At 71.2% G+C, this 114,176-nt stretch carries 102 protein-coding genes, 2 tRNA genes and 3 pseudogenes (2 of these 107 running past the window's edge); 54 read left to right on the forward strand and 53 right to left on the reverse strand.

Going from position 1 to position 114,176, the window contains the following annotated elements:
* Positions 1-331: the 5' portion of a hypothetical protein gene (locus ACFYWL_RS10570; protein ID WP_386970180.1), read on the reverse strand. Its footprint begins 842 nt before the window's first position; the window shows 331 of its 1,173 coding nt (coding positions 1-331); its start codon is at positions 329-331; its stop codon lies off the left edge, out of view.
* Positions 332-1,142: 811 nt separating this feature from the next.
* On the opposite strand from ACFYWL_RS10570, the gene ACFYWL_RS10575 reads away from it, so the two are divergent.
* The 3 genes from ACFYWL_RS10575 (at position 1,143) to ACFYWL_RS10585 (ending at position 2,519) form a co-directional block, all read left to right on the forward strand.
* Positions 1,143-1,409 carry a hypothetical protein gene (locus ACFYWL_RS10575; RefSeq protein WP_386970183.1) on the forward strand — a complete coding sequence of 89 codons (267 nt, stop codon included), beginning with the start codon at positions 1,143-1,145 and terminating at the stop codon, positions 1,407-1,409.
* 26 nt (positions 1,410-1,435) lie between these two features.
* On the forward strand, positions 1,436-1,798 hold the full coding sequence (locus ACFYWL_RS10580; RefSeq protein WP_386970186.1) for a type II toxin-antitoxin system VapC family toxin: 363 nt from the start codon (positions 1,436-1,438) through the stop codon (positions 1,796-1,798).
* A gap of 187 nt (positions 1,799-1,985) precedes the next feature.
* Positions 1,986-2,519: a YbhB/YbcL family Raf kinase inhibitor-like protein gene (locus ACFYWL_RS10585; RefSeq protein WP_386970189.1), complete on the forward strand. Its 534-nt coding sequence runs from the start codon at positions 1,986-1,988 to the stop codon at positions 2,517-2,519.
* 112 nt (positions 2,520-2,631) lie between these two features.
* Here the strand turns inward: ACFYWL_RS10585 and ACFYWL_RS10590 are convergent, their stop codons facing one another.
* Entirely contained in the window at positions 2,632-3,342 is a 711-nt protein-coding gene (locus ACFYWL_RS10590) for a class I SAM-dependent methyltransferase (protein ID WP_386970192.1), read from the reverse strand.
* A gap of 211 nt (positions 3,343-3,553) precedes the next feature.
* On the opposite strand from ACFYWL_RS10590, the gene ACFYWL_RS10595 reads away from it, so the two are divergent.
* Positions 3,554-5,404 (forward strand): hypothetical protein, encoded by a 1,851-nt coding sequence (locus tag ACFYWL_RS10595; RefSeq protein WP_386970193.1) that lies wholly within the window; start codon positions 3,554-3,556, stop codon positions 5,402-5,404.
* Positions 5,405-5,473: 69 nt separating this feature from the next.
* On the opposite strand, the gene ACFYWL_RS10600 is transcribed toward ACFYWL_RS10595, so the two are convergent.
* A complete protein-coding gene (locus ACFYWL_RS10600; protein ID WP_386970553.1) occupies positions 5,474-6,199 on the reverse strand; it encodes an IucA/IucC family C-terminal-domain containing protein in 726 nt (241 codons plus the stop codon).
* A gap of 513 nt (positions 6,200-6,712) precedes the next feature.
* Between ACFYWL_RS10600 and ACFYWL_RS10605 the strand changes: the two genes are divergently transcribed.
* A complete protein-coding gene (locus ACFYWL_RS10605; protein ID WP_386970196.1) occupies positions 6,713-8,242 on the forward strand; it encodes a peptide deformylase in 1,530 nt (509 codons plus the stop codon).
* 199 nt (positions 8,243-8,441) lie between these two features.
* Here ACFYWL_RS10605 and ACFYWL_RS10610 read toward each other — a convergent pair whose 3' ends face one another.
* Positions 8,442-9,560, reverse strand: a complete 1,119-nt coding sequence (locus ACFYWL_RS10610; RefSeq protein ID WP_386970199.1) for a globin domain-containing protein — start codon at positions 9,558-9,560, stop codon at positions 8,442-8,444.
* A 157-nt stretch (positions 9,561-9,717) separates the two neighbouring features.
* Here ACFYWL_RS10610 and ACFYWL_RS10615 point away from each other — a divergent pair, with 157 nt between their 5' ends.
* Entirely contained in the window at positions 9,718-10,491 is a 774-nt protein-coding gene (locus ACFYWL_RS10615; RefSeq protein WP_386970201.1) for a CPBP family intramembrane glutamic endopeptidase, read from the forward strand.
* Here ACFYWL_RS10615 and ACFYWL_RS10620 read toward each other — a convergent pair.
* Positions 10,478-11,356 carry a hypothetical protein gene (locus ACFYWL_RS10620; RefSeq protein ID WP_386970203.1) on the reverse strand — a complete coding sequence of 293 codons (879 nt, stop codon included), beginning with the start codon at positions 11,354-11,356 and terminating at the stop codon, positions 10,478-10,480. The genes ACFYWL_RS10615 and ACFYWL_RS10620 overlap by 14 nt on opposite strands.
* A 1,010-nt stretch (positions 11,357-12,366) precedes the next feature.
* Here ACFYWL_RS10620 and ACFYWL_RS10625 point away from each other — a divergent pair.
* Positions 12,367-12,457, forward strand: a tRNA-Ser gene (locus ACFYWL_RS10625).
* 35 nt (positions 12,458-12,492) lie between these two features.
* A tRNA-Arg gene (locus ACFYWL_RS10630) sits at positions 12,493-12,565 on the forward strand.
* Positions 12,566-12,930: 365 nt separating this feature from the next.
* On the opposite strand, the gene ACFYWL_RS10635 is transcribed toward ACFYWL_RS10630, so the two are convergent.
* From ACFYWL_RS10635 to ACFYWL_RS10700, 14 genes and pseudogenes are all read right to left on the reverse strand, one after another.
* Positions 12,931-14,286 carry a serine hydrolase domain-containing protein gene (locus ACFYWL_RS10635; protein WP_386970205.1) on the reverse strand — a complete coding sequence of 452 codons (1,356 nt, stop codon included), beginning with the start codon at positions 14,284-14,286 and terminating at the stop codon, positions 12,931-12,933.
* Positions 14,283-15,206 (reverse strand): aKG-HExxH-type peptide beta-hydroxylase, encoded by a 924-nt coding sequence (locus ACFYWL_RS10640; RefSeq protein WP_386970207.1) that lies wholly within the window; start codon positions 15,204-15,206, stop codon positions 14,283-14,285. The genes ACFYWL_RS10635 and ACFYWL_RS10640 overlap by 4 nt, the downstream gene beginning before the upstream one ends.
* Positions 15,207-15,320: 114 nt before the next feature.
* A complete protein-coding gene (locus tag ACFYWL_RS10645; RefSeq protein WP_302739802.1) occupies positions 15,321-15,485 on the reverse strand; it encodes a hypothetical protein in 165 nt (54 codons plus the stop codon).
* A gap of 111 nt (positions 15,486-15,596) precedes the next feature.
* Complete coding sequence (locus tag ACFYWL_RS10650; RefSeq protein WP_386970209.1) at positions 15,597-16,487, reverse strand: protein kinase; 891 nt, start codon at positions 16,485-16,487, stop codon at positions 15,597-15,599.
* A gap of 11 nt (positions 16,488-16,498) precedes the next feature.
* Positions 16,499-17,134: a hypothetical protein gene (locus ACFYWL_RS10655; RefSeq protein WP_386970212.1), complete on the reverse strand. Its 636-nt coding sequence runs from the start codon at positions 17,132-17,134 to the stop codon at positions 16,499-16,501.
* A 9-nt stretch (positions 17,135-17,143) separates the two neighbouring features.
* On the reverse strand, positions 17,144-17,872 hold the full coding sequence (locus ACFYWL_RS10660) for a hypothetical protein (RefSeq protein ID WP_386970215.1): 729 nt from the start codon (positions 17,870-17,872) through the stop codon (positions 17,144-17,146).
* A complete protein-coding gene (locus tag ACFYWL_RS10665) occupies positions 17,869-18,492 on the reverse strand; it encodes a hypothetical protein (protein WP_386970218.1) in 624 nt (207 codons plus the stop codon). Before ACFYWL_RS10665 ends, ACFYWL_RS10660 begins: the two co-directional genes overlap by 4 nt.
* Complete coding sequence (locus tag ACFYWL_RS10670) at positions 18,489-20,375, reverse strand: radical SAM protein (protein ID WP_386970220.1); 1,887 nt, start codon at positions 20,373-20,375, stop codon at positions 18,489-18,491. The genes ACFYWL_RS10665 and ACFYWL_RS10670 overlap by 4 nt, the downstream gene beginning before the upstream one ends.
* A gap of 36 nt (positions 20,376-20,411) precedes the next feature.
* Positions 20,412-20,846 (reverse strand): NUDIX domain-containing protein, encoded by a 435-nt coding sequence (locus ACFYWL_RS10675; protein ID WP_302739814.1) that lies wholly within the window; start codon positions 20,844-20,846, stop codon positions 20,412-20,414.
* 600 nt (positions 20,847-21,446) lie between these two features.
* A complete protein-coding gene (locus tag ACFYWL_RS10680; RefSeq protein WP_386970223.1) occupies positions 21,447-22,022 on the reverse strand; it encodes a transposase family protein in 576 nt (191 codons plus the stop codon).
* Positions 22,023-22,158: 136 nt separating this feature from the next.
* Positions 22,159-22,431 (reverse strand): annotated as a pseudogene (locus tag ACFYWL_RS10685) (transposase family protein); the annotation flags it as partial.
* Between the two features lie 60 nt (positions 22,432-22,491).
* Positions 22,492-23,073, reverse strand: coding sequence for an HD domain-containing protein (locus ACFYWL_RS10690; RefSeq protein WP_386970225.1), 582 nt, complete (start codon positions 23,071-23,073; stop codon positions 22,492-22,494).
* A 90-nt stretch (positions 23,074-23,163) separates the two neighbouring features.
* Positions 23,164-23,634, reverse strand: a complete 471-nt coding sequence (locus tag ACFYWL_RS10695) for an NUDIX hydrolase (protein ID WP_386970228.1) — start codon at positions 23,632-23,634, stop codon at positions 23,164-23,166.
* Positions 23,635-23,637: 3 nt separating this feature from the next.
* Positions 23,638-24,177: a hypothetical protein gene (locus tag ACFYWL_RS10700; protein WP_386970231.1), complete on the reverse strand. Its 540-nt coding sequence runs from the start codon at positions 24,175-24,177 to the stop codon at positions 23,638-23,640.
* A 441-nt stretch (positions 24,178-24,618) separates the two neighbouring features.
* Here ACFYWL_RS10700 and ACFYWL_RS10705 point away from each other — a divergent pair, with 441 nt between their 5' ends.
* The 3 genes from ACFYWL_RS10705 (at position 24,619) to ACFYWL_RS10715 (ending at position 26,316) form a co-directional block, all read left to right on the forward strand.
* Positions 24,619-24,972 carry a helix-turn-helix domain-containing protein gene (locus ACFYWL_RS10705; protein ID WP_386970234.1) on the forward strand — a complete coding sequence of 118 codons (354 nt, stop codon included), beginning with the start codon at positions 24,619-24,621 and terminating at the stop codon, positions 24,970-24,972.
* 291 nt (positions 24,973-25,263) lie between these two features.
* Positions 25,264-25,545, forward strand: coding sequence for a winged helix-turn-helix transcriptional regulator (locus ACFYWL_RS10710; RefSeq protein ID WP_386970556.1), 282 nt, complete (start codon positions 25,264-25,266; stop codon positions 25,543-25,545).
* 285 nt (positions 25,546-25,830) lie between these two features.
* Positions 25,831-26,316 carry a prepilin peptidase gene (locus ACFYWL_RS10715; protein WP_386970237.1) on the forward strand — a complete coding sequence of 162 codons (486 nt, stop codon included), beginning with the start codon at positions 25,831-25,833 and terminating at the stop codon, positions 26,314-26,316.
* A 942-nt stretch (positions 26,317-27,258) separates the two neighbouring features.
* Here ACFYWL_RS10715 and ACFYWL_RS10720 read toward each other — a convergent pair.
* Positions 27,259-28,155 (reverse strand): GNAT family N-acetyltransferase, encoded by an 897-nt coding sequence (locus ACFYWL_RS10720; RefSeq protein ID WP_386970240.1) that lies wholly within the window; start codon positions 28,153-28,155, stop codon positions 27,259-27,261.
* Between the two features lie 157 nt (positions 28,156-28,312).
* Complete coding sequence (locus tag ACFYWL_RS10725) at positions 28,313-30,769, reverse strand: PASTA domain-containing protein (RefSeq protein ID WP_386970243.1); 2,457 nt, start codon at positions 30,767-30,769, stop codon at positions 28,313-28,315.
* Between the two features lie 120 nt (positions 30,770-30,889).
* On the opposite strand from ACFYWL_RS10725, the gene ACFYWL_RS10730 reads away from it, so the two are divergent.
* The 5 genes from ACFYWL_RS10730 to ACFYWL_RS10750 all read left to right on the forward strand — a co-directional run bounded on the left by ACFYWL_RS10730 (position 30,890) and on the right by ACFYWL_RS10750 (position 38,443).
* The gene (locus tag ACFYWL_RS10730; protein ID WP_386970246.1) at positions 30,890-31,546 is read left to right on the forward strand and encodes a hypothetical protein; all 657 of its coding nucleotides are present in this window, start codon (positions 30,890-30,892) and stop codon (positions 31,544-31,546) included.
* A 147-nt stretch (positions 31,547-31,693) separates the two neighbouring features.
* The gene (locus tag ACFYWL_RS10735; protein WP_386970559.1) at positions 31,694-33,982 is read left to right on the forward strand and encodes a protein kinase; all 2,289 of its coding nucleotides are present in this window, start codon (positions 31,694-31,696) and stop codon (positions 33,980-33,982) included.
* Positions 33,979-34,980, forward strand: coding sequence for an AAA family ATPase (locus ACFYWL_RS10740; RefSeq protein ID WP_386970249.1), 1,002 nt, complete (start codon positions 33,979-33,981; stop codon positions 34,978-34,980). The genes ACFYWL_RS10735 and ACFYWL_RS10740 overlap by 4 nt, the downstream gene beginning before the upstream one ends.
* On the forward strand, positions 34,977-36,194 hold the full coding sequence (locus ACFYWL_RS10745; RefSeq protein WP_386970251.1) for a DUF58 domain-containing protein: 1,218 nt from the start codon (positions 34,977-34,979) through the stop codon (positions 36,192-36,194). Before ACFYWL_RS10740 ends, ACFYWL_RS10745 begins: the two co-directional genes overlap by 4 nt.
* Positions 36,188-38,443: a transglutaminase family protein gene (locus ACFYWL_RS10750; RefSeq protein WP_386970254.1), complete on the forward strand. Its 2,256-nt coding sequence runs from the start codon at positions 36,188-36,190 to the stop codon at positions 38,441-38,443. The genes ACFYWL_RS10745 and ACFYWL_RS10750 overlap by 7 nt, the downstream gene beginning before the upstream one ends.
* A 129-nt stretch (positions 38,444-38,572) precedes the next feature.
* Here ACFYWL_RS10750 and ACFYWL_RS10755 read toward each other — a convergent pair whose 3' ends face one another.
* Genes ACFYWL_RS10755 through ACFYWL_RS10765 form a run of 3 tightly spaced genes read right to left on the reverse strand, consistent with a single transcriptional unit; the run spans position 38,573 to position 40,537 of the window.
* The gene (locus tag ACFYWL_RS10755) at positions 38,573-39,313 is read right to left on the reverse strand and encodes a hypothetical protein (protein WP_386970257.1); all 741 of its coding nucleotides are present in this window, start codon (positions 39,311-39,313) and stop codon (positions 38,573-38,575) included.
* Positions 39,314-39,318: 5 nt separating this feature from the next.
* Positions 39,319-40,167: a hypothetical protein gene (locus ACFYWL_RS10760; protein WP_386970261.1), complete on the reverse strand. Its 849-nt coding sequence runs from the start codon at positions 40,165-40,167 to the stop codon at positions 39,319-39,321.
* 4 nt (positions 40,168-40,171) lie between these two features.
* Positions 40,172-40,537: a hypothetical protein gene (locus ACFYWL_RS10765; protein WP_386970264.1), complete on the reverse strand. Its 366-nt coding sequence runs from the start codon at positions 40,535-40,537 to the stop codon at positions 40,172-40,174.
* Between the two features lie 161 nt (positions 40,538-40,698).
* Here ACFYWL_RS10765 and ACFYWL_RS10770 point away from each other — a divergent pair, with 161 nt between their 5' ends.
* From ACFYWL_RS10770 to ACFYWL_RS10780, 3 genes are all read left to right on the forward strand, one after another.
* Positions 40,699-41,049 carry a WXG100 family type VII secretion target gene (locus ACFYWL_RS10770; RefSeq protein WP_091250833.1) on the forward strand — a complete coding sequence of 117 codons (351 nt, stop codon included), beginning with the start codon at positions 40,699-40,701 and terminating at the stop codon, positions 41,047-41,049.
* A gap of 1 nt (position 41,050) precedes the next feature.
* Entirely contained in the window at positions 41,051-45,580 is a 4,530-nt protein-coding gene (locus ACFYWL_RS10775) for an FtsK/SpoIIIE domain-containing protein (protein ID WP_386970267.1), read from the forward strand.
* Positions 45,581-45,708: 128 nt separating this feature from the next.
* Positions 45,709-46,227 (forward strand): hypothetical protein, encoded by a 519-nt coding sequence (locus ACFYWL_RS10780; RefSeq protein ID WP_386970270.1) that lies wholly within the window; start codon positions 45,709-45,711, stop codon positions 46,225-46,227.
* Positions 46,228-46,353: 126 nt separating this feature from the next.
* Here the strand turns inward: ACFYWL_RS10780 and rph are convergent, their stop codons facing one another.
* From rph to ACFYWL_RS10795, 3 genes and pseudogenes are all read right to left on the reverse strand, one after another.
* A complete protein-coding gene (rph, locus tag ACFYWL_RS10785; protein ID WP_386970273.1) occupies positions 46,354-49,029 on the reverse strand; it encodes a rifamycin-inactivating phosphotransferase in 2,676 nt (891 codons plus the stop codon).
* Positions 49,030-49,374: 345 nt separating this feature from the next.
* On the reverse strand, positions 49,375-49,734 hold the full coding sequence (locus tag ACFYWL_RS10790) for an SDR family NAD(P)-dependent oxidoreductase (protein ID WP_386970561.1): 360 nt from the start codon (positions 49,732-49,734) through the stop codon (positions 49,375-49,377).
* Positions 49,727-49,864, reverse strand: a pseudogene (locus tag ACFYWL_RS10795) (PEP/pyruvate-binding domain-containing protein); the annotation flags it as partial. The pseudogene ACFYWL_RS10795 and the gene ACFYWL_RS10790, both read right to left, overlap by 8 nt.
* A gap of 448 nt (positions 49,865-50,312) precedes the next feature.
* Here ACFYWL_RS10795 and ACFYWL_RS10800 point away from each other — a divergent pair.
* Positions 50,313-50,585, forward strand: a complete 273-nt coding sequence (locus tag ACFYWL_RS10800) for a hypothetical protein (RefSeq protein WP_386970276.1) — start codon at positions 50,313-50,315, stop codon at positions 50,583-50,585.
* Positions 50,586-50,947: 362 nt separating this feature from the next.
* Here ACFYWL_RS10800 and ACFYWL_RS10805 read toward each other — a convergent pair.
* The 3 genes and pseudogenes from ACFYWL_RS10805 to ACFYWL_RS10815 form a co-directional block, all read right to left on the reverse strand.
* Positions 50,948-51,496 (reverse strand): annotated as a pseudogene (locus tag ACFYWL_RS10805) (GNAT family N-acetyltransferase); the annotation flags it as partial.
* Positions 51,497-52,025: 529 nt separating this feature from the next.
* On the reverse strand, positions 52,026-52,685 hold the full coding sequence (locus ACFYWL_RS10810; RefSeq protein ID WP_386970278.1) for a response regulator: 660 nt from the start codon (positions 52,683-52,685) through the stop codon (positions 52,026-52,028).
* The gene (locus ACFYWL_RS10815; RefSeq protein WP_386970281.1) at positions 52,676-53,821 is read right to left on the reverse strand and encodes a sensor histidine kinase; all 1,146 of its coding nucleotides are present in this window, start codon (positions 53,819-53,821) and stop codon (positions 52,676-52,678) included. The genes ACFYWL_RS10810 and ACFYWL_RS10815 overlap by 10 nt, the downstream gene beginning before the upstream one ends.
* A 128-nt stretch (positions 53,822-53,949) precedes the next feature.
* Between ACFYWL_RS10815 and ACFYWL_RS10820 the strand changes: the two genes are divergently transcribed.
* Both ACFYWL_RS10820 and ACFYWL_RS10825 read left to right on the forward strand, forming a co-directional pair.
* Positions 53,950-54,243 (forward strand): hypothetical protein, encoded by a 294-nt coding sequence (locus ACFYWL_RS10820; RefSeq protein WP_386970284.1) that lies wholly within the window; start codon positions 53,950-53,952, stop codon positions 54,241-54,243.
* A gap of 80 nt (positions 54,244-54,323) precedes the next feature.
* Positions 54,324-55,016, forward strand: coding sequence for a hypothetical protein (locus ACFYWL_RS10825; protein WP_386970287.1), 693 nt, complete (start codon positions 54,324-54,326; stop codon positions 55,014-55,016).
* Between the two features lie 305 nt (positions 55,017-55,321).
* Here the strand turns inward: ACFYWL_RS10825 and ACFYWL_RS10830 are convergent, their stop codons facing one another.
* Positions 55,322-55,489 carry a hypothetical protein gene (locus tag ACFYWL_RS10830; RefSeq protein ID WP_386970573.1) on the reverse strand — a complete coding sequence of 56 codons (168 nt, stop codon included), beginning with the start codon at positions 55,487-55,489 and terminating at the stop codon, positions 55,322-55,324.
* Here ACFYWL_RS10830 and ACFYWL_RS10835 point away from each other — a divergent pair.
* The 5 genes from ACFYWL_RS10835 to ACFYWL_RS10855 all read left to right on the forward strand — a co-directional run bounded on the left by ACFYWL_RS10835 (position 55,442) and on the right by ACFYWL_RS10855 (position 61,904).
* The gene (locus ACFYWL_RS10835) at positions 55,442-56,149 is read left to right on the forward strand and encodes a tetratricopeptide repeat protein (RefSeq protein WP_386970290.1); all 708 of its coding nucleotides are present in this window, start codon (positions 55,442-55,444) and stop codon (positions 56,147-56,149) included. The two genes, ACFYWL_RS10830 and ACFYWL_RS10835, sit on opposite strands and share 48 nt — an antisense overlap.
* 469 nt (positions 56,150-56,618) lie before the next feature.
* Positions 56,619-57,410, forward strand: a complete 792-nt coding sequence (locus tag ACFYWL_RS10840) for an SDR family NAD(P)-dependent oxidoreductase (RefSeq protein ID WP_386970293.1) — start codon at positions 56,619-56,621, stop codon at positions 57,408-57,410.
* Between the two features lie 251 nt (positions 57,411-57,661).
* A complete protein-coding gene (locus ACFYWL_RS10845; protein ID WP_386970564.1) occupies positions 57,662-59,572 on the forward strand; it encodes a BTAD domain-containing putative transcriptional regulator in 1,911 nt (636 codons plus the stop codon).
* A 129-nt stretch (positions 59,573-59,701) separates the two neighbouring features.
* Positions 59,702-60,772, forward strand: coding sequence for a LuxR C-terminal-related transcriptional regulator (locus tag ACFYWL_RS10850; protein ID WP_386970296.1), 1,071 nt, complete (start codon positions 59,702-59,704; stop codon positions 60,770-60,772).
* Positions 60,773-60,944: 172 nt separating this feature from the next.
* Positions 60,945-61,904 (forward strand): glycoside hydrolase family protein, encoded by a 960-nt coding sequence (locus ACFYWL_RS10855; protein ID WP_386970298.1) that lies wholly within the window; start codon positions 60,945-60,947, stop codon positions 61,902-61,904.
* Between the two features lie 2 nt (positions 61,905-61,906).
* Here the strand turns inward: ACFYWL_RS10855 and ACFYWL_RS10860 are convergent, their stop codons facing one another.
* The 4 genes from ACFYWL_RS10860 to ACFYWL_RS10875 all read right to left on the reverse strand — a co-directional run bounded on the left by ACFYWL_RS10860 (position 61,907) and on the right by ACFYWL_RS10875 (position 65,063).
* Entirely contained in the window at positions 61,907-62,032 is a 126-nt protein-coding gene (locus ACFYWL_RS10860; protein WP_386970300.1) for a hypothetical protein, read from the reverse strand.
* 65 nt (positions 62,033-62,097) lie between these two features.
* The gene (locus tag ACFYWL_RS10865; protein WP_386970303.1) at positions 62,098-63,273 is read right to left on the reverse strand and encodes a zinc-dependent alcohol dehydrogenase; all 1,176 of its coding nucleotides are present in this window, start codon (positions 63,271-63,273) and stop codon (positions 62,098-62,100) included.
* Positions 63,270-64,010 (reverse strand): SRPBCC family protein, encoded by a 741-nt coding sequence (locus ACFYWL_RS10870; protein WP_386970305.1) that lies wholly within the window; start codon positions 64,008-64,010, stop codon positions 63,270-63,272. Before ACFYWL_RS10870 ends, ACFYWL_RS10865 begins: the two co-directional genes overlap by 4 nt.
* Positions 64,011-64,481: 471 nt before the next feature.
* Positions 64,482-65,063 (reverse strand): type 1 glutamine amidotransferase domain-containing protein, encoded by a 582-nt coding sequence (locus ACFYWL_RS10875; protein WP_386970567.1) that lies wholly within the window; start codon positions 65,061-65,063, stop codon positions 64,482-64,484.
* A 266-nt stretch (positions 65,064-65,329) separates the two neighbouring features.
* Here ACFYWL_RS10875 and ACFYWL_RS10880 point away from each other — a divergent pair, with 266 nt between their 5' ends.
* Entirely contained in the window at positions 65,330-65,851 is a 522-nt protein-coding gene (locus ACFYWL_RS10880; protein WP_386970308.1) for an SRPBCC family protein, read from the forward strand.
* A gap of 35 nt (positions 65,852-65,886) precedes the next feature.
* Here the strand turns inward: ACFYWL_RS10880 and ACFYWL_RS10885 are convergent, their stop codons facing one another.
* From ACFYWL_RS10885 to ACFYWL_RS10900, 4 genes are read right to left on the reverse strand one after another with little or no spacing between them, the layout of a single operon-like run.
* Positions 65,887-66,306: an ankyrin repeat domain-containing protein gene (locus ACFYWL_RS10885; RefSeq protein ID WP_386970311.1), complete on the reverse strand. Its 420-nt coding sequence runs from the start codon at positions 66,304-66,306 to the stop codon at positions 65,887-65,889.
* 33 nt (positions 66,307-66,339) lie between these two features.
* On the reverse strand, positions 66,340-67,104 hold the full coding sequence (locus ACFYWL_RS10890) for a hypothetical protein (RefSeq protein ID WP_386970313.1): 765 nt from the start codon (positions 67,102-67,104) through the stop codon (positions 66,340-66,342).
* Positions 67,101-67,895, reverse strand: a complete 795-nt coding sequence (locus ACFYWL_RS10895) for a response regulator (protein ID WP_386970316.1) — start codon at positions 67,893-67,895, stop codon at positions 67,101-67,103. The genes ACFYWL_RS10890 and ACFYWL_RS10895 overlap by 4 nt, the downstream gene beginning before the upstream one ends.
* On the reverse strand, positions 67,892-70,126 hold the full coding sequence (locus ACFYWL_RS10900) for a histidine kinase (RefSeq protein WP_386970319.1): 2,235 nt from the start codon (positions 70,124-70,126) through the stop codon (positions 67,892-67,894). The genes ACFYWL_RS10895 and ACFYWL_RS10900 overlap by 4 nt, the downstream gene beginning before the upstream one ends.
* 120 nt (positions 70,127-70,246) lie before the next feature.
* On the opposite strand from ACFYWL_RS10900, the gene ACFYWL_RS10905 reads away from it, so the two are divergent.
* On the forward strand, positions 70,247-71,527 hold the full coding sequence (locus ACFYWL_RS10905) for an alpha/beta fold hydrolase (protein WP_386970322.1): 1,281 nt from the start codon (positions 70,247-70,249) through the stop codon (positions 71,525-71,527).
* Between the two features lie 139 nt (positions 71,528-71,666).
* Here ACFYWL_RS10905 and ACFYWL_RS10910 read toward each other — a convergent pair whose 3' ends face one another.
* Positions 71,667-72,299 carry a hypothetical protein gene (locus ACFYWL_RS10910; protein ID WP_386970325.1) on the reverse strand — a complete coding sequence of 211 codons (633 nt, stop codon included), beginning with the start codon at positions 72,297-72,299 and terminating at the stop codon, positions 71,667-71,669.
* A gap of 360 nt (positions 72,300-72,659) precedes the next feature.
* Between ACFYWL_RS10910 and ACFYWL_RS10915 the strand changes: the two genes are divergently transcribed.
* Positions 72,660-73,466: an SAM-dependent methyltransferase gene (locus ACFYWL_RS10915; RefSeq protein ID WP_386970327.1), complete on the forward strand. Its 807-nt coding sequence runs from the start codon at positions 72,660-72,662 to the stop codon at positions 73,464-73,466.
* Positions 73,463-75,307, forward strand: coding sequence for a putative bifunctional diguanylate cyclase/phosphodiesterase (locus ACFYWL_RS10920; protein ID WP_386970330.1), 1,845 nt, complete (start codon positions 73,463-73,465; stop codon positions 75,305-75,307). The genes ACFYWL_RS10915 and ACFYWL_RS10920 overlap by 4 nt, the downstream gene beginning before the upstream one ends.
* Before the next feature lie 115 nt (positions 75,308-75,422).
* Here ACFYWL_RS10920 and ACFYWL_RS10925 read toward each other — a convergent pair whose 3' ends face one another.
* Entirely contained in the window at positions 75,423-76,313 is an 891-nt protein-coding gene (locus tag ACFYWL_RS10925; RefSeq protein WP_386970332.1) for a hypothetical protein, read from the reverse strand.
* Positions 76,314-76,629: 316 nt separating this feature from the next.
* Between ACFYWL_RS10925 and ACFYWL_RS10930 the strand changes: the two genes are divergently transcribed.
* Positions 76,630-77,253: a dihydrofolate reductase family protein gene (locus tag ACFYWL_RS10930; protein ID WP_386970335.1), complete on the forward strand. Its 624-nt coding sequence runs from the start codon at positions 76,630-76,632 to the stop codon at positions 77,251-77,253.
* A gap of 158 nt (positions 77,254-77,411) precedes the next feature.
* On the opposite strand, the gene ACFYWL_RS10935 is transcribed toward ACFYWL_RS10930, so the two are convergent.
* Together ACFYWL_RS10935 and ACFYWL_RS10940 are read right to left on the reverse strand one after the other, a co-directional pair.
* Positions 77,412-78,929 (reverse strand): FAD-dependent oxidoreductase, encoded by a 1,518-nt coding sequence (locus tag ACFYWL_RS10935; protein ID WP_386970338.1) that lies wholly within the window; start codon positions 78,927-78,929, stop codon positions 77,412-77,414.
* Positions 78,930-79,052: 123 nt separating this feature from the next.
* Complete coding sequence (locus ACFYWL_RS10940) at positions 79,053-79,673, reverse strand: TetR/AcrR family transcriptional regulator (protein WP_386970341.1); 621 nt, start codon at positions 79,671-79,673, stop codon at positions 79,053-79,055.
* Between the two features lie 224 nt (positions 79,674-79,897).
* Between ACFYWL_RS10940 and ACFYWL_RS10945 the strand changes: the two genes are divergently transcribed.
* From ACFYWL_RS10945 to ACFYWL_RS10965, 5 genes are all read left to right on the forward strand, one after another.
* Positions 79,898-80,071: a putative ATP-grasp target RiPP gene (locus ACFYWL_RS10945; RefSeq protein WP_083303098.1), complete on the forward strand. Its 174-nt coding sequence runs from the start codon at positions 79,898-79,900 to the stop codon at positions 80,069-80,071.
* Positions 80,072-80,138: 67 nt separating this feature from the next.
* Positions 80,139-81,173 carry a RimK family alpha-L-glutamate ligase gene (locus tag ACFYWL_RS10950; protein WP_386970345.1) on the forward strand — a complete coding sequence of 345 codons (1,035 nt, stop codon included), beginning with the start codon at positions 80,139-80,141 and terminating at the stop codon, positions 81,171-81,173.
* Positions 81,170-82,183, forward strand: a complete 1,014-nt coding sequence (locus tag ACFYWL_RS10955; protein WP_386970347.1) for a TIGR04500 family putative peptide maturation system protein — start codon at positions 81,170-81,172, stop codon at positions 82,181-82,183. The genes ACFYWL_RS10950 and ACFYWL_RS10955 overlap by 4 nt, the downstream gene beginning before the upstream one ends.
* 98 nt (positions 82,184-82,281) lie before the next feature.
* A complete protein-coding gene (locus ACFYWL_RS10960) occupies positions 82,282-83,019 on the forward strand; it encodes a hypothetical protein (RefSeq protein ID WP_386970349.1) in 738 nt (245 codons plus the stop codon).
* A 98-nt stretch (positions 83,020-83,117) separates the two neighbouring features.
* Positions 83,118-83,525 (forward strand): nitroreductase family deazaflavin-dependent oxidoreductase, encoded by a 408-nt coding sequence (locus ACFYWL_RS10965; RefSeq protein ID WP_386970352.1) that lies wholly within the window; start codon positions 83,118-83,120, stop codon positions 83,523-83,525.
* A 27-nt stretch (positions 83,526-83,552) separates the two neighbouring features.
* Here ACFYWL_RS10965 and ACFYWL_RS10970 read toward each other — a convergent pair whose 3' ends face one another.
* Both ACFYWL_RS10970 and ACFYWL_RS10975 read right to left on the reverse strand, forming a co-directional pair.
* Entirely contained in the window at positions 83,553-85,580 is a 2,028-nt protein-coding gene (locus ACFYWL_RS10970; protein WP_386970355.1) for an ABC transporter permease subunit, read from the reverse strand.
* On the reverse strand, positions 85,577-86,965 hold the full coding sequence (locus tag ACFYWL_RS10975) for an extracellular solute-binding protein (protein ID WP_386970358.1): 1,389 nt from the start codon (positions 86,963-86,965) through the stop codon (positions 85,577-85,579). Before ACFYWL_RS10975 ends, ACFYWL_RS10970 begins: the two co-directional genes overlap by 4 nt.
* 751 nt (positions 86,966-87,716) lie before the next feature.
* Here ACFYWL_RS10975 and ACFYWL_RS10980 point away from each other — a divergent pair.
* Complete coding sequence (locus ACFYWL_RS10980) at positions 87,717-89,150, forward strand: RICIN domain-containing protein (protein WP_386970570.1); 1,434 nt, start codon at positions 87,717-87,719, stop codon at positions 89,148-89,150.
* A 40-nt stretch (positions 89,151-89,190) separates the two neighbouring features.
* Positions 89,191-89,346, forward strand: a complete 156-nt coding sequence (locus ACFYWL_RS10985) for a hypothetical protein (RefSeq protein ID WP_386970361.1) — start codon at positions 89,191-89,193, stop codon at positions 89,344-89,346.
* Positions 89,347-89,373: 27 nt separating this feature from the next.
* Here ACFYWL_RS10985 and ACFYWL_RS10990 read toward each other — a convergent pair whose 3' ends face one another.
* The gene (locus tag ACFYWL_RS10990) at positions 89,374-89,688 is read right to left on the reverse strand and encodes a hypothetical protein (RefSeq protein WP_386970363.1); all 315 of its coding nucleotides are present in this window, start codon (positions 89,686-89,688) and stop codon (positions 89,374-89,376) included.
* A 345-nt stretch (positions 89,689-90,033) separates the two neighbouring features.
* On the opposite strand from ACFYWL_RS10990, the gene ACFYWL_RS10995 reads away from it, so the two are divergent.
* The 7 genes from ACFYWL_RS10995 (at position 90,034) to ACFYWL_RS11025 (ending at position 97,357) form a co-directional block, all read left to right on the forward strand.
* Positions 90,034-90,807 carry a hypothetical protein gene (locus ACFYWL_RS10995; RefSeq protein ID WP_386970366.1) on the forward strand — a complete coding sequence of 258 codons (774 nt, stop codon included), beginning with the start codon at positions 90,034-90,036 and terminating at the stop codon, positions 90,805-90,807.
* Between the two features lie 27 nt (positions 90,808-90,834).
* Positions 90,835-91,332, forward strand: a complete 498-nt coding sequence (locus tag ACFYWL_RS11000) for a YcxB family protein (protein ID WP_386970369.1) — start codon at positions 90,835-90,837, stop codon at positions 91,330-91,332.
* Between the two features lie 259 nt (positions 91,333-91,591).
* A complete protein-coding gene (locus ACFYWL_RS11005; protein ID WP_386970371.1) occupies positions 91,592-92,212 on the forward strand; it encodes a lytic polysaccharide monooxygenase in 621 nt (206 codons plus the stop codon).
* Positions 92,213-92,421: 209 nt separating this feature from the next.
* The gene (locus ACFYWL_RS11010; protein ID WP_386970373.1) at positions 92,422-93,849 is read left to right on the forward strand and encodes a non-reducing end alpha-L-arabinofuranosidase family hydrolase; all 1,428 of its coding nucleotides are present in this window, start codon (positions 92,422-92,424) and stop codon (positions 93,847-93,849) included.
* Between the two features lie 104 nt (positions 93,850-93,953).
* A complete protein-coding gene (gene aceB, locus ACFYWL_RS11015; protein WP_386970376.1) occupies positions 93,954-95,513 on the forward strand; it encodes a malate synthase A in 1,560 nt (519 codons plus the stop codon).
* The gene (locus tag ACFYWL_RS11020) at positions 95,513-96,709 is read left to right on the forward strand and encodes a DUF6986 family protein (protein WP_386970378.1); all 1,197 of its coding nucleotides are present in this window, start codon (positions 95,513-95,515) and stop codon (positions 96,707-96,709) included. The genes aceB and ACFYWL_RS11020 overlap by 1 nt, the downstream gene beginning before the upstream one ends.
* Positions 96,710-96,766: 57 nt before the next feature.
* The gene (locus ACFYWL_RS11025; protein WP_386970381.1) at positions 96,767-97,357 is read left to right on the forward strand and encodes a dihydrofolate reductase family protein; all 591 of its coding nucleotides are present in this window, start codon (positions 96,767-96,769) and stop codon (positions 97,355-97,357) included.
* A 116-nt stretch (positions 97,358-97,473) separates the two neighbouring features.
* Here the strand turns inward: ACFYWL_RS11025 and ACFYWL_RS11030 are convergent, their stop codons facing one another.
* Both ACFYWL_RS11030 and nshR read right to left on the reverse strand, forming a co-directional pair.
* Entirely contained in the window at positions 97,474-98,043 is a 570-nt protein-coding gene (locus ACFYWL_RS11030; RefSeq protein WP_386970383.1) for a hypothetical protein, read from the reverse strand.
* 384 nt (positions 98,044-98,427) lie between these two features.
* Positions 98,428-99,330, reverse strand: a complete 903-nt coding sequence (gene nshR / locus ACFYWL_RS11035; RefSeq protein WP_386970386.1) for an NshR/TsnR family 23S rRNA methyltransferase — start codon at positions 99,328-99,330, stop codon at positions 98,428-98,430.
* 126 nt (positions 99,331-99,456) lie between these two features.
* Between nshR and ACFYWL_RS11040 the strand changes: the two genes are divergently transcribed.
* A complete protein-coding gene (locus ACFYWL_RS11040) occupies positions 99,457-99,801 on the forward strand; it encodes an ArsR/SmtB family transcription factor (protein ID WP_386970388.1) in 345 nt (114 codons plus the stop codon).
* Between the two features lie 3 nt (positions 99,802-99,804).
* The gene (locus tag ACFYWL_RS11045) at positions 99,805-100,299 is read left to right on the forward strand and encodes an SRPBCC domain-containing protein (RefSeq protein ID WP_386970391.1); all 495 of its coding nucleotides are present in this window, start codon (positions 99,805-99,807) and stop codon (positions 100,297-100,299) included.
* Between the two features lie 185 nt (positions 100,300-100,484).
* Here the strand turns inward: ACFYWL_RS11045 and ACFYWL_RS11050 are convergent, their stop codons facing one another.
* Both ACFYWL_RS11050 and ACFYWL_RS11055 read right to left on the reverse strand, forming a co-directional pair.
* On the reverse strand, positions 100,485-100,931 hold the full coding sequence (locus ACFYWL_RS11050) for a helix-turn-helix transcriptional regulator (RefSeq protein ID WP_386970393.1): 447 nt from the start codon (positions 100,929-100,931) through the stop codon (positions 100,485-100,487).
* A gap of 175 nt (positions 100,932-101,106) precedes the next feature.
* Positions 101,107-103,620 (reverse strand): S8 family serine peptidase, encoded by a 2,514-nt coding sequence (locus ACFYWL_RS11055; RefSeq protein ID WP_386970395.1) that lies wholly within the window; start codon positions 103,618-103,620, stop codon positions 101,107-101,109.
* Between the two features lie 130 nt (positions 103,621-103,750).
* Here ACFYWL_RS11055 and ACFYWL_RS11060 point away from each other — a divergent pair, with 130 nt between their 5' ends.
* Positions 103,751-105,493, forward strand: a complete 1,743-nt coding sequence (locus ACFYWL_RS11060) for an RNA polymerase sigma factor (protein WP_386970398.1) — start codon at positions 103,751-103,753, stop codon at positions 105,491-105,493.
* Positions 105,494-105,606: 113 nt separating this feature from the next.
* Here the strand turns inward: ACFYWL_RS11060 and ACFYWL_RS11065 are convergent, their stop codons facing one another.
* From ACFYWL_RS11065 to ACFYWL_RS11075, 3 genes are all read right to left on the reverse strand, one after another.
* Positions 105,607-106,953, reverse strand: coding sequence for a PHB depolymerase family esterase (locus tag ACFYWL_RS11065; RefSeq protein ID WP_386970401.1), 1,347 nt, complete (start codon positions 106,951-106,953; stop codon positions 105,607-105,609).
* 69 nt (positions 106,954-107,022) lie between these two features.
* The gene (locus tag ACFYWL_RS11070) at positions 107,023-108,741 is read right to left on the reverse strand and encodes a PQQ-dependent sugar dehydrogenase (RefSeq protein WP_386970404.1); all 1,719 of its coding nucleotides are present in this window, start codon (positions 108,739-108,741) and stop codon (positions 107,023-107,025) included.
* Positions 108,742-108,772: 31 nt separating this feature from the next.
* Entirely contained in the window at positions 108,773-109,840 is a 1,068-nt protein-coding gene (locus ACFYWL_RS11075) for an SMP-30/gluconolactonase/LRE family protein (protein ID WP_386970407.1), read from the reverse strand.
* Positions 109,841-110,291: 451 nt separating this feature from the next.
* Here ACFYWL_RS11075 and ACFYWL_RS11080 point away from each other — a divergent pair, with 451 nt between their 5' ends.
* The 5 genes from ACFYWL_RS11080 to ACFYWL_RS11100 all read left to right on the forward strand — a co-directional run.
* Entirely contained in the window at positions 110,292-111,116 is an 825-nt protein-coding gene (locus tag ACFYWL_RS11080; RefSeq protein WP_386970410.1) for an SAM-dependent methyltransferase, read from the forward strand.
* Between the two features lie 302 nt (positions 111,117-111,418).
* Positions 111,419-111,661, forward strand: coding sequence for an acyl carrier protein (locus ACFYWL_RS11085; RefSeq protein WP_074474870.1), 243 nt, complete (start codon positions 111,419-111,421; stop codon positions 111,659-111,661).
* Positions 111,654-113,228 (forward strand): class I adenylate-forming enzyme family protein, encoded by a 1,575-nt coding sequence (locus ACFYWL_RS11090; RefSeq protein WP_386970413.1) that lies wholly within the window; start codon positions 111,654-111,656, stop codon positions 113,226-113,228. Before ACFYWL_RS11085 ends, ACFYWL_RS11090 begins: the two co-directional genes overlap by 8 nt.
* Positions 113,229-113,340: 112 nt before the next feature.
* Positions 113,341-114,060 carry a Phenylacetic acid catabolic protein gene (locus ACFYWL_RS11095; protein WP_176734421.1) on the forward strand — a complete coding sequence of 240 codons (720 nt, stop codon included), beginning with the start codon at positions 113,341-113,343 and terminating at the stop codon, positions 114,058-114,060.
* Positions 114,061-114,079: 19 nt separating this feature from the next.
* Positions 114,080-114,176 carry the 5' end (the start) of a radical SAM protein gene (locus ACFYWL_RS11100; RefSeq protein WP_386970416.1) on the forward strand. It continues 1,034 nt past the right edge of the window, so only the first 97 of its 1,131 coding nucleotides appear in the window; the start codon lies at positions 114,080-114,082; the stop codon falls past the right edge of the window.

The raw sequence follows: 114,176 nt of genomic DNA on the forward strand, positions 1-114,176 counted from the left end.
ATTCCTTCTGCACAAACACAACGTACTTAGTCATTCCGATCGATCGAATGTAGTGCATCAGGGAGGCGTCGGCGGCTATAGTCCGGATTGCCCCCTCATCAAGGCCCTTCTCGTCCATGCGTTCAATCGACCTTGTGACGTAGTCTGCATTGAGGCCCTGCATGGCGACCAAGTCAAAGTAATGAAAGAGAGTGCTGAAGTCGAAGTCGAAGTTCGCCTTGCGGCAGGAGAGAGAGTGACAACTGCCCTCGCCGATGTCGAGTCCGGGCCCGGCAAAGACGGTGCCGCTCGGCGGGATGTCCGCGCTGCTGTCGGACTCGTGGGCGCTCACCGCTATCTCGTGGAGTCTGGCCAACGCATGCTTGTCGTTGAGACGGGCACGCGCTGAGGCGGCGCTACTGACCCCGAACTCGTCCATCCAGGGGTAGAACCAGTGAGTCTTGGCAGGCGTCCCATGCATCGTCCGGCGTCCCTTCGCATCGCGCTGACTGCCGCTAGGCCAAGGTGCATCGCAGGGCGGGGCAGTCATGAAGCCAATCCTGCCAGATCCTCGCCACCCAGGTGGAGCCGCGAATCTCCGCGCATTGGCAGGCTGCTACCGCTGTCCAAAGCTCTGATCGACTCAGACGGAGTTCGGTTAGCTGAGCAGCTCAGCGCCGCGATTGGGCTTCAAGCTGGTCCAGCCACGCCATGCCTCCGTACCGGCGCTGCTGCCCGGCACCGCTGGCAGTGGCGAACGCCGGGCAGCAGACTTGGAAGGCGTGTTGGGTTAACACAGCGCAGCTGTGGTGGGAATATCGGACGCCTCTGTGCCGAATACGTGCCCAATTTGACCGCCCTCGCCGGACTTGGTTGACGTTCACCCAGCTCAGCGGCAGGGCCCGGCCGGATGAGGCATGTCCCTCCGGAGGCGGGTGCGCAAGTCAGATCGCCCGCCGTGTCGTATCCGTGTCGGCGGGTGCGGGTGCAACCGCATAGCGGCAGGTCAGGGCCCTGCGCCGCGTGGTCTTGAAAACCGGTAAGGCAGCGATGTCTTCGTGGGTTCGAATCCCACACCCTCCGCTCCCTGGGCAGCGAAAACACGCATGAAGTGGTACCGCGGCACGGTGTGGTAGGCCGCCATATCACGGTATGGTGATTGCATGGCTGCTAGGAAGATCACCGTCACCCTCCCCGAGGAGTTGGTCGAAGCGCTCGGCGCGGCCGCTAGTGAGGATGGGGTGCCGCTGTCGAGGCTGGTCGCCAGCGCGGCGGAGAGCGAACTCCGGCGGCGGGTGGGTCGACGGTTGGTCGCGGAGTGGCAAGCCGAGCATGGAGCGTTCACGGTCGAGGAGATCGCCGCCGCGCGCGCGGAGATGGCCGCCGCCGACGCCCAGGCGCTCGGTGCCGCAGGGCAAACGGCCGCGTGAGCATTCCCTACGTCTACGACGCCGGGGTGCTGCTCGCGATCGACGGCAACGACCGGCGGATGTGGGTCATCCACCATCTGGCCGTGGAGGAGGGGCGACGCCTGATCATTCCCTCCGTCGTGGTGGGCCAGGCGTGGCGCGATGCCCGTCGGCAGGTTCAGCTCGGCCGGTTCCTGCACAGTTGCGAGGTCGTCCCGGTCGGCGTCGAGCTGGCGAAGGCGGCCGGCGTCCTGTGCGGCAAGGCCGGCACGCGCGACGTGGTCGACGCCTGCGTGGTCAATGTTGCCCTGGCCTGCGGTGGCATCGTGTTCACCAGTGACCCCGAGGACATCGCGCAACTGTCGGCCGCCGCAGACGTCAAGCCCGGATTGGTCATCCGCCGCCTCTGACGGTGAGGATGTAGGAGCGGGCCGGTCTGACTCGGCCTGTGACTGCGGGTGCAGACACCGGCGGCACGTCGAGGGCTCGCAGGGGGCGCGACGAGCGGGGACCGATGCGTGCCGGTGGTCGATTGACCGGGCGGGTCGGGGTAAGAAGGGGCGCAGGAAATCTCGCCCACCGGAAGGACCGTCCCCGATGTCCCTGGAACGACCGATCGCCCCGGACCCGTACGAGCTGCTGCCCACCGTCGCGTCGTTCGCCCTGACCAGTGACGACGTGCACAACGGCGAGCCGATGGACGCCCAATACGCCCACGGCAGCGTCGGCGGCGGGAACGTCTCGCCCCACCTGGCCTGGTCGGGCTTTCCCGCCGAGACGAAGGGTTTCGTGGTCACCTGCTTCGACCCGGACGCGCCGACCGGCAGCGGCTTCTGGCACTGGGTGCTGGTCGACGTGCCCGCCTCGGTGACCGAGCTGCCCCGGGGCGTCAAGGAGGCCGACCTGGGCGGCGCGTTCAGCGTCCGCAACGACTACGGCGACACCGGGTTCGGTGGGGCCGCCCCGCCCGCGGGCGACCGCCCGCACCGGTACGTCTTCGCCGTGCACGCCGTGGACGTCGAGCGCCTCGGCGTCGGCGCGGGCGCGAGCTGCGCGTACGTCGGCTTCAACCTGGCCTTCCACACCCTGGCCAGGGCGGTGATCCGCCCGACGTACCAGGTCAGGGACTGACCCTGCCCCACCCGCTTCCGCGATCTTGCACTTGGGGCCCGCCGCTCACGGCTTTTGTCCGTTCCGTCGGGGCCCTAAGTGCAAGATCGCCGCAGGCGTCGGGGCGCGCGGGTCAGGCGGGGACCCGGGCCACGGCGAAGACGGACTGGCCGAACGGGGGGCGGACCAGTTGCTCGGCGGCCTTGGTCGCCGGGAGGACCAGGGTGTCGTAGACCTTGACCATCGGGCCCTCCTTCGGCATCAGCCGGAAGACCTTGGTCGCCATGAAGTAGCCGATCAGGCCGAGCGCGTTCGCGTAGTGGATCTTCTCCACGGTCAGGCCGGCCTCGGTCATCGCGGCGGCCAGGGTCTTCTTCGTGTACCGCCGGACGTGGCCGGTGGCGATGTCCGCCGGGCTCATCGCGAACTCGAACGCCGGCACGATGATGATCACGTTGCCGCCCGGCCGGACCAGGTCGCGCATGCTGCGTAGCGCGCCCACGTGGTCCTCGATGTGCTCCAACACGTTGTACGAGACGGCGGCGCTGTAGTCCCCGCGCTCGGAGTGCGGCAGCAGCATCTGCCGCACCTCGATGGTCGGCTGCTCGGCGAGGCGCTCCTTCAGCGCGATCAGTCGATCCGGGTCGGCCTCGGTGGCCGTGAACCGGGGAAGGCGCGCCGACCACTCCAGGGCGTAGTCGCCCAGCCCGCTGCCGATCTCGATAGGGTTGTCACCGAGGTGCGGGACGGCCAGTTCGACGAACCACCTGCGGTGGTTGACCGCCGTCGCAAGCCCTTCGAGGACCTCGGACTGGACTCGCTGATCCCCAGTGATATCTGCCATGCGTCGATTCCTCACGGTGTGACTCGACCTGCCCCGGGACCGACAGAGTGAACCATCCGAAGCGGACGGCGGGGAAATCGGGGCACCGAAGTGGCCGAATTGCGGTCGGGGGTGGGCACGAGATCGGCGGTCGGCGAACCCGGCACATAGTACGCCAGTCCCCAGAAACATGTCACGTCGGCGCCAAACGCTGACTACCCTACGAATTGTTATGACTACTCCCCAATCGGGCCGGCCCGATGGCGAGGCCGGAGGCGGCGGGGCCGGCTCCCCGGTGCAGGGCGCGCCCGACGAGGGGCGGGCCGGTGCCGCGGCGGCCCGCCGGGGGCGGTGGACGGACGCCGCCGCCGTGCTCAGCTTCGCGCTGATCGCGTTCTGGGTGACGCTGCGGTTCTGGTTGAACCCCGCGCACGGGGTGCGGGACAACCGATCCGACCAGGCGCTCTTCGAATGGATGCTGGCGCATGGCGCGCGCGTGGTGACCGATTTCGCATATCCGTTCGGCTCGGACCGGATGAACGTGCCGGACGGCGTGAATCTGATGGCCAATACATCCGTATTGTCCATTTCATTGCCAATGACGCCGGTCACCGTCCTGTTCGGCCCGCGTATCGCATTCCTGGTCTTTCTCACGGGTGGCATGATCGCCACCGCGACCGCCTGGTATTTCGTGCTCTCCCGGGTGCTGATCGGCGCCCGGGGACCGGCCTGGCTCGGGGCCGGCTTCTGCGCCTACGCCCCCGCGATGGTGTCGCACGCCAACGCCCACCCCAACATCGTCAGCCAGTTCGTCGTGCCGCTCATCGTCTGGCGCACCCTGCGGCTGGCGGACGGGGGGCGGTGGCTGCGCAACGGCGTGCTGCTCGGCCTCGTCATCGTCTGGCAGGCGTTCATCAACCTGGAGATCCTGCTGATGACCGCGATCGGGCTCGGCGTCGTGGTCGTCGCGCTCGCCCTCGGCCGGGCCGACCTGCGTCGGCGGGCCCGGCCGTTCCTCGCCGGCCTCGCGGTCGCCGCCGTCCTCTCCGCCGCCCTGCTGGCATACCCGCTCTACGTGCAGTTCTTCGGCCCCGGCGCGTACGAGGGGCTGTCCCGGCTGATCCGCGGCTACCGCACCGACCTGGCGGCGTTCACCGCGTTCGCCCGCGAGTCGATCGCGGGGAACCCGGAGGCCAACCGAGAGCTGGTGAAGAACCCCACCGAGGAGAACGGCTTCTTCGGCTGGCCGCTGGTCGTGCTGGTGGGCGCGATCGTGTGGTGGCTGCGGCGCAGCCCGGCGGTGCTCGGCCTCGCGGCGGTCGGCCTCCTCTTCGCCGTCCTCTCGCTCGGCCGCGAGATCCAGTTCGAGGGCCGGGCGACCGGGATCGCCGGCCCCTGGGCCGCGCTGGAGGACCTGCCGATCCTGCACTCCGTGGTGCCGACGCGGTGGGCGCTGGCGACCGTGCCGGTCGTCGGGGTGCTGCTCGCGCTCGGCGTCGACCGCGCCCGCCGGCTCGCCCGGGACCACCCCGCCGCCCGGCCGCAGATCCGCTTCGCCACCGCCACCATGCTGACCATGGCCCTGCTCCCCGCGTTCCCCACCCCGCTGCCCTCGACCCGCCTCGACCCCGTGCCCGAGTTCGTCACCTCCGGGGCCTGGCGTCCGTACGTGGCCGGCGGGCGCAGCGTGGTGACCCTGCCGCTGCCCGACACCGACTACCCGGACCCGCTGCGCTGGTCGGCGGCCACCGGGCTGGACCTGCCGCTGGCCCGCGGCTACTTCCTCGGGCCGGACACCCGCCCCCGGGCCCCGGAGGGGAGGATCGCCCTGTTCACCGCCCCGCCCCGTCCCACCAGCAGCTTCTTCAGCACCATCCGACGCACCGGCCAGGTGCCCCCGGTCACCCCGCTGACCCGGGTCAACGCCGTGGACGACCTGCGGTACTGGCGGGCGGGAGTGGTCGTGCTCGCCCCGCACGAGCACGCCGACGCGCTGCGCCGGGCGATGACCGACCTGACCGGCATCCGCCCCACGTACAGCGGCGGGGTCTGGGTGTGGGACGTCCGTCCGCTGACGAGCTGAAGCCCGGCGGCGGCCCGGCAGGCCAGGCGGGCGCGGCAGCGGGTCAGGCGGCGCGTAGGCGGCAGCGGGTCAGGCGGCGCGGAGGCAGCAGCCCTGGCAGACCTTCGGCCGGGGCAGCGTAAACGCGAGGCAGCAGGTGCGGCGCTGGACCGTCGGCTCGCCGGCCGGGCCGGGCACCAGCTCTACCAGGTCCGCCAGGTCGAGAGCGCCGAGCAGCGTCTCCACGTGCCGGGTCGCCGGGCCGGGCAGCGCGTCGGCCGCCCGCAGGACGCCGTGCGCGATGCCGGAGGCGACGGAGCCGAGCAGCGTACGGGCGCCGATGCGGACCTCGGCCTGGATGGCGGCGACCAGCGGGGCGAGGTGGGCGTCGAGCAGCGAGGCGCGGAGCGCGGCCAGCAGCGCGGCCTCGTCGGCGACGACCCGGATCTCGGGGAGCCCCGCCAGGGCCAGCGGGTCGCCGGGGAGCACCGCGACGGTCGTCGAGCGGCGCAGCCCGAGGGTGACCAGCGGGCGGTGGTCCTCGAAGTGGATCAACACGTCGGAGGGGTCGAGCAGCGGCACCCGGCGGGCCGCCGCCCAGCCGAGTACGGCCGGCAGGGCGGCCCAGTAGCTGTACGACTTCCAGGCCAGGGCGGCGCAGGCGTGCGGGGTGCCGCCCCAGCGCAGCGCGGCGGCGGCCAGCAGCTCGGGCAGCCGGCTGCCGTCGACGAGGCTGGTGGCCGGGGCCCAGCCGAACCGGTCGTCGGTCACGAGCAGCCCCGGGGCGAGGCCGGGCAGGTCGTCGGTGCCGAACATGGCGCGCAGGGTGGCGGTCACCGGGGCGAGCGGCGTCGCGGTCTCCCGCGTGGGCAGCACCGCTGTCACCTGATCCCCCCGCCTCTGGTGTGTCGGCCTTTGGTGTCCGCCGGACGCTCCCGGCCAGGAACTAAGGCTAGCCTAACCATCCCGGTCGGATAAGGAAAGCCTCACCTGGCCGCTGAAGGGAGGCTCCGGTCACTCCGGCGGCCGTCGACCGGGAGGGTCGTGCGCCGCTACTACCCGGCCCGGGGTGGCGGAAACGCCGGGTGTCGGCCAGGGGGCGGCGGCCCGGGCGGCGGCCCGGCGGGCCGAGAATCCGGGCGGGCGGGCCGGGAATCCGGGGCGGCGGCCGGGAATCCGCGGCGGCGGGAAGCCGGAGGTCGGCGGCCGGGTCGCGAAATGATTGACGTTCCTGGGTGAGCTGTCAAGTTGACTGTCGGCAAGATGCCATTCCTGTGCGGGTTCACGTACGGAAAGTGAAACTGATACTCCCCGGCGTTGAGGAAGCTGATGACGACCTCTCCCATCGAGCGGGCCGCCGAGTCGTTCGCGGCCGAACTCGCCCGGCACCGGACCGAGCGGGGGCTGTCCAAGAAGCAGCTGGCCACGCTGATGGGCTTCGACCCGTCCTACGTCAGCCACGTCGAGGGGCGACGGCACCGACCCACCGAGGACTTCGCCCGCCGGGCCGAGGCCGTCCTGGAGGCCAGCGGCGCGATCTGGCAACGCTTCCGGGAGTACGACGAACTGCGGCACGGCCGCTCCGCCATGCCCGCCCGGGACCACGCCCCCGGCCAGTGGATGCCCCCCGGCACCGGGCTGATCGTCGAACGCGAACAGGCCGTACTCACCTACACCGGCGACGCCTACCACTGCCTCATCCGCCGGGAGCTCTACAACGCCGGCACCGAACCGGTCACCCGCTACCTCGTCCGGGTCGCCGTCGACCGCTACCCCAACGACCCGGGCCGGTCCAACCGGCACCACCGGGAGCACCCGCTCACCTTCGCCGAGCTGCAACTGCGGGCGCACCGGGACGACGGCGGCGGGCAGCCCGAGCCGATGCACTGGCGGGCCAAGCACGACCGGGACGCGTTCAAGGAGATCTGGCTCCTCTTCGAGAACGACGAGGGCCGGTTCCCGCTCTACCCCGGCGACCGGGTCACCATCGAATACGCGTACCAGGTCGGCCGCGAGAAGTGGGGCCCCTGGTTCCAGCGCGCCGTACGCCTGCCCACCCGGCACCTGGCGGTGCGGCTGGACCTCCCTGCGGAGCTGGACCCCCAGGTCTGGGGGTTGGAGACCTCGCTCTCGGCGGAGGAAGGGCCGCTGCGCCGCCCCGTCGTCCGACACGACCGCGCCGACCGGGCCGTCTTCGACTGGGCGACGGAGGACCCACCGCTCAACGCCCGGTACCGGTTGCAGTGGCGGTTCCGCAGCCGCCCGCCCGACTCCGACCCGGGCGGCCCGGCCGGCGTCGCCCGGGTCCGGGCCAGCGACCGGATGCGCGGGCTCGGCATCGTCCAACGCGGCGCCGACCTCCTCCGCCAGCCCAGCCGCCAGTTCGACCTGCCCGCCGAGGAGGGGATCGCCCGGGAGGCCGTCGACCGGCTCGGCTCGGCACTCGTCCGCCTCGACGAGCTGCACCCGTTCAGCAAGGGCGTCGGCATCGCCGCGCCGCAGCTCGGCCTCGCCTGGGCCGCCGCCGTCGTGCGCCCGCCCGACCGGGCCGCCGAGCCGGTGGTGCTGCTCAACCCCCGGGTCGTCGACTCGTCCCCCGAGACCGACGAGCAGTACGAGGGCTGCCTCTCCTTCTTCGACCACCGCGGGCTGGTGCCCCGGCCGCTGCGCATCGACGTCGAACACGCCCAGTGGGACGGCGCCCGCCTCATCACCTCGTTCGAGTTCGCCATGGCCCGGCTCGTGGCGCACGAGATCGACCACCTGGAGGGCCGCCTGTACGTCGACCGGATGACGCCCGGCGTGCCGCTGGTGCCCGTCGAGGAATACCGCGAGACCGGCACCCCCTGGCGGTACTGAGTTGAGGCGACCCCGAGCCGGGGCGACCCCGACCGAGAGGGGGACCGGGTCGCGTGCCCCAGGGGGCGGGGGCACGCGACCCGGTCCTTTTCGGGGGGAGGAAAGCCTCTCTGCCGCCGGCCCCGCCCGGCTGGCCGACGGCGCCGGCCGCAGGGGAACGACGGATGCCGGCCGGAGGGGACGACGGATGCCGGCCGACCTACAGGTCGCCGAAGGTGTCGTACCGGATGTTCGGCGGCGGGACCTCGTCCTCCGCGAGGGCCCGCAGGGTCGACCGGACCATCCGGGCCGAGCCCGAGACGTAGCAGTCGTGGGTCGTCCACGGGCCGTAGCGGGTGATCACGTCGGAGATGTCGCCCCGCTCGCCGTCGAAGTCCGGCTCCTCGCTGCACGCCGGCGTCACCGACAGCCACGGGTGGGCCTCCACCAGCTCGCGGAGCCCGGCCAGCCCGTACAGGTCGGCGGCGTGGCGGGCGCCGTAGAAGATGTGCACCCAGCGGGTCCGGTTCCAGCCGGCCAGCTCCTCCACCAGCGCCTTGATCGGGGCCAGCCCCACCCCGCCGGCGACGCAGAGCACGTCCCGCTCCGAGGCGCGGTCCAGGACCATCGAGCCCATCGGCGCGGCCACGCGCAGCAGGTCGCCCGGTTTCGTGCGCCGCACCAGCGCCCCGGACACCCAGCCCGCCCCCGGCGGCGTACGGACGTGGAACTCCAGCACGTTGTCGTCGTTCGGCGCGTTCGCCACCGAGTACGTCCGCCACACCCGGGGCAGGTGCCGGGGCGCCTCGACGCTGACGTACTGGCCGGCCCGCCACGGCAGCGGATGCTGAAGGGCGCGCACCGTCAACACGGCGGTGTCCTGCCCGTGCCGCTCGTGGGTCAGCACCTCCGCGTGCCAGAACGGCGGATTGTCGTCCGCCGCCGCCCCCGCCAGCATCTTCGCCGAGATCGCCCCGTACGCGTCCCGCCACGCCTGGTCGTACTCCAGGTTCCAGCCGTCGCCGGCGGTGCTGCGCAGCGCGTCCAGCAGCGCGACACCCATCGTCTCGTAGTGCGCCGCGTCGACGTGGTACTTCCGGTGGTCCCGGCCGAGGGAGCGAAGATACTCGTCGAAGCTCTCCGGGTCGTCCACCACCTGGGTCGCGGTGACGATCGCGTCGAGGATGCGGTCGCCCTGGCCGGTCATCTCGACCGGGAAGAGCTGACGCAGCGCGGGGTCGAGGAGGAAGAGCCGGGCGTAGAAGTGACCGCTCAGCCGGTCCCGGTCCTCCTCGACCAGGGTCCAGCTCTCCTTCAGCAACCGCGCGACATGGTCCACGGGGGCGCTCCTCCTGACGGCGGATCGGGCTGACGGGGATCGGGCACCCACAGAATGTCCACGGAGCGTGTGCGCCGGTCGCACAGAATGTGCGATCTCCTCACACCGGCTGCTCGGCCCGTGTCCGCCGGGCCGGGCGGTCGGGCACAGTGGTGCGGTGACCGTTGAGGAGCTCACCCGCCCGGTGTCCCGCCGGGTCCTCGGCACGGAGACGCTGCTGGTGCTCGGGCTGTCGCTCGGGCAGTCGGCCGTCTACGCGCTCGTGTCGATCATCGCGAAGCTGACCGCCGACGGGCCGCTGTCGAAGCAGACCGCCGCGCTGAACAGCTCCCAGTCGGCCCGCCCCTGGCTCGACCTGACCTACCAGCTGCTCGGCATCGTCTTCGCGCTGCTGCCGGTGCTGCTCGCCGTACACCTGCTGGCCCGCGACCCCGGCGACCCCGCCCGTACCCTCGGGGTCGACCTGCGCCGGCCCGGCTCGGACCTGGCCCGCGGCGCCGGCCTGGCGGCGCTCATCGGCCTGCCCGGCCTCGCCCTGTTCTGGGCCGCCGCCCAACTCGGCGTCAACGCCACCCTCGTCCCCGCCGGCCTGCCGGACGTCTGGTGGGCCGTCCCGGTGCTGATCCTCGCCGCGGCGCAGAACGCCGTGCTGGAGGAGGTGATCGTCGTCGGCTACCTGGTCACTCGGCTGCGCCAGCTCCAGTGGCGGCTCGGCGCGGTGCTCGCGGCGAGCGCCGTGCTGCGCGGCTCCTACCACCTCTACCAGGGCTTCGGCGCGTTCGTCGGCAACGCCGTGATGGGCGTCGTGTTCGGCCTGTTCTACCTGCGCACCAAGCGGGTGATGCCACTGATCGTCGCGCACACCCTGCTCGACGTGGTCGCCTTCGTCGGCTACGCGCTGCTGCCGAAGGCGTGGTTCAGCTGGCTCTGACCGGTCCCGAGGGCGGAACCGCCGGGGCCGGGGTTGGGGTCGGGGTCGGGGTCGGGCGGTAGGCGGCGACCGCCCGGGCCGCCAGCCGCTCGGCGGCAGCCGAGTCGCCCGCCACGGCGGTCAGCACCGCCGCTCCCGGCAGCAGCCGGGACGCCACCCGCAGCCCCCACCATCCGCCGGCGCGCCCGGTCAACGGCGCAGCCAACCGCCAGACCGCCTTCGCGGCCTGGGGCCAGGGCTCCCCGGCCGGACCGGTCGCCACCCGAGCGGCAGCCACCTCCTCCGCCGCCTTCGCTGCCCTTCCCGCCCCTGCCTCCGCAGCTTGCGGCGTCCCGGCCCCCGCCGCCGTCCCTCCCGCCGTCGCCCGTTCTGCTGCCTCCCCTTCTGCCGTCGCCCGTTTTGCCGTCGCCCGTTTTGCCGTCGCCCGTTCTGCCGCCTTCAACGCCGCCCGGGCACTCTGCGCATCCGGATGCACCCGGGTCAGCACCAGCAACTCCACCGCCCGCTCCGGGTCGGCCGGGTCCCGTCCGTACGCCGCAGCCAGGTGCAGCACCAGGCTGGCCTGCGCCCACCACACCGCCGTCAGCTCCACGACCGGGGCGAACAGGCCCGCCAGCATCGCCACGGCCCCACCCGCCCCGGCCAGCCGGACGAACCGACGGGCCGCGAGCCGCGCCAACCCGTCCGGCGTCGCGCCGGGATAGGCCGCGCGGTGCCACGCGGCCCAGTCGCCCGCGCGTGGCCCGAGCGCCCGCACGGCGGCGATGGCCAGCAGCTCCGGAGCGAGGTCCGGGTGGTCGAGCACCCGCCCGGCCGTCGCCCGCAGGCCATCCTCAGGGGTACGCGCCGACGCCGCCCCCGGCACCCGGCCACCTGCCCCGGCACCCGCCTCCGGGCCGAGGCTCGGGCGGGTCGGCTGCGTGGACGCCGGCACGGGGACGGGCACCGGCCCGGCCGGGGTGGTGGTGGCCCCCTCCGATCGCTTTCTTGCCGGCGTGGCCCGCCGCGGCTCGCTCGCCTTCGGGCCCGTCCTGCTGGGCGCGGCCACCTTGGCTGGCGTCGCCTTCGGGGCGGGTGTCTTACGGGCGGGCGTCTTACGGGAAGCCCGTGACCGAGGGGCCGGGCCGGTGGCGGCGGCCTCCGCCCCAGGCGTCCCGGGCTTGCCCGGCTTCCTCTCGACGTCGGTGTCCTTCCTCCCGGCCTCGGCCGCGGCGTGGGCACCCGGTTCGGGTCCCCCGGCGGTGGTGGGGCTGGCGCCGGATGCCGTCGCCGGCACGTCCCCCGCGGCGGTCTGCCTAGCCGGTTCCACCGTAGTCGGACCCGTCGCTGCCTCTTCGGTGCTCATGTGTGGCTGATCACGTCGCCCAGCCCCGCCCTCGGACGGTTCGGCAGGCTCCGACGCCGCAGCGGGGACCGGGGCCGGTTGGGCCGGGGCCAGCACCGGAGCCGGCCGTGACGATGCCGGCTGGCCGGGCGCGGGCGGCTGGAAGAGCACCCCGGGGGCTGCCCCCGTCCGGCGGGGCCGGGGGCGGGGAGCTTTCGGCGCACTCGGCGCACTCGGGGTCTGATCCTCGGCCGGGGGCTGCCCGGGATCGGGGACGGCCGGCGGCATGAACGTCGCCTTCGGAGAGCGGCGTCGTCGCGCACTCTCACCAGGCTCGCGGCGGGACGGGTCGCTCGGCGACTGCTCCTCCATATCGATGGAGCCTAGCCCCGATCCGGATGCCGCACAGCGGGGAAACGCCTGGACGGGGCATACCCGCCCGGCCGGTGCCAGCTGCCCCTCCCGGCCCGGCCGGCCGCGCGGCGATAGTCGCTTTGCCCCGGAAGGGTGCGGGCCTGTATCCTCGGGCGCGGTGGTCTACGGGCCACCTGGGAGACTTCGCCTAGTCTGGTCTATGGCGCCGCACTGCTAATGCGGTTGGGGTCTTAAAGCCCCTCCCGGGTTCGAATCCCGGAGTCTCCGCGCGAAAGCCGGTGTGTAGACTGGCCCAGCAGCAAGCGCCCGTAGCTCAACGGATAGAGCATCTGACTACGGATCAGAAGGTTAGGGGTTCGAGTCCCTTCGGGCGCACAAAAGATCAAGGCCGTGACCTGCGAAAACAGGGGTCACGGCCTTCTTCTTTCCCATTTTCGCGCCCACTTCTCCCGCCTGATGGGACCGTGGTGCTCCGTTGGTGCTCGTCTGTTTCGGCGGGGGTTGGTGTCGGAACTGTCGGTGGCGGCGTGGTGCGTGTTGGTGGGTCCAGGCGGGGGGCCTGGCGGGGCTGTTACAGGGATCCGGCCTGGTAGGGGCGCAGACGCGCTTCCGATTCGCGTGGCCTCGGCGCGGTCGTTCGGCCGCGCAGGATGTCGATGTGCCCCGGGCCGTCGTGGGGACGGTGGCGGGGCGTCACCGGCTTGCTGGCGTTGGGTCGGTGTCGCTGGCAGGGGAGTCGATCAGTCAGGCAGTCGTCGGTACTGCAGCCGTGGTGCACGGTCGAGGTCGAGGATGAAGCCGCCGGGCGTCCGAGCCCTACCGTCCGTCGAAGCGGTCGGAAGTGTCAGCGTGTAGCCGTTCGCGGCGTAGGTGGCGGGGTCGATACGGGTGAGACGGTCGAGGGTCCCCCGACGCCATAGGCACAGCGAGCCCGCACTTCGGGTCAGGCGTACGGTGCCGGGCACCTCATCGCAGACGTAGATGCCGAGTTCGGTGTGGGGTGCGTTGGTGTGGACTCTGCTGAGCGAGGTGCTGTTGAACGAGGGCCTGCAGGGTATGGCACGTGAGAGGAGTTCACCAGGTTCGGTGTTGATGCCGTCGGTGATGTTTGCGAGGGCCGTGGCTGCCACATGGTCTGCGGCTATTCCCGCGTGGTTGGACAGACAGATGACGCGGAGTCCTGAGGCGGTGAGGTAGGTGGCGGCGGAGAATCCCTGTTCATGGCCGTAGTGGAAGACAGCGGTACGGCTTGGGCGAGGATCGGCGTACAGCCCGGCGCCGTACGTGAACGGCGGTTGGTCGCTGGGCCAGTAGCCGAGGTCCCGCTCGAACGGAAGCGCATCGTTGGCCGAGGAGTGCCACTCGTGCCGAAGATGGGCGAGCCAGCGGTCCAGGTCTGCGGCCGTGCACCACAGGGAGCCGGGGCCGGGCAGGGTGGCTGGGCGTTGTTGGTGCTGCCATCCATCGGCGACGGCCTGGTAGCTGGCGGCGGCACCGGGGATCACCTCGCGTGGGTCGTTCTTGAACCGGGCCGAGGTCATGCCGAGCGGGGCGAAGACCTGCTGGTCGGCGATCTGGCGGAGTCCGGCACTGTATGCGTGTGTGAGGACTTCTGCGAGGAGGAGGTAGCCGGTGTTGCTGTATAGGAAGCGGCCCGGCTCGACGGCCCGTCGCTGCTGACGGTAGGCGAGTTGGAGCAGGTCGCTGGCGGTGTAGTGGTCGAGTTCGCGGAAGCCGGCCAGGGAGAGAAGCGATTCAGCGTCTCGGATGCCTCCCCTGTGCTGGATGAGGTCTCCGACGGTGACGTCGGGGATGTGGAAGCGGGGCAGGATGTCGCCAACCGGCCGGTCCAGGGTGAGGAGGCGGTCGCGGGCGGCGCGGATGCATAGGTATGCGGTGATCTGTTTGGCGACGGAGCCGACGTTGAAGGTGGTGTCTTTCCCGACGGGCGTGGCGAGTTCGAGGTTGGCCGCTCCGGTCTCTGCTTGCACCGGCGGGCCGTCGACGTGGCGGACATACAGGGTGACGCCGGGCTCACCTAGCCGGTCTGCGAGGCCCGCCGTGTCGGATCCGGTCGGGATGTTGGTGGGGTTCACAGGCTGAGGGCCTCGCGGTGGATGACGTGCATGCGATCCCGCAGTTCGGGTGCGGTGATCAGGGCGAGCGCGCGGGCGTGGTCAGCGGCGGTAGGGGCGAGTAGTTCTCGCTGCTGGTCTAGGTAGGTAGCCAGGAACCTGTGTAGCTCGCCGCTGGTCTCGGGTAGAACGCGGGCGGTGTAAATCATGGTGAGAGGGAAGGCGAAGCAGGCGTGCAGGAAGCCGAAGGCGGGTCGGTTCATCTTCTTCCAGGGTGAGTAGAACGTCACATCGTCGCTGATTGTGCAGGCGGTGGCGTTCAAGGCGTCGTTGAGCCAGTTGTGGCCCGCTTCGTGGATCAGGTCGCGGGCCAGCACGACGGGTTCCCTGACGTGGTCGCAGTAGACGGTGCCAGGTAGTCGGGTGATGGTCCAGCTGTCGAGGGTGTCGCCGAGCTGCTTGTGGCGCAGCAGGCAGACAACGACTGCGTGGTCGGCGAGAAGACTGGCGAAGCCGTTCTGCACGCCGGTGACGTATGCGGCGGTGGCAAGTTCCCGCAGCTCCGGCGGGGCAGCGATGGTGTCCGGCCCTAGCACGTAGTAGGGGGTCTCGGAGATCGTCGAGCGGGGCAGACGGTCTGGGTCAGGTGCCAGGATTAATCGGGGACCGACGGCAGTGGGTGTCGACAGTGCCGAGGCATTCACATTCGGGTTGGTGTCGTACCAGTTGAAGGTGTCTATCTCGCGGGCACGGGCAGCGGCCTCAGCACCTTCGAGAAAGTGGTGGGCTATGCAGTAGTCGGTGGCATCCGTTCCCAGGGAGTCGGAGGTGCTGACCGTGTGCGGGGCAGTGGGATTGGGGACGGCGCGGATCCGGCGGATGCGGTCGCGTTGGTAGTCCTGGATGGGGGCGAACGAGAAGACGATGGCCGGCGCGTCCATGAAAGTGGAGTCCTTTCCTTTCGACGAGGCTGGGCCGGGCCTGGGGCTGGCCCGTAACGGGCCAGCCCCAGGAGGTGCTCACCTACGGCCTGCCGTCAGTGAGGCACGCGTCGTTCAGGCGTCGGTGCTTGCGGGTGCCGTGGTGTCCGCCGGAACCTCGGTGGTCGGCCAGCCTTCGGCGGAGACGCTGGAGGTGTGGCGGGTGCTGCGTACGGTCTCGTCGTCGCCGCGCAGGTCGTCCACGGCGGTGAGGAAGTCGCTGATCCGGTCGTTGTCCATGTGTGTCTTCGTCCTTCCGAGGCTGAGTGGTGGACCGTGCATCTTCTGGAGATTGGTGGTGCGGCGGCGAGCGGGCGGTGGGCACCGGGTCTCCTTCCGGCCGATGATGGGTTAGCTGCTGCGCTGAGCTGGCATGGCGGCGGAGTCCGCCGCCTGGTGCAGGGCTTCGCGCAGCTCTCTCATGAAGGGCCGGTCTTCAGGCACCGGGGCGAGCGCCGCTGTGATGATTGGGCGAAGACTGGCGGGTGCGGTGTCCAGCCGGGAAGGACCGTGGCGGGGGATGTCAACGCACAGGTAGCGGTAGGCCAGGACCGCGAGGCTGAAGGTGTCAGCAGCTGGGGTGGCGCGGTCGTAGGAGGTGGCGTACTCCGGGGGCCAGTGCACCTCCGGGCTCCGGGCGATGGGGCCACGCGGGGTGTCGGTGCGGCGCGCGGCCCCGAGGTCGGTGATTAGTCCGTGGCCGTCGTGGATGAGGATGTTCTCCTGGTAGACATCGCGGTGCACGATCCCACGCTCGTGCAGGGTGTGCAGGCCCTCGGCAACGTCAGCCAGGATCCTCAGTCCGACTGTCACCTGGTGTCGGTGGAGGGCGGTGGTGAGGTGGGGCCTAAAGTTGCCGCCGTTGCAGTGGGGCATGGTGTACCAGTCGAATCGGTCGGTGCTGCCCTCTTCCAGCAGCGGCACGACGTGCTCGGCGCCTTGAGCGGCGCGAGTGACGGTGATCTCGTGGCGGAAGTCCTCGCGAGTCAGGGCACGTTCGGCCTCGCTCATCTGGGCATACCAGTAGAAGCCGTAGGCGGCTCTGCGGGTTGCCTCGTCGAGTTCGGCTAGGACGTGGTTGCTGCCGAAGCCAGCCTTGAGAACAACCGGGGGCGTCCCGTTGCGGCTGACGAGTACCAAGGTGCTGGCGCGGGTGAAGCAGAGGAGGTCGTGGAGGTTCCAGCCGGAGTCACGGAGCTTGTCAAGGACCCAGGCGGCGGGGTGCATCGGGTGCAGGTACATGGGCCGGTCCCTCATGTTCGTGCCGGATCCGGGGCCGTTTCACGCAGCCGGTCCAGGCAGGCGGCGACTAGCAGGTCGAGGTCGAGATCAGTGGCGCACGGGTAGTGCAACAGGGGCAGGCCGGTCGTCTCGGTCCACGCGGTGGCGGCCTGCTCGTGAAGGTCGGCGAGCCGGGCAGCGGTCGACGGGTCCTCCCCGAAGCGGCGCGCCGTGGGCCGCCTCGCTAGCCGGGCACGGCACAGCTCAAGATCGGTGGTGAGTAGGACGGTCAGGTCCGCGCGCGCGACCGTTACCTCGGCGAGCTGCTGGACGTATTGGGCGACAGGACGGTCGTGCAGCAAGGCGAGTAGGCAGGCGGTCGACAATGTAAGCCGGTCAGCGACGACAGGGCCCAGGGATAGGGCGGGGAGGAGATTGTGGCGGGAATGGAGTTCGAGGTCGCGGCGGACTGCGGCCACCGCCCGCTTACCGCTGGCGGCTGGGTGCCCGGCCCGTAGGCCGATGATGGTTCGGGTGGCCTCCAACGACAGCCAGGCGAACTGGCCGATGTGCCCGAGGCGGATGTCCTCGCAGGCGGCGGTCGCCAGGAGCCGGTCGCGCAGCGTGCTCTTTCCGGCTCCGGCGATTCCCTCCAAGGCCAGCAGCATGCCTCGCCCCTAATCCCTCTCGGCGATCAGCCAGCTGATGAACTTTGCGACGTGACCACGGGTGACCGGATCGGTGCCGTGGGTGAGTTGGGAGCCGTAGAGCAGGGCAGTGCCCGGGGCGGGCGTCACGCTCCACCGGGTGCGGGGCATGGCTGTATACCAGTCAGCGGAGTGGTCCGCTCCGTCGTTGGCCAGCCACATGCCATTCGCGTAGCCATGCTCCTGGGCGTCGTGCTGTAGGCGGTCATTCCACAGGCGGTCGCTGGAGGTGCTTTCGACGTAGAACGCCCCGCCGGCCTCCGCCTCGGAGATCACCACGCTGATGCCGGCGATCTGCCGCGGCCAGGCGAGCGGGTCAGGGGCGATACCGTCGAGGTGGCCGGTGATGTGCTGGCCGCAGCCGTACTCGACATAGGTCCACGGCCGGCAGGCGGTGATCGACGGCATGACGCGGGACAGCGCGGGGCGGGCGCGGTCGAAGGCCCGTTGAAGCAGGTTCTCGGCTTGGTCTGGGATCCTTGGGACCTCGATCCGTCCGGCTGGTTCGTAGATGGCCATAGCCTGCTCGTTGGAGTGGCCGGGGATCTCATGGATGGAGGTGGCCCGCTGCGCGCCGAAGCGGATCCGTGCTTCATCAGTGAGGAAGCCGTTCATGATGGCGGCAAGCCGGTCCCGCTCCTCAGCGTCGAGGAACTTTTCGATGCTGCCGACCGCGACGGTCTCGGCGATGTGGATCACGAGTCGGTCCTCCTCGTCTCGAGCACTTGGCGGACGTCGTCCAAGCCCGTGCAGTGATTGAGCAAGCTGGCCACTGGGTGGTGGGTGTTGGCGGTCGGGTTGGCCCAGAGGGTCAGCAACTCGCTGGTCAGCGGCAGTTCCTCCCTGCCGGGCAGCGGCTCAGGCACGGTCAGCCGGTCCAGTACCGGGCACGAAGCAGCGTGCTGGGTGGCGAAGGCCCGTCCCAGCCGGGCTGCCGCCGCGAGTCTGCAGGAGTGCAGGAGCGTTTCGTCGGGCTCAGTCCGCTGGTAGCTGCGACACTCGGTCTGCGCCCATCCAGCCGCGATTGCAGCGGCTGTGGCCGTAACACGGCAGGTGGCACAGCACGCGCTATCGGCCTGCAGGCACGGCTGATGATGGGCCGGGAGGGTGGCGGCGACCTCGACGAGGGCCAGCCAGGGGGAGTCTGGCAACAACTCGCCCACGGTGCTGCGGTCCGAGGCTGGGCCATGGTTGCAGCACACTCGACCCGGTCCGCGCGCCGTGCTGGGCTCGAGCGCGGGCTCGATAAACATGGCGTGGAAGTAGACGATCCGCCCCAGAAGCTGGTTGATCGTCAGCACGTGCGTGACCCGATTCACGCCCACACATCCTCGCTCGTCGGAGGTGTGGCCTGTGGTGTCGGGCAGCAGCAGCCGGCTTCGGTGGGTCGCTCGCCGCGCAGCATGTCGACGACGGCGCGGGTGGCCGCGTCTACGGCGTCGAAGTACGCCGGCCAGCCGTGCCCATCGGCCGGCCGTAGGGCTAGGTCGAGCACAGGGCTCCTGCGTCCGGTGGCCTTGCAGGTCAACTCTGCTCGCCCGACGGTCACCTGGACTGGGGCGGGCAGGTCGGTGTCCGCCGCAGTGATCGCGCGGCACAGGGCGGCAGCAGCGTGCGCGTATTCGGTCCGGTTGCGGGGGAGGATGCCAACCCGGCGCTCGGCGGGTGGCAGATCGAGACCGGGGTAGGGGTGTCCCTGACAGCTGTCGTAAGTGACCAGGTGCCAGTCCCGAGTGACGGCATCGACCAGGGCGCGGACCCCGGGCTCGATTGCCTCCCGCCACTGGGGGTCGGCCGGGTCCAGGTCGTCGGCCTCGTGCACCCCGGGCAGGCCGACCGTGTTGATGTTGCCGTGCGCGCTGGTGTGCAGCCGCGCAGGTCGACGGGGCGCATTGGGGCGGTCCCAGCGTGCCAGGAAGGCGGCGATGTCGGGCATGCTGTTCGGCGTGCGAGGGCACCAGCGCACCCTGCGGCACCAGGCGCCCGCCGGATGGGCGGGCTGGGCGAGGAGTGCCGCAATGCCGTCAATCATCCGTATCCGGTAGTCGCAGTAGGCGTCCTGCTCCCCTGCCTGGTCCTGGCGCCAGCGGGTTGCGACACAGCCGCCGCCGCAGGCGGACTGGTATGCGCAGGTGGTGCACCGCTCCATCAGGGCCTTGCCCTGATTCAGCAGCGGCAACCGCCGCTGGGCTGCGACGACCGCGTTCTGCCCGGGAACCTGGTTCAAGAGGGTTAGCTTGGCCTGCGGCCAGGGCAGCTCGTCACAGCTGCCGAGTCGTCCGTCTGGGTAGAGCGTGAAGACGTGGTCGCACTTGAGACTGGAGAAGTGGCAGAAGCCGGTGTCTAGCCCGCGTAGCCGCCGGATGGTGGATACAGCCGGTTCTAGTTTCAGGCGGGCGAAGTATCCGGCACCGATCCAGCGAGCGGCGGCGGCGAGCACGAACTCGGCGTACTGGTCCGGGGTGGTCGCCCACGTGGGTCCTTTCGGGCCGCGCACGGCCGCGAGCTGAAGGAGTCGGCTCTCGGGAAGCCGCCGCCCAGGGGCGGCGGTGGGGTCTTGAACGGATGCATCGAAGCAGGGCACGAAGCTGATGGCGTTGACTGCCTCGAAGCCGGCGAGGTGGTCCAGGACGGCCTCGGCGCGATTGAGAACGGCCGGGGTGACCGCAGCGATCACGCCCACCGTCCGGCTGCGAACGGCTAGCAGCCGCAGGGCGGTGGCCACGCGCGGGTAAACCGGCTGACCGTCGTAACCGACCCGCCAGGTATTGCCTGCTGCGTCCCCATCAAGGGAGATGCCGATCTGGAGGTTCGGGTACAAGGCGTCAATCAGGTCCAGCCACTGCTCATCGAGGAGTACGCCGTTGGTCTGCATCGAGACCCGCACCACACTGGGCTGGGCGGCCAGTTCACGCAGCACCTCGGCGACGTGGTCGCGCCCGGCGGTCAGTGGCTCGCCGCCATGCAGCTCGACGGCGAGCGGACGCCCCGAGAAGAGCTCGGTGAGCCGACGTACCTGGCTGGCGTCGATCCGAGCTCCTCCCGGGGCCTCCTTACGTTTCTCGTAGCAGTACAGGCAGTCGATATCGCAAGTCTCACCCCGTAACTTCAAGATCACCGAAACGGCGCTGCCGGTGTCCTCGGCATCAAGGCCGCGGTACAGGCGGACCATCGGGTCGTGCTGTTCAGTGGTGTGGCGCATCGGCTGCCTCCCGGGGTGGCCGTGACCGGACGGGGATCAGTCGTACAGGCGTCCCAACAGGGCACCCTGGCCGGACTGGAGGATGTGGGCGGCCTCGAGCGGAATCCAGAAGCACTCGAAGTGCGTGGGCTCCTGCTCCCCGTCGTGGTCCTCCTGGCTCATCCATCGCTCCGGTGCCGACTCGGTTAGCTCCAGGTGAAAGACGTGACGGCGCTGGAGTTCGAACCGGTATGGGCTGATGTCGTACTCGGTCTCGCCGAGCTTCCGCACGAGCTTGAAGTCCCTAAGGCCGGTCTCCTCCCGAGCCTCGCGCAGCGCGGCCGCTTCCGGCGTCTCGCCTGCGCGGATGCTGCCGGCCGGGACCTGGATGCCGACTTCCTCGTAGCTGTAATCGGTGTGCCGGAAGACCAGCAACTTCCCGTCACGAACGATGTAGCACAGGACCTTCTCTTTAGTGACCTTCTCAGGCACCGGTAACACCCCTCATCAGTCGTGGGAACCGGACGCGCCCAGCAGCGCCGGCACTGCGACACATGGGTCGCGGGCGCCCCATGGCGACCGGACATCCGATCGCCTGGGCAAGTGGCCTTGAGTCTAGGACTTGTTACCGGGCATTGCGGAATCCAAAGTGGTCGACGAACCGGGCTATGGAAACCGGAGTTACGGGGCTTGGGATTGCTTCAGCCTGCCTGCAGGCATGAAAGTTTGTCGACGCCATGGTGGGGGGTCATGGTGGGGGGTCGCGGTGGGGCTGAAAGCAAGCAATCCGGTGCGGATGATTTCTTCGATGGCGTCGGCCAAGGTGTCCAGCTATCGGCTAATCGTCATGGCGTCGATGCTAGGGTCCTGGTCGATGTCTTTCGTCTAGGCGGAAGCAGGTGCCCGTGAGCGTCCAGGTAGATCTCTCGTGGTGGACCTCTGAGGTCTGGGAGGGGCCGCCGAAATCGCTAAGGGTGTGCGCAAAGTGACGGCCTGCGAGGTGTTTGAACGGATCGCGGTAGGCCTGTGGATTCCTCGCATCTTTGGGTCTAACGACCTCGTGCAGGGTTGCTGATGGTCGAGCGCAGTTCTTTATCGTGTATGTGGGGTGGCTGGTAGTGCCCTGGGTCGCCGGGGTGTGTTTTCGTTTCGGTTGGTGTGTTGGTGGTCGGACAGTAGGCCGGCGATGGCACGAATGGTGAAGTCGAGGTGTTCGCGTCGGCCGTGGTAGCGGCCCAGGATGCGCCAGTTCTTGAGGTGTTCCGATGACGTGCTCGACGCGGATGCGTTGCGAGGAGTGCCGTTTCCGGGCGCGTCGTGTGCGGCGACCACGCTCGGTGGAAGCGATGTGCGGCGTTTCTGTGGTTTGGGTTTGGGGGTGATCACGACTCCGTTGGTGTCGGTGCCCAGTCCCTGGTAGCCGGCGTCGGCGAGGACCTGGACGCCGAGTGGTGTGTGCAGGAGAAGGTCGACGAGCCCGGCGGTGCGAGCCTGGGTGATGTCGTGCATCGAGCCTCGGCGGATCTCGCCGCAGAACAACAACGTGCCGACGGAATCGCAGATCACGAGGGCTTTCATGGTGTTGAGCCGGGCCTTGCCGGACACGAACCGGTCCCGACCGAGCCGGCCAGCGATCGGTCTGCGGACGCGCACCTCGGTGGCGTCCATGAGGGCCCGGGGGGTGGTGGCCGAGGTGCGCGACCACGTCGGCGAGGGTGCGTAGCCGGATCCCGCCGTTCACGCGGCAGCCCCGGTCGGCCAGTAGTGGTCGGACTTCGCCGACGCTGCGGGTGATCGTGGAGCGGTGCACCCCGAACCAGGCGGCGACCACGTCGTGAGTCAACCCGTGCCGCAGGTGCACCAGCGTGGCGAGCAGCCGGTCGGTGAACCCGAGACGGTGCCTCGCCCCGGCGCCGATGGCGCGACGACGGGCTCGTGCGGCGAGGCGGTCGCGGTGACGTGCCTGCCACCGTGGCGCCAGCTCGACGACCAGGTCCTCGATTACTTGTCGGGACAGACCCGTCAGCCGCCGGTTCCTCATGATCATCGCGCCAGCCATGACCAGGACAACGATCATCGATGCTCAAGGACTCGCAACCGTGCACGAGGTCGTTAGGGGTATCTCCATCAAGCCGATTCACCGTTCACGCGCTTGACCATCATCAAGGGCGGTGTGATCGAGTCTGTCCAGAGTCCGGCGCACGTGCGCGAGGAGAAGTGGCGCAGCACGATTGATCGCTCGATGGACCTGGCTCTGGGGAGGGTAGCGGCGCAGGATCTCCGCGATACGCTCGTCGGCGTTGAGCCGCTGTCCCTGTGGTCCGACCGTGAGGTCGGCGGTGACAAGTGCGTCCATCAGCGGCCCGTCGTCGAGCGGGAAGATGGCAAGTTCATTTGCTAAGCCGCGCTCGGCCGCTTCGAAGCGGGCGCAGGTGTGATGGGCGACTAGCCCCACAAGCTCAGGCGGGAAACCGTGTTGCTGCAGGTATCGCGCGCCGTCCAGGGAGTGGAGGCCGGTGTCCACCAGGCTGGCGGCGTAGCCGATATCGTGCAGCCACGACGCGGCCACTAACAGATCGCGTTTGGCTGGCTCGACCGTGGCCGTCAGCTCGACTGCCCGTTGCCCGACACCCCGTACATGGGCCCAGCGTTGAGCAAGTGTTGGAGAGTCGAGCAGATCAGCGGCGAGCTGTTGAGCTTGGGCGATGAGGTCAGACACTCCCCAAACGGTAGCCGCTCAGCGTGTTGCTCCCACCCACTCTCTGGGGCCCACCGGGGCGTCTTGCGGTGGTTTAGCGTCCCTCCGATTTCAGCCGATGTACGGGTTGGCCTGGTCAAGGAGAGCGTGGTCGATGCGGAGGCGCATCGACGGGTGGATGTCGAGTTGGTCGAGATCGGCCGGATCCACCCATCGGACGTCGCGTGATTCGGTGGAGGTAGCCAGTTGCCCGCCGACCGGCCTAGCTGTGAAGCAGATCGAGAACTGCTGGCGTACCTCGCCATCGTCGTAGGCCATAACATGACGCGGGTTGGTGTAGATGCCGACGAGGCTCATCAGTTCTACCTCGATGCCGGTCTCTTCTCGCACCTCACGCACCACAGTGTCAGAGATTGACTCACCGACATCGTGCCCACCGCCGGGAAGGGCCCACAAGTTGTTGTCGGTACGGTGGATCATCAGGAGTTCGCCGCGTTGGTTCCGTACCGCCGCGACGACCGACGGCACGACGCTGTTTGCCTTTGGGGCATTGGGGTCGTTGAAGTAATCACGACGCGGCATTCTTCATCTCCCGTCGAAGGCGGCTATTACCGCATCAATGTTCGTTGTGGGCTTCGCCTGGTTCCAGACTCGGTCGAAGCTGGTGATGTAATGGTCAACAACGCGGCCACCTGGAACACGCCGTAGTTGCAGAACTGGGTTGTGAGCAGCAGTCGAGCCATACACGTGCGTGTTGACCAGCATCGTCTCATCAGCCCGGAAGATGGAAGCGTACAAGGTCGTATCGTGCAAGCGTAGTTCTACGCCTGGGATAGCCAGGATCGGCTCGTAGTAGCGCAGGCTAAGCAGCACGCGATGGGCGAGCCCGATTCCAAATCCCTCTTCTTCTCCCCGGCGACGTACTCCGGCACCGTTCGGGTCGGCCAGAAGCGCTCGTATACGGCAGCCCTGGCGTGCTCGATCACCGAGTCGGGTGATGTCGTGGAGTTCCGGAAGGAACAAGCCGGCGTAAACAAGTATGTCAACTGACTCGCGTGCCTGTTGAATCAACGAACGCCATAGCTCCAGCGGCACTGCCGAGCGGGACGGGTAGAACTCGACCATTTCGGCCCGCCCTGCAGATACGACTCTGAGGTCGTCCGCGACCGAGGGCCACAGATAAGTCTCGTCAACGCCGAGTAGGTCGACGACGGCGATGCGGTGAGCACGGTGTGGGACACGGTCGCGCGTGATCCAACGCTCCACCGTCTTCGGGTCAACTCCGATGACTTCTGCGCACCGCTGTGTGGTCAGCCCTTTGGCAGACAGGGCACCTCGGAGGCGCTCGTTGGGCATCAGGCTTCGGCCATGGCAGAGGGACGCATGGGGGCCTTTATATCACCATCAAGACGTCCGCGAAAGTCCCTGGCGGGCGGTGTCCACATCCCGACGAAGAGCGATCAGATACGAGGCAGCCCGGTGCCGGGGACCCGCACCTCGTCGATCGGGCGTAGCGCAAGACGTCACCGCGCCCGCCGACACCGCCCTAGGTATTGGGAGAACAGGATGACCACGAACGCATTGCCGGGCAGCATCGCTGCAATCAAGGCGATGCCCGTGAGATACACAGGTTGGCGGGCACCTAGTCACGCTGACCCGTCCTGGTGGCTCAACGATCAGTTTGAGGGGCGGTCGCTCACCGAGTTACTGCGTCAACACGACATCGGTGCGGTGTTCCGCTTCCTCAAATCGCGTGGCTGGAGTCAGTCGGCGATCGCCGCCGCTACTGGCACGACGGAGAACCAGGTCCGTGCAGTGATCCGAGGTCGACAGCGCGTGACTTCTTACGAGGTGCTCGAACGGGTAGCAGAAGGACTAAGCATTCCGCGTGGCCTGATGGGGCTCGCATACGAGCTCTGAAGTCCGTTTCCCAACCAATGCGTCCGGATGGATGTCTCGCCCTCATCGCGCCTCCATCCTGTCACCGATGGGTTTACGATGGGCCACCACGGTGGGGCTGGAAATGCTGCGCGGAAAGATCGATCGTCGATTCAGGAGCAGGCTAAGCGACGTGGCGATCATGATCCGCACTCGGCGCGTCCGAGGTCAGCCACCTGCGCCCAGAACCACTGCCGCCGGCTTCCGGTAGGAAGGTAGAGAGGGCTGTTGTGTCTGTTGCCCGAGGGCTTGCGCCACTGCTGCTGGTCCCGCTTGTGGCGCCCATGGTCATCACACCCGGTCTCCGACCTGCTCCAAACCATCCGGTCCACGCCGAGCGGAAAGTCCCTGAACGAGGCACTCCGCCGGCTGCAAAACCGGGACCTGATCGTCCGCAGCAGCAGCGATGAAGGCCTCCTGTACCAGCTGACACCCACCGGGCGCCAACTCCTCCCGCTGCTCCTAGGGTTCATGCAGGAGATCCAACAGTGGGCCGAGCGGTACCGCGACAGCGCCGCCCCCATGACCGGCACCCGGCCAACCCGCAGGCCGTGACCGCGCCACCCGAACGCCGGCGAGGCGCGGGGCGATGCGCCAGGCTGTCATCCTTACTGCCGGCATCCTCGGCGAAGGTGCCGGCGCGCTGATCCCGCGACCGACCTACTGGTTGTCCGTCCCGGCCGACTCGCCACCGCGCGCCGTCTGCCATCACTGCCAGCTGCCTTCCAGCCCGGGGTGCGGGGTTGAATTGTCGTCGGCAACCGCTGCGCCAACTGCGCACGAAACCTTGGCCCCGCGTGGCCGCTGCTCAGCGGCATCCTCGCCGTCACATCGGCCGCCTTGGCCTGGCGGCTGGACCCCACGACCGCAGATGACCTGGTGCTGTTGGCGGCGTGGCTCCTGGTAGCCAGTGCCGGCCTGCTGCTGGCGTGCGTGGACGTGGCAGTGCGACGGCTACCCACCCCGATCGTGCTCGCCACCGCCGCCGCCCTGGTTGCAATGGCCGGTGTCGCTGCCGCCGTCTCTCGCCAGCCATGGATGTCCGTCAATTCCATCGCGGCCGGCGGGCTGCTGGCGGGGATCTACCTGCTGCTCGCGCTGCTCGGCGGCGGAATGGGGATGGGCGACGTCCGACTCGCCGGAATGCTCGGCCTGGCCCTCGGGACTACCACCTGGACCGCGGTGCTCCTCGGGGCGGTACTGCCCTACCTCCTCGCCGCACCCCACGCCGTCGCGCTTGGCGTCGCCGCGCGCGGGCGCAGCCACCTCGCGTTCGGGCCCTACCTGGTCAGCGGAGCGCTGTTCGCGGTCCTTGCAACCGGATAGCCAAATCCCGGCGCCTACTGGTTGACCTTCCATGGAGCATGCGCTCAGGGCCTGGGTGACGCCGGGACTATTGGGGCAAACTTTCCTTGCCCGGAACTCGTCGGGGCCGCCTGTATGGGCGGCCCCGATGAGGAAGGCTGTGGTCTCTGGCGTGGATGGCCGTAGCGGGCCAGGGCACGGTCCAAGACCCGGAGCGAGGAACTGCCGTTCGCCCAACTCGAGGTCGTGATGAGCCGCTGGCGTGATATCGAGCGCTCCCTCGCCGAGCCACCGCCCTTCATCTACCCGGCAACCCGGACCACGATGAGGCAGATCTCGCTGGCCTGCCCCTGGTTGAGCTGGTCGTGTGGTGCTCCGATGGTGCTCGGACGTTCGGCACCCCATCAGCACTGGCGCGACTGTTCCAGCATCGCAGGAGCTCTGCCAGCCCTCGCCAGCGGCGGCCTGTTCAGTGCAACGCCTGGACCAGCGGAAACGAAAAGCCCTCCGTATGGACGGAGAGCCGCTGAACCAGTACGTTATAGGAGTCTAAGCTCACGATAGAGATATTTTGCTCGGTTCCGACTACGGATCAGAAGGTTGGGGTTCGAGTCCCTTCGGGCGCACTTTACGATCAAGGCCGTGACCAGCGGAAACGCGGGTCGCGGCCTTTTCCTGTCCTGGCATGTGGCACGGTCATCCATGATGTGGACGCTTGGTGCTCCGTTGGTGCTCCTCCGTTTCGGCGGTGCTCTGTGTCGTTCTGTGCCATGACTGTCGGCCGGTACCCGTGTGATCCGGATCGACCCCGTCGAGTGGTTCCCTGCGGCAGCCGTCCAGCGCCGTCACCAAGTGAACGGCCCGTCAACGTTCGGCATGCGGGCGGGCGTCTGGTGGACCAGATGGTTCCGGCACCCAAGCCATGGTGCTTCCTGCCTGCCGGGGAAGCGTTAGGTGCGGCGGTCAGGGGCCACCCGGCGGTGAGTCAGGTTCGTTGTGCGTAGGCAGCGAGCGCCGGTTGATGGCATGTTCGATGAACTGGCCGCAGGAGCGGAAGCCCAGGCGGCGGTAGACGGGCTCGCCGTCGGCTGACGCCTGCAGGACCGCGATGCGGTGGTCTCGGTCACTGGCCGTGCGGAGGGCCGCGACTGTGATGGCGCCGCCATAGCCGCGCCGGCGGTGGGCGGCCAGGGTGGAGATGTTGTAGATGCCGGCGACTCCCGCGTGATGGAACACCTCGGCGGAGCAGACCGGACGGTCCTTCACGTAGCCCACCAGGTACCGGGCCGGGCAGGCCGCGGCCAGCGCCTGCGAGGCGGCCCGGGCAAAGAAGTCCTGGACGGTTTCGGCGGGCGGCTTCCAGTTCGCGGCGAGGACCGTGGCGTAATCGGCGAGTTGCTCGGGCGTGGTCACCCTCCGGATGTCCAGTTCCGGGGTGGCGGGAGGCGGCAGGGTGTTGTCCAGTTCGGCCCACATCGCCGTCTCGCGTTCGGACGCCGGTAGACCGAATGCCGTCAGGCGGGTGGTGAGGTCTGCGGGTGTCGATGCAGGCCCAACCCACCAGGAGAAGCGGCGGCTGGTGTGGGCCAGTGTCTCGGCGGTCTCGGTGATGCGGGCTGCGACGCTGGCGTCGGTGAAGCGGGCCGCAGCGACGATGTTGAACGTGTCGTCGTCCAGGCCGCTGTCCGCGACCAAGAGGTCACCGGTCTCTGTGACGGTCGCACCAGCCATGCTCCGGTGCAGGTGACAGGCGTGTTCCGCCAGGTTCCGCTCCATCCTGTCCGTCAAGTCGACTTCATCAAGAAAATGATTATTCACAGCGATTGATCCCAGCGTGACCGGACGAAGATCGCACGCCATTCTAGGCAGCTCCCACCTGCAACGACACCGCCGGCGGGTCGGCGTTCTGGGCCAAACCTCGGTAGCTGCGCCCGGCCACGGGGCCGGTTTTGAGGGTGGCGAAGAACGTCTCAACCATGGCGTTGTCGTAGCAGTCGGCGACGTCGGGGGCTCCTCGTTACCCGTTCGGACGGAAAGGCGGCACCTTGAACCAGATGTAGCAGATATTGGTGGTCTGGTCGGTGTAACCGTTCTGCGTGTGCGAGTCATGCTCGAAACTGCCCACCGGGGCGAAGGCCCAGGCCCGTCGCGCGTTGCTGTACATGCCGTTCAGCAGGGCCGTGCCCGGCACCGGGCTGCCGAAGCACCGGAAGATCCGGCCCATGCTCTCGTATCGCGAGGTGGGCGGGTTCGGGTCCTGGGAGTAGTAGTAGCTGATGTCCCGGGTGCCGCCGCCGCAGTTGTTCCGGCAGACGAAGCCGTAGACGTCGACGAGGCCGGGCACCTGGGCGTCCGGCGGGTAGGCCCCACCGATCGCCGGCTGCTGCTCGAAACCGGCCTGCGGGTTCGGGTCGAGCGACAGCATCCGGGCGTCCTGGCCGCTGACCTTGAACCGCTGCAGGTGCACGGCGGCGGTGTCCTGGTAGTTGATCTTCACCTGGGTTCCGGGGACGGCCGCGGCCGTACCGGCGGATGGGTCCTGGCTCTTCACCACGTCCACGTCCCAGGTCACCTCCTCCGGGTTGGGCGCACAGCCGAAGCCGAGCGACGCCAACCGCTCGCACGCCGCCGCCGACGCCAGCCCGTTCACGTCCGGCACGGTGACCCGGTCCTTGCCGAGATAGGTCACCGTGACCTGCGTCCGGTTGGCGACCTGGCTGGACGCCTCGGGACTCTGCCCGATCACCTTGCCCATCTCCGCCGGCGTCGCGGCGATCCCGCCCTCGACCGGCGTACAGGTCAGCCCGGCATTCTGGATCGCCTGACACGCCTGGTCGACGAAGCTGCCGAGGACCGGCGGCACCACCGTCGGGCCGCAGACGAAGACGGTCACCTGGGTCTTGGGGTGCACCCGGGAACCGGACTCGGGCACCGAGGCCAGCGCCTGACCGGTTGCACATCCTGGGTCGCTGCGGGTGGTCGGCACGCACCGCAGGTTCGCTGCGGTCAGGTCGGCGCAGGCCGTGGCCTGATCCTTGCCGGCCACCTGCGGTACCTCGACCAACTGCGGCGTCCGCGCTGGCCGGGGACGGGGACTGGCCGACCGGGTCGGTCGAGGGCTCGTGGTTCGGCTGGGCAGCGCGGTCGACGTGGTCGGACGGACAGTCGGCGCGGTGGTCCGCGGGGGAGTGGTCCGTGGGGGAGTGGTGCGCGGCGCGGTCGGCGCCGGGTCGTCGGTCACGCCGTCACCCCGACCCTTGTCCACCTCGCGCAGCTCGTCCCGGTCGAAGACCAGCATCCGCCGGGCGTACGGGTCGTTGACCCAGACCCGCCCGTCGCGGTACGTCACCTCGAACCGACCGGTGCCGGGGACCTGCACGGCACGCCGCTGCCGCAGCGTGCCCAACTCCAGGACGATCACCTGGCGCTGCTGGTGGTCCGGTACGTAGATCCGGTCCCCGGTCACCACGGGCCGGCCGTAGTCCCGGATGCCCCGCCGCCCGGAGAGCCTGGCCTCGTACTGCGTGCCGGTCCTGAAGTCGATCACCGAAACGGTGTCCTCGGGTTGGTGCAGGGTCACCAGCACCGGGACGGGCGCACCCGGCTCGGCGACCCGGACCGCACCGGCGTCGATGCGCTTGTCCAGGTCCACCGTGCGATCGCCCTTGGAGCCGTCACCGATGATCCGGGCCGAGCCGCCGTCGCCCCGGACGGCCTGGTAGACGATCGGACGGTCACCGGCGAGCGTGAGCCGGACGGCACCCTCCGGCGCCGACACGACCGACTCGTCCCGCACCCCGTCGCCGTCGATCCGATAGAGCCTGCCGGCGATCTGGGAAAGCGCCCAGGCCGTCCCGTGGCTGTCGACGACGGCGTCGTCGACCCTGGCGGGAAGCCTCACCGGTCGGGAGCTGTTCCCGTCGAGCAGGGCCAGCGTGCCGTCGACCGGGTTCAGCAGATAGGCCCGCTCGCCACCGGTGACGAGCTGGTGGGGGCCCTCCCGGCCGTCCGCCGCCGGCCGTTTGTCCGGGGCGGGTGACGGCGGGCTGGACGGCTGGTCGCCGGCGCCCGTGGCGGGCCGGCCGGAGGTGCCGGCCGACGGCGTCGCGCCGGCCGGCGTCGGCCGGCCGCCACCGGGAGCCTGGTCGACCCGGGTCGGCCGCATGTCGTCGGTGGGCATCCGCCAGGTCTCACCGGTCTCGTTGTTGACCACGTAGACCCGATCCGGGCCGACCTGGACCACCTCCAGCCGCTGCCGGCCGGTGGCCAGGGCGCGGGCGGACCGGGCGTCGGCCTCGCCGCTCTCGGCGTTGACCCGCACGACGGTCTGGCCCTTCTGGACGTAGGTGCTGGCGTCGCCGAGCACCGCCTTCGAGGACCGGTAGCCGATCCCGAACGTGGTCACCAGCACCGTCGCCAGCACGCCGACCACGAGACCGACCTGGGTGAGCCGCTCTCGGTGCCGCCTGAGCATGACTACCTCCGTTGCGCGCCGTTACGGTAGAGTCACTGCGCCCGTTCCTCCGCTGGACGAGCGTAGGGCATCTGGGGGACCATCGGCAGCGCCGAGGATTGGGAAGGACTACCCGGCATCTTGACCGATCTGACCGTCACCTTCGACAACACCGTGCACATCGGCCGACCGACCGAGATCGTCACGTTCGGACGGGCCGCCGACTGCACGGTCTGTCTCGACCCGCACGACGTCTCGGTGTCCCGGCGGGCCGGCGCGTTCGAGTTCGTCCACGGTGGCTGGCGGTTGACCAACCGTTCCACCAGCCGGCCGTTGTCGGTGATCGACGAGCGCGGGCTACGGAAGGTCCTCGGGCCGGGGCAGCGGTTGCCGGTCGAGGAGCCGATCTGGGTGCTCGTCGAGGGCACCCGCAGCCACCGGATCCGGGTGGACGTGCCGATCAGTCATCCGCAGCCGGAGCAAACCCTCTCCCCCGGCCTGCCGACCGCCGTCGGGGAGAAGGTGCTGGTCACCGCCGCCGAGCGGCGGACCATGGCGGCCCTGTTCGTCGAGTACCTGCGGGATCCGCCGGAGGCGGTGCCTAAACCGAGGAGCTACCAGGCCGCCGCCGCCCGGCTCGGTGAGAAGAGGTCGACCGTCCTGAAGCGGATCGAGTATCTGCGCGCCCGGCTCACCGCCGCCGGCGCACCCAGTCTCACCGGCCACAACGCCCTGGAGAACCTCGCCGAGTACGCGCTGTCCCGCCGGCTGGTGACCAAGGACGACCTGCGGCAGTAGCGCCGCCGAGAGGGACGACAGCCACGATCCCGCAACGGTGAGGGCTTCCGGTTCCGGGACGTACCGGGCCTGACCTAGGGTCTGATCCGCAGATCCACATCGGACCGTCGGGACCGAACCGGGATCGACGGACAGGCGGCGGTGCAGATGGCGAACGACGGCGGTGCCGGACCCCGGGTGGTCTCCTGGCGGGGCGCGGCCCCGCTGCCCCGGGCCGCCGCCCGAGGCTACCTGCGTCACCTCGACCTGCTCCGGTCCCTGCCCGACGAGGGTGGGATCGCCCCGGTGCAGGACGGCGGCGTCGACCCGGACGGTCACCCGTGGCTGCGGTTCCCCGACCATCCGACGACGGTGGCCGACCTGTTGCGCAGTGGAGCACTGCCCGCCCCGACTGCCGGTGTCGCCGTCGGGGCCGCCGCCCGAGCGCTGACCACCCTGCACGGCGTCGGGCTGGTCGCGGGCGTGGTCAGCCCCGCCCGGCTGCTCTCCGATCCCACCGGCGTCGTCCGGTTGGCGCCGCCACCACCGGTGCATCTGGTGGAGCCGGATCCCGCCTACAGCGCACCCGAGGTCCTGCTCGGCGAGGACCCGACCGAGGCGAGCGACCGGTACGCTCTGGCGGCGACCGCGTACGCGCTGCTGGCCGGAGAGCCGCCGTTCGGCACCGGCCAGCCGGCGGCGCTGCGGGCGCTCACCACGGCCCCGCCCCGGCTGCACCGGCCGGACGTGCCGCCGGAGGTGACCGACGTGCTGGTGCGGGGGCTCGACCGGGATCCGGCGTGCCGGCCGACGGTCGGGGAAATCGGTGACCGGGTGGCCGGTATGGGCCCGCCGCGCGGCCGGCAGACCCGGCCGGGGTGCGTGGACACGAAGGAGTCGTCGACGGCCGGCGCGCAGCCGTCGGTGGGGACGCCGGTGGTCGATCCCCGGGAACTGGCCACCCTGCACCCGGATCCCACCGGCACCCCGCTGGGCAGCAACTACCGGTACGACGAGGAGGTCGGCAGCGGCGCCTCCGGTGTGGTCTGGCGCGGCCGACGGATCAGCGACGGGCAGCCGGTCGCGATCAAGATCCTGCGCCGCGAGTTGGTCGGCCACCCGGACGCGTTGATCCGGTTCCTGCGCCAGCGCACCGTGCTGCCCGCGCTGACGCACCCGCACCTGGTGCGGGTGCACGACCTGGTCGCCGAGGGTGACGTGGTCGCGATCGTGATGGACCTGGTGATCGGCGAGGACCTCCGGCAGGCGACGGCGTACGCCGGGCTGACCCGGTCGGAGACCCTGACCGTGCTGGCCCAGGTCGCCGGTGCGCTCGCCGCGGTGCACGCGGTCGGGGTGGTGCACCGCGACGTGAAGCCGGAGAACGTGGTGCTTCGGCGCGACGGCGACCGGTTGCACGCCTACCTCACCGATCTCGGGTTGGCGAAGCTGCTGGACGGCCCGCAGCTCACCAGCGAGAGCGTCGTGGTCGGCACGCCGAGCTACCTCGCGCCGGAGATCCACACCGGGCACCCCGCACTGCCGGCCAGTGACGTCTACGCCCTCGGGGTGACCCTCTACGAGCTGCTGGCTGGCCGGCGGCCGATCCGGGGCTCGGGTGCCGCGGCGTTGCAACTCGCCCACCTGGAACAGGAGCCGGCCCGGCCGGACGGGCTGCCCGACCCGCTCTGGGACCTGCTACGGGCCTGCCTCGCCAAGGATCCGGCCGCCCGACCGACCGCCGCCACGGTGGCGGATCGGCTCACCCTCCTCGCCGCAGGGGACGCCGCGGCCGGTCGGCCCGGCGGCGCGACGCTTCCGCCCCCGGTCCCGGTGGCCCCCGTCCCGGCAGCCGGCGTCCGTCCACCCGCGGCCGGCGGCCCGAGCGGTGACGGCCGGTCCGGTGCGGGCGGCGGGGTGGCCGGGTCGTCGGGGTACGGCACGGGAGCACGGGACGCCGCCGGGACCGGTGAGGCGACCCGTAGCACGGTGCGCCCGCTGGCGGATCCGCCGACACCGACGCCGCCCGCCCGCCGTCGCCGCTGGATACCGCTGACCATCGCGGCGGTCGTCTGCGCGCTGGTCGCCGGTGGCGTCGGGCTGGCGCTCGGCGACCGCGGCAGCCCGACATCGACGCCGACACCAACGGCCACCGAGCAGGCGCAACCGGTGCTGTACCGGCTGCCGGTGACCGCCACCAGCGTCCGCGCCGGCACCGTGCGGCTGACCTTCCCCGACGGCACCGCGCTGCCGGGCTTCCAGTACTACCTCGTCTACCGCGACGGCACGCCGATCGAGGACTTCACCCCGGACGCCTCGCCGTTCCTGGTCGCCACCGCCGACCACCGCACCCGGCACTGCTACGAGATCGCCGCCCTGCTGGACACGGCAGAGCCCCCACCTCCCCTGAAGACCACGCCCGCCTGCCAGGCCGCGAACGGAAGGCCCGACCAGTGAACCCGCGTACCGATCCGACGACCAACCCGTCCCGCCCCAGCTCCGACCCGGCCGACTACTTCGCGGCCACCTTCCGGGCGTTGCAGCAGAACATGGAGTACGCCCTGCAGGGCAAGTCGGCGGTGGTCCGGCTCGCCCTGACCTGTCTCTTTGCCGGGGGTCACCTGCTCGTCGAGGACGTCCCCGGGGTCGGCAAGACCACCCTGGCCAAGGGCATCGCCAACTCGCTGGAGGCGAGCTGGCACCGGATCCAGTTCACCCCTGACCTGCTGCCCAGCGACATCACCGGCACCTCGGTCTACGACCAGAGCGACGGCCGGTTCACCTTCCGGCCAGGCCCGGTCTTCGCCCACCTCGTCCTCGCCGACGAGATCAACCGGGCCTCGCCGAAGACCCAGTCGGCCCTGCTGGAGGTGATGGAGGAACACCAGGTCACCGAGAACGGCGTCACCCACCCGGTGCCCCGGCCGTTCCTGGTGATCGCCACCCAGAACCCGATCGACCTGGAGGGCACGTACCGCCTGCCGGAGGCGCAGCTCGACCGGTTTCTGCTGCGTATCGCCGTCGGCTATCCGGACCTGGACGCCGAAACCGCGATCCTCACCGGCCGGGCCACCCGTGCGCTGCCGGAGCTGGCCCGGGTGTCCACAGTGGAGCAGGTGTCCTGGATGATCCAGTACGCCGGCACGATCCACGTCGCACCCACCATCGCCCGGTACGTCGCCGAGCTGGTGCACGCCACCCGGTCCCGCGAGGAGTTGCGGCTCGGCGCCAGCCCGCGTGGCAGCCTGGCGTTGATGCGGGCCGCCCAGGCGTGGGCGGCCTGCGAGGGGCGGGGGTACGTGACCCCGGACGACGTGAAGGCGCTCGCCGAGCCGGTGCTGGCCCACCGGCTGCTGCTCGACCCCGACGCCGAGCTGCGCGGCGTACGCCCGCAGCAGGTGCTCGCCGAAGTGCTGCGCGCGGTCCCGGTGCCGGCCGCCGCCGGAGTGTCGTGAGAGTGCTCACCGGGTCGGGCTGGGCGGTGCTCCTGGGTGCCGTCGCGCTGACCGCCGCCGGCCTGGCGCTCGGCTACCCCACCCTGACCGGGGTGGGGGTGGCCGCGGCGATCGCGCTCGCCTGCGCGCTGGCGGCGATCCTGATCCGACCCCGGATCAGTGTCACCCGGACCATCACCCCGCACCGGGTGACCGTCGGCGAGCCGGCGCTGATCCGCCTCGACGTGCATAACCTGAACCGCTTCCCGGCCCCCCGCTTCGACGCCGTCGAGCAGTTCGGCGGGGTGCCGCTGCGGGTCCGGGTCGCCCCGCTCGCCGGCCGGCAACGCCGCGCGCTGCACCTGCCGGTCCCCACCGCCCGCCGCGGGCTGGTCCGGCTCGGCCCGGTGGTGGTCGAAAGGTACGACCTGCTCGGCCTGGCCCGGCGGGCCCAGCCGATCTCCGGGCAGGCGTGGCTGTGGATCCGCCCCCGGGTGCATCCGGTGCCGGCGGTCCCGCGCGGGGTCGTCCTCGACTTCGAGGGTCGGCTCACCGACCAGTCGGCGCGGGGCTCCACGGCGTTCGCGGCGCTGCGCGAGTACCAGCCCGGCGACGACCCCCGGCACATCCACTGGCGGTCCTCCGCGCGACGCGGCACGCTCCTGGTCCGGGAGCACGTGGACACCACCGAGCCCACCACCACCGTCCTGCTCGACACCCGGGGCAACGTCCTGACGCCGGCGGGCTTCGAGGACGCAGTGGAGGTCGCCGCCTCGGTCGTCGCCGCCTCGACCCGCAGAGGGCACGAGGTCAGCCTGGTCGCCGTCGGCGAGGATCGCCAGGCGGTGCGGGAGGCGGGCGGGTACGACGTCCTCGACCGGCTCGCCGCCCTCGAACGCAGCCGCGCCGACGGCAACGACGTGCTGGTCCGGCTGGCCGAGCGGGCCCGGCCGGGCGGCACCCTGGTCGTGGTCTCCGGCGCGGAGCAGGGCCTGGTGGCCCGGCTGGCGCTGCTACGGCGTCGGTTCAGTCAGGTCGTCGTGGTGCAGCTCGACGCCGACCGGGCGGACCCGGGTGACGCCGGACCGGACCGGGCCGGGACGACCGGCGGCGACGGGTCCACCCCGGTGCCCACGGTCACCCGTCGGGCGGGTCTGGCCGTCGTGCGCGCCACCCACGTCGACGGCGCCATCCGGGCCTGGTCCCGGGTGGTCGGTGGAGGAACGGCATGCTGAACCGCCCCGACGAAGCACGCCACCCACGCGACGACGCCGGCCCGGCGGCACGCGGCAGCCGGCCGGACCGGTGGCAGCTCGGCCGAGCGCTGGTGGGGGCCGGGTTGGCGGCCACCGCCGTCCCGGCCTTCGCGCCGGCCTTCGGTGTCGGCCCCGGCGGCGCGCTCACCGACTGGCGGTACGGGCCCGTCCTGCTCGGCGCGATCGGCCTGGTCACCGCCTCCACCCTGCTCCTCGCTGCGGGTACCCGACTCGCGCCGGTGAACCGGCTGGCCGTGACGCTCGGCGTGCTGGTGGGCTTCGTGCTGCTGGTCGTCGCCCCCGGATCGGCGATCGTGCGGGCCACCCGGCAACTGCTCAGCGCGGCGCTGCCGCTGGAGCCGACCGGTCCGGAGTTCGCGGTCGTCACGCTGGTCGTCGGGGCGGCCACCCTCGGCGCCGTGGAACCGGCGCTACGCCGGCGGGCCGCCCTGCTGCCCCTGGTCGCCCCGTTGCTCGCGGTGACGGCTGGCCTGTCCGTCTCCGCGCCGGCCGGCCCACCACCGGGCTGGCTCGCCCCGGCCGTCGTGGTCGGTGCCGCCGGACTGCTCGTCCTCGGCCGGCTCGGCGCGGGACAGCTCGTCGGGTCGGACCCCGGCCCGCCGCCGGCAGGCGGTGCCGGCGGGGAGCAGCCGGCTGCCCCAGCGAGCCGTGCGCCGTACCAGCGGTTGGTCGGTGTGCTGACCGCCGTCGGCCTGACCGGGCTGGTCGTCGTCGCCGGTGGCGTCGGTGCGGAACTGCTCGCCCCGGCGGGACGAACCGCACCGGCCGAGGCCCGGCAGCTCGTCACCGACCCGGTCGAGCCCCGGACGTCGACCAGCCCGCTGGCGCTGTTTCCCGCCCTGCTCAGCGGCAAGCGTCCGTTCTCGGTCACCGTCACGTCGAGCCAGCCGCCGCAGCGGCTGCGGTACGTGACCCTGGAGAGTTTCGACGGCACTCTCTGGAGCACCCGGGCCCGGTACCGTCACGCCGGGACGCGGCTCCCCCCGGGGCCCGCCGCCGGCCCGGCGGAACACCGCAGCGAGCTGATCCGCGTCAACCGGCCCGAAGTGGTCGGCTGGCTGCTCTCCAGTGGCCGTCCCACCAGGGTCTCGGTCACCGGCCTCGCCGTCGACGAGGCCAGTGGCGACGTGGTGGTGCCCGCCGGCCAGCCGGTGCCGGCGCAGTACCGGATCGACAGCACGGTCGGGGTCGTCGACGAGGAGCGCAGGCGGGTCTCCGTCCCGGCCGCCGGACCGGACGCGCCGGCCTTCGCCGCCCCGGAGGATCTGCGCACCTGGGCCCGCCAGGTGGCCGGGGGGCAGCGCAGCTATGCGGCGCTGGAGCGGCTGGCGGGGCACTTCGCGGACTATCGGCTGGAGACCGCCGAGCCCCCCGGTGGGCACGGTTTCTACCAGATCCGCGAGCTGCGTCGCACCAGGGTCGGCACCGCAGAGCAGTACGCCAGCGCCTTCGCCGTGCTGGCCAGGAGCCTGGGCTACGACGTACGGGTGGTGGTCGGGTTCCGCCCCCGGCCCACCGGTGAGGCGGGCCGTTACCGGGCTGAGGGCCGCGACGTCCACGCCTGGGCGGAGGTCCGCTTCGACGGGGTGGGCTGGCTGGACTTCGATCCGACCCCAAGCCGGACGGTCGGGAGCGAAGGTGCCGACGACCCCGCCCCCGAGCAGCCGGAGCGTCGCCCGTCCACCGAGCCCACCGCCGGTGCCGATGCGGAGCGGACCGCCGATCCCCGCGCCGCCGGGGCCACCGACGCGCGCCCCGGCGGGGGCGGCACGCCCTGGCCGGCCGGCGTCGCCGTCCTGGTCGGTGTGCTGCTGCTGGGCGGCGCGGCGGTACCCGTCGCCAAGAGCATCCGCCGACGCCGGCGACGCGGCGCTGTCGACCCGGGCCGGCGGGCGTCGGGTGCCTGGCGGGAGACGGTGGAACGGCTGCTCGACGGCGGTGTCGCGGTCACCCGGTCGCAGACCGTCGGTGAGGTGGTCGGCACGGTCCAGGGCCGGTTCGACGAGTCGACGGCCCACGCCGTACGGCGGCTCGGCGGGCTGTACGAGGAGGCGGCCTTCGCGCCCGGCGTGATCAACTCGTCCGCCGCCGACCTGGCCTGGACCCAGGCGGACCTGATCCGGGCCGCGGTGCGGCGACAGCTACCGCCACTGGCCCGGCTGCGCGCGCTGCTGAACCCGCGCAGCCTCGGCTCGACCCCGCGCTGAGCCGGCGGGGGTGCTGGCGCTCGTCGGGGGCGGGGTGTCGCTGCTGACGGCGTCGACCGTCTGAACAGGCCGCCGGCCACCCGTTGCTGACGGGTGGCCGGCGGCGGCGCGAAGTGCGAGGCGCGGAACTCAGCCCGGGCCGGGGTCGGGGTGCAGGGCGAGGGCGTGCAGCGCGGCGGTGACCTCGGCGGCGGTGGCCGGCTCGGCGACCACTGCCGGGCCGCCCTCGTCCGAGTCCGGGCCGTCGTACTCGCGGACCAGCCACAACTGGTCCGGGCCGGCGTCGAGGACGGCGAGCAGGCCGTCCACCCTGGACCGGCCGTCGGTGCCGTCGGCCCGCAGCAGGACGCTGCACCGACGCCAGCCGCCTGCCGGCTCGGGCACCAGATCGGCGAGGGCCGCGAACCGGCCTCGGAACCGCCGGTTCCCGGGACGGCCGTCTCCCGGCGCAGGCTCGACCAGCGCGACGAGGGTGTCCGCGAGGCGGTCGGTCGACCCCGCGTCGAGCGCGAACGTGTGCACCGGCTCGCCGAGCCGGTGCCGGACCAGGCCGGTGCCGCCGGCCAGCACCGCGTGGACCGTACGCGGCCCGGGGCCGGCGGTCGTCGCGGTCTGCTCGACGAGCACGCACACCCGGTGGGTGGCGACCGCTTCGACCAGCGCGCCGAGGTCGACCGACGGCCACAGGGCACCGGCGTCGTCCGGTTCGAGCAGTCCCCGGGTCACCAGCCCGGCGAGCGGGTCGGTGCCCGGGGTCGGCTCCGGGGCGTCCGGCGGGAGGGGGACGCCCCACAGCCCCGGGGCGTCCAGCGCGTCCGCGAGCGCGTGGAGTTCGTGCGTGGTCAGGTGCAGCGTGGTCGTGGTCGACATCCGCGTCACCCGCCGAGGATCTTCTTCTTGAAGAAGCCCCCGACGTCCTCGGCCACGTCGGCCACCTCGCCTGCGGCGTCGCTGGCCCGGTCGCCCACCCACCGGGCGGGGCCGGAGCACGCGGTACCGCCGATCACTCCGCCGGCCACGATCGCCCCGCCCTTGACCAGCGGGTGAGGTATCGGCGCGGCGACGCCGAGCTGGGCCCCTGCGGTCGCGCACGCACGGACGGTGGCCGTCTCGGCGGCGGTGCCGGCGGCCACCTCCGGCACGCTCGCGCCTTCCTTGAGCCGCCGGCTGCCGGAGCCCGCCGCCGAGGCGGCCAAGCCACCGATCTTGGCGATCCTCGCCGTCCGGTCGATCGCCTGACGGACCTCAGGATGGGCGCGCGGGCCGGAGCCGTTGATCGGCCACTTCGGCCCGTCCTTCACCCAGTGGCGGTAGCCGTAGTGGCTGCGCAGCATGGTCGCGGCCGTGCCACCGAGGAAGGCGGCCTGACCGCCTAGCCACGGGTACGGGCCGAGCGGTCCGTACCCGCCCGGCGGCACCACCTTGCCCTTCAGCGAAGCGAGCATCGGGGTGAACGGGTCGAGCAGGTCGGCCCGGCTCGCGTCGGCGCCGGTCTGCCCGAAGGCCGTGGCGGCGGCGAGCAGGGTGTCGGCGGCCCGGTCGAGCAGGCCGGCCAGCCCCTTCAGCCCGGCCACCACGGCCTGCGCCTCGGGCGGCAGTGGACCGGTGTCGAGGTGCAGGTCGCCCGCCACCTCGCCGAGCGCTCGGGCCTGCCCGCGCAGGCGCTGGTCGAGGTCGAACAACTCGCCGAAGACGAAGACCCGTACGCCGCTGAAACCTGACATCTCGTCACCCCACTCCGCTGGCCACCGCGGCGGCGAGCTGCTTCCTCGCCGCCCTGAGATCGGCCCGGGCCGTGTCGGCCCGCCGCTCGTACCGACCGGCGATCCGGCCCAGGTCGCCGGCCGCGTCGGCCAGCCTCGACCGCGCGGTCCCCACCACCTCCCGGGCCGACTCGGCCCGGCTCCGGGCCCGGTCGACCTTCGCCGACCTCGACCGAAGGCCACCGACGTCGACGGAGACGGTGGACAGCGTGTCGAGCGGGCCCCGGAGCCGGGCCAGTGCGGCCCGGCAGGCCCGGGCGTACCCGTCGGCCTCGTCGATCTTCTCTTCGAGGGCGCGTACCCGCGCCGCGAGGGCATCCACATTGCTCACGTCGCCAGTCTCGGGGCGCACCGGGCCCGCCGGTATCGGAAGGGCTTCCGATACCGGCGGGGTGGGCCCGGCGCCTAGCGTCGAAAGCGCCGATCCGGACGGATCGACCGCTCGCCCTGCGACCGCAGGAGGGCACCGACCAGCACCGACAGGAGACCACGATGTACCAGCTCGATCCCGGGCAGGCCCACGAGTTGGGGCGCAAGTTCGGACAGCAGGCGGACGTGGAGACCACCGCGCTGATCCGCGACATGAACGCCAGCGTGCACCGGATGCAGGCGATGATCAGCACGCTCAGCGCCGGCGTGAAGAGCATGGACTGGAAGGGCCGCCGGGCCACCTCGTTCGACAATCTCTGGGAGGGCGAGTTCAAGCCGAGCATGCAGCGGATGCAGCACTCGATGGATGAGTTCACGCCGGTGCTGGAGCGGATGCGGCTCGCGTTGAAGGACGCCGAGCGCGCCATGCACGCGCACGCCCGCGACACCGAAGCGATCGATTTCGCCCACTGAGATGGAGTACGAGGTCACGGTCGTCGACCGGCGGGGTCGTCCGAGCCCGATGCTCATCCAGGCCGGGCCGGCGGCCACCGTCGGGGCGCTGCGTGACGCCCTCGGCGAGGGGCCGGGCGGGGCGGCGCTGTTCCTGGGCGCCGAGCGGCTGTCCGACGAGCGGCGGCTGGCCGACATCGGGCTGGTCACCGGCGGGCGACTGGCCCTCGGTCAGCCGGCCGGCCGCCGGCCGGCGGTGGCGCGGGGCAGCGACGGGCAGGCTCCGTCGCCGGTCCGCGAGGTCGCGGTGGTGGGTGGGCCGGCCGCCGGGGCGAGCGCCCTGGTGGCCGCCGACGGTTCGCCCCGCACGCTGGTCCTCGGCCGGGCCGTCGGCTGTGACCTGGTTCTGGACGACCCGGAGGTCAGCCGACGGCACGCGGCGATCCGGTGGGACGGGGCAGGTGCGGTCACCGTCGCCGACGGCGGCTCCCGGAACGGCACCGGCTCGCGCGGTCGGCGGATCACCGAGGAGACCCGGCTGGACGATGGTGACCTCGCGCAGTTGGGCGAGTCCCTGGTGGTGGTGCGGCGGTATCCGGTGGCCGACACGCAGCTGGAAACCGACCCGGCGCTGGGCGTGCGGCGGTTCAACCGACCGCCCCGGATAGTGCAGCCGCAGCGGCAGGTCGAGGTGTCCGTGCCGGCCGCGCCGGAGCAGCCGAAGGGGATCCGCTTCCCGCTTGCCACGGTGCTCCTGCCGTTGCTGCTGGCCGGGGTGATCTTCCTGCTGCTGCCCAACTCCGGGTACTACCTGATCTTTCTCGCGTTCGCGCCGCTCATGGCGGTCGCCCACGTCGTCACCGAGCGGCGGGGCGGACGCCGGGAGTACCGGGAGAAGCTCCGGGACTACCGGGCCGGGCTCGCGCAGGCCCGGGAGCGGCTGGCCGCCCTGACCGTCAGCGAGGAGCACACGAGTCGGGAGCTTTTTCCGGACCCGGCGGCGGTGCTCCGGATCGCCACCGGCCCGACCGGCCGTCTCTTCGAACGCCGTCCCGCCGACCCCGACTTCGGTCTGCTCCGGATCGGGCTGGCCGAGCGGCCGGCCGCCGTGCGACTGATCGGGCCGGGTGCCGCCACCGAGGCCGTGCCGACCGCCCACGACGTACCCGTGACGGTACCGCTCGGTACGGCCGGGGTCCTCGGGCTGGCCGGCCCGCGCCAGTCGACCATGCCGATCCTCCGGGCCCTACTCATCCAGGTGGCGACCCTGCACGCCCCGCACGACCTCGGCCTCGTCCTGCTCACCGGGCACGACGAGGCGACCGAGTGGGAGTGGCTGAGTTGGCTGCCACACACCGTGCCGCACCGGGCCGACCTGGCCTGCCGGCGGATGGTCGCCTCCGACCGGCAGCAGGCCGAGCACCGGATCGCCGAGTTGCGGCGGATCATGGACGAACGGCTGGCCGATCGGCAGGCCGGGCTCCGTGACCAGGCACCGCCGGGACGACGGCTGCTGGTGATCGTCGACGGGGCCCGCCGGCTGCGCACCCTGCCCGGCCTGGCCGATCTGCTCACCAGCGGCCCGGCCGCCGGTCTGTACGCGCTCTGCCTGGACACTGCGGAGTCCAGCCTGCCGGACGAGTGCCGCGCGACGGTGGTGGTGACCGGAGCGGCCGGTACCCGGGTCAGGGTGCTGAACGAAGGTCTGGGACCCCAGCCGGATGTGCTCGCCGACGGGCTCTCCCGCAGCCGGGCAGCCCGGGCCAGCCGGGCGCTCGCTCCGGTCCGGGTGCTCGGTGCCCGGTTCGGCGACGACGGCGACCTCCCCGATCAGATCCGCTTCCTCGACCTGGCCGGCCTCGGTACCGACCCGACGGCGCAGGACGTCGTCGAGCGCTGGGCGGCGCAGCCCTCCGGTCGTACCACGACGGTGCTGATCGGTGCGGACGCCACCGGACCCGTCACCGTCGACCTGCGACGGGACGGACCGCACGCGCTGATCGCGGGCACCAGCGGCGCCGGAAAGTCGGAGCTGCTGCAGACCCTCGTCGCCTCGCTCGCCCTCGGAAACGCCCCGGACGCGCTCAACCTGGTGCTGGTGGACTACAAGGGCGGCAGTGCCTTCGCGGACTGTCGGGACCTGCCGCACTGCGTCGGGATGATCACCGACCTGGACGGGCACCTGGCGGATCGGGCACTGGCCTCGCTCACGGCCGAGCTGCGCCGCCGAGAGAGCATCCTGGCCGAGGCCGGTGCCAAGGACATCGAGGACTACTGGGCCGGCACCGGCGGCCGGCTGCCCCGGCTGGTGATCGTGGTCGACGAGTTCGCCACCCTGGTCGAGGAGGTGCCGGAGTTCGTCACCGGCGTGGTCGGCATCGGCATGCGGGGGCGCAGCCTGGGGGTGCACGTGGTGCTGGCCACCCAGCGCCCCGGTGGGGTGGTCAACGCGGAGATGCGGGCCAACGTCAACCTCCGGCTCTGCCTGCGGGTCACCCGCGCGGAGGAGAGCGCGGACGTGGTCGACGTACCCGATGCCGCCCGGATCTCCCGGCTGCATCCCGGGCGGGCCTACCTGCGTACCGGCCACGCCGACCTGACCATGGTGCAGGCCGCCCGGATCGGTTGGCCCCGGTCAGCAGGCGGCTCGGACCCCTGTGCCGACCAGCGGGTCACCGCCACCCCGCGTCGGGTGGCGGACCTCGGCCGGCCGAGGGCGGGCGACCGGCCCGAGCCCGACTCGGCAGCCGGGACCGGCGGCCATGCCGGTGAGACCGATCTGACCGTGTTGGTCGCGGCGATCCGGGCGGCGGCGCGACTGATCGAGGTGGCCGCACCGAGCGGCCCGTGGCTCCCACCTCTGCCGGACCGGATCACCCTCGCCGAGCTGGAGTCGGCCGTGCCTCACCCGGCCGTGCCTCACCCGGCCGTGCCTCACCCGGCCGTCCACCACGCGGCGGGCGGCGACCCGGCGTCCCGCGAATCGCCGGTGGCGGTGCCGCTCGGCCTGGGCGACCACCCGAGCGCCCAGGCCCAGTCCCCCTTCCTCCTCGATCTGGACCGGACCGGCCCGGTGGTGATCGCCGGCATGGCCCGCAGCGGACGGTCGACCGCGCTGCGCGCCCTGGCCGCCGGGCTGGCCACCCGGAGCGGGCCGGCCGACGTCCATCTCTACGCGCTCGACCACGGTGGTCGGGCCCTCGCCCCGCTGGCGGCACTGCCACACTGCGGTGCCTGGGTGGAGGGTGAGGAGCACGAGCGGACCGGCCGCCTGCTCGATCTGCTCGACGCCGAGGTCGCCCGGCGCACCCGGTTACTCGCCGCCGGCGGGTACACCGCCCTGCGGGAGCAGCGGGCCGCCGCACCAGCGGCGGACCGCCTGCCCTACCTGGTGCTCCTGGTCGATCGGTACGAGGCGTTCCTGGCCCAACACGGCGAGACCGACGGCGGACGGCTGGTCGAATCCCTCGACCGCCTGCTCCGACGCGGCTCGGCGGTCGGCGTCCTACCGGTGTTGACCACCGACCGCTCCGGCTTCGGGCACCGGCTCGGTAGCGCGGTCGCCACCCGGCTGGTGCTGCGCCAGGCCGATCCCGAGGATGTCGCCGTCTTCGGCGCCGACCCTCGCGGTATGCCACGGACCATGCCGGACGGCCGGGCGGTGGCCGTACCGTCCGGGACGGAGGTGCAGATCGCGCTCCTGGCCCCCGACCCGGACGGCGCCGCCCAGGCAGCGGCGGTCGAGCGGCTCGCCGCAGAGGCATGGGGCCGCTGCCAGGGTCTGGACCCGGCCACCATGCCGCGCCGGATCGACCCGCTGCCCGCGTCGGTGACCCTGGCGGAGCTGGCCGAGCTGCGTGCCGGTGCGGCACCGGTCGGGGTCGCCACCTGCACCGTCGGTGTCGGCGGGGATCATCTTCGGCCCATCGACCTGGATCTCGCCGAGACCGGGGCGACCTTCCTCGTCGCCGGGCCACCGATGTCCGGGCGCAGCACGGCGCTTCTCGCGCTGGTCACCTCGCTCGGTGGCCGGCGATCCGGTGACCTGCCGGTGCTGGTCTGCTGCCCCCGCCGGTCACCGCTGCTGACCGGCCTCGCCGAACTGCCGGGCGTGGTCCGGGTGCTGCGTGGCGCGGAGATCGACACCGACTTGGCGGACGCGGTCGCGGAACTGGCCGGGCCGGTCGCCGTGGTCGTCGACGACGCGGAGTTGCTCGGCGAGGGGCAGGCCGCCGACGTCCTCGAACAGCTCGCCCGTTCGGCCCGCGACCATGGCAACCTGGTGCTCGCCGCCGGCACCACCGAGGAGTTGGCGGTGCACCGCTACCGCGGCTGGCTCTCGGCGTTGCGGCGTGGTCGACACGGACTGCTGCTCAACCCGTCGTCGTACGTCGACGGGGAGGTCTTCGACCTGAAGCTGCCCCGCTCGACCCGGGGCGGCTGGCCGGCCGGCCGGGCCCTGCTGGTTTCCCGTGGGACCACCCTCCCGGTGCAGGTCCCGTTGAGCGGGTCGGATGTGCAGGTGGTCGGCGAGTCTTCCCGGTGCCGTTGACCTCGCATGACGGGTCGACTCACGTGTCCCGCTGGGGATGGCGATGATCGACTGCCCAACAGCAACAGCGGGGACTGGCCGTCGAGCGCCTACGCGCTTATGTCGGTTCCACTCACAGGAATGACGACGTGGATGATCTCGATGTTCGGCTGGGACAGTGGGAACGTGGTGGGTCTGTCTTCCGTCAGAACGTCGTGCGATGGAGATCATGGTTACCACTGTGCATCTCGCTGATGGTGGCCGCTGCTGGGGTCGGACTGACGTGGGAGAGCAACCCGTTGGGTGGCGAACGCAGCGGGCTGGCCGTGATGTTCGGCCACCGGGCCTCGGTGCTGCTCGCGCTGGTCTTTCTGGGTTCGCTACTGGTGGCCTTCGGCGGTGCCATGGCCGCCGTGGTGCACGGCCGGAAGACGTATCCCGTCGCGGTACTGGTGTGTGCCATGGCTGCGATGGGCAGCATCAGTTGGTACGGCATACAGGTTGCGGGTGAGCGGGTACGCGCCATCGGCATGGACAGTGCGGGAAACCTCATCGAGCCGGAGGCGGCCAGTCGCCTTGGCGTCGGCTGGTATCTCACCGCTACCGCGCTTCTGATAGCGCTTGTGCTCGCGGCCGACCTCGCCCGCCGTGCCCGTGCCGCTGGTTGATCAAGCTTGCAGGAGGGTCGCCCGGCGCGACGCGCTTCGCGGCAGTGGTGTGTGCATCGTGTCGATGCGTGCCTGACAATCAGGACGTCAGTCGATGTGTGCGGCATGCCCCGCCTCGCCCTTCGGTCAAGGCAGGATCTCGACGTACCCATCGGTTGCGTTCACGCGGATCCGCTGCCCGTCCCGGATGAGCCGGGTGGCGTCCACCACGCCGACGACGGTGGGTAGGCCGTACTCCCGTGCGATCACCGCGCCGTGGGTCATCAGGCCGCCCACCTCCGTGACCAGGCCCGCGATTCCCACGAACAAGGGTGACCAGCTCGGATCGGTGTAGGCGGTGACCAGGATGTCGCCCGCTTCGAGGTCGGCCTGGGCCAGGTCGAGGATGACGCGGGCCCGCCCCTCGACGGTTCCGGCGGAGACCGGCAGGCCGACCAGCGCGCCGGCCGGTACGTCGTCGCGTCGGTACGCCCCGGAGATGGCCTCGCCGTCGGAGGTGAGTACCCGTGGCGGGGTGAGCGTCTGGTACGAGCGGAACGCCTCCTTGCGTTGCTGAATGAGCTGGTGATCCAACCGGTGCGAGCGCGCGGCGTCGTGGAGTTCGGCGAACGTGAGGTAGAAGATGTCGTCCCGGTCCGGGATCACGTGGGCCCGCACGAGGCGTTCGGCCTCCGCCAGCAGGGCCTGCTTGTAGACGAAGTAGCGGCTGACGATGCCGTACTTCGGGTACTCCCGGTAGCCGATGAAGGTCCGGACCCGGTCGATCATCCGCTTGGTTTCCTCGGCCTTCTGCTCCCCGTCCGGTAGGGCCCGCAGGCGGGTCAGCACGTCCTGTTCCTTCTGCCGAGCCTCCTGCCGTCCTTGCTCGAAGCGCCGCTTGGCGGCGCCGGGCTCGAAGAGCTTGATGTTGTCGAGGATCAGGGGTACGAGCGTGCCGGGGCGTTCGCTCCAGCGTGGTCTGGTGATGTCGATCTCGCCGACGCAGCGCATGCCGTACCGGTCGAGGTAGGCCCGGATGGCGTCGCGCGCTTCGGTCCCGCCCGGGAGCTTCGGCAGCTCGTCCAGGAACTGCCCGCTGTCCCGCTCGCGAGTCTCGCGGAGTTGCCCGCCGTTGCGCTCCCGGGCTTCGGGGAGGCCCTCGCCCGCGACGCTCCGCAGGAACGCCACCACCTCCGGATGTGGGCGGATCACGTCCGCGACGTCGAGCAGCGCCAGTCCCATCTCGGACGTGACGTTGCCGGGGGCGGAGAGGGTGAGGGTGTCGGCGGCGTTCTTCTCACCCAGCCACTCGTGCAACTGGTCGTTGAGCCACCAGGTGGCCTCCATCCCTGCCATGATCGCCTGCATGTTCAGCGGCTCACCGAGGACTCGCTTGTGTTCCTGAAAGGCCGCCAGCAGGAAGTCGAAGAGCGCCGGTCCGGTCAACGTCGCGATGTCGCGGCGCAGGGCGGCGATGGACGCCTGGTCGCGCTCGACCAACTCGGCGACGATGGCCGGGTCGGTCTCGATCGGGGCGGACGCGCCGCGGGCCAGGAACCTGCTGGGCCCCCCGCCGGTGCTCTCGTCCGGGAGGGTCGGGATGAAGTCGCCACGGTCGAGGACGGTCTCCAGCGCGTCCCGCATGAGTGGTTCACCCCGTCCCACCATCTCCAGGAAGCCGACGCGGCTCCTGGGCGAGGTCAGTAACGGGGTGGCATCGACGAAGAGCCGCCCGCCGGCCTCGTGCATCGGCGCCATGGCCGTCAGCTGCCACACGGAGATGCCCAGGGGCTTCATGGCGTCGGTCATCATCTGCTGGTGGCCGACCGAGAGGTAGACGTGGTTGCCCTGGTCGGCGGCCTCGGGGATGGGGAAAAGCGTGGTGATCGGCCGGCTCTGCACGATCTGGAAGTCGTCGTCGACCAGGCACCATTCGATGTCCTGCGGCCGGCCGAAGTGCGCCTCGATCCGCCGCCCGAGCCGCACCAACCGTACGACCTGGGCGTCCGTGAGCGCCGGCTGCTCCCGCCGCCCCGGGTCGATCGCCACCTGCTGTGTCCCGCCGGTAGGCACGGCGTGGATGGCGAATCGCTTGGCGGCGACCGACCTGGTGACGATCCCGCCGTCGCGCACCCGGAAGACGTCCGGGTTCACCAGGCCGGAGACCAGGGCCTCGCCGAGGCCGAAGCTGGCGTCCACGGTGGCGACCTTCCGGTTCCCGGTGACCGGGTCGGCCGTGAACAGGACGCCGGCCGACTGCGGGAAGACCATCCGCTGTACGACCACCGCCATCTGGACCTTGTGGTGGTCGAAGCCGTTGCGTAGGCGGTAGGTCACCGCCCGCTCGGTGAACAGCGACGCCCAGCACCGGCTGACGTGTGCCAGGATCGCCGCCGGTCCGACGATGTTCAGGTGTGTGTCCTGCTGGCCGGCGAAGGATGCCGTCGGCAGGTCTTCCGCCGTCGCGCTGGACCGGACAGCGTAGGCGGCCTGCTCGCCGAGGTGGGCGAGTGCGTCAGTGATCTCCGCGGCCAGGTCGGCGGGGATGGTGACCCCTTCGAGCGTGGCACGAATCTCCGCACTGAGCGCCCGGATCGCCTCCCGGTCGTCCGGGGCCAGGCGCGACAACTGATCGAGCCGATTGTCGAGCGACGGCGCTGCCCCCACGATCCGCCGGAAGGCGTCCGTCGTCACGCAGAAACCAGCCGGTACGCGGACGCCGTCGATCCGCGACAGCCCGCCCAGGTGCGCGCCCTTGCCGCCAACGAGCGCAGCCTGCGTCTCGTCGACCTTGTGAAGATCCACCACGTACCGCGCGGTCACCGCGACACCTCCGAAGCGGTCGTGCCGCAGCGCGCCGCACCGGTCGCGCTTTCCTCGCACATCGACAGCACACCCATTGTTTGCCCCCCGTTCTGCAGGTTTATGGAATCGACCGACGATTCTGCGCCACGACCGGGGTCTTGCCGCAAGCCCTCCTGTGCGCTATATATTAAGAATGGCAGGGGAAATCTCCCTGCCATTGCTGATTTGACAACGCTTCCCACGAAGCGGCGGCACGGCGGCGCAGTCGTGAGGCAAGGCAGCGATGCCAGGAGCCGTTTGAGGATGTTCCCGGGTGCCGCGCCCCGGCTCGCCGGCTGTCGCCTTCCCCCGTGCCGAGGTGAGTCAGGTGCCGATGCCGAGGTGGGTGCCGCCGGCGACGTCGAGCGAGACGCCGGTGATGTAGCGGTTGGCCGGATCGGTGAGGAACAGCACGGCCCGGGTGACCTCGTCGGGCTCGGCGAAGCGACGCATCGGCAGCTGCATCGCCCGGGCCCGCCGAGCCTCGTCGGCCGCGCCCGAGTCGCTGGCCTTCTGCGCCCACATGGCCGTGTTGACCGGGCCCGGCGAGATCGCGTTCACCGAGATGCCGTGCGGGCCGAGCAGCCCGGCCATCGAGAACATGACGTGCAGCACGGCGAGCTTGCTGGCGTTGTAAGGCAGGTAGTCGGCCCGGGCCTCCTTCGCCGCGACCGAGGAGAACAGCCGCTGGTCCGACGATGTTCAGGTGTGTGTCCTGCTGGCCGGCGAAGGATGCGGTCGGCAGGTCTTCCGCCGTCGCGCTGGACCGGACAGCGTAGGCGGCCTGCTCGCCGAGGTGGGCGAGTGCGTCAGTGGGCTCGTCTGGCGGGCGCCGCGCCATCCGATCTCCGCACCCGTGACCGTCAGCATGCCCACCAGGGCCCAATGGCAGCACCAGCGGCACCAGGCGCAGCGCCTGCTCGCTCGGCTGCCCTTCGACGACGCCCAGCGCCACGGACAGCAGAGCAGCGTGCTCTCGAAGGCGTGGATCTGTCGCAAGGACCTGTCTACCGATGGCTCCATGCCTGTTCCCACTGCCGCCCGACTCGCGAGCTTCGCCCGTGTCGCACCAATCAAACTTTATGCCTTGCTGAGATAAATTCACTGTGGCGTGTCGTTATTGAAGTGACCCGCAAATTGATCTTTCGGTCAGGGTGCAAATCGATCTCGCCCTAATCTCTATCGTGTTGTAATTGATCTGTTAACATCTATGTGATGTCGATCGCCGACACCGGCAAGAACGAAAGCAGAGGAGATTCCCCGTGCGTAAAACCCTGCGCCGTATCGGTCTGGTGGCGGGAATCCTGGTCGCCACAATCGGCGTCGGCAGCGGCGTGGCAGCTGCAGCCCCGGCCTCAGTTTCAGAAGCTGCTTCCATCAAAGCTCCCGCCGTGATCAACGCCACCTGGGTGTACATCGGCACCTATCCAATTTCGGACTGCGTGTCGTACATGCTCTGGTACAACAGCCAGGGCTACCTGGCGCAATGCGCTGCGGTCTCGAGCACGCACGCTGCGCTTTACGTCTACGCCTGATCAGGATTTGAGCACGCGAGCCTGAGCGGTGGCCATGCAGCCGGACGCGCAACCCCGACCAGGGCCCTCGCCCTCGCCCTCGCCCTCGCCCAGCCTGCCCCATAACTACGCCTAACTCTATGAGCGTTGGAGCCTGCGCCAGCAGATGATGGCGCAGGCCAGGGTGAGGAAGGCTTCGTGGATGTCGTCGCGGATCTGCCAGCGGACGCGGAGGCGGCGAAGCCAGTGCAGCAGGACGATGGTCTGCTCGACGACCCATCGTCGGGTGCCGAGTCCTGACCCGTGGGGTCCTTGCGCATGCACCAGGTGCGGGGGCCGTTGCCAGGGAGTTGGAGGTCGGCTGTGACTGTGAAATTGAGTCGCTCGTAGAAGGCCACATTCCGCTCGCTGGAGGTCTCCAGAAACGCCGGATAGCCCGCGCGTTCGGCCTCTTCGATACCGGGAAGCAGCACCGCGCTGCCAAGGCCCTGCCCCTGGGCCTCGGGGGCGGTCCCCACCGTCTCCAGGAACCATCCTGGCTCCTGCGGCCGATAGGGCGCGACGGCCTGCTGTGCGGATGCAAAGGCAGCCGCCCGATCACCGCAAAGTTCACCGAGTATCGGACCGAGCTCGGCGAACGCGGGCGAGGGATCCTGATCGGGGGTGGCCCAGACAGCCACAGCGCGGCCTCCGTCGGCGACCCACACCCGGCCGTACACCATTGCGATGCGGGTCAGGCACAGCTCCTGGAAACGCCGGATCCGGTCCTCGTGACCGTTCGCCGCGATCACGTGCCGGGTAAAGGGATAGTCCGCGAAGGCCCGGGCAAGGGTATCGACCGCGGTCGGGACATCGGCGCCGGTGATGGGACGCACGGAAGGGGCGTCCTGGTGCTGCGACATGCTCACCAGGCGATCCTGGCAGCAGGTCATTTCATCAGCAACGCGTATGACCAGGTATGCCCTACACAACTGCCGGCCCCAGGAAGCGATGACCTTACGTGCGGATGCCCCGCCGCCACACCTGTCGGTGTATAGGCCATCACCGACCTCCGCGCCGCCGGCATCACCAACACCGCCGCCGCCAACCGCCACCACTCCCGCGACAGCACCCGCCCGCTGGCCCTACTCGGCATCACGTAACGACTTTGCCGGGCCCTGATGCGGAGCCAGGACGCGTGGAACGCGTCGGTGGTGGCCGAGCCGGCGTCGGTACGCAAGGCAGCCGACGCCCCGGACGGGTCCAGCTACGTCTCGGTGGATTACAGACCGTCGCCGCCTCGCCGGGGCCGACCTGATCGACGAGTACCAGATCTTCGTGCATCCCATCGTGCTCGGCGCCGGCACCCGATTCTCCCCGCCGTCGGCCCAGCGGCAGGCCATGATGCTCGTCGAGGCCCGCACCTTCGACGGCACCGTCAACGAGCCTCCGGTACGCCCGGGCGCGAGAGGTGTGACCTGGTCAGGACGTGCGGCGCGCCTGATAGACAAGTAGGGCTACCTGCACGCGGTTCTCGGCCGCGGTCTTGGACAGTATTCGCGACACGTGCGTCTTCACGGTCGCCTCGCTCATGAACATGTCGGCAGCGATGGAAGCGTTCGAGCTGCCGGCGGCGATTCCCTCAGCCACCTCCAACTCCCGTTCTGTGAGCCGCGCGAGCCGGCGCCGAGCCTCGTGCGTTTGCGGATCGCTTTCTCGACTGCTGATGTGCGACACCAGCCGTTCTGTGACCTGCGCCGAGAACACCGAATCACCGGCGGCCGCCATGTGCACAGCCCGCGCGATCTCCTGCGGTGCGGTCTCCTTGAGCAGGTAGCCGAGGGCACCCCCCGCAAGCGCTTCCAGCACGTAGTGGTCGAGATGGAAGGTGGTGAGGATCAACACCGCGGGTGGATCCGGGCGCCGGCGCAGCTGCCGAGTCGCGGTGACGCCGTCCATGACGGGCATCTGGAGATCCATCATCACGACATCGACCGGATCGTTGCGAGTCAGGTCCAGGGCTTCCTGACCGTTGGTGGCCTCACCAACCACCTGGATGGTGGGATCTGCCGACAGCACCATGCGCAATCCGGTCCGCACCATGGCGTCGTCGTCGACGATCAGTACTCGGGTCACTTCCACGTCAGCTCCGCACACAGTTCGAATTGGTGGGACTCTGAGATGCCGTAATGCAGTTTTCCGCCCGTCAGGGCGACTCGTTCTGTCAGCCCAATCAGGCCGCGATCGGACCCGGGCATCTCCAGCCTCTCGGCCGTCAGGGGATTGCGTATTTGCAGGAGCAAAGCGCCGGATGTGCGCCGCAGGGTGAGCGACACAGCGGAGCCGGGGGCGTGCTTCCGGGCATTCGTCAGCCCTTCCTGGACGATGCGATAAGCGGCGCGTCCCACATCTGGCGGGACACCATCCGCGATGTCGGGAGCCCTCGCTACCGCCACTCGCTGGCCGGCGTCCGCGGCGTCGCGGAGCAAGTCGTCGACGCGGTCCAGCCCCGGTTGCTCCAGTGATCGAGGCTCGTCGGCTCGCAGAACACCAATTGCCGCGCGCAGTTCCTCCAACGCCTGGACGGCGGCAGATCTGATCAACTGGGCAGACCGGCGGACATCGCTCTGGGCCGGATCCGGCATGACATCGAGGCCACCCGCGTGTAGAGCCACGAGAGAGATTCGATGCGCGACGGCGTCATGCATTTCCCTCGCAATCCGGGTGCGCTCGGCACGGCGAATCTCTCTCTCCCGCAATTCTTGTTCCCGCTCCAGCCGCTCCGCCCGCTCCCGGTAAGAGTCGAGCAATGCTTCTTGCGCCTGCCGTAACGCACCCCAAGCGGTCAATGCCGCGGCGATGGCGACGTTGACCGTGAAGGTCAACAACAGCGAATTGTTCTTGGGATACAGCGTCCAAAAGAAGCAGCCGCAGACGACATTGAGCGATGCGATGAGCAGCGCCACCGTCAGCTGTCGATGGCGTGCCACGGCGTAAAGCGCCAACATGTTTGCCAGTCCGCCGGAGGCGAATACGGCGGCGACCCCCGCCAAAGCCAGCGCCACCGGTACGGGCGCACGGCGAGAGAACACCAGGGCAGCGCTGGCCAAGGCACCGAACAGCACATCAATCCAGCGTGCTACACCCGCCGGAGCCTGCTGCAGAACTCCATATAGAAGGGCAAGTCCGCCCGCGAACGAGACAAGCACCAAGAATGCGGGTCGAACATGCGACAGCCACCCGCGGCCCGGCTGGATTTCGGTCTTGACCTCGCTCACGCGACGAGCCTAGGGAAGAGATCGCCCGCATGCAATGCCCTTCCGTCGACCGCGCGTACAACTTTAGTTGGTGAGTCTGCCCGGAAGGATCGATGTGCGGTGTCGTGGAGCCTGGCGGAATTGTGGCCATGAACTCCACCCCGACTTTGCAAACCATCGGCGAACGTACTCGAAGCTTCGTTGGCGACGTGCTGAGGCCACCTAGCACGCCGACCGGGTCCCCTCGGCGGATCGTCGCCGCTCGACAGATCACCGCCGTGGTCGGCTCTCTCGCGACCCTCATTCAAGTGGTGATCTGGCTACTGATCGGTGTTATCGGCGGCGATCTGGCTTTGCCATGGTGGCTTCTCACCGCGGTCGCCACCGCCGCAGTTGTCGGCGGACTCACAGTCGCCGACGGGCTGGCCGCAGACATCCGATGACCGGACCGGACGCGCCAGCGGAACTCAGCGCGCCGCCGGGGCGCAACCCCACCCGAACCCCACACTCCTCTGGAGCAGACATGCCCACCAGGTTCACCTCGATTCAGCGACGCGTCACAGGTCTGAGCGGAATCGCCGGCGGAGTCGTGTCGGTGCTGATGGTTGCGCTGTACTTCGTCTACTCCGGGCCGCCGCCCCTGGCGAACGTGCTCGGTCGCAACCTCATCACCGTCGCCACGTTCACTGGCTTCCTCATTTTCTCGGTCGGCCTGTCTCGCATGCTCAGGGCCAGCCGACATGGGGACCCGGGGCTCTCGGGAACGCTTGCGGTCACGGCGCTACAGGCATATATCGTGGTCACCCTGGTCTCCGCGTCGTTGGAGACCGGAACGTCCCTGTGGTACCCGGACGGTTCCCTGGATCCGACAGTGGACGGCCCGCTCGCGTCCGCGGTCGTCCTCCTGCACGGCCCCATCGCTCGGGTCCTCGTGGCCACGTACCTTATCGCGCTGAGCATCGCGACCCGTAATGGTATCTTCTCGGCCCGGGTCCGTCGATGCAGCATCATCCTGGCCGCAGCCAACCTTGCGCTCGTGCCGTCAGTTTTCTTCGGCATGAACGCGGCCTCGTTCTACGCCGCAAACGGTTGGGGCTCCGTCGCCCTCATCGGACTGATCAACGTGATCTGGTTCGGCGTCCTGGGCCGAGCGGTCCTCAAGACCGGAGTGACTGCTGCATCAAGCGGGGAACCAATTCACTCGCTCACTCGTTGACCGAGATCTACCTCCCAGACCGCAGAGGCTGTCCCGGTAGCGGTGGCCCCCGGGGCGATAACCGCAACAGCATTGAACAAGGCGTCCGACCTGCCGCAGCGCAGGTCGGACCCTTGCCTTGCGGCACGCCGTCTATGAGTGGTGCGGGGACCGCTCGGCCCCCCCACCACGATCGTTACCGCTCGAGCAGCGTGGCTACCGCCTGATGCCGTCCGCGATCGCGGCGATCACTGCCCCCGCGACGCCTCGCACCGTTGCTGGATGCGTCTGCCTTCGGTCTCCATCGTGGAGCCGCCACTCGGGGGTCACATGACGAATGGGAAGGTGCTCCAGCCGTGGCCGAGTTTGGTCGGGGTGGAGAGGGCGTAGTTGTTGTTGGGGTAGTACCAGAGGTAGCCCGAGGAGTCGACGCCGAGGACGTCAGCGTGCCCGTCACCGCTGAAGTCGGAAACCGTCCCCGTCGGACACTGCACGACCCGGCCGCGCAGGCGACCGCCCACCGTGGCGTGGCCCGTGGCACCACTCAGCTCGGTCGCCACGACGACGCGTACACCCATCTCCAGCACGCCCTCGACCTCTACACCCGGATCGGCGACCGAGTCGGCCAGGGCTACACCCACTACAACCTCGGCTACCTTCGGCAGCGACAGGGCCGCTACGACCTGGCCCTTGGCCACGGCCAACAGGCCCTCGTCGTGCACCGGGCTGCCGGCCACCGCCCGGGACAAGCCCACGCCCTCAACTCCGTCGGCTGGTGCCACGCCCAGCTCGGCGACCACACCCAGGCCCTCACCGCATGTCAACAGGCCCTCACCCTGTTCCAGCAGCTCGGTGATTGCAGCGGGCAGGCCAGCACCTGGGACAGCCTCGGCTACGTCCACCACCACCTTGGCCGCTACAGCCAGGCCATCGACTGCTACCAGCACGCCCTCGCCCTGCTGCGCAATCTCGGCGAGCACTACCACGAGGCCAGTGTCCTGACCCACCTCGGCGACACCCACCACACCTCCGGCAACCCCGCCGCCGCCGGCGCGGCCTGGACGGACGCCCTGTCCATCCTCACCGGCCTTGGCGATCCCGGCGCGCCGAACCTCCGCGCGAAACTGCACGCCCTCGACCAACAGGAGGAGTGACGGCCTGAACCGGCCCCACCCGACGACTTCCCCGCTACCACGGCATGGTCACCCCACGGCTGCGTCCTCCGCACGTCCCGGTCCGGTGACCCGCTGAGCCATCGTCCTGCGCGCGCTGCTTCCCCCACGACTCCCACCAGCCCACTCCGCGTCGTGAACGAACAGGGGGAAGTCGATTCGAACGTTGAGGCTAGCCGGGTGGGGTGCGCCCCGCAGCGCCGTGACCAGGGAGGATGCGCCGGAAGGTCTGGTACGCCCGGCGCTCGAACCGGCCGTCCTGTTCGGCGGCGCGAGGGGCCAGAGCAGGCTCGGCGGTTTGCTGATGGCCTGCCCGGCGAGGTGATGCAGCCCGATCCGGTCGCTCATCGGATGCTCATTGGCGCGCGGCAACCTCGTAACCAACCCGCCGGGTGGCCCGGCAGGGTGCGCGGTCCCGGCTCCGGCCGGTGGCCACTCACAAGGAGGGCAGATGGACCTGCAGCTCAAGGGCAAGACCGCGTTCGTCAGCGGATCCAGTCGGGGCATCGGCTATGCGATCGCGAAGGCGCTGGCCGGTGAGGGTGTCGACGTGACTCTCAACGGTCGCGACCATGCGAAGCTGGTCGAGGCCGTCGAAGCGTTGCGTCGCGAGGTGCCCGGCGCTTCCGTCAGGGGTGTGCCGGCCGACTTCGCGGTCGCCGACGACGTCGACCGGCTGTGCGACCAGCTCCCGGATGTCGACATCCTGGTCAACAACGTCGGGCTTTTCGAGCTCAAGGACTTCGATCTCATCTCCGACGACGACTGGCGGCTCTACCACGAGGTGAACGTGCTCAGCGGAGTCCGGCTCGCTCGGCGGCTCCTGCCAGGGATGCTCGATCGGGGGTGGGGCCGGATCGTGTTCGTCAGCAGCGAGTCGGGCGTCAACGTTCCCCCCAACATGATCCACTACGGCACGTCAAAGACGGCGATGCTCGCGGTGGGCAACGGCCTGGCGAAGCTCACGAAGGGCACCGCGGTGACCGTGAACTCGGTGCTGGGCGGCCCGACGTACTCCGATGGCGTTGCCGTTACGGTCAAGACTCTGGCGGGCGCGCAGTCCATCCCTGAGGAGCAGATGAAGGCAGCGATCATCGGAACCAACCAGACGACGCTGTTGGGACGCTTCATCGAACCGAGGGAGATCGCGAACGCGGTGACCTTCGTCGCCAGTCCGGTCGCGTCCGCGATCAACGGAGCGGCGGTGCGCGTCGACGGAGGTGTGCTGACAACGCTGCTGTGAGCCCTGCCGTCCACCCGTCCTGATGATCGATCATCCTGCCGGCGAAGTCGCCGAAGTCGCGAATCCCGCGCAGCAACGGGACGTCGGTCATCGGGCAGCGTTTCCCACTGGAGCAGGCTTCCGCGCCCCACGCCGTGATGGAGGACCACACGGCTGCCGGAAAGATCCTGCTGATCTGCGGAATGCCGATGAGCCGCGAATGAGCGCCGGAGTAGCGTGGCGAGGTGATCCGATTCGGCGTTCTCGGGCCGGTGGTCGCCGAGGACGCGCAGGGCCGGCCGGTCGCGCTGAGAGGGCCGATGCACCGGGCGGTGCTGGCTCGGTTGCTGGTGGCGCGGGGGAGGGTCGTACCCGTACAAGATCTTGTTGATGATCTTTGGGTTTCGCCTCCGGATGGTGCGATCGCCGCCGTGCGGACGTTCGTCGCTGCCCTGCGCCGCGCGATCGAGCCGGACCGCCCGGCGCGGGCGCCGGCGACGTTGTTGGTCACCCAGGGCCTCGGGTACGCGTTGAAGTGCGCGCCCGATCAGGTGGACGCCTGGCGGTTCGAGCAGGCTGTCACGGAAGCCAGAACAGCGGATCCGGCGGCGGCGCTGGCCCGGCTGGACGAGGCGCTGGCCTGGTGGCGTGGTCCCGCGTACGCCGACTTCCCGGACGCCGCCTGGGCCCGCGCCGCACGCTCCCGACTGGCCGAGCTGCGTCTACAGGCCGTCGAGCAGCGGGCCGAGGCCCGGCTCGGCCTGGGCCGGGCCGCCGAGGCCGTCCCGGACCTGGACGAACACGTCACCGCGCATCCCTGGCGGGAGCAGGGGTGGCGGTTGCTCGCGTTGGCCCTGTACCGGTCGGGCCGGCAGGGCGACGCTCTCGCTGTGCTGCGTCGCGCCCATGAGCTGCTCGCCGAGCACCTCGGGGTGGAGCCCGGCCCGGCCCTGCGGGCGCTGGAGATCGACATCCTGCGGCAGGAGCCGCGCCTGGACGGCCCCGCCCGGCCGGATCCGGCCGGCGAGGTGCTGATGCGTGCCGCTTCCGCCTACGACCGGGTGCACTCCGGGGGCGCCCGGCTGGAGTCTGCGGTCGGGCTGCTGCGCAACCTCGCGGTCACCGGCCCGGGCGGGCTCGAGGTGGCCCGGGAGCAGCGGGCCGCGGCGGTCGCCGCCGCCGAGCAGCTCGGTGACCCGGAGCTGACCGCGCGGGTGATCGGCGCCTACGACGTGCCGGCGATCTGGCCCCGCGCCGACGACCCGGAGCAGTCCGCCGGCATCGTCGCCGCCGCCGAACGGGCCCTCGCGGGCCTCCCGCCGGTCGGCCACGAGCCGGCCCGGGCCCGGCTGCTGGCCACCATCGCGCTCGAGTCACGCGGCACCCGTGACCCCCGGCCGCGTGAGTGCGCCCGGCAGGCCGAGGCGATCGCCCGCCAGATGAACGACCCCGCGCTGCTCGCGTTCGCGTTGAACGGCGTGTTCATGCAGAGTTTCCACGCTACCGGCGGATCGGTGTGCCGCGATGGGATCGGCGCCGAGCTGGTGAGCCTGGCGAACCGGCACGGGCTGGCCAGCGTCGAGGTGCTCGGCCACCTGATCCGGCTGCAGTCGAGTTGCGCGGTGGCCGCGTTCGACCGGGCCGACCAGCATGCGCGGGCCGCCGACGACCTGGCCGGCCGGCACGAGCGGCCCCTGGTCGGCGTGTTCACCCAGTGGTACGGGGCACTGCGCGCCGACCTGGCCGAGCAGGTGCCGGCCACCCGGGCCGAGACGTTGTACCGCGCCGCGGCAGCCCGGCTGGATCAGGCGGGGATGCCCGGCATGCGTGACGGTCTGCTGCCGCTGGCGCTGCTCGGCATGCGCCTGCGCCGTGGCCTGCCGCTCGTCTCCGAGGACGGCGGGTGGGGGCCTTACGACCCGTGGGTGCGTCCCCTGGTCGAACCGGGCCGGATCGCGCTCGCCGCCGTTCCGGATCCGCCCGCGGACCTGCTCGCCGAGGCGCTGTGGTGCCTGTTCGGGCGGGCCGCGATCGCTGCCGGAGACCAGACCGCCCTGGTACGGGTCAGGCAGGCGCTCGCCCCGGCAGCGATGGAGTGGGCCGGGGCGGCGAGCGGGGCGTTGACTGTCGGTTCGGTCGCGGATCACCTGGCGGCGCTGGACACCGCCCTGCGCTCCGGCTGACCTCACCTCTCACTGGCTGTCTTGACCTGGACTTCGATCATCCGCCGCGGCGGATGTGAGTGGCCGGCGAGGACGCCGGTGCGTTCGACGCGCTGGCGACGCCGCATCGATGGGCGGTAACGTTACCGCGTGGTCGTCCGTCGCCGGGTTCACGGGAGGCAGGCCCACCAGATCACGGTGGCGGCGCTCGCCGACATCACCGCCGCCCGTCCCAACGTCTCCGACCTGTTCGGGCAGTGCACCGAACTGCTCCGCGACGTGCTCGGGTTCGACGCGGCCTGCTGGCACCTGAACGACCCCGTGACCGGTCTCATCACCACCATCCACTCCGAGGGACTGGACCCGCGCGGGTTCGCCCAGGCAGCGCTGCTGGAGTTCGGCTGCGACGACGTGGCGACGTTCGCCAAGATCCGAAGCAGCGGCCAGTCGGCGGACACCCTGAGCAACGCCACCCGGGGGCATGTCGCCCAGAGCATCCGCTACCGAGAACAGCTCCAGCCCGCCGGGTTCGGCGACGAGTTGCGGGCGAACTTCGACGCCCAGGGCGGGCGCTGGGGTTGCGCGGCGTTCATGCGGGCGGCCGACCGGGGCCCCTACACACCGAACGAGCTCCGGGTCGCCCGTCAGGTCTCCCGGCAGCTCGGAGTCGCCCTGCGTGACCTGCACCACCCCGCTCCCGGCCCCGACCTGGACGCCGAACTGTTCCCGGCGGCGGCCGTGCTCGGCCCCCGCGACGAGCTCCTGGCCGCCGACCCGGCGGCAGAGGCACTCATCACCGAGCTGAACGCGGACCAGTCCAAACTCGGCGTGCCCGCCTCCTTCCTCGTCGTCGCCGGGCGGGCGCGACGGATGCAGGTGGCCCGCGTCCGGGTGCGCAGCAGGCGCGGCACCTGGCTCGTCGTGCACGCGTCTCTGCTCGACGGCCGGGCCGACGGCCGGATCTGCGTGGTCGCCACGCCCGCGTCACCGGCAGAGGTCATCCCTGTCGCACTCTTCGGTTACGGCCTGACGCCCCGCGAACAGGAAGTCGCCCTTCACGTGGTCCGCGGCAGGAGCACCAACGACATCGCCCGCGTCCTCTCGCTGACCAACCTCACGGTCCAGGACCATCTGAAGACCATCTTCGCCAAGACCTCCGTACGCAGCCGCCGCGAACTGGTCGCGCAACTGTTCGCCGCCACACCACCCGAGACGTGGTGAGCGCGCTTCCCTTCGTAGCCCGAAGGCACCGCAGTACAACGACCATGCACCCGCTGGACCACCCGCCGAGGCACCAGCCTCGTAGAACCCCATGTTTCTGGGATGGCAGACGTGCTCGGCGCCCGACTACCTTGAGTCCGCCGAGGAAAGACCAAAGATTGTGTACCTACGTGTGCAGTTCGTCTGCGACGGCATGTGGAGGCTAGCCGACGACCTGTTCAGGAAGAAGGCTCTGATGTACGAGGCCAAACAGGGAAAGCGCCGCTCGTCGGTCACACCCCTAATCGCTCTGACCACTGCTTTCGTGATTGCATCGACCGTCGGAGCGTCGCCGGCGTTCGCCGATCTCGAAAAGCCGCCGAGGCCGCCGCAGAACGGGCCTTGCCTGGACGGGATGAAGCCACGACAGATGGAGCTGGCCGAGCTCAAGTTGTTCATCGCCAACCATGAGAGTTCGCACGGGCTGGCCGGCGACCCGCACGTATACCTGGACTCGGAAGGCATCCCGACCGTCGGCATCGGGTTCAACCTCAACCGGGGTGACGCAGCGGCGCAGCTCGCTGGGGTCGGCGCGAACTACAACGCGGTGCGCGCCGGCCAAGCCGACTTGACCCAGCTACAGATCACGCGGCTGTTCGAGCAGGACGTCGCCCGGGCCATCGTGGACGCGCGGGCGTTGGTGCCACGCCTCGACTCGATCAGTACGGCCCGACAGGCCGTGGTGATTGACATGATCTTCAACATGGGCCGGACCGGGCTGTCGCGATTTACGAGCATGCTCGCGGCCCTGAACCAGGGCGACTACGCGACAGCGGCGAAGGAAATGCAGAACTCCGCCTGGTACAACCAGACCGGCAATCGTGCCCGGCAGAATGTCGACCTGATGAACCGGGGAATTGTGTGTGACCCCCTGCAACCCGAATTCATCCCGCCGATGCCGCTTCCGGTGTCGCCGGACATCCCCGGAATTCCGACGACCAGGCCCGGCTACACCCCGTATCCCGGCGGCGTGGAAACCTACCAGCCAGGCTGGGGTGGCAGTCCCGGTGGCGGCAGCGCGCTTTGCTCGATCAGCAAGATCGAGGTGTACTACCAGGAGTCGTGGATCAGCATGATCTTCATCGATTGTTGAGATCAGCCCGCCAGATGCACGAACGAGCGGCCTTCGCCCTGCTCGGCCATCAGTCGCTCGATGCGCTTGCGGCCCACGCGGATGCCGTCGCGGCATAGCCGCCGGTTCCCCTTCCTCCCCGCGGCCATCAGGACATGATCAAGAAGCTCCGGGCACCACGACGCGCGCCGTGGTGCCCGGATGCGGCCGGTGGTCAGGGTTTGAGGACGACCTTCTCGCAGTTGTCCTGCTTGTTCTTGAAGATCTCGAAGCCGCGTTCCGCCTCGTCGAGCGGCAGGGTGTGGGTGATGACCCGGGTCGGATCGATCTCGCCACGCTCGATGCGCTGCAACAGCAGCTTCATGTAGCGCTGCACGTGGCATTGGCCGGTACGCAGGGTCAGCGCCCGATTCATCCAGGCGCCGGCGGGGAACTTGTCCAGCAGACCGCCGTACACGCCGATCACGGACACGATGCCACCGCTTCTGCACGACAAGATCGCCTGCCGCAGCGCGTGCGGGCGCTCGGACTCCGAACGGACCGCCTGCTTGGCCCGGTCGTAGGCGTGAAGGGGCGCGCTGCCGTGGCTGGCCTCCATGCCGACCGCGTCGATGCACTTGTCCGGTCCCCGCCCACCGGTCAGTTCCAGCAGCCGGGACCGCACGTCCACTTCCTCGAAGTTCACCGGCGTGTAGCCCGCCCGTTCGGCCATCTGCAGCCGGTACGGCTCCTTGTCGATGGCGATGACCTTCGCGGCGCCGAGCACCCGGGCGCTGTCCATGGCGAACTGGCCGACTGGGCCGGCGCCCCACACCGCCACCACGTCGGTGGGCTGGATGTCACACATCTCGGCGCCCATGTAGCCGGTAGGCAGGATGTCCGAGAGGAACAGCACCTGCTCATCGGTCAGATCGGACTCGATCTTCAACGGACCGACATCGGCGAACGGCACCCGCGCGTACTGTGCCTGACCGCCGGCAAAGCCGCCGGTCAGATGCGAATAGCCGAAGATCCCGGAGACCGGGTGGCCGAACATCTTCTCCGCGATCCCGGCATTGGGGTTGGAGTTCTCGCAGCAGGAGTACAGCTCGGCGGCGCAGGCGCCGCACGCGCCGCAGGCGATCGGGAACGGAACGACAACGCGGTCTCCCACGCGCAGCCGAGCTGGGTCGACGCCCCGGCCGACCTCGATCACTTCGCCCATGAACTCGTGACCCATGACGTCGCCGTCCTGCATCGTGGGCACGTAACCATCGACCAGATGCAGGTCCGAGCCACAGATCGCGGTGGACGTGATCCGTACGATGGCATCGCGCTCGTTCAGGAGCCTGGGGTCCGGCACGTCACGGACCTTGACCTTGTTGCGGCCCGCCCAGGTGTTCGCCCTCACGCGTCCGCTCCCCTCGCGAGGTCGGAATCCGACAGCGGTTGCGCCGGACGCTGCGGGAACTCCTTGCGGGCCCGCTTGCCCCACGGGGCGCCCTCGGATCGGACCACCTGGCCGGTCTCCAGCACCTGCTTGAGTCGGCGCAGGTCGTCGTCGAGCTGCTGGTGTGGCTCCTCGCCGAAGTACCTGGCCACCGCCTTGCCGACGGCACCACCAGGAACGTGGTACGACATGACGACGTGCACCTCGGTGCTGACACCGTCCGTGGCGGGCACAAGCCGGACCGTGCCGGAGTTCGGCACGTCGGCGTTGCCCGTCGACCGCCACGCGATCCTCTCGCCGGCCACCTCGTCGACGATCTCCGCGTCCCACTCGACGCTCTTGCCGAACGGAGCGCTGGCGGACCAACGGCTCGTACGGTCACCGGTGGCGGTGATCTTCTTCAGGTGTGCCATGAACGTCGGGAGGTTGTCGAGGTCGCGCCAGAACGCGTAGACCTCCGGTGCGGGTTTGCGGATGGTCGTCGTGGCGGTCAGCTGCATGAATCCTCCTTCGCGCGAGCCCCGTGCCGCCCGCACTGAGCCGGCTTCCTTCGACCGGGTTGCCTGCGCGGCCGTCAGCAGGTCGACCATCGTGATTCCGATGATGGCGCCCGTAACGCCGACGAGGCGTCGCCGACGCCGCCCGTCGCGGTGGGCGATGGCGACGCCGAGCGCGGCCAGGTCGATCGCATCGCCCATAACCCGGGTCCACGCCCAGATTCCCTTTCGCCGGCTCGTCAGGAGCCCGGCCGCGTGTACCAGTTCACGCGCCCCGACCAACTGCACCACCGCCCGGGACCTCGGGGAGTCGTCCACGCCGCTGATCCGGCGCACGGTGTCCGATGCCGTCAGCTGTGCCACACCCAGACCGAGACTCATCCAGCCGAGCCCGCGCCCCCGCCGCTGCACCTCGTCCTGCCTGGTCTTGACTGCCTCTCGGGTTGCCAGTCGAGTCACGGGTAGCCTCCGTATCTCGTCGCACCCCGGCCGAGCACTCCGGTGCGCGACGGTCGGGGCGCGACCCGTAGGAGCCGGGCATACCCCTTCGAAGCCGCCTCAACCCACGGCCGGGAACACCGGGATTGGCACGAGGCCAACCAGGCGAACGCCTCGTCGAGCCGTCGCAGGGCTCAGGCCCGGCCTGGCTTTCCCGCCCCTCAGTCCACCGGGTCAGGCCGTCGCCATCTGGCGGACGTCTTCGCCCTGGGCGAACTCCTCGACCATCTTGGCGCAGAAGGCCGGCAGGTCGTTGGGACTGCGGCTGGTGACCAGTCCGTTGTCGACCTGTACCTGCTGGTCCACCCAGGTCCCGCCGGCGTTGCGGATGTCGGTGCGCAGGCTGGGGAACGAGGTGACGGTCCGGCCGTTGACCATTCCGGTCTCGACCAACGACCAGGGTCCGTGGCAGATCGCTGCCACCGGCTTCTGTTGCTGGAAGAACGCCCGGACGAAGTCCATCGCCTGTGGGCTCATCCGGAGCCGGTCGGGGTTGACCGTCCCACCCGGCAGCAACAGGGCGTCATAGTCGGCCGGATTGGCCTCGTCCAGGGTCCGGTCCACCCGATAGCGGTTGGCCGGATCGATGTCCTGGTTCATCGACTGGATCTCGCCGGACTTCAACGAGATCAGGTGGACCTCGGCCCCCGCCTGCTCCGCGGCGGCCCGGGACTGGGTGTACTCCACATCCTCCACCCCGTCGGCGGCGAGGCAAGCGACCCGCTTGCCGGTCAGTGGCTGCTGGCTCTGCGCCATTTCTGCGCCTTCCTTTCGCGGCTCCGCCCCGTCGGCGGCCTGTTGGTCGAGCGCGGTCGCCTTCCCGGTGCGGGCACGGGCAAACAGACCAGCCGACGTCACTCGAGGGCGCAAGTGCGGCCACCTGCCCCCTGCGCGGCGAGGGCCTGCGCGGAGAAGGCCCGCTACCAGGTGTGCTGCCTGTCGCAGCGGGTAACGCAGGCAACCCACTGGGCAACCAGCGTGACAGCCTCCAAACGACCTCCAACATCAAGAAGGGGTCGAGAATGAAGAGCGTCAACCACGATCGCCAAGAGACGGCCGAACAGGGCCGATCACGATCACGACGAGACAAGACGATGATCGAGGTCTGCCGAATCATCCCCACCACGGCCGAACGGATCTTCGCTGTCCTGGCAAACGGCTGGAGCTACGCCAGCTGGGTCGTCGGCGCCGCCCACATGCGGGCCGTCGACGACGGCTGGCCCGCAGTGGGCACCCGAGTCCACCACCGAATAGGCCCATGGCCACTGCACATCGACGACCGCACGGTGGTACGCAGGATGGAACCCGAACGGCTGCTCGAACTCGACGCGCACGCCGGACCACTCGGCGTCGCCCGTGTCCGACTGACACTGGAGCCGATATCGGCCACCACCACCCGCATACGGATGGGCTGGACGACAGTCACGGGCCTCGCCCACTTCATCCCGAAAGCCACCCTCGCCCCGATACTCCGCCTCCGCAACGCGGAAACCCTGCACCGCGTCGAAGACCTCGCCATGCACCGGCAACTTCCCACGACATAGCCGCCACACCGCCAACACCTCGATCACCCCCACGGTCAGACGAAGAGGCCGCCTGCGGCTTTGAGCAACGCCTCTGTCTCGGTGTGGCCGCCTCGGGCGGCCCATTCGAGGGGCGACAGGCCGGTGCCGTGGTCTTCGCGGAGGTTCGGATCTGCGCCGTGGGTGAGGAGTACGCGGACGACGTCGGCGTGGCCCCAGGCTGCGGCTCCCGTCAGGGGTGTCCCCTCGTCGCCGCGTCCGCTCTCGACGTTCGGGTCCGCGCCGGCGTCGAGGAGGATCCGTGCCGCCACCCGCTTGTTGTGCAGTGCGGCCAGGTAGAGGGGCGTGCTGCCGTCACGATCCGCCGCGTTGGGGTCCGCCCCCGCGCGCAACAACGCGAGTATCGCGGTCAGGTCGTCCCGCAGCAGCGACGCCATCAGACGGGCGGTGAGCTTCTTGCGCTGTCGGACCTTCACCAGCGTCAGGATAGGCGGTCCGGTTCATCATGATCAGCCGAACTCCTCGGTGTAGCAGAGCAGCAACGTCGTGCGCCGTTGGACATGGCTGGCAAGGTCACGCCATGCCTCGGCGGCGCCTTCCGGATCGCCGTAGAGGTCCGTCAGATCGGCGACGAGCCGGGTGGCCGCTTCGGGACTCAGCGGCGCGTCGGCCACGAACCCGAGCCAGGACGCACCGATACCGAAGAACCGGTATCCGTACGACTCGCGCATCCGCCGAATCACCGCATGGTTCTGGAAGACGTCCCAGTCCGAGGCGAAGTAGCCGTTCGGCAGCCCCGCCAGCAGCAGGTCGTCGCGGGCGACGGGCAGCCGCTGCACGTAGACGACCGCATCGAGCACGGCGGAGGCGTCCGCGTTCCTCGCGGCAAGAATCCGGATGTCGGCAGCCAGCGTCAGCAGCGTGCCGGTGACGTCCTCCCAGCTCGTCCGGAACTGCGGGTTGTCCAGCTGCGCGGCCACATGCCTCAGGCAGGCCAGGCGGTAGGCGTGGACCGCCTGCGGGTCGTCGAAGTCGACCTGCCCGTACGGGGCGTCGATGCGGTCGTCCTCGGCGGCGTGCATGCTGGTGTAGCAGCACTGGTTCAGGTCATCGAGGGTGCAGAGGAACCGGGCCCCGGGGTCCGCCGCGTGCAGCCCGCCGACGAAGGCGAGCACCTCGTCGAGAGAGCCGATCTCCGACAGCCGCGCGTGACTCAGGGAGTCGACGGGACGGTGGGGACCGGGTGCGGCATGGTCGACCAGCCAGACCTTCATCCGAGCAGCCTGCCCTTCGACGGTGGAGACCCGTTGCGCCCCGACGACTCCAGGGCCTGTTGCTCGCGCACCCCCGGGCGGATCAGCCCGCCCTCGTACGCCGCGATCGTCGCCTGCACCCGGTCGCGCACGCCCAGCTTGCCTAGGACGACCGCGACGTGGTCCTTGACCGTCGACGCGCTGATGCCCAGGACCGCCGCGATCTCGGCGTTGGACAGCCCGCGCGCCACCTGGTGCAGCACCTGCGTCTCGCGAGGGGTCAACCCGCCGAGGCGTGCGGCGTCCTCGGGCCCGGGCCCGGTCGCGAACCGGTCGATGAGCCGGTGGGTGACCCCCGGGTCGAGGATCGCGTCCCCCGTGGCGACGACCCGGACGGCGTCGACGACCCGCTGCGGCTCCGCGTCCTTGAGCAGGAACCCGGCCGCTCCGGCCCGCAGCGCCGCGAACACGTACTCGTCGAGGTCGAACGTCGTCAGCATGACGATCCGGGTCGCCGGGTGCCGCCGCCCGATCGCGACGGCCGCCGCGATCCCGTCGACGCAGGTCGGCCGGGCCGGTGGTGGGCCCTCCGGGCGGAGCCCCCGAACCGGCGGACCCGGGGCGGAGGGCCGGCGGGCTGGCATCCGTACGTCCAGGACGGCGACGTCGGGAGCGGTCGACGCGACGAGCGCGACGGCCGAGTCGCCGTCGTGGGCCTGGCCGACGACCGCGATGTCCGGCTCGGCGTCGAGGATGGCGGCGATGCCGGCGCGCACCGTCGCCTCGTCGTCGGCGACGATGACCCGGATCATCGCAGCGCCTCCGGCAACCAGACGCGGACCGTGGCGCGGTCGGTGTCGACCGCCACCGAGCCGCTGGCGGCGTCCGTCGACTCCCGCAGCGACCGCAGCACCTTTGCACCGACGGGCGGGCAGCGGCGGACCTCCAGGCCGATCCCGCTGGCGACGTACGTCACCGTGGCCACCGCGCCGTCGGCGAGGAGCGCCGCGCCCACCCGGTGCGCGGCTACCTCCAGGGACGCGGGCAAGGACCGCGGCTCGCCGACGAACCGCAGCGCCGACCGGCGGCGCGCCGCCAGGTCGGCGAGGGCGGCGACGGCGGGCGGTGGGTCGGGCCTGTCCTGGGGCAGCCCGTGCAGCAGCCGTCGGAGGGCGACCAGGCCGGTCCGGGCCTGCGTCGCGACCTCGTCCAGCCGGCCCGCCTCGGCCGCGGCGAGCGCCGAGGCGGCGTGCAGCCGTGCGGTCGCGCGCACGCCGTCCACGATGCGCGCGCGCTCGCCCCGCGCCGCGCTGTCGGCGTGCCGGCGCACGGTCTCCCGCGCGGCGGCCTCGGCGGTCGACCGGCGGGACCGCCGCGTCGTCACCAGCCTGCCGGCGAGCCAGGCGACGCCCAGCGGCACCGCGAGCATGACGCCCAGCACCGCACCGGCCGCGGCACGGTTTCCGGTGATGTCGACGCCCGCGCCCAGGGCCACCCCGCCGACGGCGGCCACCGCCAACGGCGCGGCGAACCCGAGGCGGGCCGCGGGCCGGTAGGCGCCCACCGCGTATACCAGCGCCAGCTCGACCCACCAGCACCACAGGAACGTCTCGGCGGGGTCGTGCCGGGTCCAGCCGGCAGCGGTGCCCGCGAGCCAGGCGACCTGGACCGCCAGCGCCGCGACCAGCGCCGCGCCGGGCGCGAGCCGCCGCCACGCCAACGGCAGCGCGTGCAGCACCAGCAGCGCGACCAGCAGCGCCGCCGGAACCGGCGCGGCCAGCGGGTCGGGGCCGTCCCCGCCCGGCAGCAGCACCGTGCCCGTGGACAGCCCGAGCGTGAGGACGACCATCGCCCCGTCCCGGACCGCCGCGCCGGCCCCGGTCCACGTCCGGACGCCCGGCAGCGCTCCCGTCGTCGTCCGGACGGCCTGCGTCGCTCCGGTCTTTGGCGGGGTGCCCGGCACCGCGCCCGGCCGCCACGGCAGCCGGGCCCTGACCCGCCATCCCGGACCGGCCGGCCCGGCGTCGAGGTCGCCGCCGGCCGCCTCGACCCGGGCGCGAAGCCCGGCGATGCCGAGCCCGCTGCCCACGTCGCCGCCCGCACGGCTGCCACCCCCGTCGAGCACCGTCACGGTGAACCCGCCGGGGTCGGGAGTGATCCGCACCATCGCCGCCGCGCCCTGCGCGTACCGCATGATGTTGGTCAGCGCCTCGCGGACGATCAGGTGCGCCAGGGCCGCGACCGCCGGCGGGACGACCCGCGCGGTGCGCTCGTAGCGCACCCACGGGTGGTCCGCCACCAACTGGTCGACCGCCTCGATGCCGACCTCGTCGTCCCGCCCCGCCGACGCCACCACCCGGTCCAGGTCGTCGACCGCCGCCCGCCCGGCGCCGATCGCGTGTTCGATCGCCCGCTCCCGCAGCGCCGGGTCGGCGAGGCGCAGCGCCGCGCCGGCGGAGACGAGGATCGCGGTCAGCCGGTGGCCGGCCACGTCGTGCAGCTCGGTCGACAGCCGCCGGCGTTCCTGGGCGACCGCGAGCGGCACGAACCCGGCCACGGCGGCCCGGAAGACCTCGGCCGCGGCCCGGTCGGCGCGAACCCGACGGCGCAACCGCCCGACCGCCCACACCCCGGCGGCCACGGCCCCGAGCTCGAGCGCGGTCGCGACGGTGGTCCGCGCCGACGCGCCGAGGGCCGCCGTCGTCACGACGAACCCGGCCACCACGGCCGCGACGCCGGCTGCCGAGACCGCCGCCGTGCGGTGCACCACCAGCGCGTACGCCGTCAGCAGCACCGCGGCCGGGCCGGCCGGGGCGGCCCAGGCGACGGGGGCGGCCAGCGCGGTGGCCAGGGCGACGCCGGCCAGCGCCGGGCCGGGCATCCGCCGGCGGTAGAGCAGCGCGACCACGGCGACCACGGCGACGGCGCAGACCCCGGGCGCCAGCCGCGGGTCCGGCCGGGCGGCGAGCCACCACAGCGCCTGCGACACCGCCACGACGCCGGGCACCCAGGCGTCGCCCAGGTCAGGGGCCCAACGTCGCATGCCCCGATGGTACGGGCCGCCCGGCCGGTGGGGACCCCCGCCGCGAGAGGGGGGTGGGGCGCGCGGAAGCCGTCCCGCGGCAGGACGCGCCCGCCCCGGAAACCGACCAGCATGATCTTCATGGTTCGTCCCCTTGTTCGCCGGAGCATCGGCGTCCTGCTGCTGCCGGTCGCCGTGGCCATCGCCGTGGCCGTGGGCGGCGCGGGCTTCGTCGCCACCGCGTTCGTCACCGCCTGGATACCGCTGCTCTGCGCGGTGGGGCTCGTGTTGTCGGGCACCGTCGCCCAGTTGCTCGCCCGGCCCGCGTTCGCGCTGCTCGGCGTACGACGCCGCAGCCGCGCCGCGACGCTGCTGGCCGTCTTCGTCACCGTCGCCGTCGCCGGGCTCGCCGCCGTGACCGTGTTCCGGCCCGGCCCGCGCCCGGCCGCCCCGCCCCCACCCGCCGGTGTCCGGTTCTGGGAGCTGCCCACCGGATCACGGATCGCGTACGTCCACGCCCCCGCCTCCGGCACGCCCCGCCCGACGCCCGTGCTCTTCCTGCACGGCGGCCCCGGCACCCCGGGCGAGGGAGTGCCCGCCGTCGGTGCCCTGCTCGCCGCCGACGGCTTCGAGGTCTACGCCTACGACCAGCTCGGCGCCGGCCGGTCCACCCGGCTCGCCGACGTCACCGGCTACACCGTCGCCCGGCAGGTCGCCGACCTCGACGCGATCCGTGTCGAGCTGGGGGCCGAGCGCATCGTTCTCGTCGGGCAGTCGTGGGGCGGGTCGCTCGCGGCGCAGTATCTCGCGGCCCATCCGCAGCACGTCGCCCGGGCCGTGTTCACCTCGCCCGGCCCGATCTGGGCGGGTGCCTACCGGGACGGCGGAGGCGGCGACCCCTGGGCCCGGATGACCGCCGAGCAGCGTCGGCAGCGTGACGAGCTGTTCGCCTCGCCGCGGGTCGTCGCCCAGGCGGTCCTGCAACACGTCAACCCGAACGCGGCGCACGCGCTCGTCGGCGACGACGAGGCGGACGCGCTGATGCACGCCGTCGCCGTGCTCGGCAAGGACACCACCCGCTGCCCCGGTTCGGCACCCGCCGAGGTACACGACAACCACCAGGGCTTCTACGTCAACCAACTGACGGTCGAGGACTTCGCCCGCATCCCCGACCCGCGGCCCGCGCTCCGGCAGGCCCGCGTGCCGGCGCTGGTCCTGCGCGGCGAGTGCGACTTCGTCCCGTGGGAGGAAACGGACGAATACCGGCGTACGCTGCCGCAGGCCACCCTGGTCTACCTGCCGCGCACGGGACACGACATCGCCTCCGGCCAGCGGGAGGCGTACGACGCGCTGCTCCGCGCGTTCCTGCGCGACGAGCCGCTGCCGCTGCCGCCCTACACCTCGGCCCGACCCCCGTCGTGAGTCGGGCCCGGCGGCGATCGCTCCAGCGCCGGCCCGGCCGCGGACTCGGCGGCAGGGGCGGGGGCGTCCGCGCACGCGGAGACCGCACCCACAGCCACCGCCACCTCGCCACGGTGCCCACGCCGCCGTGGCTTCGGATCTACTGTGTGTATTCGGCGTGCAGTTCGGCGTACGGGCGGCGTTGGTCGGGGTGGCGTCGGGTTCTGCCCATGCCGATCTCGGCGCAGCAGTGCGTCGTGGGGTTGCGGGCGCGGTGTGCCGGGCACTCCTCGGCCAGGGCGCGGACCTGGTCGGCTTGCAGCTCGAACGCCTCGCGGCTGCCGGTGAGCACCAGTGTCTCGGCGGCGATGTCCCACCGCAGGTGGTCGTGGAACTCCTGGTGCCAGGGCCTTCGGTGGTCGGCGGCAGGCCGTGGCGGCCATGCTCGGCCGGGTAGCACGACGGTGTGCGGCCTGCCGGCCCCGAGCCGGGAGCGGACCTGTTTCCACCGTGACGGCGGGAACGCGAGGCGGTGGTGCAGCAGCACCATGTCGAGCGGGCGTCCCCAGGCATGGACGGTCGGCAGTTCCGCGCGTCGCAGGGGGAGGTAGATGATCGTGTGTGGCGACCGGGCGGCCAGGCCCCACGCCTGGGCGAACATCACCGCGGTTTCCTTGTCGAGGCAGAACTGGGCTCCGAGACGGCCCTCGTAGAGACCGGCGAACCTCGGTGGCCTCGCCGGCTGCAGGACCCGGTACCGGTGGTGTCCGAGCTGCACCGTGCTGATCGTCACCGGCCACCTGCGCCCGCCCAGCCCCTGCGCCACTCCAGCCACACCCCCTCGACCAACCGCCGGTCCACCCCTCAAGTGCGGGCATTGTCGCCGGGGCCCGCGTGACGGGGCGACAGAGTTTCCGATCGTCGCCTGACCGACTTCGGCCCTGGGCGTCCGCGGCCAGCCCACCCCCAGCGTCGTCGCGGGGACGACCAACGGTGTCGTCGTTGTCTGTACGGTGTAGACGAACGGTCGACCTGGCCCACGTCAGCCGTCGACCTGCGGGCCGGCGTCGGGACTCCGGTGTCGTCAGGTGAATCGGTGAACTCCGATTATAGTGGCGGCGGTCACGTCACTGTGGTGGTGGGAAGGGCGGCGATGGAACGGCCGGAGTGGGCGCCAGCGGATGTTGATCTCAGCCGGCCGAGCGTGGCGCGAGCCTACGACTACTGGCTCGGCGGCTCGCACAACTTCGAGGTCGACCGGGAGTTCGCCCGCCAGGCGATGGCGGCGGTGCCGGACCTTCGCCTGGTCGCGCGGGCGAACCGCGAGTTCCTGCATCGCGCGGTGCGGTTCATGCTCGACGAAGGGATTCGGCAGTTCCTGGACATCGGGTCCGGTATTCCGACGGTGGGCAACGTGCACGAGATCGCCCAGCAGGTGGACCCGCACACCCGCGTGGTCTATGTGGACATCGATCCGGTGGCGGTGACGCACAGCACCCACATCCTCGCCGGCCAGCCGAACGCGGTCGCGCTGCTCGAAGACCTGCGCCGCCCGGAGGCCATCCTGGGCCACCCGGAGGCCCGCCGGCTGCTGGATCTCGACCAGCCGGTCGGCCTGCTGCTCGTCTCGGTCGTGCACGCTGTCCCCGACCACGACGACCCGTACGGGCTGATCAGGCGGCTGTGGACGGCGCTGGCCCCGGGTAGCTGCGTGGCGATCAGCCACGTCACCACCGACAGCCGGCCGGACGAGATGGGCGAGGGCACCCGGCTCAGCGCCCGGACGAACACCCCGGTCACCGCCCGCAGCCGCGCCCAGGTGGAAGACCTCTTCGCCGGCCTGGACCTGGTGGAACCCGGCGTGGTGTGGTCCCCGCTGTGGCGTCCCGAGTCACCGACCGATGTCGGGGAGCACCCGGAGCGGATGAGTTTCTACGTCGGAGTCGGACGCCGCAGGTGAGTGGTCGGTCCGACGCCGACGGGGTCGACGACCGGCGCTGCCCGGGCGTCGAGGAGTTCGTCACGGCGTGGGCTGCGGCCCTGCACCGGGCCCACTACGTGCCGATCAGCGCCGAGCAGCGGCATCGCATCGTGACCGGACTGGCGGGCCGCCTGGTCAGCGCGGTCCTCGCCGATTCGGCCGAGCCCGGCGACGGCCAGCGCATCGGCGCCGATCTGGTGGCGGCCGGCTTCGGGTCGCCGGAAGCGCTCGGTGGGACGATCGCGGTCATCGGCTCCCGGCTCCTCGACGACTTGGGCATCGCCGCCGACCCCACCCGTGCCGACCGGCTGAACGGCCTGCTGGCAGAGCTCGCGGCGGGCTTCGCGTCGGCCGCGCACGACCGCAGCCTGAGAGCCCAGGACGCGGTCCGGCTGGCCGCACTGGCCGCCCGCAACCAGGCCGAGGAGGCGTTACGGGTCAGCGAGGCCAGGTTCCGCCGCTTTGCCACCCACGACCAGTTGACCGGGCTGCCCAACCTGACGTTGTTCACCGAACAGTTGGGGCGGCTGTCCGCCGCCGAGGTGCCGATCGACCGGGTCGGCGTCTGCTGCCTCGACGTCGACGACTTCGCGGCGGTCAACGACGTGCTCGGGCATCAGGTGGGTGACCTGCTGCTCCGCGAGATCGCCGATCGGCTCGCCGCGCTCACCGACCGGCGGATCGACCTGGTGGCGCGGCTGGACAGCGACCGGTTCGCGATCCTGGTCCGCGACACCACCTGCGCCGAGGACACTATCAAGATCGCCGATCAGGCGCTCGCCGCGCTCGCCGCCCCGTTCCGCGTCAACGGCACCGAGGTTCCCTTGACGGCGAGCGCGGGCGTGGCCGAGGGCACCGTCGCCGACGGTGGCGCCGCGACCCTGATGCGCGCCAGCGAGATCGCCCTGCACTGGGCCAAGGCGGACGGGAAGGCCACCCTGCGCCAGTTCGACCAGGACCGCAGCGACGCCGACGCCGCGCGTTACCGGCTGTCGGCGGCCATGCCGGCGGCGCTGCGGCGGGGTGAGTTCACCGCCGTCTACCAGCCCATCGCCGCTCTGCGGTCCGGGCGGCTGGCGGGGGTGGAGGCGCTGGCCCGCTGGCGGCACCCTCAGCTTGGCCTGCTGACCGCCGCCCGGTTCATCGAACTCGCCGAACGAACCGGCCTCGTGGTGGCGCTCGGCGGTCAACTGCTGGAGCAGGCGTGCCGGCAGGCCAGCCGTTGGCAGCGGATCCAACCCGGCCTGTACGTGAGCGTGAACGTGTCGGTGCGCCAGCTCCACCAGGACGGCCTGGCCGGGGCGGTGGCGCAGATCCTCGACCGGACGGGCCTGCCGCCGCACCTGCTTCAGCTGGAAGTCACCGAGCAGGCCGTGATCGACCTGACCGGCGTGGTGACGGAGACCCTGGCCGCGCTGATGAAGATCGGCGTCCGGATCGTCATCGACGACTTCGGCATCGGCTATGCGAACCTGGCCAATCTCCGCTCCCTCCCCCTGCACGGCCTCAAACTCGACGCCAGCCTGACCCGTCCGTCGGCGCGGCGGGCCAGCCGGCCGGGGAGCGACCGCCCCGGCGCGGACGACGACTTCCTCAGCACCGTCGTGTCGCTCGGGCACAAGCTCGGCCTCGTCGTGACCGCCGAGGGCATCGAGACCGCCGCGCAGGCCCACCGGCTGACCGCGACCGGTTGCGACAACGGGCAGGGCTGGCACTTCGGCCGGCCGGTGCCGCCCGACGAGATCACCGCCAGCATCGTCGCTCAGCAGCACCGCGACGCCGTGCCACACGACACCGAGCTGCCGGCGTTCCCGGTCTAGCGGCGTCGACGCCGTCTGGCCAACCGGTCCGGGTCGGAGGTCGCGCTTGCCGCGATCGCATCCCTGCTGTGGCCGGCCGCCGAAGGCCCGGTGACCCGGCGTCACCCGCCCGCCGTCAGAACCCGGGGTCGGCGGCGAAACCTCTCGGGGCTGGCAACTCGCGTCCGTTGCGCTTCGCGACCGTCCACAAGTACGGTCCGGCGTTTTCGCCCTCCTCGTCGATGTAATCGTTGAGCAGGGTGCCGTCGGGGTCCAGGGCGTCGTACCGCTCCCACTGCTCGGTGCAGAAGAGGAATGCCGGCAGCAGGCCCGGCGTCTCCGGCTCCTGGCCGCTGTCCGCGATCGCCGCCAGCGCCTCGGGGTAGCCGTCGGTGACGAGCAGGCACAACTGTTCGCGGCCCGGGCCGGGACCCAGGGTACGTAGCCACCGGCGGTATCCCTCGGCCGCCGGTGCCGGGAACGCCTGGCCGTCGAGGCGCACCAACTCTGTCACCAGGGATGCGGGGTCGTAGCTGTCGAGCAGGTCGAAACGCCTCTTCAGGATCGCCACGACGGCGAGCCCGGTGTGCCACCTGCCCAGCGGCGCGGGCTGGCACAGGTGGGCGTTGGCCAGCGCGAGATCGAGCACCGCGCGGGCCTCCAGCTTTCCGTCCACGGGTACGCGCGACGGGCTCATCGCGCTTCTCAGCGCGTCCTCGAAGTCACCGAGGAGGACCGGGTGGTCGGTGACGCGCAGGAGGTCGGCCATCGCCCGGCGCAGTTCGGGATCGGCGGACTTGAGGGCGGCCGACAGCACCCGGCTGCCGTTCGGTGGTGCGGTGACCAGCCGTACCCGTGGTTCGTGCGGGCAGTCCGGCGCGGGCGCGAGCAGGAACCGCCACGCCGGCCCCGGAGTGGCGGTCAGGGCGTCCCAGACGCGGTTGGTCACCTCCTGGTCGCTGCCCCAGGCCCGGGCCAGGGCCTCCTCGGCCATCGCCGCGACCCGCTCGTCCCGTGCACCCGTCATCAACCGGGCCACCGCAGCGACGTCGCCGGCGGATGGGCGCCTCAGCCGTCCGCAGAGAACTCGGGCGGCGAGCCGCGCCGACGGGCCGGCGCCGCTGACCGCGATCTGCTCCAGCATTTCCCCATCATCGGGTTCACCTTCGATCCGTGGGGTCCTACGGAAAGTCAGGAGTCGATGGCGGTTGGTGCCGGAGCCGAACAGGGGGCGCGAAACTGGCCCGTGTCGGCGCGTAGGGCTCCGGGTGGAGCACCCGCGCGACCATACTCCGGCTGAGGCATGATGCCCGACGTTCTGCTGAGTCAAGGAGCGAGTGAAGATGGCCAGAGTTGTCATGCAGGCCGTGGTTTCGGTGGACGGCTACATCGCCTCTCCGGACGACACGGTCGGGCCGCTGTTCGACTGGTACGGCAACGGGGACGTCACGGTCCAGGCCAACGAGAAGTGGACGTTCCACGTCAGCCGCGCCTCCGCCGGCTACGTGAAGCCCTTCTGGGACGCCGTCAGGGTGACGGTGATAGGCCGCCACCTGTTCGACACCACCGACGGCTGGGCGGGCGTGCCCGCCGCCGGGGACGCGCTCGTCGTCGTCACCCACCGGCCGCTGCCCGAGGAGTGGCTCACCAGGTTTCCCGACGCGCCGTTCCACACCGCCGACTCGGTCGAGGCCGGCATCGCCCTCGCCAAGGAGCTCGCCGGTGCCGGCCTGGTCTGCGTGACCGCAGGCGACGTCGGCGGACAGGCGTTTGCGGCCGGCCTTGTCGACGAGGTGGCGATGGACGTCGTCCCGGTGGTCATGGGCGAGGGAAAGCGGTTCTTCGGCAGCCACACCGGCACCGTCCTCCTCGACGACCCGGACACGGTGGTCCAGGGTGACCGCGTGCTGCACCTGCACTACACCGTCGACCGCGGCCGGAGCCAGGACTCCGTTCACCCATCGTGACCGCCCGCCGGCAGGATCGGGCAAGAATGCGCGCGGATCTCTCTACCCTGGGCGCGTGACGCGCGCTTCTATTGCGCTGACAGATCGTCCGTTGCCTATCCGCCGCTGCTGGCCAGCGACGTTCGATACTGACCCGGCCTGGGCGGGTGCGCCCGATGCTAACCCCTGCCCTCACCTGCTGACGGCGGCCCGAAGTGGCGGGTGAGCGCAGCGCGCAGCGTGCCGGCGTCGCCGGCGGACCAGGCGACGAAGCAGTCGGGGCGCACGAGCAACGCGGTCGCGGTCGTACCCTCCAGCGGGCCGGTGACCACGTCGATCCGGTCCCGCCACGGGGCGGCGGCCTCGGCGTAGGCCCCCGTGGGGTCCAGCAGCAGGGGCCGGGCGGCGCGGGTCAACTCGGCGAGGCGGGTCGGGCCGCGGTCACCGTGCACGACCACGTCCGGGGCGCAGCGGCCGGCCAGCGGGTCGGCGGGGTCGGCGGGGTAGCGGACGTCCGCGCCGGACATCAGCGCCGCGATGTGCCCGGTCACCTCCGGCATGCGTAGCAGCTCGGCGAAGAGTTCCCGCAGGCCGGTGATGTCGTCGCCGGGGCCGGTGAGCGCCGATTGCGCCTGGGTGGACATGACGACCCGTTCGGCGACGGGTCGACGCTCGGTCTCGTACGTGTCGAGCAGGTCCGGCGGCGCCCAGCCGCGTACCGTGGCGGCGAGCTTCCAGCCCAGGTTGACGGCGTCCTGCAGGCCCAGGTTGAGGCCGGGACCGCCGATGGCGGGATGCACGTGCGCGGCGTCGCCGACCAGGAGCACCCGGTCGGCGCGGTAGCGGGCGGCGATCCGGGTGTTGCGACCGGTCAGCCGCCGCAGCAGGCCGGGGCCGTCGGCGGGGCCGAGGGGGAGGTCCGCGCCGAGCACCCGCGCGACGCTGGCGCGAAGCTCCGCCAGGTCCATCGGGGTCGCGTCGCTCACCGGCGCGTCGGGCCACTCGGTCGTGCTCAGGATCGCCGGGCGGCCGGGGAACGGGCCCCAGGCGATCAGGCCGCGCGGGGTACGGGTGTGCTGGAACGGCGGCACGACGCCGTGGCCGGGGACGCGGAGGCCGCCGGTCACGGGGTCGAGGAAGGACGCGGGGACGGTCACGGTCGCGGCGCGGGAGACCGACCGGTCGTCGGTGACGCCGGGGAAGTCGATGCCAGCGAGGCGGCGCACCGTGCTGTGGCCACCGTCGGCGCCGACGAGGAAGCGGGCGGTGAGCTGCGTGCCGTCGGCAAGGCGGACCTCGACGGCGTCGGGGTGTTGACGGAGGTCGACGACCTCGCGGCCTCGGCGCAGGTCGACGCCGAGCTCGGCGGCCCGGGCGGCGAGGGTGGCCTCGAGCTGGGCCTGCGGCACACCGAGCACGTAGTGCGGGTTGTCCGCGAGCATCGTGAGGTCGAGCGGGAACGCGCCGAAGGTGAAGGCCGGCTGCGGGGACGGTGGGGTGCTCTCGCCGCTGAGCCGCGCGTAGAGGCCACGCCGGTCGAGCAGGCGGACGACCTGGCCGACGAGGCCGTTGGCGCGGGGCTCGCCTCCGGGCGTGGGATGGCGTTCCAGGACGACGGGACGGATGCCGGCGAGGGCCAGTTCGCAGGCGAGCATGAGGCCGTTGGGGCCGGCCCCGACGACGAGGACATCGATCATGATCGTGATCCCTCCGGGGTGTGCGTCCTCGCCACGGTGGGCGCGGCGCGCTGCCGGCCCGCCGCGGAGGTGTGACGCGACTGAAGGCGTGGGTGGGACGGTGGCCCGGGCGGGGGCCGGGTTCTAGCGGGGCGGCGCGGGAAGGCCGGCGGCGATCTGGGCGAAGGCGTCGGTGATGAGGCGCTCGATCGGGGTGGGCGGGTCGGCGCTGTCGAGATAGTGCTGCATGGCGACGGCGACGGCGGCGCTGGCGGCGGCCGCGACGAGCCTCGGGTACATGTCGGTGGCGAGGTCGGTGCCGGTGCGCTCGGCGACCGCGGCGGCCAGCCCGGCCTCGGCGATCGCGGCGGCCCGCAGTCGCTCGCCCTGTAGCGCCGGCTCGGCCAGCATGGTGCGTACGCCTGCCACCCACTGGGCGTGGGCGGGGGACGGCATCGCCTCGACCTCGGGGCCGGGCGTGAACTGCTCCAGCGCGGCTGCGGCGAGCGCCGCCCAGAGCGGCTCGTCGGCGGGGCGGTCGCGCAGCGCGGCGGCGGTGCGGAGGCTGCGGTCGAGATGGCGGCAGACGATCGCCTCCGCCTTGCTGGAGAAGTAGTTGTTGAAGGTGCGCGGGGAAACGCCGGCCGCCTCGGCGATGTCCTCGACGCGGACGTTGTCGTAGCCGCGTTCGGCGGTGAGGTGGATCGCCGCCCAGCTGAGCGCCGCCCGCGTCTCGGCCTTCTTGCGCTCCCGCAGCCCCGTCATGCGCACCACCCTAGCATTAGTTGCGTGGTACGCAAAAATGCGTGCTCCGCACGAACCTCGTGCTCCGCGGAAGCGCCGCCGCTCCACCGGGGCAGCGGCAGACAGCCAAGACTGGGGTCCCAGACCAGGGAAACCCCTGGTCCGTACGCGGTTCCCAGCGGCACACACTGCTCTTCGTCCGGCCGAGCAGCCGGGCGCTCCATCAGGGTGAATAGGGGTACGACATGAGGCGCAAGACCGTGCGGATCGACACCATCCCGGCCGACGGCGTGGAACTGGCCGACGAGCAGCTCGCCCGGATGCTGGGCGGCCTGCCGAGGCGGGACGCCGGGGGCTCGTCGAAGACCATCGACGACATTCCCAACGGCGGCCGGAACGACACCGACAGCGACTTCTGATCAGCCGCCGGCGTCGGCCCGCCCTGTTCCGGGCCGGCCGACGCCGGCCACCCCGCCCGGAGCGCCGATGATCCTCATCCTGACCGCCCCCGACGACGTGCACGCCGACGCGGCAGAGGTCGAGCTGCGCCGACGTGGGGCCGCCTGGGTCCGGTTCGACCCGGCTGACGTACCCGCGCGGGCGTCGCTGTCGGTTGCCGTCCGCGCCGGCCGGCTGACCCGCACCCTGGTCCGCGACGCTCCCCGGGACGGTGACCCTCCCGTCGGGGCCCGCCGGGACGCGGCCGGCCGTCAGGTCGTCGACCTCGACGCGGTGACCGCGATCTGGTTCCGCCGTCCCGGCGTCCCGGTGGCCCCCGACCACCTGCGCGAGCCGTACGCCCGCTATGTGGTCGAGGAGAGCCGGCAGTTCGTCGGCGACGTCTGGGAGACCTTCGACGTGCCGACGCTGCCGGCGCCCCGGCCGGTGGTGCTGCGGGCGCAGCAGAAGGTCCGCCAGCTCCAGCTCGCCCTTCGCCTCGGCTTCGACGTGCCGGCGACAGTGGTCGGCAACGACCCCGACGCCGTGCTTGACCTGTTCAGCGGCACCGGCGGCCGGATGATCGCCAAACAGGTCGGGCTCAGTGACATCGGCGACGAGTTGATGCGCTTCACCGAGCCGGTCAGCCATCGCGACATCGTGCACGCCGACGGGGTGCGACACTGCCCGTTCATCGCCCAGGCCACCGTGCCCAAGCTCGTCGAACTGCGGGTCACCGTCGTCGGCGAGCGGGTCTTCACCGCGGCGATCGACTCCCAGCGCTCCAACCACGCCCGCTACGACTGGCGGCGGCCGGACGGCCGGAACACGCCCATGAGCCCGTACGTCCTGCCGCCGGAGGTCGCCGCGCGGTGCGTGGCGCTGACCCGCCTGCTCGGCCTGCGCTACAGCGCCCTCGACCTCATCGTCACCCCCGACGGCCGGTACGTGTACATCGAGATCAATCCGACCGGTCAGTACCTGTGGGTCGAGGAGGAGACCGGGCTGCCCATCACGGCGGCCGTGGTCGACCTGCTCACCGACGCCGCCGTCACCGTTCCCACCCCCGGAGTCACGTCATGACCGGCCTTGATCCCGTCCTGCTCGATGAGGCCCTCGGGCTGGTACGGGAGTTGACCATCGGCCGGGCCAGCCTGCGCGAGGCCCACGACCGGCTCACGCCCCTGCGGCAGCGCTGGCCGGAAACCCAGCCCGCGTTCGTCCGGGACGAGGAGATCGCCGACGGGTCGGTCTGCTTCGACATGCTGCTGCGCGAGCCCGCCGGTACCGTCTCCATCGCCTTCAGCCCGACGCCGGCCCTGCCGTGGCCGCTGCGCGGCGCGGTCCGGCACTCCGAGCACCAACTCCTCCGGGTGGGCACCCGGACCCTGTACGTGGGCCAGGCGCTGACCGCGCTCGACTTCCTCTGGTACGACCACGACGTGCTCGCCCGGCTGGTGGACACCGCCCTGATCGCCACCGAGTTGGAGCTGCGTCCCATCGAGGTGTCCGAGGAGGAGCTGCAGGCGGCGGCGGACGCGTACCGCCGGGCGAAGGGCCTGCTCGACCCGGCGTCGACGGCCCGCTGGCTCGCGGAGCGCGGGCTGTCCGCCGGGGACTTCGCCGACCTGGTCGCCCACACGGTCGCCGTCGGCCGGCTCCGCGAGCAGGTGGTGGGCGACAGTCTGCCGAGCTGGTTCGAACGGCACCGGGAAGCGTTCGACACCCTCGTCGTCGCCTGGATCGCCGAGGGTCCGCACCCACACCCACACCCGGACCCCGGGCCCGACCCCGACGCGGCGCTCGCGGCGGTGGCCGCCGCGGTCCGCGCCGGCCGGGCCGCCGGGGTGCTGCGGCTGACCGCCGCCGAAGCGGCCCCCGAGGTACGCGACGCCACCGGCCCGGTGCCGACGGTGATCGCCGGGATGCCGGTGACGGCCGTGGTGACCGCCCGGGAGCCGGCCGAGCTGACCGCCGGCACCCGGCAACTGGTCGAGCGGGCCATGTTCGACGAGTGGCTGGCGCAGCGGCGGGCCAGCGTCGACATCGAGTGGTTCTGGCTGCCCCGTGACGTGACGAACCCGGGCGGGTGAGGGGCGGGCGCCTGAACCGGGACCGGCCGTACGGCGCAGCGCCGGCCGGTCCGGATCTCCGTCGGCCGGAGTCGTACCCCTGGTACAGACTGCGTGGCGTGGATCTGACGCTTGCCTTCGCCGCCCTGCTCGGGCGGTCCGACTTTCCCGTCGGCTCGTACGACGCCTACTACGGTGGCGACACCCTCGACGAGTTCCTGCTGCCGGCCTCCTGGCTCACCCCGGCGGCCCTCGCCTCGTCCGCCCCGGTCGCGTTGCCGGACGTCGACGCCTGCTTCCTCGACGACGACCATGCGGCGCTCGCCTGGGAGTTCGACCTGGCCAACTCGCTGTTCGCGGTCGAGTGGGCCGAGGACGTGCTGCCGGCGGGGTTCCTCGCCGACGTGCGGGCGGCCGATCCCGGCATGCTCGTGCGCGGCGTCGACCTGGGTGTGCTGCTTACCCGCCACGGCCTCGACCTGACGGCCGAGTCGGCGCAGCGGCTGAGCTACCGCATCTCGGCGCTGCTGCGCCTGGCCACGGACGGCACCCTCCACGACGCCATGCGCATGGCGACGTTCACGCACCGCCTGCCGGTGCTGGCCGAGCTCGACTCGGAGGACGGGCGGCAGGTCGAGCAGCGCTGGGAGGAGGCGCTGGCCGGGGTCGAGCCGCCGCAGCTGCGTGACCACCTACGCCTGCACTGCCTGGAGCCGTTCTGGTCGCGGGCGGCGGGTGCCCACTACCTGGGCGCGGACGTGTGGCCGACCGGCACCTCGGGCCTCGACGGTCGACGCAAGCTGCTGGCGGGCTGGGAGTTCGGCGAGTCCCAGTCGGGGGTGGCAGTGGTCGCCTGATCAAGTCCACGTCCCGCCCCGGTCCCGCGCTGGTTGCGCTGTGATGCCCGGCCGGAGCTGGCAGAATGGTGCCCAGGGAACCGGGGCGGGGAGTGGTCATGAGCGACTGGAACGAGAAGGTCATCGCCGAGTTCCGCGCCAACGGTGGGCGGGTGGGCGGCCAGTTCGCCGGCGCCCCGCTGCTGCTGTTGCACACCGTCGGCGCCAGGAGCGGCCAGGCTCGCGTGAACCCGATGATGTACCAGAAGGTGGACGGCGGCTACGCCGTGTTCGCGTCCAAGGCCGGCGCGCCCACGAATCCCGACTGGTACCACAACGTGCTCGCCCATCCGCGGGTGCGCGCGGAGATCGGCACGGAGACGGTCGAGCTGGTCGCCAGGGTCGCCGTCGGGGACGAGCGGGAACGGATCTGGAGCGCGCAGAAGGCCGCGTATCCGGGCTTCGCCGACTACGAGCGGAAGACCGCCCGCCAGATTCCCGTTGTCGTGCTGGAACCCGCGTCGTAGCCGGTGTCGGTGTGCTGACATGCCGGGTCAGCCCTTCACCGCGCCTGCCGTGAGCCCCTCGGTCAGGAAGCGCTGCCCGAAGGCATACATGATCACCACGGGGATGCTGACGAGCAGCGACGCCGCCGCGAGCTGCCCCTGCGGCACCACGTCCCCCGTGATCATCGACTGCATGCCCACGGGGAGCGTCTTGTACTCGTCCTTCGTGATGAACACGAAGGCGAAGAGGAACTCGTTCCACGCGTTGGTCAGGGTGAACAGCGCGACCGCCAGCAGCCCCGGCTTGGCCAGGGGCAGCACCACCCGGCCGAACGCCTGGAGGCGGGTGCAGCCGTCGACCAGCGCGGCCTCCTCCAACTCGACGGGGATCGACGCGAAGTATCCCGTCAGCAGCCAGGTGGCGAACGGAAGCGTGAACGTCGGGTACGTCACCACCAGGGACCACAACGAGTCGGTGAGCCGTACCCCGATGAGCAGCTGGTAGAGCGGGATGAACAGCAGCGCGCCCGGCATGACGTAGGTGATCAGCACCGTGACGGTGAAGCTCTGCGCCCCGCGGAAGCGCAGCCGGGCCAGCGCGTAGCCCGCGAGGGCGGCGCAGACCAGCGCCACCACGGTGGACGCCACGGACACCAGCACCGTGTTGAGGTACCAGCGGCCGAAGGGCTTGGTGGCGAAGAGGTCGGTGAACTGCTGCAGGCTCCACGGCGTCGGCCACAGGTCGTGGACGCGCATGACGATCTGACCCTCGGACTTGAAGGCCGTGACGGCGATCCAGTACAGCGGGGCCAGGACGAAGGCGAGCAACAGGGCCAGGGCGATGCCGGACGCCAGCCCGGACACCAGTGACGACGACCGGCGACTTCCCCGCGCCCCGAGCGCCGAGACCACCCGGCCGACCGCCGCCGCGACCAGCAGGAGCACCCCGAGGACCAGCGCCGCCTTCCAGGCGATGTGGGGCGACGCCCAGACCAGCAGGCCGGCGACCGCCGCGGCGACCGCCCACGGCAGGGCCCTGCGCAGGGTACGGGCCCGCTGCGTGGCCCGCGCCGCGCGGGCCCGGCGGGGCGGCTCGGTGCCGATGTCCCGGCGCAACAGCCGGACCAGCACGAACACCAGGCCGCCGATGACCGGCAGCATCACGAGCGTGACCGCCGCCCCCGCGCCGTACTGCAGTTGCAGGATCGCCTTCGAGTAGGCGACCAGCACGTACGGCGTCGTCGCGTTGCCGGGGCCGCCCTGCGTCAGCAACCAGATGAGATCGAAGTTGTTGAACGTCCAGATCGACGACAGGGTCACCGTGACGGTGATCACGTGCCGCAGCCCGGGCAGCGTCACGTGGGCGAATCGCTGCCACGGCGAGGCGCCGTCAACGGTCGCCGCTTCGTACAGGTCCGCCGGGATGGCCTTCAGGCCCGCGAGAAACGCGACGGTGAAGAACGGCACGCCCTTCCACACGTTGACTCCGATCACCGATGGCATGGCCAGCGACGCCTCGGACAGCCAGCCCGCGGGCCAGGCTTCGACCAGGTGCGCCCTGGCCAGCAACGGCCCGATGCCCGAATCGGTGAGCAGAATGTTGACGCTGCCGAAGATCGGGTCGAGCAGCGAGCGCCAACTGAACGCCGTGACCACCGTCGGCACCACCCACGGCAACAGGAGGAGCCCGGCCAACACGGCCCGGCCGCGGCGCAGGTGGTGCAGCAGCAGGGCCGCGGACAGCCCCAGCACCACCTTGAACACCTCGGCGTAGGCGGTGAAGACGAACGAGTTCACCACGCCCGTGCGGAACTGCTCGTCGTCGACGAGTGCCGCGTAGTTCGCCAGGCCGACGAACACGCTGTGCTGCCCGTGCCGTTCCGTCGTGCTGGTGACGATCGACCAGGCGATCGGCACGAGCACGAGGCTGCCGACCAGCACGGCCATGGGCGTCAGGAACAGCGCCGCCAGCCGCCAGTCGCGACCCAGCCGCCGCTGGGTCGCGGTGAGGGAGCCGGACCCCGGCGGCGGGGATGACGCCGCCGCCGGGGCCGATGCCGGACGGGTCGACGTCACTGCGGCAGCCCCTGCTGGGTGAAGATCTGCACCATCTTGGCGTGGGCGGCCTGCACGGCCTGTGCCGGCGGCGTGCCCTGGATGACCTGCTGCATCATGTCGGTGAGGACGTAGGCCCCGATGGCGGCCTGCTGGCCCGCGCTGGCCTTTTGCGGGAAGTCCAGGCCGTTCTTCGTGGACAGCGGCAGCGTCTGCTGGGTGATCTTGCGCATGACAGGGAACGCCGGGTCGCCGCTGGTGAAGAACGGGTCGGCATCCCACACCTTGTCCCAGGCGGGCAGCGCCAGGCCGGGTGCCTCCTTCGCGACCCCGAGCAGTGCGGGCGCGGTGACCAGGTACTGCGCCAGGAGCTTGGCGAGCGCGGCGTTCTTGGCGCCCTTGAAGACGACGAATGCCTGGGACTGGCCGAGCAGCAGCGACTTGTCGGTGGCGGGCCCGGTGCAGTCGGCGAAGACGTGGGTGTTGGCGTAGACGGGGTTCTTCTTCGTCTTGGAGTCCGCGTAGACGCTCAACTGGTTGCGGGTGTAGCCGAGGATCCCGGCGAGCCAGTTCTCGTTGTTGCTGGAGTCGGTCCAGGCGGCCACCCCCGGCGGCAGCATCGGCTTGAACCGGGGGTTGGTGTAGATGTCGCCGAGGAAGGTCACCGCCTGCACCGTCTCGGGAGAGTCGAACGTGACCTTCCTGCCGTCGTTGGAGGCGATCGCCCCGCCGTAGGAGTTGATCAGCGCCTCGATCATGCCGTTGGCGTCACCGGACCGGTTCACGGTCATGCCCCACCCGAACCGGCGCTTGGCCGGATCGGAGATCGCCAAACACAGGTCCCGCAGCTCCTCCCAGGTGTAGACGTCCTTGGGGGAGATGCCCCGGTCCTGCATCCAGTCCTTGCGCAGGAACGACCCGATGCCGATGAAGTGGTAGGGGATGGCGAACCATCTGCCGTCGAAGACGCAGTAGTTCTTGGACTCGGCGGTGGGCTCGCCGTACTTCGCCGTCAGCGCCTCGACGACGTCCGTCACGTCCTCCAGGTCGCCCAGCGCCTGGAACTGCGCGACGAACCGCGAGTCGGTCATGAACGCGAGGTCACGCGCCACGCCACCCTTGACCTCGGCGTCGATCTTGGCCACCGCGTCGCCTGCGTCGGCCTGTACGAGGCTGTTTCCGATCTTCGTGCCGGTCGCGTCGGCGAAGCTCTTGATCGAGCTGTCGAGCGCCGCGTTGGCCGCCTCCGAGTACAGCTTCTGCGACAGCATCCCCATGGAGGAGCCCCGCAACGCTGCCGCAGCGTCGATCAGCTCCTTCGGGACCTCGGCCTGCACCCGGGGCGTCGACGGCGACGTGTCCCCGCACGCGGCCAGGCCGGCCGCGCCGAGCAGCCCCACCCCCATTCCCAGAAAGCCGCGTCGGGTACGTAACGGGTTGTCCTCCATGGCCTGTCGCCTCCTCTGCCTCGCCGCTGCATACCGAAGGCGGCCGAGATGCCTGCCGCCCCCCGGGCACCCGTGATCCGCGCGAAGGCGCTTGCCCGGGTCTGGTGGTCGCAGCCGGCGTCTGCCGCGCGGTCGTTCGAAAAAAGTCGCCCCGGTGACGCGGTGGCCCTCCCGACCTGTTCCGGGACACGCGCCGCTGGCCCGACACGTCGGCTGGCCGGCGGTGCGCTCACTTTACCCATTTCGGAAAGTCGCGCCTAGGGGTGGAGCGATTTCCGGCAACCCGATCGCCATCCGCGACGACCAATGCCTTCGATCAAGCTGCCGGTTCGCGGGTCGGGGCGTACCCATTGATGGTAGTCATGCTGGTCATCGCGGGTTCCGAGGTGGATTCGGCGGGCCGCCGCCCTGTCCGCGGTCGGCGGCTGGCGTTCCTCGGCCGGGTTGGCGGGGGTGCGCCAAGTGAACGTCTTCGATGCCTTGACACCCTGGATGAGATCGCTAACATTGGGCTGCAACGCGTAGTTAACGGCCAGAAAACATGCTGCCTGTAGCGTTCCCGGAGGGCGTCGTGACCGTCGTTCCACGCCGAGCAGCACGGGTGATCGGCCATTTCCTGACCAGGATCACGTCGCCCGGCAATCACGCATCAGTTTCCTCGCGCCGGGGCCGGTCGTCACGTCGATTGCCGATCGCGCTGGTGACCGCGATGACGGCGGTGGCCGGCGGCGTCGTTGTCATGTCGGCTCCGGCCGCCGCCGCCACCAATCAGTTCCGGGGCATGAACTGGGCCGTGCTGGGCGACAACTTCAGCACCGGCCCTCTCGTCGTGCAGGGCCTGAGCTCGTCCGACAGCAACGCGACGGTGCGGGCCAAGGCCAATGCCCTCTACGACGACATGGCCTCCACCATGGGGGTCAACACCGTCCGGCTGCCCGTCAACACCCACACGGTGGGCACGGCGTGGTGGGAGGCGTATCGGGGCGCCATCGACGCCGCCACCGCCCGCGGATTCAAGGTCATCCTGGCCTACTGGGAGGACGGCGCCGCCTCCGGTGGCAGGATCACGAACCTCGCCGCGTGGAACGCGATGTGGTCCACCGTGACCAACACGTACGGCACGAACCCCGACGTCTACTTCGAGCCGATGAACGAGCCGCACGGCTACAGCTCGGCGGAGTGGCGCAACGTCGCGGCCAACTGGCTGAGCTACCACACCTCGGCGGTGCCCGGCCGGGTGCTCATCGGCGGCACCGGCTTCAGCCAGGACCTGCGGGACATCTGCGCCGACAGCCGCTTCAACGCGACGCTGCTGTCGTTCCACTACTACGCCTTCTTCTACGGCGAGATGACCTACGACGCCTTCCGGAGCCACATCCAGGCGCGGCTCGGCAACTGCGCCTCCCGCGCGGTCGCCACCGAGTTCGGCGCGCCCATGAACGACGGCCGCAACTACGCCGACCCGAACAGCACCGACAACTTCGTGCGCTACATCCGCGCCATGGCCCAGGTCATGCGCGACAACCAGATGGGCGGCACCTACTGGCCCGCCCTCGGCGGCAAGCCCGGCAGCATCGGCTACGACTGGTACTCGATGTTCTCGTTCAGCGGCAGCGGCACCGACCTCAACCTGACCGTCCGCAACCCCTCCGGCGCCGACCGGATCCGCTACGGGTGGGGCGACGCCATCGGCGGCGAACCCACGACGCCTCCACCGACCACGGGGACGTTCTACCGGATCACTGTGCGGCACAGCGGCAAGGCCATGGACGTCCAGCAACCGAACACCGACAACGGCGCGCGCGTCGGCCAGTACACCTACGGCGGCAACGCCTGGCAGCAGTGGCAGTTCGCCGACGCCGGCAGCGGCTACTGGCGCATCGTCAGCCGGCACAGCGGGAAGTGCCTCGACGTGGTGAGCGCGTCCACCGCCGACGGCGCCGAGCTCATCCAGTACACCTGTGGCAGCGGCGCCAACCAGCAGTTCCAGTTGGTCGTCAACGGCAGCTACTTCCAGCTCCGGGCCCGGCACAGCGGCAAGTGCGTGGACGTGCCCGCCGCGTCGACCGCGGACGGCGTGGTCCTCAAGCAGTACGCGTGCAACACCGGCGCCAACCAGCAGTGGTCGCGCGTGGCGGTCTGACGACCGGTCGGGCGTCCCGTCGCCGGGGCGTAGCCCCCTCGTGCGCGGGCCGACCGCCCCGGCCGCTCACCTGTCCTGGACCAGCGCGTACGTGGTCGTCGGCCTCGTCTCGCTGAGCTGGGTGCTGTTGCAGTTGCACCTGTACCGACGGGCCGATTCCCGGGCCCGGAGTGCGGCCCACCCGATGGACGGGTGACCGCCGGCCGACCGTGCTCCGCGCCGATCAGGCGCAGCCGCGATATTGCAGCGAGGCGTCCTTCATGTACGCCCACAGCGCCAGGCCGTTCCAGTAGTCGTAGGTCAGCGTCCAGCCGTTGGCGGTGTTGCCCGTCGGGCCGGTCACGACCTGTCCGTACCGGCGGGTGCCGTACAGGGTCGCCTCGTTGGGCTCGGTGTACATGCCGGCGTAGTCCCACACCACCGTGAAGCTGCTGGTGGTGCATGCCGCCTGCGCGGCACCGACCGGCACGGTGGTGGCCAGCGTCGTCGCCGCCACGCAGGCCGCCGCGGTGCGCAGCAGGCGTCGTCGAACGGTCATCGCGTCCTCCACGGGATCGTCGGGGATGGATCTGCCTCCGGCAGGCTACCGCGTGGGCGCGCCGCCTGCTGTCTCGCCGGCCGGGTTGAACTGACGAACGTCGATGTTGCCGGAACGGGTGTGGCGTGCTGGAATGGATCAGATCGCCGCAGCGCGGGGGCAACCGCGTTGGGAACGGTGAGCACGGGAGCAGGGCCAGCGCCGGCAGCGCACCGCCTCGGCGGGCGCGCGCCGCAGCACCGAAACGATTCCGCGACGACGGGCACGCGTCCCGTCGTCCGTGCCCTGTCCCGCGACAACCGAGACGTCCGGCCTCCGAGCCGCCGGACGTCATGGAGGATGACCATGCGCAGTTTCCTCGCGGTGCTCACCGCCGCCCTGCTCCTCGGCGGCGCAGCCGGCAGCGTCCCGGCCGGTGCGTCGGATGCCTCCCCACGGTCGTGCGGCCGTGGCCTGCTCTTCTGCGAAGACTTCGAGCGGCTGCCCCCCGGCGGGCCCAGCACGCTGGACTGGGGCGTCGACACGCGCAACGGCACGCTCACCGTCGAGCGCGCCCGCCACGGCAACAAGGCGCTGCACGTCCACACCGTCGACAACGGTCGCGCCTTCCTGCGCGTCGACGACTTCGCCGCGCCGGGCAACCGCTTCTTCGGCCGCATGCGCCTGCGCGTCGACGCCTTCCCGACCGCCCCCGACTGGGCGCACTTCACGCTGGTGGAGGCGACCGGCACGGGCAGCTCGGAGGTCGTACGCCCGGTCGGCGGCCAGTACGCCCCCACGGTCCCCGGAACCTTCTGGGGCGTGGGCGCCGACGGCGGCCCGACCGGCGACTGGACCAACTGGCGGGAGTCGGCCCCGGTCGTCGAGGACACCTGGCAGTGCTTCGAGTGGGAACTCGACTCGACGGACAACCGCGTCGCGGTGTGGATCGACGGCGTGGCGGACCCGGAGCTGACCGCCTCCACGACCGAGCACGGCGGCAACGACGTTCCCTTCGTCCTGCCGGCGGTCGACACGGTGAAGATCGGCTGGCAGCTCTACCAGGGCGGCACCACGCCGGGCGAGTTCGACCTCTGGATCGACGACATCGCGCTCTCCACCAAGCGGCTCGGCTGCTGAGCCGGTCGGGGGCACTATCGTTCTGGCGTGCACATCCGCTTTGACGTCCCCGCCGATCCCGGCTACCCGGGCCGCGTGGCCGCGACGCTCAGCCGGGTCCGGCTGCGGAAGTACGGTCAGGTCGGCGCGGTGCTGGTGGTGGTCGGGGCGGTCGGGTTCGCCGTCTCGCGGGGGTCCGCGCGGGGCGAGCAGTTCTCGTCGCTGTGGATGGCGATGGTCCTGGGTGGCCTGCTGTCGATGCTGTACGCGCCGTGGGTGCGGTGGCGGGCCCGGCGGCGGTCCGGCCGCTATGCCGTCGGGGGCGCCTACGACATCACCGACGACAACATCATGATGCGCAGCGGCTCGGAGTCCGGCGGGATCGCCTGGGACGGGGTCGACCAGGTGAAGGCCACCCCCGAGTTCTGGATCGTGTACGTCGGCCGGATGCCGGCGACCGTGATCCCGCGGGACCTGATGTCCGCCGAGGACGCCGAGACGCTGCGGGCCTTCATGGCCGCGCGCGGGCTGCTCGGCGATCGGTGACCCGCGGACCGGCGGTGCCGGCCGCAGGCCGCTTTTCATTCGATCTCCCTGAGGCTTGATCGAATTCGTCCGCAGGCGCGAGGAAGCAATTCGCCGGGAAATCATCAATAGATGATCATTGATATAGTGACCTATTGGTGCGATGCTGGTGGAAAGCGCTCTTAACCCTATATTGAGCGCCCTAGAAGGAGGATGTGCAGTGCTTCCACACCAGCCCGATCAATCCGGTCGCCGGTCCCCCTCGGCCGCCCGTCGATCCGTGCAGGCGCTCGTCGTGGTGCTCGCCATGCTGGCCGGCACGCTGGCCTGGGCCGGAGGGGCTCAGGCCCACGGCACCATCGTCAGCCCGGCGAGCCGCGCCTACCAGTGTTGGCAGACCTGGGGCAGCCACCACACGGACCCGGCCATGCAGCAGCAGGACCCCATGTGCTACCAGGCGTTCCAGGCCAACCCGGACACCATGTGGAACTGGATGAGCGCGCTCCGGGACGGCCTCGGGGGTCAGTTCCAGGCCAAGACCCCCGACGGGCAGCTGTGCAGCAACGCCCTCAGCAGGAACGACAGCCTGAACAAGCCCGGCCAGTGGAAGAAGACCAACGTCGGTCGCAACTTCTCGGTCCAGCTCTACGACCAGGCCAGCCACGGCGCTGACTACTTCCGGGTCTACGTCAGCAAGCAGGGGTTCAACCCCGCCACCCAGAGCCTCGGCTGGGGGAACCTCGACTTCATCACGCAGACCGGTCGCTACGCGCCGGCGCAGAACATCACGTTCAACATCTCGACCTCCGGCTACACCGGTCACCACATTCTCTTCGTCATCTGGCAGGCGTCCCACCTCGACCAGGCCTACATGTGGTGCAGCGACGTGAACTTCTCCTGATCGGCACGACCGCGACACCGGCACCGCTGCGGCCCGGCACCACACCTCGGGCCGCAGCGGTGCCGGTGCTGTGTGGCTCGTGGATGGCAGGTACGTCAATGTCTTGAGGCGGTGGGAGCGCTCCCGTAACATACCTGACGCGGCTGTTAACGGTCACATGACGAGACCACCACCAATTGCAAGCCGCCGTCCCATCAGGAGGATGCCTTATGGCAAGATCCAAAGCGACCAATGTCGGCGTGGTGTCGGCCGGCGTCGCGTTGCTGGCTTCGGCGGCGGTCGCGGTGGCGCTGCCCGCCAACGCCGCAGCCGCCGGCTGTTCGGTGAGCTACGCCGTGTCTTCGCAGTGGCAGGACGGATTCGGCGCCAGCGTGTCGATCACGAACCTGGGCGACCCGTTGAGCAGCTGGACGTTGACGTGGTCCTACGGCGCGGGCCAGCAGGTCACGCAGGCGTGGAACGCGACGGTCACCCAGAGCGGCGCCGCGGTCACCGCGAAGAACGTGAGCTACAACGGGTCGATCGCGACCAACGGCTCGGTGTCGTTCGGGTTCAACGGGTCGTGGTCGGGCAGCAACCCGGTGCCGACGAGCTTCGCCCTGAACGGCGTGACGTGCAACGGCGGCACGACGCCGACGACCCCGCCGACGGGGTCCCCGACCACCCCGCCTGCCACGACGCCGCCCCCCACGACGCCCCCGCCGACGACGCCGCCGCCTACCGGCACGTGCAACCTGCCGTCGACGTACCGGTGGTCGTCGACGGGCGCGCTGGCGCAGCCGAAGTCCGGCTGGGTCTCGCTGAAGGACTTCACCGTCGCGCCGTACAACGGCAAGCAGCTCGTCTACGCGACGACCCACGACTTCGGCACCAGGTGGGGCTCGATGAACTTCGGGCTGTTCACGAACTGGTCGGAGATGGCCAGCGCGAGCCAGAACACGATGTCCAACGCCACGGTCGCGCCCACGCTGTTCTACTTCGCGCCGAAGAACATCTGGGTGCTGGCCTACCAGTGGGGTGGTCCGGCGTTCTCCTACCGCACGTCGACCGACCCGACCAACCCCAACGGGTGGTCCGCCGCGCAGACGCTGTTCACGGGCAGCATCACCGGCTCCGGCACCGGGCCGATCGACCAGACCCTGATCGCCGACGACCGGAACATGTACCTGTTCTTCGCCGGTGACAACGGCAAGATCTACCGGGCCAGCATGCCGATCGGGAACTTCCCGGGCAGCTTCGGCTCGTCGTACACGACGATCATGAGCGACACGACGAACAACCTGTTCGAGGCGCCCCAGGTCTACAAGCTCCAGGGGCAGAACCGGTACCTGATGATCGTGGAGGCGATCGGCGCGCAGGGCCGCTACTTCCGCTCGTTCACGGCGACCAGCCTGGACGGGACCTGGACCCCGCAGGCCGCGACGGAGAGCAACCCGTTCGCCGGCAAGGCCAACAGCGGCGCGAGCTGGACCAACGACATCAGCCACGGCGAGCTGATCCGCACCAGCGCCGACCAGACGTTCACCGTCGACCCGTGCAACCTGCAACTGCTCTACCAGGGGCGTTCCCCCAGCTCGAACGGCGTCGACTACGGCCTGCTGCCGTACCGGCCGGGCCTGCTGACGCTGCAACGCTAGTGGCGTGAACTGGTGCGGGCGGGCTCGGTGCAACTGCCGGGCCCGCCCGCACCATGCCGCGGCGGGCGGACAGCGGCGGGGTCCTTCGGGCAGGATGGACGACCATGACCGTCATCGTCAGCGGACCGGAGGTCGACCGGGCCGGGGAGATCCTCACCCCCGACGCGCTCGACTTCGTCGCCGGCCTGCACCGCCGGTTCGCCGCCACCCGGGGCGAGCTGCTACGCCGCCGAGCCGAACGCCGCGCCGAGGTCGCCCGCACCGGGCGGCTCGACTTCCTGCCGGAGACGGCCGACGTCCGCTCCGGCGGCTGGCGGGTGCCCCCGCCCCCGGCCGACCTGACCGACCGGCGGGTCGAGATCACCGGCCCCACCGAACGCAAGATGATGATCAACGCGCTGAACTCCGGCGCGAAGGTGTGGCTGGCCGACCTGGAGGACGCCAACACGCCGCACTGGCACAACGTGGTGTCCGGCCAGGTCAACCTGCGCGACGCGGTCGCCGGCACGGCCACGTTCACCGCCGCCGACGGCCGGGAGTACGCGTTGCGCACCGACGCGCCGCGCGCCACGATCGTCGTCCGGCCCCGGGGCTGGCACCTCGACGAGCGGCACCTGCTGGTCGACGGGACACCGGCGGTGGGGGCGCTTGTCGACTTCGGCCTCTACTTCTTCCACAACGCGCGGGCGCTGCTGGCCGCCGGCTCCGGCCCGTACTTCTACCTGCCCAAGATGGAGAGCCACCGCGAGGCGCGGCTGTGGCACGAGGTCTTCACCGCCGCCGAGGAGCACCTGGGGCTGCCGGCCGGGACCATCCGGGCCACCGCGCTCATCGAGACCATCCCGGCGGCGTTCGAGATGGCCGAGATCCTCTACGAGCTGCGCGAACACGCGGCGGGGCTCAACGCGGGGCGCTGGGACTACCTGTTCAGCATCATCAAGTACTTCCGCGACGCCGGCCCGGCGTACGTCCTGCCCGACCGCGCTGCGCTGACCATGACCGCGCCGTTCATGCGCGCGTACACCGAGCAGTTGGTGCGGACCTGTCACGCGCACGGCGCGATGGCGATCGGCGGCATGGCGGCGTTCATCCCGTCGCGCCGCGACCCGGAGGTCAACGCGCGGGCGTTGGCCAGGGTCCGGGCCGACAAGCAGCGCGAGGCCGCCGACGGCTTCGACGGCTCCTGGGTCGCCCACCCGGATCTCGTCCCGGTCTGCCGGGAGGTGTTCGACGTGGTGCTCGGTGAGCGCCCCCACCAGCTCGACCGACGCCGCGACGAGGTGACGCCGGACGCCGCTGCCCTGATCGACCTGTCCGCCTCGGTCGCGCCCCCGACGGCCGCCGGGCTGCGCGCCAACGTCTCGGTGGCGCTGCGCTACCTGGCCGCCTGGCTGGCCGGCAGCGGCGCGGTCGCCATCGACAACCTGATGGAGGACGCGGCGACCGCCGAGATCTCCCGCTCCCAGGTCTGGCAGTGGGTGCACGGCGCGGTCGCCCTGGACACCGGCGAGCCCGTCACCCCGGAGCTGGTGCGACGGCTCGTCGACGCCGAACCGCTCGGCGGGCCGCACGCCGACGCGGCCCGGGCGCTCTTCGTCGAGGTGGCGTTGGCCGACGAGTTCGTGGACTTCCTCACGCTGCCCGCCTACCAGATGATCGACTGATGTTGGATCCGGCGGTCCTGCACCGGCTCGACGCCCTCCTCGCCGCCGACGACCGGCAGCGGGCCGCACGCTACCCGGGCCCCCCGCCGACGGGCCAGCCGGTGCACACGGTCTACGTGCCGGCCGACCGGTACGGCCCGCAGACCGTCGACGAGTGGCGGGCCGCCGCGCTCGCGGCGCTCGACCGGCATGGCCCGCCGCCCGGTGTGGCCGACGCGCTGGCCGCCCGGGTCCGGGCCAAGCTCGCCGCCGAGCCGATCGAGGACCTGCGGATCGACTTCGAGGACGGGTACGGCGTCCGGGGCGACGCCGAGGAGGACGCCGCCGTCCGGGCCGCCGCCACCGCGCTCGCCCGGGGGCCGGCGACCCGCCACGTCGGGCTGCGGATCAAGTCGCTGGAGCCGGCGACGCGCCGCCGGGCGGTACGCACGCTCGACCTCTTTCTCGACGTGCTGCTGGGCCACCGGGCCCTGCCCGACGGGTTCCGGGTGACCCTGCCGAAGGTGACGTCGCTGCCCCAGGTCGAGGCGATGGTGCGGCTCTGCGCCGAGCTGGAGGCGGCACACGGGCTGCCGCCCCTACGCTTCGAGATCCAGGTGGAGACCCCGCAGGCCGTGCTCGGCGCCGACGGCACCGCGACCGTCGCCCGGATGGTGCACGCCGCCGCCGGGCGCTGCGTCGGGCTGCACTACGGCACCTACGACTACTCCGCCGCGCTGGGTGTCGCCGCCGGCCAGCAGAGCCTGGAGCATCCGGTGGCCGACCACGCCAAGGCGGTGCTCCAGGTGGCGGCGGCCGGCACCGGGGTCGCGGTCAGCGACGGGTCGACCAACGTGCTGCCGACCGGCGACCGCGCGGCGGTGCACGCCGGCTGGGCGCTGCACCTGCGGCTGGTTCGCCGGTCCCTGGAACGTGGCCTCTACCAGGGCTGGGACCTGCACCCCGGGCAACTGCCCACCCGCTTCGCGGCGACGTTCGCCTTCTACCGGGACGGGCTGTCGGCGGCTGCCGACCGACTGCGGGCGTACCTCGACCGGGTCGACGGCGGCATCCTCGACGAGCCGGCCACCGCCCGGGCGCTCGCCGGGTTTTTGCTGCGCGGGCTCGACTGCGGGGCGCTGGACGACGCCGAGGTGGTCGGCCTGGCCGGCGTCGACCGTTCCCGCCTGCACGGGTTGGCGGTGACCGGCCGATGAGTCTGGGATGATGCGCCGGTCTGCCTACCGAATCACCTGATCACAAGGAGGCATCCGATGGCAAAGGTCATCTCCACGCTGTTCATCTCGGCCGACGGGGTGGCCGAGATCGATCCCGACTGGCACATGCCGTACTTCGACGAGAACATGGGACGCGCCGTCGGCGAGGACTACGACGCCGCCGACGTGCTGCTCATCGGCCGCGAGACCTACGACAGCTTCGCCGGGGCCTGGCCCGACCGCGAGGCCGCGGGCGGGGAGGACGCGCCGTTCGCCAAGCAGCTCGGGGACATGCGCAAGGTGGTCGTCTCGCGCCAGCCGCTGGAGTTCTCCTGGCGCAACTCGGAGCTGGTCGACGGGGATCTCCTCGATGCCGTCACCGCCCTCAAGGCCGACGCCGGCACCAGGGGCATTCTCATCCCCGGGTCGATCTCCGTGGTGCAGCAACTGCTCGCCGCAGGGCTGGTCGACGAGCTGCGCCTGCTGGTGCATCCGGTGGCGGCACGCAAGGGCCGCCGGCTGTTCGACGACGGGGACGTGGCGTACCACCTGCGGGTGACGGCGACGGAGGTGTTTCCGACGGGCGTGCTCCGCGTGATCTATGCCCCGACCACGGCGCCCGGGACGGTCGGCCACGACGAGCGATAGCGGAAGATGAGCGCAGGCACGGCCCTCTGGCACGCTTGTCTGCTTCGACGCCCACATATGGCCGGAAGGGCGTGCCTGCGCTATCTGCTAATCACACCGCCTTGCCGGAGCCGCGGCTAGCTGGCCACGTCGAGAATGAATCTCTCGTGGGCGCCGCCGCTGGGGCCGAACCTGGTGGCGTCTTCAAGGTATTGGCAGTTGACTATCCCGCCGCCCTGGTTGGTGGCGACGGTCACCTTGTCGGCGACCATACGCAAGAACACCCCCGGAAAGACCGTCGCCGACTCGAAGGAGAACGAGTCGCCCGACTGCGGGAAAAGCTTGAACCTCTCATGGGTGTCCGCGCCGAATTGGCAGTTGACCGTCCCGCCGCCGGCCCCTCCGGGCACCAACCCGGCCCCGTCCATGCGTAGGTACACGTTTGGCCAGGTCACCGACTCGAAGGAGAAAAAGCCGTCCGTCTGTCGGTGGAGCTTGTACTTCTCCAGCGGCCCCGCGCCGAATTGGCAGTTGACCGTCCCGCTGCCGGACCCGTTGAAGCTCGTCACCCCGGCACCATCCATGCGCAGATATACGTTTGGGAAGAACCATGACTTGATGGTGATCGGTGTGTTTCCGAGCGTGGCGAGATCCGCTAGTGACAACGGCATGACGTCCCTCTCCTTCTCTCTTTGGGGAATCCTCACCGTAGTCGGATCGTCACTGTCTGATAAGACCGCTGCTTGGCGCGGGGTGAACGTAGCGACGATGTTGGACGGATGCATCAGAACCGGAATCCGGGACTATGTCCGGATTGTCGTGACCGGAGAAGGCCGTGGCGGTCGGCCCACGGATCGCCGTTTCTTCGGCGGGACAGGCGATTTATGGCAGGCGGCTCGTCGGGGAGGGATCCGCCCGCCTGGTGTCCCGAGTTGTTAATTCGGCGGCAGCATGTGGCGAGGCTGTTGCGGATATCGTCGACGATTGCCAGGCAACCCCTACGACGACATTCTTCGTCGCGCCCACGGGATCAGACACGCATACTTCAGGACGCCAGGTGCCCGGCGGGAGGCGGCGCGCACCGGGCGGGATCAGCGGCCCCGGCGGCCCGGGTACGCCGGCCGAGTGGACCGGCCCGTGCCGCGCCCCGCAGCCGACCGCTCGGCCCGGGGCGGCTGCGGCGCGCGCCGCCGGTCGGCGAGGTTCCAGTGGGAACGCTCGTAGAGCGCGATCCCGGCGCAGACGGAGACGTTCAGCGACTCCGCGGCCGGGTTGATGGGGATCGACACCGAGTGGCTGGCGATGCTCTCGAAGGAGCGTGACGTGCCGTTCTTCTCGCTGCCGAGCAGCAGGGCGAGCTGCTCGTCGGCGTCGCGCAGGTCGCCGACCGCGAGGTCGCCCTCGGTGTCGAAGGCGATCAGGGGCACGCCGGTGCGCCGGAAGTGGGCGACCGCGTCGGCGCGCGACGCGAGCACGATCGGGAGCGAGAAGACGTAGCCCCGGCTGGCCCGGACCAGGCGTCGGTCCGCGATGGTGGTGAGGTCGCTGTCCACGAGGACGATGCCGCCGGCGCCGAGCGCGAAGGACGTGCGCACGATGGCGCCGATGTTGCCGACGATCTTCACGCCGTCCAGGACGATGATGTCGCCGTTCGTCCGGGCCAACTCGTCGAAGCTCCACGGCCTCGGGACCCGGGCGACGCCGAAAGCCTTGGGTTTCTTGTCCGTCTTGAACAGGTCGTTCATGATCGAAGCGCCGACCAGGCGGACCGGGATGTCCCGCTGCCGGCAGGCCGCGAGGACCTCGCCGGGGAGGGGGCTGGTCTCCACCCCGTAGACCTCGGTGAACTCCAGCCCCGCGCGGATGCACTCCACGAGCGGCTCGGCATCCTCGATGAGCACGGTGCGGACGACGGACCGCGAGTGCTTGGTGACGTCGATGATCCGCTGCACGGCCGGATCCGACCGGTCGGTGATGACGTCGAGGCTTACCACGAAATCGACCCTAACAGAGGCGTGATCGGCCCCGTTCGTGGTGGACCGGCGCGGGATCGCCGTCGGCCGCGTCGGTGCCGCCGAGTCGCTTGCGCCGGACGCGGGCTGCCGCTAACGTGCAACCACATGGTTGTAGATGTGGTGGTCGGGGAGCATGCCGACCGCATCTTCCACGCCCTCGCGGACGCCACCCGGCGCGACATCGTCGCCCGGGTCATCCGCCACGCGGAGTCCGTCTCAGCGCTCGCCCGGCACTACCCGATGAGCTTCGCGGCCGTGCAGAAGCACGTCGCGGTGCTCGAACGGGCCTCCCTCGTGACGAAGGAGAGGCGGGGGAGGGAGCAGATCGTGCACGCGGACATGGCCGTGCTCCGCCGGGCAGCCAGGCTCCTCGACGCGTACGAGGAGATCTGGCGGGAACGTGTGGCCCGCATCGACCAGTTGATCGCCGAAGACCGAGAGAAGGATTGAGACATGCCCGTGACGAGCATCCAGAAGGACGCCGAGGCGTTGACGCTGACCTTCGTCGCCGAGTTCGACGCCGGGATCGAGCGCGTGTGGCAGGTGTGGGCGGACGCCCGCCAGCTGGAGCGGTGGTGGGGGCCGCCGACCTGGCCGGCCACGTTCGAGCAGCACGACTTCGTGGTGGGTGGCTGGTCGCACTACTACATGACCGGCCCGGAGGGCGAGAAGGCGCGTGGCTGGTGGCGGATCACCGCGCTCGACGCGCCGCACCGGCTGGAGTTCGACGACGGCTTCTCGGACGAGCACGGCAACCCGATCGACGCCGACCGGCCGACCCACGCCGTCGCGACGCTGACGGCGGACGGCCCGCGTACCCGGCTGACGCTGGTCAGCAGCTTCGTCGACGCCGAGCAGCTCGAACGGATGGTGGACATGGGCATGGAGGAGGGCCTCCGCGAGGCCCTGGGCCAGATCGACGGCCTGCTCGCCGAAACCCGGCGCTAGCCGCCCTGCGGCCCGCCCGGCCCGGGGCGGTGCGGGCCCTGCCCGGCCCTGCCCAGCGCACCCGCCGGGCAGGGCCGGCCCCAGGACCGGCTGCGCGATCCGTGGCCGGCTGCGGTGGAGTCGCGTCGGCGTGCGGTGGAGTCGCGTCGGCGTGTCGCGTGCGGGAAGCAGCCAGAGTTTCCCGGTCAGGTCGCCTGCTCGCGGGGCGGGCGGGGCGCATCCCGGACGGGCCTGGTCACCTGCTTCGACACGCAGGCCGGCAGCCCGACCGTGCTGAGCGCCGCGCGCTGCCGGTAGGTGCTGGGCGGCATCCCCACCAGCTCCGCGAAGCGGGTGCTGAAGGTGCCCAGCGACGCGCAGCCGACCGCGAAACAGACCTCGGTGACGCTGAGGTCGCCACGGCGCAGCAGCGCCATCGCGCGCTCGATGCGCCGCGTCATCAGATAGGAGTACGGCGACTCGCCGTAGGCGAGGCGGAACTGGCGGCTGAGGTGGCCGGCCGACATGTTCGCCCCCCGGGCGAGCGCCTCCACGTCCAGCGGCTGGGCGTAGTCCCGGTCGATCCGGTCGCGGACCCGCCGCAGCCGCGCGAGGTCACGCAGGCGCTGGGCCTCGGCGGAACCGCTGGTCACCCCAGGATCATGCCATCGCGGTCGAGGGGCTTCCCCCATAACAGGGGGAGCGGCCGGGCCGGGCGTCATCGCTGACGTCGTCCCGCGGGACACTCCTCTCCACAGGCCGGGGGCCCGGCCGAACGGCCAGGCCCCCTTGATCCGCTCCGTCCCCCGGTGGCGGGCGGTCACCCGGTCAGGGGGTGGCCACCTGGATCTGCACCGGCACGGAGTCCACGCCGACCAGCCCGGTCGAGTCGAAGACCTCCAGCCACACCGACCAGGTGGTGACGTTGCCCTTGCTCAGGCCCAGCTCCCCGCTGAAGCTCGCGCAGCTCTTCGGCAGGACGATGTCGTCGACCGGGCCGCCGGTGGGCACCGCGCTGCCCTGGCAGAGCACCTTCTTGACGCCGCCGTCGCCGTACGCGGTCCACCGGTAGCGGGTCCCGGCGACCGCGCCGTCCTCCACGTCGGTGGCCGTGCCGGCGAACGCGACGGTCTTCGGCTTGCCGTCGATCGCCGACAGGTTCAGCGCCGCCGCCGGCTTGGTGATCGTGGCGGTCGGCCGGTTCTGCCCGGCCAGCAGCGCGGTGACCGTGAAGCTGCGCTGGGCGCTCGCGCCGCCGGCCGTGAACGTCGCCGTGTACGACCCCGCCGTGACCTTGCCGGCCGGCAGGAGCGCCTGGTGCCCGGTCTGCTGGTGGACCACCGTCCCGCCCCGCCGGACCGTCCAGGACGCCTCGGCGTCCGGCACCGGGCCGAAGGCGTCCGGGTCGTGGGAGGTGCCCACGAGGCTGACCGACTGGCCCGGGGCGAGCGTCAGCCCGACCGGCGGCGAGATGATGGCCGCGGTCGTCGGGCTGTCCACCACCGTGACGGTGACGGTCGCCGAGCCGGTGCGCCCGAGGCCGTCGGTGGCCTTGGCCGTGATGACGTGGGCGCCGGCCGACAGCGACGGGACGAACGTCTGCGACTCGTGGCCCAGCACGCCGTCGCGGCTGCTGATCCAGGTGATCGGGAGCTGCTTGCCGAGGAAGTCGGTCGCCGTGCCCCACAGGTCGACCGACTGGCCCACCCCGACGTGCTGGCCGGTCGTCGGCGCGCTGATGCTCACCGCGGGCTTGTCGACCTTGACCCCCAACGCCTTGGCGACGGCGGCCAGGGCGTTGACCCGGCGCTGGCTGCCCGTCACCTTGGCGCCGAGCCCGCCGACGTTCGCGGTGTCGTTGAGGATGTCCCGGACCTGCGCGGCGGTCAGGCTCGGGTCGGCGGCCATCACCAGGGCGGCGACGCCGCCCACGAACGGCGCGGCGGCGCTGGTGCCGCAGAACTGGGAGTGCGTCTCGTTGACGGCCGGGTTGCCCGGGTCCTTGAGTCCCATGACGCACACCGGGCCGTAGATCTCCACCGAGGTGGTCAGGTCGCTGGTGCCGAAGTTCGACTTGTTGCCCACCGTCGCGTCCGTCTTCATGCCGCCCACGCACATGACGTGGGTGCTCTCGCACGGCACGTAGAGGGTGTCGCCGTCGACGTTCGCGGTGTCGTTGCCGGCGGACGACACGATCAGCGCCCCCGTGTCGCGGACGTGCTTCATCCGCCGGTCGGTCCACTTGCTGGCCCAGGACTTCCCGAGGTTCACGTCCCGGGTGAAGCTGAGGTTGACCACGTCCGGGTGGCTCGCCTCGGCGGCCTTCTCCAGCCGGCGCAGCACCGTCCAGTAGTCGATGCCGTTGCGCACGGCGACCAGCTCGTCGACGACCGGCCCGGCCGGTCCGGCGGTGCCGTAGCCGTTGTCGACCCGGCCCATCGCGGCGAGCACCACGTCGGTGGCGTGCCACGGGCAGGGCGTGCCGCCCGTGCAGTCGTTGGTGTTGGTCTCGCCCCACTGGACCGAGTGCAGGGACACCTTGTTCGGGAAGTCGGGATTGGACTGGAATCCGCCGTCCTGCACCAGGTACTTCACCTGCTTGGTCAGCTTGCCCTTGGCCTCCAGCAGCTGCCAGGCCGGCGCGACCCCGATGTCCATCGCGCCGCCGTACTCCATGAACATCCAGTCGAAGACGTTGTTCGTGATGTCGGGGGCCTCGTAGACCTCGCCGTCGGCGATGCCGGTGGGCTCCACCAGCCAGTCGAGGACCAGCTCGGTCCCCGCCCGCCACTCGGCGGCGGCGAGCGCGAGCAGCCGCAGCGCCCGCTCGTCGCCGACCCGGTACGTGCCGGACTGGCCCGGCTCGGCGGCCCGCAGGTCGTCGACCAGCCGGGCCGGGTCGGCGCGGTCGGCGTCCACCCGGACCAGGTGGTCCTGCCCCTGCCCGTCCGGCGCGAACGAGTCGAGCACCTGACCGCCCCAGCGGGTCAGGAAGGCGTCCAGCTCGGCCTGGTCGGCGACCCGCACCATGACCTCGTCGAGCACCAGCCCGGCGGGCGAACCGTCCGGCCCGGCCACCACACCCAGCTCCCGGTCGGTGCCGAGCCGGCCGACGGGGTCGATCGGCAGCCGGGGAGGGGCCAGCCCCGGGTCGACCCGGAAGGCCAACGGCTCGCCGCTGGTGCTGCCCGGCGGCACGACCACGCTGGCGGGTGCCGGCGCGGCCGTGACGGCGTCCACGCTGGTGGTCGTGACGAGGCCGCCGGCGAGCGCCGTCGCCACGGCGGTGGCCAGGATCCGGCGCACAGCGGCGGGGCGGCGGGCGGAACGTGTCGGTGTCATGAGCGTCTCCTCGGTGTCGGCGGTGCGCTGACACCGGTGGGAGCGCGGACGGGTCGGCATGCCAACAGAAACGCACGAGGATTTATCTTTTCCGTTCTACTGGAGCGGTCGGAGAGCGGTGGGGGCACGGATGGACACGGCGGCACAGGACGACAGGGCGCTCGTCGAGGCGGTGCGCCGGGGCGACCGGGCCGGCCTGGAGGGCATGTACCGGCGGTACGCCGACCGGCTCTACACGTACGCGCGGGCGCTGGTGCGCGAGCCGGAGGCCGCCGCGGACGTGGTCCACGACGCGTTCCTCACCGCGAGCCAGCGCATCGACCAGCTCCGTGACCCCGACCGGCTGCGCTCCTGGCTGTACGCGATCGTGCGCAACGAATGCCTCCGGCAGTTGCGGGAGCGGTCCCGCTTCTTTGCGCTGGAGGAGGCGGGCGACCCGGTGGCCGACACGGTCGACCCGGCCGCCGGGGTCAACGCCGACCAGGTGCGTGAGCTCGTGCACACCGCGGCGGCGGCGCTCAACCCGGGCGACCGCGAGGTGGTGCACCTGGCGATCCGCCACGACCTGTCCTCGGTCGACATCGGCGCGGCACTCGGAGTGCCCGCCAACCACGCCCACGCCCGGCTGTCCCGGGCCCGGTCGCAGCTCGAACGGGCGCTCGGCGCGCTGCTCGTCGCCCGCAGCGGGTCCCGGGACTGCCCGGCCCTCGCCGGTGTGCTCGACGGCTGGCAGGGGCGGCTCACCCCGACCCTGCGCAAGCGGGTCGCCCGGCACATCGACGGCTGCGCCACCTGTGGGCTGCTCCGGCGCGAACAGCTCAACCCGGCGGCGCTGCTCTCCGCGTACACGGCTCCGGGGTTCCTGGTCGTCGCCGACACGGTGTGGCCGAGGCTGGCCGATTCGGTGTGGCCGGGGTCGCCCGACGGCGGCCCGGCGGAGACGGCCGACGGCGGTGCCGCCGACGCGCCGTCCGCCGCCGACGCGGCGACCGCGCCGCCGCCGGTGCCAGGCGAGCCCGCCGGCCCGCCGCAGGCGGCCGAGCGGCACGACGCGTCGGAGGGCGGGCCGGAGGAGGACGCGGCGTCGGAGGCCGGGCACACCGCGAGGTCGGCGGAGCGGCCCGCCGCCGCGCTGGCCGGGGGCGGCGTGGCGGCTCCGCGGGCTGCGGCAGATTCTCCGCGTACGGCGTCGCGGGCCCGGCATCGGCGTCGGCTGGCGGCGAGCGCCGGGCTGCTGGTGCTGCTCACCGCGGCCGGCACCTGGGCGCTCGGGCCCGGCCGGCCCGACGCCGAGCGGGCGGCGGCGACCTCCGGCGCGGCGACCGACGGGCCGACGACGCCGGCGGTCGGGTCGGCGGCCCCGGCGGGACCGACGGACGCCGTCCCGCCCGGCGGCCCCGGGGCCCCGGCGGGACCGGGACCCGCGCCCGACGGCCCCGGCGGCACGCCCACCGGGCCGGTCCCGCCCGGTGCGCCGCCGTCGCCCGGTGCGACCGGCCCGGTCGCCGGCCCCGGCCCGACGGCGGCACCGACCGGGTCGCCGGTCGCGCCCCGGCCGACCGCCACGCCGAAGCTGGCCACGGCGTTCACGCTGCGGGCGAGCGCGCACGTGCGCTGCGGTCAGGACAGCTACACCCTGGTCGTGCAGGCGACCGGCAGCGCCACGATCGACGCGGCCCAGGTGCGCTGGACCACGTCCGGTGGGGCCGCGTCGAGCCGGGCCATGACGGTGGACGGGCCGTCGGCGCGGGCGAGCGTGGGCCAGCTCCGCGCGTCGGCCCTGACCTGGACGGTGCGCGCCACCGCCGCCGACGGCCGCACCGCGCAGAGCCCGTCCTATCCGGTCACCGATCCGTGCCTGCGGCCGGGTTGACGGGGCGGAGTCGACGCGACCCCGCCCCGCCCGTGCCACCCGCCGGGGGCCGCCCGGCGCGGCGGGCGGCCGGCCGGGCCCGAGCGTCCCGGCGGCCGGCCGCGGCGCGTGGCTCAGGCCCGCAGCGTCCAGCGCTGGTTGGCCTGGCCGTTGCAGGACCAGAGGATGATCTTCGTGCCGTTGGCGGTGCCGGCGGCGTTCGCGTCCAGGCACAGCCCGGACTGCGCGCTGGTGATGGTGCCGTTCGCGTTGACGTTCCACTGCTGGTTGGCGCCGCCGTGGCAGTCCCAGATGATCACTGGGGTGCCGTTGACGCCGCCCGAGCCGCTGGCGTCCAGGCACTTGTTGCCGTACACCGTGAGCTGCCGGCTTGACGTGTTGGTCCACCGCTGCCCGGTGCCGCCGGCGCAGTCCCAGAGCTGGGTCTGGGTGCCGTTGGTGGTGCTGGCGTTCGGCACCTCCAGGCAGCGGCCCGACTGGCTCCCGACGACCGAGACCCCGGAGGCCGGCGGCGTCGTCGGCGTCACGGTCGGGGTCGGCGTGGTGGTGGCGCCGTCGAGGCCGAGGAAGGCGATGGAGTACGCGATCTGACCGGCCTGCGGCAGATCGTGCCCGACCCCGCTGATGCTGATGCCCTCGACCGTCGCCCGGGTGCCGGTGTCGCCGTACCGGGTGCGGGTCCAGTTCGACTGGGGGCGATCGGTGAACGCCGGCGTCTGGCTCAACCCGAGCAGGTTGGTCCACTGCTTGATCTCTTCACCGAAGTTGACGTACGACAGGGTGGTGTCGGTGGTCCCGTGCAGGAACTGCATGCGTGGGTACCGGCCGGTGTAGCCGGGGTACATGGCGCGGGCGGCGTCGCCCCACTGCTGCGGGGTCTTGGTGATCTGCCCACCGGCGCACTGGCCGTTCCAGGTGTTGGTGCTGCTGCCGGTCGCGAAGCAGGTGGCGGGGACGCCGCTGAACGCCGATCCGGCGGCGAACACGTCCGGGTACTCGGCGGCCATCACGTTGGTCATCATCGCCCCGGAGGAGAAGCCGCTGACGTACACCCGGGCGGGGTCGACGTTGTGCCGCTGCTTGGCGTAGTTGACCATGGAGATGATGCCGTCGGAGTCGCTTCCGCCCCCGCGCCGCAGCCCCTGCGGTGAGTAGACGTCGAAGCACTTGCTGCTGCGCGTGACCTCGGGCAGCACGATGATGTAGCCGTACCGGTCGGCGGCGGTGACGTAGTCGCGGCCGTTGCCGTTGAAGATCGCCGGCCCGGAGCCGCCGCAGTAGTGGATCAGCACCAGCAGCGCCGGCCTGGGCGCGACGTTGTCGGGCACGTAGAGGTACATGTTGAGGCCGCTGGGGTTGTTGCCGAAGTTGGTGACCTGGGTCAGGGCCGCCGCCGAGGCCGGCTGCGCGGCCATCAGCACCGTCATGGCGAGCAGCGGCACGGCCGCGAGGGCCGCCACCGCCCTGAGTAGACGCTTCACGGACATGGGCTCCGATCTGGTGGGACGGGGATGGTGGTGGGGTGCGGGCTACCTGCCGAGGGTCACCTTGAGGATCCGCTCGTTGCTGTTGTTCGGGACGCTGTCCTTGTCGCCGCCGGTGCTCGTGGTCAGCCACAGGTTGCCGTCGTTGGTCGGCTCGACGGTGCGCAGGCGGCTGTAGGTGCCGACGAAGTACTGCTGCACGTCGGTGAGGGTGTCGCCGCTGATCACGGCCCGGTACATCCGGTTGCCGCGCAGGCAGGCGAGGTACACCACGTCACGGACGATGGCGAGGCCGCTGCACGAGGCGTCGGCGACGGGGTACGTGCGTACCGGCGCGACGAAGTTCGGGTTGGCGCAGTCGCCCACCGTGCCCTCGCAGGCCGGCCACCCGTAGTTGCCGCCCCGGACGATGATGTTGGTCTCGTCCATGACGTTGTTGCCGAACTCCTGCTCGAAGAGGCGGCCCCGGGAGTCGAACGCCAGCCCCTGCGGGTTGCGGTGGCCGTAGCTCCACACCTGGTTGCCGAAGGGGTTGTCCGCCGGCACGCTGCCGTCGGGGCGGATCCGCAGCACCTTGCCGGCCAGGTCGTTGACGTCCTGGGCGCGGTCCGGGGTCTGCCCGTCGCCGGTGGCGGCGTAGAGCATCCCGTCGGGGCCGAAGCGCAGCCGGCCGCCGTTGTGGTACTTGTTGCGCGGGATGCCGGTCACCAGCACCTGGAGGCTGCTGGTCTGGAGCGTGCCGTCGTAGCGCATGCGGACGATCCGGTTGTCGGTCGCCGTGGTGTGGTAGATGTACAGCCACCGGTCGCTGGCGAAGGTCGCGGCCACGGCCAGCCCGAGGACCCCGCCCTCGCCGTTGGTGCCGGCGGCGTTCGGCACCGTGCCGATGCTGCGCTTGGCGGTGCCGTCGGGGTTCATGGCGACGACGTCGAACAGGTCGCGCCGCCCGTACAGGACGGTGTCGTCGGGCAGCTGGACCAGCCCCCACGGCAGGTCCCGCTCCGTGGTGACCACCGTCGTGCCGCAGACCGCGCTCGTGCAGGCCGAGCCGGTGCGTACGGTCACCGGGGCGCTCGCCGCCGAGGCGTTGCCCTGGGCGTCGCGGGCGACGACGGTGTAACTGAACTGGGTGTTCGCCGCCAGCCCGGTGTCGGTGAAGGTGGTGGCCGGCGGGTTGGCGGCCGTGCCGGTGACGGAGCCGACTGTCGTGCCGCCGCGCAGGATGTCGTACCGGGTGACGGCGACGTTGTCGGTGGCGGCCGTCCAGGTCAGGCGCACGTCGGTGCCGTTGGCGGTGCCGACGAGGTTGGTCGGCGTGCTGGGCCGAGACGTGTCGACCTGGCAGAACGGCGGCGTGACGGTGAGCGTGGCGCTGGCCTGCGACACGTTGCCGGCGGCGTCCCGGGCGTTGACGTACCAGCCCCAGGTGACGCCCTGCGCGACGGTGAGCGTGGCGGTCAGCGTGCTGCCGCCGACGGAGGTGACGAGCTGCCCGTCGTGGTAGACGTCGTAGTTCGCGACGCCGACGTCGTCGCGGGACGCGGACCAGGCGAGCGTGACGGACTGGCAGGTCAGCCTGCTGGTGCGCAGGTTGGTCGGCGGGGTGGGCGGCCTGGTGTCGGCGGCGAGCCGGGCGGCTGCGGCCTGGCTCGCGGTGGCCGTCGACCCACCGGCCGCCGGTGGCGCGGCGCTGGCGGGCGCACCTGCCAGGACGGTGCAGGCGCTGGTCAGCAGGGCGAGGGTGGCGAGGGGGCGGGTTGGCACGTGATTCGTCCCTTCAGGTGGAACCGGGTGGTCAGTACGGGTAGCCGGGCACGTTGAGCCGCACGCTGTACAGCCCGGAGTCGTTCGTCGGGCCGGAGGTGACGTAGAGGGTCCGCCGGTCGGACCCGCCGAACGCCACGTTGGTGGTGCCCGTGGAGCCGGAGCGGATGGTGCCGAGCTCGGTGCCCGTGGGCGAGTAGACGTGGACCAGGCCGTCGAACCCCGACGCCCAGTACACGTTCCCGGCGCAGTCGATCGTGGCCCCGTCCGGGCCGCCGACGTAGTTGACGAAGACGCTGCGGGGGCCGGTGCTGCCGTCGGGCGCGACGGCGTACTTGTAGATCTTGTTCTCGCCGTAGGCGCCCACGTAGAGCGTCGCGCCGTCCGGGGAGAGCGCGATGCCGTTGGGCTGGCGCAGCGCGTCGTCGACCAGCGACACCTGGCCGCCCGAGACGCGGAAGACGCTGGTGCGCCCGCCCATCTGGTCGGCGCGGGCCCCGCGCTGGAAGTTGGGGTCGGTGAAGTAGACGACGCCGTCGGAGCGGACCGCCACGTCGTTCGGGGAGTTGAACGCCCGGCCCTGGTAGTTGGCGGCGACCACGCCGCGGGTCAGGTCGTCGATCCGGTACGACGAGACGCTGCGCTGGTCGTGCGTCGCGGCGACGAGCTGCCGCCCGTCGGGGCTGAGGGCGAGCCCGTTGCTGCCGGAGTTGGCGAGGAACGTGTCGAAGGTCGCCGGCGGGGTGAACCGGCGGATGGTCGACGGTTGGACCCGCTCCGGGCCGGTGGCCGCGCCCATGTCGGAGACCAGCAGGTAACCACGGTCGGCGAGCCAGACCGGCCCTTCGAGGAAGGAGAAGCCGCCCCGGATCTTCGTCGCCGTGACCGAGGTCGCCGGCAGCGGCGGGCCGTAGCTGGCGCCGGCCGGGCAGACGCCGGGCGGGGCCCCGGGTGGGCCGGCCAGCGCGGTGGTTGTGTGAGCGCTAACATCGCCGGCGCGAAGAGCCTGCCGGGGCGAGGCGGCGGCGCCCGCCGGGACGGCGGCGGGCAGGGCGAGACAGAGGCCGGCCAGCGCGGCGAGGGTGGCGTGCGGGACCATCGGTGGCTCCGATCGGTGCGGGCCCGCCGCCGTTGGCGGGCGCGGGGTGGCGCGGCGACGGACCCGCGAGCGGCTCGGGTGGTGGCGGGCGAGCCCGTCGGGGCGCGATGGGGACATCGGGCAGCATAAGTCCTAATCCATCGATTCGCATGATTTCGTTGCCGACGACTTTCCCTGTGGGGCGGGGTGTCGGGCGGGCCTTGAGTCTGGCGAAATGACCCGGTAATATCGCTACACTTCAATGCCTTGGGTCGAGGGTGGGCAGGCTTCGCGCCCCGGGGCGCCCGGTCCGGCGTGAGTGGAATCGACGTTTCGGGGCCGCTCATCTACCCTCAGGGCACATCCGGTCCCCGCTTCGTGGGCCGGCGTCGGTTCGGCAGCCATGGGTGTCGTGTGTGGTCTCCCCGCCAGTCTGTGAACGACCATGGCCGTGTACGGAGGGGTCCAAGCGTTGACCAGCGAAAAGGTGGCGCCTCCTGGCGTCGACACCACCCGGCCCAGCATCGCCCGGGTCTACGACTACTACCTAGGCGGCAAGGACAACTTCGCGGTCGACCGGCAGGCCGCCCAGATGGCCATGCAGGTCACGCCGGACGGCCCCGAGGCGGGGCGGGCCTGCCGGGCCTTCCTCCGCCGATCGGTCAGGTATCTGGCGGCCGAGGCCGGCATTCGGCAGTTCCTCGACATCGGCTCCGGGCTGCCCACCCAGGGCAACGTGCACGAGATCGCCCACGAGGTGAACCCGGACGCCCGGGTGGTCTACGTGGACAACGACCCGATGGCCCTCGCCCACGGGCGGGCCCTGCTCGCCGACGCCCGGACCACCACCGTGCTCGGGGGCGACGCCCGCCGGCCCGAGGAACTGCTGGCGCAGCTCACCGACCGCAAGCTGATCGACTTCGACCAGCCGGTCGGCCTGCTGCTCCTGGCGATCCTGCACCACCTCAACGACGAGGACGACCCCGCCGGCGTCGCCCGGCGGCTCGTCGCCGCCCTGCCCCCCGGCAGCTACCTGGCCATCTCGCACTTCCACGATCCGGGCGAGGCCCAGCCGGAGGTCTCGGAGCGGGCGCGGGCGGTGGAGAAGGTGTTCAACGAGACGCTCGGCACCGGCCGGTGGCGCACCCGCGAGGAGATCATGGGCTTCTTCGGCGACCTGGAGCTGCTGCCGCCCGGGCTGGTCCCGTTGGCGGAGTGGCGTCCGAACGGCGAGGCGGACCCCGAGCAGACCGCCACCTACCACACCATCGTCGGCGGGGTGGCCCGCAAGCCCTGAGGCGAGTTGGACGTCGAAGCGGGCTCGGCTGACCAGCCGGGCCCGCTTCTCGTCGTTCAGCGCCAGCTCGGCCCTCGGCCGGCCACTTACCCCCATTCGGCCAGATGGTACATATATACGCACCAATTTTCGGCGCGGATATCCGGACGTCGCAGGTGGTGGGACGAATCGATGTCCCTTCTGGACAGCGTCAGGCCCCCTCGGTATGGTCCCGACGAGTTCCCAAGCGAGGGAAACGCTCGCTGCTGCAAGGTCGCGGTGGCCCGTGGAATCACATTGACATGGAGACCGCTTCAGTGACTATGACCGATTTGCAACTGAAGATGACATCCATCTGCGCCGACGTGCTGAACCGTTCCACCCTCGGGCCGGACGAGGACCTTGTCGCGCTGGGCATGGACTCGGTCGCGGCGGTGGAGATCGTGACCCGCGTCGAGACGGCCTACGGGGTCGACGTCGTCGACGTCATCTTCGACAACCCCACGGTGAACCGCCTCTGTGACCTGGTGGGGGCCGCCGCCGGCAGCGACAGCACACATGCCTAGTCCGCTGGACGAGCCGGATCTCGCGGTCACCACGAACCTGCTCGACCTCGTCCGCGCCGCCGCCGAGCGCCACGGCGACCGCCCGTACCTGGTCCCCGCCGAGCCGGGCGGCCGGACGGCGAGCTTCGCCGACGTCCTGACCTTCACCCGGGGTTGCGCCGCCCTGCTCGACGAGCACGGCGTCCCACCCGGGGGCCGGGTGGCGGTGGTCATGCACAACACCTCGCTGACGGCGCTGCTGTTCATCGGCGTCATCGCCGCGCAGCGCGTGCTCGTGCCGCTCAACCCGAAGTCGGGGCCGGGAGAGCTGGACGCGCTGCTCGCGCACTGCGCGCCCGCGCTGGTGCTCGCCCCCGCGCCGGTCACCGCCAAGATCGGCCCGGGGCCGCGCCGGATCGTCGTGGACGACGCCGAGGCCCTCCTGGCCGACGTGCTGGCGCGCGGCGCGGCGTACCGGGGGGAGCTGACCGCCCCCCGCGACGGCGGGGCGGGCGACGCGGAGATCGTCTACACCTCCGGCTCGACCGGGGTGCCCAAGGGCGTCGTGCTGTCGCACCGCAGCCTGCTCGCCAACTCCCTGGCCATGGTGAGGTGGGCCGACGCGGGCCCCGACGACGTCTTCCTCAACGTCGTACCGCTGTTCCACGCCGGAGGGCAGGGTTTCCCGACGCTCACCCCGCTGTGGAGCGGCGGCCGGTCGGTCTGCGTGCGGTCCGAGACGGCGCTGGTGCGGTTCTGGCACTACGTGGACCGGCACCGACCGACGTGGACGCTGGTCGTCAACGCCTACCTGGCCAACCTGGTGGAGCGGCCGGAGCGGCCGGCCACCGGCAGCCTCAAGGGCGTCCTCGCCGGCGGCTCGGCGCTCGGCCCGGAGCTGATCCACCGCTTCGAGGACACCTTCGGCATCGGCGTCCACCAGGTGTACGGCATGACGGAGATGACCTCCCTGACGACGGTGGAGCCGCGCGACCGCCGGCCCGGGGAGCCCCGCAGCGCCGGGCTGCCCGTGCCGTTCGCCCGGGTGCGCGTGGTCGGCCCCGACGGGCGGGACGTCCCGACGGGCGAGAACGGCGAGGTCCTGCTCAGCGGCCCGAGCATCTTCACCCGCTACGAGGCCGCGCCGGAGCTCACCGCGCAGCGGCTCGACGACGGCTGGGTGCGCAGCGGCGACCTGGGGCACCTCGACGAACGCGGCGAGCTGTCGATCGTCGACCGGATCGACAGCATGGTCATCGTCAGCGGCGAGAACGTCTACCCCGCCGAGATCGAGAACGCGGTGCCCCACCTGGCGGGCGTCGAGGACGCCGTCGTCGCGGCGCTGCCGCACCCGGTCACGGGCGTGGAGCTGATCCTCGTCTACACGCTGCTGCCCGGCGCCGCCGCCGACGACGACGTCTGGCGCGCGACGCTGCTGAGGTTCCTGAGCCCGTTCAAGGTGCCCCGCAGGTTCGTCGCGCTCAAGGAGATCGGCGTCGACGCCTTTCCGCGTACCCCGCTCGGGAAGATCCAGCGGCCGGAAGTGCAGCGGCTGGCGGTCGACAGTCTTTCCCCGTCCCGAACCTGAGTCGGGCCACCAGAACTCCACGCGATTCGGCGGGAATGCCGTAACGGTGCGGCAGATCCCTTTCTTTCCGGCCGGCACCATTCGGGCTTTAGTCGACAGGAGGTGGTTTGTCATGTCAGTCGAGATCCTCGACGACGAGGAAGTCGTGGTGCGTACCCCCGAAGAGTTCAAGCGCATGCCCCGGGCGTACCAGAAGGCGCTGATCAGCCAGGTCATGATCAATACGGAGGGCGAGCTCTCCGGCGGTGACGACTACACCATGATGTTCATCCCGCTGGCCCCCAACGCCGAGGAGCGCCAGGTGTGCGCCGAGCGGGCGGCGGAGGAGTACGACCACTACAAGATCGGCAAGCGGGTCCTCGCCGAGATCGGCATCGACACGACCTACATGGAGGAGCAGACGATCGAGGAGCGGCGGCTCTTCTCCGACAAGCGCCTGCACCAGTGCACCACGTGGGCCGAGCGCGGGATCTACTCCTACATCGGCGAGGAGAGCGCCCTGCTGATGATCAGGGAGTTCGCCGAGAGCAGCTACAAGCCCTGGGCCGACGCCGTCCGCACGATCATCCTCGACGAGAAGATCCACATCGCGCACGGCGCGCGGGTCTGCCGCAACCTGGCCACCACCGACGAGGGCCGCGAGCAGCTACAGGCCGGCCTCAACCGCCTGTGGCCGGTGTTCCAGGGCCTCTTCGGCACCCCGGACTCCGAGCGCTCCAAGCGGGCGGTCCGGTTCGGCCTGCGCAGGACGACCAACCGTGAGGCCCTGGAGAAGTGGTTGCAGACGGTCACGCCCCGCATCCACTCCCTCGGGCTCGTCGTACCGGACTGACGAAAGGGACGACCGCGTCATGCCCACCCCTGTCGCCATCAATCCACGCCCGCCGTCCCGCAAGGAGGCCAAGGCCCGGCTCCAGGCGCTGCTCGCCGGCCGCCCCGACCTGGCCG

It is taken from the genome of Micromonospora sp. NPDC002575 (genome assembly GCF_042889525.1).
GTDB lineage: Bacteria > Actinomycetota > Actinomycetes > Mycobacteriales > Micromonosporaceae > Micromonospora > Micromonospora carbonacea.

Coding starts and splice junctions, on each gene's coding strand:
- ACFYWL_RS11085 (WP_074474870.1), top strand. CDS start 111,419: ATGACCGATTTGCAACTGAAGATGACATCCATCTGCGCCGACGTGCTG.
- ACFYWL_RS10915 (WP_386970327.1), top strand. CDS start 72,660: ATGGAACGGCCGGAGTGGGCGCCAGCGGATGTTGATCTCAGCCGGCCG.
- ACFYWL_RS11045 (WP_386970391.1), top strand. CDS start 99,805: ATGCCCGTGACGAGCATCCAGAAGGACGCCGAGGCGTTGACGCTGACC.
- ACFYWL_RS10990 (WP_386970363.1), bottom strand. CDS start 89,688: ATGACCGTTCGACGACGCCTGCTGCGCACCGCGGCGGCCTGCGTGGCG.
- ACFYWL_RS10760 (WP_386970261.1), bottom strand. CDS start 40,167: ATGTCAGGTTTCAGCGGCGTACGGGTCTTCGTCTTCGGCGAGTTGTTC.
- ACFYWL_RS11040 (WP_386970388.1), top strand. CDS start 99,457: ATGGTTGTAGATGTGGTGGTCGGGGAGCATGCCGACCGCATCTTCCAC.
- ACFYWL_RS10720 (WP_386970240.1), bottom strand. CDS start 28,155: ATGGCGTGCGATCTTCGTCCGGTCACGCTGGGATCAATCGCTGTGAAT.
- ACFYWL_RS10700 (WP_386970231.1), bottom strand. CDS start 24,177: ATGGTCGAGTTCTACCCGTCCCGCTCGGCAGTGCCGCTGGAGCTATGG.
- ACFYWL_RS10590 (WP_386970192.1), bottom strand. CDS start 3,342: ATGGCAGATATCACTGGGGATCAGCGAGTCCAGTCCGAGGTCCTCGAA.
- ACFYWL_RS10640 (WP_386970207.1), bottom strand. CDS start 15,206: ATGGACGCGCCGGCCATCGTCTTCTCGTTCGCCCCCATCCAGGACTAC.
- ACFYWL_RS10935 (WP_386970338.1), bottom strand. CDS start 78,929: ATGATCGATGTCCTCGTCGTCGGGGCCGGCCCCAACGGCCTCATGCTC.
- ACFYWL_RS10585 (WP_386970189.1), top strand. CDS start 1,986: ATGTCCCTGGAACGACCGATCGCCCCGGACCCGTACGAGCTGCTGCCC.
- ACFYWL_RS10595 (WP_386970193.1), top strand. CDS start 3,554: ATGACTACTCCCCAATCGGGCCGGCCCGATGGCGAGGCCGGAGGCGGC.
- ACFYWL_RS10705 (WP_386970234.1), top strand. CDS start 24,619: ATGACCACGAACGCATTGCCGGGCAGCATCGCTGCAATCAAGGCGATG.
- ACFYWL_RS10645 (WP_302739802.1), bottom strand. CDS start 15,485: ATGGACAACGACCGGATCAGCGACTTCCTCACCGCCGTGGACGACCTG.
- ACFYWL_RS11020 (WP_386970378.1), top strand. CDS start 95,513: ATGTTGGATCCGGCGGTCCTGCACCGGCTCGACGCCCTCCTCGCCGCC.
- ACFYWL_RS10870 (WP_386970305.1), bottom strand. CDS start 64,010: ATGGGCGATGCGATCGACCTGGCCGCGCTCGGCGTCGCCATCGCCCAC.
- ACFYWL_RS10695 (WP_386970228.1), bottom strand. CDS start 23,634: ATGCCGCGTCGTGATTACTTCAACGACCCCAATGCCCCAAAGGCAAAC.
- ACFYWL_RS11060 (WP_386970398.1), top strand. CDS start 103,751: ATGGACACGGCGGCACAGGACGACAGGGCGCTCGTCGAGGCGGTGCGC.
- ACFYWL_RS10950 (WP_386970345.1), top strand. CDS start 80,139: ATGATCCTCATCCTGACCGCCCCCGACGACGTGCACGCCGACGCGGCA.
- ACFYWL_RS10770 (WP_091250833.1), top strand. CDS start 40,699: ATGTACCAGCTCGATCCCGGGCAGGCCCACGAGTTGGGGCGCAAGTTC.
- ACFYWL_RS10880 (WP_386970308.1), top strand. CDS start 65,330: ATGAAGAGCGTCAACCACGATCGCCAAGAGACGGCCGAACAGGGCCGA.
- ACFYWL_RS10930 (WP_386970335.1), top strand. CDS start 76,630: ATGGCCAGAGTTGTCATGCAGGCCGTGGTTTCGGTGGACGGCTACATC.
- ACFYWL_RS10735 (WP_386970559.1), top strand. CDS start 31,694: ATGGCGAACGACGGCGGTGCCGGACCCCGGGTGGTCTCCTGGCGGGGC.
- ACFYWL_RS10955 (WP_386970347.1), top strand. CDS start 81,170: ATGACCGGCCTTGATCCCGTCCTGCTCGATGAGGCCCTCGGGCTGGTA.
- ACFYWL_RS10605 (WP_386970196.1), top strand. CDS start 6,713: ATGACGACCTCTCCCATCGAGCGGGCCGCCGAGTCGTTCGCGGCCGAA.
- ACFYWL_RS11090 (WP_386970413.1), top strand. CDS start 111,654: ATGCCTAGTCCGCTGGACGAGCCGGATCTCGCGGTCACCACGAACCTG.
- ACFYWL_RS10905 (WP_386970322.1), top strand. CDS start 70,247: ATGGTTCGTCCCCTTGTTCGCCGGAGCATCGGCGTCCTGCTGCTGCCG.
- ACFYWL_RS11075 (WP_386970407.1), bottom strand. CDS start 109,840: ATGGTCCCGCACGCCACCCTCGCCGCGCTGGCCGGCCTCTGTCTCGCC.
- ACFYWL_RS10860 (WP_386970300.1), bottom strand. CDS start 62,032: ATGGCCGCGGGGAGGAAGGGGAACCGGCGGCTATGCCGCGACGGCATC.
- ACFYWL_RS10875 (WP_386970567.1), bottom strand. CDS start 65,063: ATGGCGCAGAGCCAGCAGCCACTGACCGGCAAGCGGGTCGCTTGCCTC.
- ACFYWL_RS11095 (WP_176734421.1), top strand. CDS start 113,341: ATGTCAGTCGAGATCCTCGACGACGAGGAAGTCGTGGTGCGTACCCCC.
- ACFYWL_RS11025 (WP_386970381.1), top strand. CDS start 96,767: ATGGCAAAGGTCATCTCCACGCTGTTCATCTCGGCCGACGGGGTGGCC.
- ACFYWL_RS10925 (WP_386970332.1), bottom strand. CDS start 76,313: ATGACGGGTGCACGGGACGAGCGGGTCGCGGCGATGGCCGAGGAGGCC.
- ACFYWL_RS10995 (WP_386970366.1), top strand. CDS start 90,034: ATGCGCAGTTTCCTCGCGGTGCTCACCGCCGCCCTGCTCCTCGGCGGC.
- ACFYWL_RS11010 (WP_386970373.1), top strand. CDS start 92,422: ATGGCAAGATCCAAAGCGACCAATGTCGGCGTGGTGTCGGCCGGCGTC.
- ACFYWL_RS10680 (WP_386970223.1), bottom strand. CDS start 22,022: ATGGACGCCACCGAGGTGCGCGTCCGCAGACCGATCGCTGGCCGGCTC.
- ACFYWL_RS10670 (WP_386970220.1), bottom strand. CDS start 20,375: ATGCGCCACACCACTGAACAGCACGACCCGATGGTCCGCCTGTACCGC.
- ACFYWL_RS10755 (WP_386970257.1), bottom strand. CDS start 39,313: ATGTCGACCACGACCACGCTGCACCTGACCACGCACGAACTCCACGCG.
- ACFYWL_RS10900 (WP_386970319.1), bottom strand. CDS start 70,126: ATGCGACGTTGGGCCCCTGACCTGGGCGACGCCTGGGTGCCCGGCGTC.
- ACFYWL_RS11055 (WP_386970395.1), bottom strand. CDS start 103,620: ATGACACCGACACGTTCCGCCCGCCGCCCCGCCGCTGTGCGCCGGATC.
- ACFYWL_RS10775 (WP_386970267.1), top strand. CDS start 41,051: ATGGAGTACGAGGTCACGGTCGTCGACCGGCGGGGTCGTCCGAGCCCG.
- ACFYWL_RS10655 (WP_386970212.1), bottom strand. CDS start 17,134: ATGCTGCTGGCCTTGGAGGGAATCGCCGGAGCCGGAAAGAGCACGCTG.
- ACFYWL_RS10940 (WP_386970341.1), bottom strand. CDS start 79,673: ATGACGGGGCTGCGGGAGCGCAAGAAGGCCGAGACGCGGGCGGCGCTC.
- ACFYWL_RS10825 (WP_386970287.1), top strand. CDS start 54,324: ATGCCCACCAGGTTCACCTCGATTCAGCGACGCGTCACAGGTCTGAGC.
- ACFYWL_RS10945 (WP_083303098.1), top strand. CDS start 79,898: ATGAGGCGCAAGACCGTGCGGATCGACACCATCCCGGCCGACGGCGTG.
- ACFYWL_RS10965 (WP_386970352.1), top strand. CDS start 83,118: ATGAGCGACTGGAACGAGAAGGTCATCGCCGAGTTCCGCGCCAACGGT.
- ACFYWL_RS10750 (WP_386970254.1), top strand. CDS start 36,188: ATGCTGAACCGCCCCGACGAAGCACGCCACCCACGCGACGACGCCGGC.
- ACFYWL_RS10840 (WP_386970293.1), top strand. CDS start 56,619: ATGGACCTGCAGCTCAAGGGCAAGACCGCGTTCGTCAGCGGATCCAGT.
- ACFYWL_RS10650 (WP_386970209.1), bottom strand. CDS start 16,487: ATGTACCTGCACCCGATGCACCCCGCCGCCTGGGTCCTTGACAAGCTC.
- ACFYWL_RS10895 (WP_386970316.1), bottom strand. CDS start 67,895: ATGATCCGGGTCATCGTCGCCGACGACGAGGCGACGGTGCGCGCCGGC.
- ACFYWL_RS10975 (WP_386970358.1), bottom strand. CDS start 86,965: ATGGGGGTGGGGCTGCTCGGCGCGGCCGGCCTGGCCGCGTGCGGGGAC.
- ACFYWL_RS10725 (WP_386970243.1), bottom strand. CDS start 30,769: ATGCTCAGGCGGCACCGAGAGCGGCTCACCCAGGTCGGTCTCGTGGTC.
- ACFYWL_RS10890 (WP_386970313.1), bottom strand. CDS start 67,104: ATGAAGGTCTGGCTGGTCGACCATGCCGCACCCGGTCCCCACCGTCCC.
- ACFYWL_RS10820 (WP_386970284.1), top strand. CDS start 53,950: ATGAACTCCACCCCGACTTTGCAAACCATCGGCGAACGTACTCGAAGC.
- aceB (WP_386970376.1), top strand. CDS start 93,954: ATGACCGTCATCGTCAGCGGACCGGAGGTCGACCGGGCCGGGGAGATC.
- ACFYWL_RS10980 (WP_386970570.1), top strand. CDS start 87,717: ATGACGGCGGTGGCCGGCGGCGTCGTTGTCATGTCGGCTCCGGCCGCC.
- ACFYWL_RS10575 (WP_386970183.1), top strand. CDS start 1,143: ATGGCTGCTAGGAAGATCACCGTCACCCTCCCCGAGGAGTTGGTCGAA.
- ACFYWL_RS10600 (WP_386970553.1), bottom strand. CDS start 6,199: ATGTTCGGCACCGACGACCTGCCCGGCCTCGCCCCGGGGCTGCTCGTG.